Origin of the sequence: Metabacillus sp. 84, from assembly GCF_050107715.1 — a bacterium.
Taxonomy (GTDB): Bacteria; Bacillota; Bacilli; order Bacillales; family Bacillaceae; genus Metabacillus_B.
The window spans coordinates 1-93,638 of the sequence record NZ_JBNILN010000012.1 but is presented as its reverse complement, the minus strand read 5'-3'; the positions used below and the strand labels follow the sequence as shown (position 1 = coordinate 93,638).

At 45.6% G+C, this 93,638-nt stretch carries 95 protein-coding genes and 2 pseudogenes; 47 read left to right on the top strand and 50 right to left on the bottom strand.

Translation table 11 applies throughout. The annotated features are described in order from the left end of the window. Positions 1-246: 246 nt before the first annotated feature. A complete protein-coding gene (locus ACQCV8_RS16925; RefSeq protein WP_426846415.1) occupies positions 247-1,119 on the bottom strand; it encodes a nucleotidyltransferase-like protein in 873 nt (290 codons plus the stop codon). A gap of 199 nt (positions 1,120-1,318) precedes the next feature. Here ACQCV8_RS16925 and ACQCV8_RS16920 point away from each other — a divergent pair, with 199 nt between their 5' ends. Continuing rightward, a complete protein-coding gene (locus ACQCV8_RS16920) occupies positions 1,319-1,681 on the top strand; it encodes a YgzB family protein (protein WP_426846413.1) in 363 nt (120 codons plus the stop codon). 22 nt (positions 1,682-1,703) lie between these two features. On the opposite strand, the gene perR is transcribed toward ACQCV8_RS16920, so the two are convergent. Further along, positions 1,704-2,141, bottom strand: a complete 438-nt coding sequence (gene perR, locus ACQCV8_RS16915; RefSeq protein ID WP_426846411.1) for a peroxide-responsive transcriptional repressor PerR — start codon at positions 2,139-2,141, stop codon at positions 1,704-1,706. A gap of 331 nt (positions 2,142-2,472) precedes the next feature. Here perR and ACQCV8_RS16910 point away from each other — a divergent pair. Together ACQCV8_RS16910 and ACQCV8_RS16905 are read left to right on the top strand one after the other, a co-directional pair. Continuing rightward, a pseudogene (locus tag ACQCV8_RS16910) lies at positions 2,473-3,339 on the top strand (SPFH domain-containing protein). Between the two features lie 11 nt (positions 3,340-3,350). Beyond that, on the top strand, positions 3,351-3,509 hold the full coding sequence (locus tag ACQCV8_RS16905) for a ribbon-helix-helix domain-containing protein (protein WP_426846409.1): 159 nt from the start codon (positions 3,351-3,353) through the stop codon (positions 3,507-3,509). Between the two features lie 32 nt (positions 3,510-3,541). Here ACQCV8_RS16905 and ACQCV8_RS16900 read toward each other — a convergent pair whose 3' ends face one another. The 6 genes from ACQCV8_RS16900 to ACQCV8_RS16875 all read right to left on the bottom strand — a co-directional run bounded on the left by ACQCV8_RS16900 (position 3,542) and on the right by ACQCV8_RS16875 (position 8,076). Next, the gene (locus tag ACQCV8_RS16900; protein WP_426846407.1) at positions 3,542-4,063 is read right to left on the bottom strand and encodes a DinB family protein; all 522 of its coding nucleotides are present in this window, start codon (positions 4,061-4,063) and stop codon (positions 3,542-3,544) included. A gap of 131 nt (positions 4,064-4,194) precedes the next feature. Further along, complete coding sequence (bcp, locus tag ACQCV8_RS16895) at positions 4,195-4,665, bottom strand: thioredoxin-dependent thiol peroxidase (RefSeq protein WP_426846405.1); 471 nt, start codon at positions 4,663-4,665, stop codon at positions 4,195-4,197. A 60-nt stretch (positions 4,666-4,725) separates the two neighbouring features. After that, positions 4,726-5,133: an ion channel gene (locus tag ACQCV8_RS16890; protein ID WP_426846403.1), complete on the bottom strand. Its 408-nt coding sequence runs from the start codon at positions 5,131-5,133 to the stop codon at positions 4,726-4,728. A gap of 321 nt (positions 5,134-5,454) precedes the next feature. Further along, positions 5,455-6,240, bottom strand: a complete 786-nt coding sequence (locus ACQCV8_RS16885) for an ABC transporter permease (RefSeq protein ID WP_426846402.1) — start codon at positions 6,238-6,240, stop codon at positions 5,455-5,457. A 3-nt stretch (positions 6,241-6,243) separates the two neighbouring features. Further along, the gene (locus tag ACQCV8_RS16880; RefSeq protein ID WP_426846400.1) at positions 6,244-7,035 is read right to left on the bottom strand and encodes an ABC transporter permease; all 792 of its coding nucleotides are present in this window, start codon (positions 7,033-7,035) and stop codon (positions 6,244-6,246) included. 15 nt (positions 7,036-7,050) lie between these two features. Continuing rightward, positions 7,051-8,076, bottom strand: a complete 1,026-nt coding sequence (locus tag ACQCV8_RS16875) for an ABC transporter ATP-binding protein (protein ID WP_426846398.1) — start codon at positions 8,074-8,076, stop codon at positions 7,051-7,053. A gap of 165 nt (positions 8,077-8,241) precedes the next feature. Between ACQCV8_RS16875 and ACQCV8_RS16870 the strand changes: the two genes are divergently transcribed. From ACQCV8_RS16870 to ACQCV8_RS16840, 7 genes are all read left to right on the top strand, one after another. Beyond that, positions 8,242-8,844, top strand: a complete 603-nt coding sequence (locus ACQCV8_RS16870) for a sigma factor-like helix-turn-helix DNA-binding protein (RefSeq protein WP_426846396.1) — start codon at positions 8,242-8,244, stop codon at positions 8,842-8,844. Between the two features lie 2 nt (positions 8,845-8,846). Then, entirely contained in the window at positions 8,847-9,440 is a 594-nt protein-coding gene (gene clpP, locus ACQCV8_RS16865) for an ATP-dependent Clp endopeptidase proteolytic subunit ClpP (RefSeq protein WP_426846394.1), read from the top strand. Positions 9,441-9,505: 65 nt separating this feature from the next. Continuing rightward, complete coding sequence (locus ACQCV8_RS16860; protein WP_426846392.1) at positions 9,506-10,798, top strand: glutamate-1-semialdehyde 2,1-aminomutase; 1,293 nt, start codon at positions 9,506-9,508, stop codon at positions 10,796-10,798. 637 nt (positions 10,799-11,435) lie between these two features. Further along, the gene (locus ACQCV8_RS16855) at positions 11,436-15,917 is read left to right on the top strand and encodes a glutamate synthase-related protein (protein WP_426846390.1); all 4,482 of its coding nucleotides are present in this window, start codon (positions 11,436-11,438) and stop codon (positions 15,915-15,917) included. Between the two features lie 459 nt (positions 15,918-16,376). Further along, entirely contained in the window at positions 16,377-17,435 is a 1,059-nt protein-coding gene (locus ACQCV8_RS16850) for a DUF1835 domain-containing protein (RefSeq protein ID WP_426846388.1), read from the top strand. A 75-nt stretch (positions 17,436-17,510) separates the two neighbouring features. Then, positions 17,511-18,191, top strand: coding sequence for a protein phosphatase 2C domain-containing protein (locus ACQCV8_RS16845; RefSeq protein ID WP_426846386.1), 681 nt, complete (start codon positions 17,511-17,513; stop codon positions 18,189-18,191). Between the two features lie 355 nt (positions 18,192-18,546). Beyond that, positions 18,547-19,623 (top strand): FUSC family protein, encoded by a 1,077-nt coding sequence (locus ACQCV8_RS16840; protein ID WP_426846384.1) that lies wholly within the window; start codon positions 18,547-18,549, stop codon positions 19,621-19,623. A gap of 582 nt (positions 19,624-20,205) precedes the next feature. Here the strand turns inward: ACQCV8_RS16840 and ACQCV8_RS16835 are convergent. The 11 genes from ACQCV8_RS16835 to fabL form a co-directional block, all read right to left on the bottom strand. Next, the gene (locus tag ACQCV8_RS16835) at positions 20,206-20,538 is read right to left on the bottom strand and encodes a phosphoribosylanthranilate isomerase (RefSeq protein WP_426846382.1); all 333 of its coding nucleotides are present in this window, start codon (positions 20,536-20,538) and stop codon (positions 20,206-20,208) included. A 231-nt stretch (positions 20,539-20,769) separates the two neighbouring features. Next, the gene (gene nikC, locus ACQCV8_RS16830; protein ID WP_426846424.1) at positions 20,770-21,645 is read right to left on the bottom strand and encodes a nickel transporter permease; all 876 of its coding nucleotides are present in this window, start codon (positions 21,643-21,645) and stop codon (positions 20,770-20,772) included. 28 nt (positions 21,646-21,673) lie between these two features. Then, a complete protein-coding gene (locus tag ACQCV8_RS16825; RefSeq protein ID WP_426846423.1) occupies positions 21,674-22,675 on the bottom strand; it encodes an ABC transporter permease in 1,002 nt (333 codons plus the stop codon). A 138-nt stretch (positions 22,676-22,813) separates the two neighbouring features. Next, positions 22,814-24,418 carry an ABC transporter substrate-binding protein gene (locus tag ACQCV8_RS16820; protein WP_426846380.1) on the bottom strand — a complete coding sequence of 535 codons (1,605 nt, stop codon included), beginning with the start codon at positions 24,416-24,418 and terminating at the stop codon, positions 22,814-22,816. Positions 24,419-24,463: 45 nt separating this feature from the next. Continuing rightward, positions 24,464-25,432 (bottom strand): ABC transporter ATP-binding protein, encoded by a 969-nt coding sequence (locus ACQCV8_RS16815; protein ID WP_426846378.1) that lies wholly within the window; start codon positions 25,430-25,432, stop codon positions 24,464-24,466. After that, positions 25,407-26,408, bottom strand: coding sequence for an ABC transporter ATP-binding protein (locus ACQCV8_RS16810; protein WP_426846376.1), 1,002 nt, complete (start codon positions 26,406-26,408; stop codon positions 25,407-25,409). The genes ACQCV8_RS16815 and ACQCV8_RS16810 overlap by 26 nt, the downstream gene beginning before the upstream one ends. Positions 26,409-27,208: 800 nt before the next feature. After that, positions 27,209-28,954, bottom strand: coding sequence for an ABC transporter ATP-binding protein (locus ACQCV8_RS16805; RefSeq protein ID WP_426846374.1), 1,746 nt, complete (start codon positions 28,952-28,954; stop codon positions 27,209-27,211). An 86-nt stretch (positions 28,955-29,040) separates the two neighbouring features. Next, a complete protein-coding gene (ntdP, locus tag ACQCV8_RS16800; protein WP_426846372.1) occupies positions 29,041-29,571 on the bottom strand; it encodes a nucleoside tri-diphosphate phosphatase in 531 nt (176 codons plus the stop codon). Positions 29,572-29,735: 164 nt separating this feature from the next. Then, positions 29,736-29,990 carry a YgaB family protein gene (locus ACQCV8_RS16795; protein WP_426846370.1) on the bottom strand — a complete coding sequence of 85 codons (255 nt, stop codon included), beginning with the start codon at positions 29,988-29,990 and terminating at the stop codon, positions 29,736-29,738. Between the two features lie 290 nt (positions 29,991-30,280). After that, complete coding sequence (locus ACQCV8_RS16790) at positions 30,281-30,475, bottom strand: gamma-type small acid-soluble spore protein (RefSeq protein ID WP_426846368.1); 195 nt, start codon at positions 30,473-30,475, stop codon at positions 30,281-30,283. A gap of 102 nt (positions 30,476-30,577) precedes the next feature. Then, positions 30,578-31,327 carry an enoyl-[acyl-carrier-protein] reductase FabL gene (gene fabL / locus ACQCV8_RS16785; protein WP_426846367.1) on the bottom strand — a complete coding sequence of 250 codons (750 nt, stop codon included), beginning with the start codon at positions 31,325-31,327 and terminating at the stop codon, positions 30,578-30,580. A gap of 87 nt (positions 31,328-31,414) precedes the next feature. Here fabL and ACQCV8_RS16780 point away from each other — a divergent pair, with 87 nt between their 5' ends. After that, positions 31,415-31,639 (top strand): hypothetical protein, encoded by a 225-nt coding sequence (locus ACQCV8_RS16780; protein WP_426846365.1) that lies wholly within the window; start codon positions 31,415-31,417, stop codon positions 31,637-31,639. A 14-nt stretch (positions 31,640-31,653) separates the two neighbouring features. On the opposite strand, the gene ACQCV8_RS16775 is transcribed toward ACQCV8_RS16780, so the two are convergent. Further along, on the bottom strand, positions 31,654-31,845 hold the full coding sequence (locus ACQCV8_RS16775) for a hypothetical protein (RefSeq protein ID WP_426846363.1): 192 nt from the start codon (positions 31,843-31,845) through the stop codon (positions 31,654-31,656). 31 nt (positions 31,846-31,876) lie between these two features. After that, positions 31,877-32,965, bottom strand: a complete 1,089-nt coding sequence (gene mutY, locus ACQCV8_RS16770) for an A/G-specific adenine glycosylase (RefSeq protein WP_426846362.1) — start codon at positions 32,963-32,965, stop codon at positions 31,877-31,879. A 127-nt stretch (positions 32,966-33,092) separates the two neighbouring features. Between mutY and ACQCV8_RS16765 the strand changes: the two genes are divergently transcribed. Next, positions 33,093-34,073 carry a metal-dependent hydrolase gene (locus tag ACQCV8_RS16765; RefSeq protein WP_426846360.1) on the top strand — a complete coding sequence of 327 codons (981 nt, stop codon included), beginning with the start codon at positions 33,093-33,095 and terminating at the stop codon, positions 34,071-34,073. 31 nt (positions 34,074-34,104) lie between these two features. Here the strand turns inward: ACQCV8_RS16765 and ACQCV8_RS16760 are convergent, their stop codons facing one another. Beyond that, a complete protein-coding gene (locus ACQCV8_RS16760) occupies positions 34,105-34,374 on the bottom strand; it encodes a YfhJ family protein (RefSeq protein WP_426846358.1) in 270 nt (89 codons plus the stop codon). Positions 34,375-34,456: 82 nt separating this feature from the next. Here ACQCV8_RS16760 and sspK point away from each other — a divergent pair, with 82 nt between their 5' ends. Both sspK and ACQCV8_RS16750 read left to right on the top strand, forming a co-directional pair. Continuing rightward, a complete protein-coding gene (gene sspK / locus ACQCV8_RS16755; protein WP_426846421.1) occupies positions 34,457-34,654 on the top strand; it encodes a small, acid-soluble spore protein K in 198 nt (65 codons plus the stop codon). Between the two features lie 24 nt (positions 34,655-34,678). Continuing rightward, positions 34,679-34,843: a YpzG family protein gene (locus ACQCV8_RS16750; RefSeq protein ID WP_426846356.1), complete on the top strand. Its 165-nt coding sequence runs from the start codon at positions 34,679-34,681 to the stop codon at positions 34,841-34,843. A gap of 34 nt (positions 34,844-34,877) precedes the next feature. On the opposite strand, the gene ACQCV8_RS16745 is transcribed toward ACQCV8_RS16750, so the two are convergent. Together ACQCV8_RS16745 and recX are read right to left on the bottom strand one after the other, a co-directional pair. Continuing rightward, on the bottom strand, positions 34,878-35,195 hold the full coding sequence (locus ACQCV8_RS16745) for a YfhH family protein (protein ID WP_426846354.1): 318 nt from the start codon (positions 35,193-35,195) through the stop codon (positions 34,878-34,880). Positions 35,196-35,251: 56 nt separating this feature from the next. Then, positions 35,252-36,070 carry a recombination regulator RecX gene (gene recX / locus ACQCV8_RS16740; RefSeq protein WP_426846352.1) on the bottom strand — a complete coding sequence of 273 codons (819 nt, stop codon included), beginning with the start codon at positions 36,068-36,070 and terminating at the stop codon, positions 35,252-35,254. 99 nt (positions 36,071-36,169) lie between these two features. Here recX and ACQCV8_RS16735 point away from each other — a divergent pair, with 99 nt between their 5' ends. The 5 genes from ACQCV8_RS16735 to ACQCV8_RS16715 all read left to right on the top strand — a co-directional run bounded on the left by ACQCV8_RS16735 (position 36,170) and on the right by ACQCV8_RS16715 (position 39,935). Continuing rightward, the gene (locus tag ACQCV8_RS16735) at positions 36,170-37,063 is read left to right on the top strand and encodes a TIGR01777 family oxidoreductase (RefSeq protein ID WP_426846350.1); all 894 of its coding nucleotides are present in this window, start codon (positions 36,170-36,172) and stop codon (positions 37,061-37,063) included. A 67-nt stretch (positions 37,064-37,130) separates the two neighbouring features. After that, complete coding sequence (locus ACQCV8_RS16730) at positions 37,131-38,303, top strand: amidohydrolase (protein ID WP_426846348.1); 1,173 nt, start codon at positions 37,131-37,133, stop codon at positions 38,301-38,303. Between the two features lie 251 nt (positions 38,304-38,554). Beyond that, positions 38,555-39,112 (top strand): GNAT family N-acetyltransferase, encoded by a 558-nt coding sequence (locus tag ACQCV8_RS16725; RefSeq protein WP_426846346.1) that lies wholly within the window; start codon positions 38,555-38,557, stop codon positions 39,110-39,112. Between the two features lie 436 nt (positions 39,113-39,548). Next, on the top strand, positions 39,549-39,668 hold the full coding sequence (locus ACQCV8_RS16720; RefSeq protein ID WP_426846344.1) for a YfhE family protein: 120 nt from the start codon (positions 39,549-39,551) through the stop codon (positions 39,666-39,668). Positions 39,669-39,743: 75 nt separating this feature from the next. Continuing rightward, entirely contained in the window at positions 39,744-39,935 is a 192-nt protein-coding gene (locus ACQCV8_RS16715; RefSeq protein ID WP_426846343.1) for a YfhD family protein, read from the top strand. A gap of 42 nt (positions 39,936-39,977) precedes the next feature. Here ACQCV8_RS16715 and ACQCV8_RS16710 read toward each other — a convergent pair whose 3' ends face one another. The 3 genes from ACQCV8_RS16710 to ACQCV8_RS16700 form a co-directional block, all read right to left on the bottom strand. Then, positions 39,978-41,186 (bottom strand): C40 family peptidase, encoded by a 1,209-nt coding sequence (locus ACQCV8_RS16710; RefSeq protein ID WP_426846341.1) that lies wholly within the window; start codon positions 41,184-41,186, stop codon positions 39,978-39,980. A 180-nt stretch (positions 41,187-41,366) separates the two neighbouring features. After that, complete coding sequence (locus ACQCV8_RS16705; protein WP_426846339.1) at positions 41,367-42,248, bottom strand: DUF4037 domain-containing protein; 882 nt, start codon at positions 42,246-42,248, stop codon at positions 41,367-41,369. Continuing rightward, positions 42,223-42,975, bottom strand: coding sequence for a GntR family transcriptional regulator (locus tag ACQCV8_RS16700; protein WP_426846337.1), 753 nt, complete (start codon positions 42,973-42,975; stop codon positions 42,223-42,225). Before ACQCV8_RS16700 ends, ACQCV8_RS16705 begins: the two co-directional genes overlap by 26 nt. 422 nt (positions 42,976-43,397) lie before the next feature. On the opposite strand from ACQCV8_RS16700, the pseudogene ACQCV8_RS16695 reads away from it, so the two are divergent. Continuing rightward, positions 43,398-43,931: pseudogene (locus ACQCV8_RS16695) on the top strand (peptidoglycan recognition protein family protein); the annotation flags it as partial. Further along, on the top strand, positions 43,923-44,408 hold the full coding sequence (locus ACQCV8_RS16690) for a peptidoglycan-binding domain-containing protein (RefSeq protein WP_426846419.1): 486 nt from the start codon (positions 43,923-43,925) through the stop codon (positions 44,406-44,408). The pseudogene ACQCV8_RS16695 and the gene ACQCV8_RS16690, both read left to right, overlap by 9 nt. A gap of 126 nt (positions 44,409-44,534) precedes the next feature. On the opposite strand, the gene ACQCV8_RS16685 is transcribed toward ACQCV8_RS16690, so the two are convergent. Both ACQCV8_RS16685 and putP read right to left on the bottom strand, forming a co-directional pair. Further along, the gene (locus tag ACQCV8_RS16685) at positions 44,535-45,167 is read right to left on the bottom strand and encodes an MSMEG_1061 family FMN-dependent PPOX-type flavoprotein (protein WP_426846335.1); all 633 of its coding nucleotides are present in this window, start codon (positions 45,165-45,167) and stop codon (positions 44,535-44,537) included. A 577-nt stretch (positions 45,168-45,744) separates the two neighbouring features. Next, a complete protein-coding gene (gene putP / locus ACQCV8_RS16680; RefSeq protein WP_426846333.1) occupies positions 45,745-47,235 on the bottom strand; it encodes a sodium/proline symporter PutP in 1,491 nt (496 codons plus the stop codon). Positions 47,236-47,423: 188 nt separating this feature from the next. Between putP and ACQCV8_RS16675 the strand changes: the two genes are divergently transcribed. Genes ACQCV8_RS16675 through ACQCV8_RS16655 form a run of 5 tightly spaced genes read left to right on the top strand, consistent with a single transcriptional unit; the run spans position 47,424 to position 51,096 of the window. After that, positions 47,424-49,073 carry an AAA family ATPase gene (locus ACQCV8_RS16675; RefSeq protein WP_426846331.1) on the top strand — a complete coding sequence of 550 codons (1,650 nt, stop codon included), beginning with the start codon at positions 47,424-47,426 and terminating at the stop codon, positions 49,071-49,073. A gap of 16 nt (positions 49,074-49,089) precedes the next feature. Next, the gene (locus ACQCV8_RS16670; protein ID WP_426846329.1) at positions 49,090-49,530 is read left to right on the top strand and encodes a hypothetical protein; all 441 of its coding nucleotides are present in this window, start codon (positions 49,090-49,092) and stop codon (positions 49,528-49,530) included. Positions 49,531-49,549: 19 nt separating this feature from the next. Then, entirely contained in the window at positions 49,550-49,759 is a 210-nt protein-coding gene (locus tag ACQCV8_RS16665) for a DUF2997 domain-containing protein (RefSeq protein ID WP_426846327.1), read from the top strand. 6 nt (positions 49,760-49,765) lie between these two features. After that, the gene (locus tag ACQCV8_RS16660; protein WP_426846325.1) at positions 49,766-50,446 is read left to right on the top strand and encodes a ComEA family DNA-binding protein; all 681 of its coding nucleotides are present in this window, start codon (positions 49,766-49,768) and stop codon (positions 50,444-50,446) included. Next, positions 50,446-51,096 (top strand): 4Fe-4S single cluster domain-containing protein, encoded by a 651-nt coding sequence (locus tag ACQCV8_RS16655; protein ID WP_426846323.1) that lies wholly within the window; start codon positions 50,446-50,448, stop codon positions 51,094-51,096. Before ACQCV8_RS16660 ends, ACQCV8_RS16655 begins: the two co-directional genes overlap by 1 nt. Positions 51,097-51,143: 47 nt before the next feature. Here the strand turns inward: ACQCV8_RS16655 and ACQCV8_RS16650 are convergent, their stop codons facing one another. Then, complete coding sequence (locus ACQCV8_RS16650) at positions 51,144-52,175, bottom strand: serine hydrolase domain-containing protein (protein WP_426846321.1); 1,032 nt, start codon at positions 52,173-52,175, stop codon at positions 51,144-51,146. Between the two features lie 13 nt (positions 52,176-52,188). Next, positions 52,189-53,415, bottom strand: coding sequence for an MFS transporter (locus tag ACQCV8_RS16645; RefSeq protein WP_426846320.1), 1,227 nt, complete (start codon positions 53,413-53,415; stop codon positions 52,189-52,191). Between the two features lie 138 nt (positions 53,416-53,553). On the opposite strand from ACQCV8_RS16645, the gene ACQCV8_RS16640 reads away from it, so the two are divergent. Further along, positions 53,554-54,207 carry an O-methyltransferase gene (locus ACQCV8_RS16640; RefSeq protein WP_426846318.1) on the top strand — a complete coding sequence of 218 codons (654 nt, stop codon included), beginning with the start codon at positions 53,554-53,556 and terminating at the stop codon, positions 54,205-54,207. Positions 54,208-54,250: 43 nt separating this feature from the next. Here the strand turns inward: ACQCV8_RS16640 and ACQCV8_RS16635 are convergent, their stop codons facing one another. The 4 genes from ACQCV8_RS16635 to ACQCV8_RS16620 form a co-directional block, all read right to left on the bottom strand. Further along, on the bottom strand, positions 54,251-54,778 hold the full coding sequence (locus ACQCV8_RS16635; protein WP_426846417.1) for a YwqH-like family protein: 528 nt from the start codon (positions 54,776-54,778) through the stop codon (positions 54,251-54,253). A gap of 117 nt (positions 54,779-54,895) precedes the next feature. After that, the gene (locus tag ACQCV8_RS16630) at positions 54,896-55,300 is read right to left on the bottom strand and encodes a VOC family protein (RefSeq protein WP_426846316.1); all 405 of its coding nucleotides are present in this window, start codon (positions 55,298-55,300) and stop codon (positions 54,896-54,898) included. Positions 55,301-55,313: 13 nt separating this feature from the next. Beyond that, positions 55,314-55,889 (bottom strand): hypothetical protein, encoded by a 576-nt coding sequence (locus tag ACQCV8_RS16625; RefSeq protein WP_426846314.1) that lies wholly within the window; start codon positions 55,887-55,889, stop codon positions 55,314-55,316. A 91-nt stretch (positions 55,890-55,980) separates the two neighbouring features. Continuing rightward, positions 55,981-56,331, bottom strand: coding sequence for a DoxX family protein (locus tag ACQCV8_RS16620; RefSeq protein ID WP_426846312.1), 351 nt, complete (start codon positions 56,329-56,331; stop codon positions 55,981-55,983). Between the two features lie 214 nt (positions 56,332-56,545). Here ACQCV8_RS16620 and ACQCV8_RS16615 point away from each other — a divergent pair, with 214 nt between their 5' ends. The 3 genes from ACQCV8_RS16615 to rbsK all read left to right on the top strand — a co-directional run bounded on the left by ACQCV8_RS16615 (position 56,546) and on the right by rbsK (position 58,203). After that, entirely contained in the window at positions 56,546-56,668 is a 123-nt protein-coding gene (locus ACQCV8_RS16615) for a hypothetical protein (protein WP_426846310.1), read from the top strand. A 174-nt stretch (positions 56,669-56,842) separates the two neighbouring features. After that, positions 56,843-57,235 carry an ion channel gene (locus ACQCV8_RS16610; RefSeq protein WP_426846308.1) on the top strand — a complete coding sequence of 131 codons (393 nt, stop codon included), beginning with the start codon at positions 56,843-56,845 and terminating at the stop codon, positions 57,233-57,235. A 74-nt stretch (positions 57,236-57,309) separates the two neighbouring features. After that, positions 57,310-58,203, top strand: coding sequence for a ribokinase (gene rbsK, locus ACQCV8_RS16605; RefSeq protein WP_426846306.1), 894 nt, complete (start codon positions 57,310-57,312; stop codon positions 58,201-58,203). A 237-nt stretch (positions 58,204-58,440) separates the two neighbouring features. Here rbsK and ACQCV8_RS16600 read toward each other — a convergent pair whose 3' ends face one another. From ACQCV8_RS16600 to ACQCV8_RS16590, 3 genes are all read right to left on the bottom strand, one after another. After that, on the bottom strand, positions 58,441-59,214 hold the full coding sequence (locus ACQCV8_RS16600; protein ID WP_426846304.1) for a TerC family protein: 774 nt from the start codon (positions 59,212-59,214) through the stop codon (positions 58,441-58,443). 790 nt (positions 59,215-60,004) lie between these two features. Beyond that, the gene (locus tag ACQCV8_RS16595) at positions 60,005-61,060 is read right to left on the bottom strand and encodes a hypothetical protein (RefSeq protein WP_426846302.1); all 1,056 of its coding nucleotides are present in this window, start codon (positions 61,058-61,060) and stop codon (positions 60,005-60,007) included. A gap of 112 nt (positions 61,061-61,172) precedes the next feature. Beyond that, entirely contained in the window at positions 61,173-62,393 is a 1,221-nt protein-coding gene (locus tag ACQCV8_RS16590) for a hypothetical protein (RefSeq protein ID WP_426846300.1), read from the bottom strand. A gap of 191 nt (positions 62,394-62,584) precedes the next feature. On the opposite strand from ACQCV8_RS16590, the gene ACQCV8_RS16585 reads away from it, so the two are divergent. The 12 genes from ACQCV8_RS16585 to ACQCV8_RS16530 all read left to right on the top strand — a co-directional run bounded on the left by ACQCV8_RS16585 (position 62,585) and on the right by ACQCV8_RS16530 (position 75,074). Then, a complete protein-coding gene (locus ACQCV8_RS16585) occupies positions 62,585-63,760 on the top strand; it encodes a hypothetical protein (RefSeq protein ID WP_426846299.1) in 1,176 nt (391 codons plus the stop codon). A 119-nt stretch (positions 63,761-63,879) separates the two neighbouring features. Then, a complete protein-coding gene (locus ACQCV8_RS16580; protein ID WP_426846297.1) occupies positions 63,880-64,620 on the top strand; it encodes a sugar phosphate nucleotidyltransferase in 741 nt (246 codons plus the stop codon). After that, a complete protein-coding gene (gene rfbB, locus ACQCV8_RS16575) occupies positions 64,617-65,576 on the top strand; it encodes a dTDP-glucose 4,6-dehydratase (protein WP_426846295.1) in 960 nt (319 codons plus the stop codon). Before ACQCV8_RS16580 ends, rfbB begins: the two co-directional genes overlap by 4 nt. Then, positions 65,548-66,423, top strand: coding sequence for a dTDP-4-dehydrorhamnose reductase (gene rfbD, locus ACQCV8_RS16570; protein WP_426846293.1), 876 nt, complete (start codon positions 65,548-65,550; stop codon positions 66,421-66,423). Before rfbB ends, rfbD begins: the two co-directional genes overlap by 29 nt. Further along, positions 66,420-66,878, top strand: coding sequence for a dTDP-4-dehydrorhamnose 3,5-epimerase family protein (locus ACQCV8_RS16565; protein ID WP_426846291.1), 459 nt, complete (start codon positions 66,420-66,422; stop codon positions 66,876-66,878). Before rfbD ends, ACQCV8_RS16565 begins: the two co-directional genes overlap by 4 nt. Before the next feature lie 239 nt (positions 66,879-67,117). Beyond that, positions 67,118-68,008, top strand: coding sequence for a glycosyltransferase family 4 protein (locus ACQCV8_RS16560; RefSeq protein ID WP_426846289.1), 891 nt, complete (start codon positions 67,118-67,120; stop codon positions 68,006-68,008). Positions 68,009-68,136: 128 nt separating this feature from the next. After that, positions 68,137-69,159: a mannose-1-phosphate guanylyltransferase gene (locus ACQCV8_RS16555; protein ID WP_426846287.1), complete on the top strand. Its 1,023-nt coding sequence runs from the start codon at positions 68,137-68,139 to the stop codon at positions 69,157-69,159. A gap of 31 nt (positions 69,160-69,190) precedes the next feature. Continuing rightward, the gene (gmd, locus tag ACQCV8_RS16550) at positions 69,191-70,156 is read left to right on the top strand and encodes a GDP-mannose 4,6-dehydratase (RefSeq protein ID WP_426846285.1); all 966 of its coding nucleotides are present in this window, start codon (positions 69,191-69,193) and stop codon (positions 70,154-70,156) included. Beyond that, positions 70,153-71,079, top strand: coding sequence for a GDP-mannose 4,6-dehydratase (locus tag ACQCV8_RS16545; RefSeq protein WP_426846283.1), 927 nt, complete (start codon positions 70,153-70,155; stop codon positions 71,077-71,079). The genes gmd and ACQCV8_RS16545 overlap by 4 nt, the downstream gene beginning before the upstream one ends. A gap of 42 nt (positions 71,080-71,121) precedes the next feature. After that, positions 71,122-73,530 (top strand): DUF4214 domain-containing protein, encoded by a 2,409-nt coding sequence (locus tag ACQCV8_RS16540; protein WP_426846281.1) that lies wholly within the window; start codon positions 71,122-71,124, stop codon positions 73,528-73,530. A gap of 59 nt (positions 73,531-73,589) precedes the next feature. Further along, complete coding sequence (locus tag ACQCV8_RS16535) at positions 73,590-74,351, top strand: sulfotransferase domain-containing protein (RefSeq protein ID WP_426846279.1); 762 nt, start codon at positions 73,590-73,592, stop codon at positions 74,349-74,351. Between the two features lie 351 nt (positions 74,352-74,702). Continuing rightward, positions 74,703-75,074 carry a hypothetical protein gene (locus tag ACQCV8_RS16530; protein ID WP_426846277.1) on the top strand — a complete coding sequence of 124 codons (372 nt, stop codon included), beginning with the start codon at positions 74,703-74,705 and terminating at the stop codon, positions 75,072-75,074. Positions 75,075-75,161: 87 nt separating this feature from the next. Here ACQCV8_RS16530 and ACQCV8_RS16525 read toward each other — a convergent pair whose 3' ends face one another. From ACQCV8_RS16525 to ACQCV8_RS16510, 4 genes are all read right to left on the bottom strand, one after another. Beyond that, positions 75,162-75,938: an FkbM family methyltransferase gene (locus tag ACQCV8_RS16525; protein ID WP_426846275.1), complete on the bottom strand. Its 777-nt coding sequence runs from the start codon at positions 75,936-75,938 to the stop codon at positions 75,162-75,164. A gap of 128 nt (positions 75,939-76,066) precedes the next feature. Further along, positions 76,067-76,870: a glycosyltransferase family 2 protein gene (locus ACQCV8_RS16520; RefSeq protein ID WP_426846273.1), complete on the bottom strand. Its 804-nt coding sequence runs from the start codon at positions 76,868-76,870 to the stop codon at positions 76,067-76,069. Positions 76,871-76,884: 14 nt separating this feature from the next. Continuing rightward, a complete protein-coding gene (locus ACQCV8_RS16515; protein WP_426846271.1) occupies positions 76,885-77,781 on the bottom strand; it encodes a glycosyltransferase family 2 protein in 897 nt (298 codons plus the stop codon). Positions 77,782-77,799: 18 nt separating this feature from the next. Beyond that, a complete protein-coding gene (locus tag ACQCV8_RS16510) occupies positions 77,800-78,432 on the bottom strand; it encodes a hypothetical protein (RefSeq protein ID WP_426846269.1) in 633 nt (210 codons plus the stop codon). Between the two features lie 466 nt (positions 78,433-78,898). Between ACQCV8_RS16510 and ACQCV8_RS16505 the strand changes: the two genes are divergently transcribed. Together ACQCV8_RS16505 and ACQCV8_RS16500 are read left to right on the top strand one after the other, a co-directional pair. Further along, the gene (locus tag ACQCV8_RS16505; protein ID WP_426846267.1) at positions 78,899-79,666 is read left to right on the top strand and encodes a hypothetical protein; all 768 of its coding nucleotides are present in this window, start codon (positions 78,899-78,901) and stop codon (positions 79,664-79,666) included. Between the two features lie 149 nt (positions 79,667-79,815). Then, a complete protein-coding gene (locus ACQCV8_RS16500; RefSeq protein WP_426846263.1) occupies positions 79,816-80,295 on the top strand; it encodes a M67 family metallopeptidase in 480 nt (159 codons plus the stop codon). Positions 80,296-80,439: 144 nt separating this feature from the next. Here the strand turns inward: ACQCV8_RS16500 and ACQCV8_RS16495 are convergent, their stop codons facing one another. Continuing rightward, a complete protein-coding gene (locus ACQCV8_RS16495) occupies positions 80,440-82,089 on the bottom strand; it encodes a hypothetical protein (protein ID WP_426846261.1) in 1,650 nt (549 codons plus the stop codon). Positions 82,090-82,407: 318 nt separating this feature from the next. Here ACQCV8_RS16495 and ACQCV8_RS16490 point away from each other — a divergent pair, with 318 nt between their 5' ends. Together ACQCV8_RS16490 and ACQCV8_RS16485 are read left to right on the top strand one after the other, a co-directional pair. Then, on the top strand, positions 82,408-83,361 hold the full coding sequence (locus ACQCV8_RS16490) for a D-2-hydroxyacid dehydrogenase (protein ID WP_426846259.1): 954 nt from the start codon (positions 82,408-82,410) through the stop codon (positions 83,359-83,361). 65 nt (positions 83,362-83,426) lie between these two features. Continuing rightward, positions 83,427-84,398, top strand: a complete 972-nt coding sequence (locus ACQCV8_RS16485; RefSeq protein WP_426846258.1) for a CotO family spore coat protein — start codon at positions 83,427-83,429, stop codon at positions 84,396-84,398. On the opposite strand, the gene ACQCV8_RS16480 is transcribed toward ACQCV8_RS16485, so the two are convergent. The 7 genes from ACQCV8_RS16480 to ACQCV8_RS16450 form a co-directional block, all read right to left on the bottom strand. Then, entirely contained in the window at positions 84,388-84,798 is a 411-nt protein-coding gene (locus ACQCV8_RS16480) for a hypothetical protein (protein ID WP_426846256.1), read from the bottom strand. The two genes, ACQCV8_RS16485 and ACQCV8_RS16480, sit on opposite strands and share 11 nt — an antisense overlap. 199 nt (positions 84,799-84,997) lie before the next feature. Beyond that, positions 84,998-85,561: a CotY/CotZ family spore coat protein gene (locus ACQCV8_RS16475; RefSeq protein WP_426846254.1), complete on the bottom strand. Its 564-nt coding sequence runs from the start codon at positions 85,559-85,561 to the stop codon at positions 84,998-85,000. Between the two features lie 638 nt (positions 85,562-86,199). Beyond that, complete coding sequence (locus ACQCV8_RS16470; RefSeq protein WP_426846252.1) at positions 86,200-87,738, bottom strand: SagB family peptide dehydrogenase; 1,539 nt, start codon at positions 87,736-87,738, stop codon at positions 86,200-86,202. A gap of 13 nt (positions 87,739-87,751) precedes the next feature. After that, on the bottom strand, positions 87,752-89,665 hold the full coding sequence (locus ACQCV8_RS16465) for a TOMM precursor leader peptide-binding protein (protein ID WP_426846250.1): 1,914 nt from the start codon (positions 89,663-89,665) through the stop codon (positions 87,752-87,754). Further along, positions 89,662-91,482: a bacteriocin maturation protein gene (locus ACQCV8_RS16460; protein ID WP_426846248.1), complete on the bottom strand. Its 1,821-nt coding sequence runs from the start codon at positions 91,480-91,482 to the stop codon at positions 89,662-89,664. Before ACQCV8_RS16460 ends, ACQCV8_RS16465 begins: the two co-directional genes overlap by 4 nt. 114 nt (positions 91,483-91,596) lie before the next feature. Continuing rightward, positions 91,597-91,869, bottom strand: coding sequence for a heterocycloanthracin/sonorensin family bacteriocin (locus ACQCV8_RS16455; RefSeq protein WP_426846247.1), 273 nt, complete (start codon positions 91,867-91,869; stop codon positions 91,597-91,599). A gap of 419 nt (positions 91,870-92,288) precedes the next feature. Beyond that, positions 92,289-93,014, bottom strand: a complete 726-nt coding sequence (locus tag ACQCV8_RS16450; RefSeq protein ID WP_426846245.1) for a hypothetical protein — start codon at positions 93,012-93,014, stop codon at positions 92,289-92,291. Between the two features lie 265 nt (positions 93,015-93,279). Here ACQCV8_RS16450 and ACQCV8_RS16445 point away from each other — a divergent pair, with 265 nt between their 5' ends. After that, positions 93,280-93,561, top strand: a complete 282-nt coding sequence (locus ACQCV8_RS16445) for an MBL fold metallo-hydrolase (RefSeq protein ID WP_426846243.1) — start codon at positions 93,280-93,282, stop codon at positions 93,559-93,561. The last annotated feature ends 77 nt before the right edge of the window (positions 93,562-93,638 follow it).

The following is a 93,638-nucleotide window of genomic DNA, read 5'->3' as shown; positions in this document are numbered from 1 at the left end:
AACTCTCCAAAAAGTAGTTTGACTAGCTCTTGTTTAAAACTTTAGAATTAACGTTGGCACTTCGATTTGTTTAGTTTTCAAAGATCATTTTGTTTCGTTCGCCTCGTTCAGAAGCGACTTTATTAATATAACATTTCCAGATGTTTAAGTCAACATCTTTTTTGAAAATTTATCGCTGCCGTTTCCAGCGTTATCGGCGTTGTTCAGCAGCGACGTTTATTAATATACCACCTGTTACCGACCAGGTCAATAACTTTTTATGAAAGTATACGTTCTGTGGAAAATCCCTTTTCCTTTTGTCTCTATTAAGTGAATGCCAACAAACTGTTTCTCAACCAGAAACTCAAGCAAAATGTTGAGGTCTACACTGTAGTACGCAATCTCCTCGTGCGACAGAAGCTCCGAAAAATGCCAATACTCCCTCTCTTCCAATATAGAGAGTAAGTGTGCCGCTCCTACGTCAGCTTTAGAATGAATCAGGAAATCACTTGCGAGAAAAAGGAGTTCAAGTCTTTTATTTAGAGGCTCTCCGCTGTCAATCAGCTCCTGGTAGAGCTTATAAACCTGCGGTTCAATTTGCTTCACTTGATTCCATACAGTAATTTCGGGGTAAAACCCCTGATCGATTACTTCAAGTCTTGCCAGATGGTGCAGTGCATGAACGATATGATTATATGCGTCCAGATACTGTTTTGCTTCAAAAAATGTTTTCCCTTCAAAATAACGCCGGATCAGTTTGCCGTACTCCATGACAATTTTAAGCTTTCGCTCTGAAAACGGGAATGTGCTCAGTCTCTCAACCAGCTGGTATAAATATTCATTCCGGTCAAATAAAACCTTTCCGTTTAATATCCAGTCAATGATCCTCCTGTTCGTTCCAAGCATAAGCCATTCGCTGATCTGCTTTTCCGTTACAATATGAAGCGAGGCTTTTTGTCCGCTGAATTCATAATGTTTCATATGTACAGGAACTTCTGCAGATCGGACGATTATCAGTAACGCTGCATCGAACATGTCCGTTGCCGGAGACCTCTGGTTCTTTCTTTCAATTATGATGACTGCAAGCGTGTCGGGATGACTTGCCCGTTCCTGATATATGGGACGGAGAGTGTTTTCCATCTTAAAAATTCCTCCAAGTACAAAATTGATTCGTGTCTTACTTCTACATTTTTTTCTAATACCCTTTTTCGACATATATTTATCCCTCTAAAGGATTAAATTCATTTCATTCACAAGGAAGAACTTCCGGGATTATTGGAGATTTTTTCAATATTTAATCCTTTGACCTGTGCTATATTTAGTATAAGGGGATGATGGGATGGCTCGAGCTTACTCTAGTAAAATTAACAAAATCAGAACGTTCGCTTTAAGCTTGATTTTTATAGGATTCTTTATTATGTATTTGGGGATCTTCTTCAGGCAGTCCATAATTGCGATGACTGTTTTTATGGTTCTCGGTCTGCTTTCCGTTCTTGCAAGCACCGTCGTTTACTTCTGGATTGGCATGCTTTCAACAAAGGCCGTCAAAGTTGTCTGCCCATCCTGCGGCAAGCCGACTAAAATTTTAGGAAGGGTCGATATGTGCATGCATTGCAGGGAGCCGCTTACGCTTGATAAGCAGCTGGAGGGAAAAGAATTTGATGAAGGATACAATACCCGCAGAAAAGCAAAAAAAAGCTGACAAGCATCGCCTGTCAGCTTTCTTAATGGATTTTCTTCTGTACGCATCCGCTGCATTCTCCGTAAATCTCCATCCGGTGATGACTCACTTTGAACCCTGTAACATGCGCTGCCAGGTGCTCAACCTCATCAAGGCCCGGGTAGTGAAAGTCCACGATTTTTCCGCAGGATTCACAGATCACATGATAATGCTCGGTCGTCACAAAGTCAAAACGGCTGGAGGAATCTCCATAGGTTAACTCTTTTACGAGTCCCACTTCCTTAAAGACGCGAAGATTGTTGTAAACCGTTGCCACACTCATATTTGGAAACTTACCTTCCAATGATTTATAGATATCGTCTGCTGTAGGATGGTTCATGGATTGAATAAGATATTCCAAAATGGCATGACGCTGCGGGGTAATCCGGACTCCGGTTTGCTTAAGTGTGTCGATCGCTTCCTTGAGCTGATGTTCAGACATCCGCCATGCACCTCTCTTCCGAAAAACATTATCACATTGTAATATTTATAATTAGTGTACTCTCCAAATTGAAGTTTTGTCAATGCTTGTGCTGCTAGGAATTCTTCACTCAGCTTTTTCAAAAAAAAAATGTGCAGAATCAGATTCTGCACCAATACCGCACTAACTTTTTGAGGAGGTTATGCCTTCCTTCATACTATATACACCTTGCGATCTTTTGGAATGGACGGAAGCCCCCTTTCCAAATTATTTTCTAAATTTGGAAATTTATTATGCTTTTATGATACTAAAGTGATATCATAATGATATAAAGATATAGGGGGTCATCTTAATGGCTGAGAAAAAGATCTGGAAGGTTAATGGCTTTATTGGGATTTTCTTGTTTTTGGTTTTCAGCGGAATTGCATTGTTTTTCTTCAACATTCAGGAGGAGACTGGCGAACTGGTCGGAATCGGCCTGGCCATTGCATTTCTGCTTATCGGGATGTTAATGCTGAGCGGATTGACGATTGTCCAGCCTAATAAAGCTCACGTATGTACGTTCTTCTGAACTTATTGCGGTGTGATTAGAGAGCAGGGCTTCTGGATGACCATTCCACTAACAATCCGAAGCGGCATTTCGCTGAGAGCCGTAAACTTTAACAGCGAAAAATTAAAGGTTAATGACTTCGAAGGAAATCCCATCCAGATTGCAGCTGTCATCGTATACCGTGTTCTTGACCCTGCTAAGGCGATGTTTGATGTAAATGATTATGAAGAATTCGTAAAAATTCAAAGTGAAACAGGCATCCGACATATCGCTACACAGTATCCGTATGATAATTTCTATGGCGATGACGGGATTTCACTCAGGAAGAACAGCGATGAGGTGGCAGACCAGCTCGCAGATGACCTTCAGAGAAGACTTCATGTCGCTGGAGTTGAAGTCATTGAAGCAAGAATTATGCATTTGGCCTACTCTTCTGAAATTGCTTCAGCTATGCTTCAGCGCCAGCAGGCATCCGCTGTCCTTGCAGCAAGAAAAGTCATTGTGGACGGAGCTGTCGGTCTGGTTAAATCAGCCATTGACCAGCTTGCTGAGGAGGGCGTGGTAGAATTAGACGAAGAGAAAAAAGCTCAAATGGTGAATAACTTGATGGTCTCCCTTGTTTCCGAAAAAGGAATGCAGCCGATCGTCAACTCAGGAAGCATTTATTAGGTTGTGATGAAATGAAGCGAAAAAACTTCCCTTTAAGAATCGATCCAGAGCTCTACAAGGCTTTGGAAAAATGGGCAGACGATGAAATTCGAAGTGTAAATGCCCAGATCGAAATTATTCTGAAGGAAGCGGTTAAGCGCGCTGGTCGCGGCAAAAAAGAAGAAGAATGATAAGAACCGGACGCCAATGCATCCGGTTCTCTTTAATTATTAGGAAGAAGCTGATCACTATACCAATAATATACGTAATCAGTCATTAGGGAGGATTTATCCAGCTGATGCAGCATTGCTGAAATGTTGCCTCTGTGATACGTGCTGTGATTTACGATATGAAAGACGATTTCTGCCAGACTGGTTTCTCTTTTACCGGCGTATGGATTGTTAATAATAATTTTCTTTTCCAAGTCAGAATTGCAGTCAAAGAACCTTTGAAAACGAGCGTTTAATCCCTGGAATTCCTTTTCAATCTCACTCAACGATTGTTCTCCAAGTTTTTCGCGAAGGTTAATGGCCTCATTCATCGCAGCCTCCATTTCCCTTCCTTCCAGCACTAGAAGCCATAAATATTCAGTTGCATAGATATGAACCATCGTCGCAGAAACAGAGGGAAAGGTACTTTTTATTTCCTTATTGAAGATTTCATGAGGCAAGGTCTTTAAATGGTCCAAAATCCGCTGATGTGCCCAAAAATTGTATTCATAAAGCTTTTTCGGATGGTTCTCCATCAAAATCGCCTCCTGACTGTTCACGTTATACCAATTCGTTTTATGCGCAAGGAATTCCTTCCATTTTTCCATTTTAGTTGTGGAATTTAATAATAAAAAGCCTGAGAACCAGTCTCCCAGGCTTAGCCATATTAATTAGACTCGCTCTTTATAAATTCCAGAGCTTCCTCCACATGGTCCTTCACTTTGACTTTTTTCCATTCTTTAATGATCTTGCCTTCAGGGTTGATAATAAAAGTAGAGCGTTCAATACCCATGTATTCTTTTCCGAAGTTCTTTTTCAGCTTCCAGACACCATATGCTTCCGATACTTTATGATCCTCATCGGCAAGCAGATGAAAAGGAAGATCATATTTGTCTCTGAATTTATCATGCTTATCTGCAGGATCCGGGCTCACACCGAGAATCACCGCATTAACATCAGAAAATTCATTGTGGCGGTCGCGGAAATCACAGGCCTGCGTGGTGCATCCTGGTGTCATGTCCTTTGGATAAAAATAAAGAACTACATATTTCCCTCTGTAATCGGACAGCCTAACCTTTTCGCTGCCGGCTGCATTCAGTTCAAATTCAGGAGCTTGAACTCCAACTTCAATACTCATGTTTTCCCCTCCAAATATAATAACTATTTAGAGCGTACCCAAAAGAAGGAGTTCGTACAACTATTTCGCGTTTTTATCAATTTCAAGCACTGTCCTCGCCACTAAAATAACAGGGAGCATATAGCCGACCAGCGCTTCGATTACAGCCAGCAGCCTCCCTGCTCCTACCGGAATTATTTCCCCGTAGCCAACAGAAAAAAGGGTGACCGCGCTGAAATAAAGGCTTGTATTCAGATGCTCAAGGTAATCACCTACAATTGGTTCATTGCCCTGGGTCAGCACACCCTGACCCGTTTGAATAAAAAGAAGGTACAGCATTGCAAACCCTATTAAAATCGATAAATATAAAAACGCGATCACGACAATCGTCTCGCGGGAAAGGAATTGCTGTTCAGCAAACGTTTTTGCCGTGATTCTCACAGACATCAGCAAACAGACAATGGTAGCTATGGCCATCAGAATTTCCATCGGACCCTCCATGATTGTCCTTTTTAAATGTATATGCAGGAGGGACGGCTTTTTATGTATAAATCAAAGACCGGCCATTCCAGCAGCCGGTCTTGCCAATCCTTGCTATCTCTTTTTAACCTTTTTGCCGATCAGCTTGTACAGCTTTTCCCATTCAGGAGCTTTTTTAGGATCTTCCTTTGACTGTTCTTTTTTCCTGGCCATGGCGGGCGCTCCTTTCCATGTTTGCTCAGTACCATTCTGCTTGAAAGCTCTTTTCAATTGTTCTCCGGATTCAGACGGTCCCTGAATTTCTCGATTCGCATCCGTGTCTGCACGAGCCTAGTTCCCGGCTCCCCGGTACTGCTTAACGCCCTGGTTCCATACAAACACTGCTATTGCGAAGAACACAGCGCCAACGACCGGAGTTAAAAACGCGTAGCCATACCATTCCTCTTTTCTCAAGAAGTAGGCAGCCGGATACATTCCGACAAAGGCAAAAGGCAGTACCCAGGTCAGAACAAACCGGATCGCTTTATTGTAGATATCAACAGGATACCGCCCGTAGTTGCCGATATTGTACATCATCGGCATGATGGATGTCCTGGAGTCTGAGTAAAAGCTGATGCTTGCAATCATAATAAAAATACCTGCGTAAACAAATACCCCTCCTATGATAAAAAGAAGGAATACAAAGGGGTCATGCCAGTAAAATGGCAGGTCAAGCCGGAAGCCTGCATACATCATAACGGCAAACCCCGTGACCGCTCCGAAAAGGGATTCAAGCTCCATCCTTTCAAGCGTCACCTGAAACAGGCTGTGGATTGGCCTTGTTAAGATCCGGTCCATTTCCCCCTTTACAATATATCGTTCATTAAAATCCCATATGTTGAAAAATGCCCCGAATACGGCAAACGGAATGAGAAAAAATCCATAAATAAAGATGATCTCATCCTGGCTCCACCCAACCAGCGACTGCGTATGGCCGAATACGACAAGGATGAAGATCAGGTTGACTGCCTGGAAAAGGAAATCTGACAGGATTTCAACCAATACATCGGCTCGGTACTGCAATCTTGTTTTCAAATATTGTCCTGCATATTGAATAAACATGGATACGTAATACATGGCTTACCCTCCCTGGATGACCATTTGCTTTTTTGCCAGTATCCACAGCAGCTGGATCGGAATGAGGAGGAGCAGGGCCCAGATTCCCTGATAAAGAATAGCCTGGAACAGCTCATTTCCTTTATACGCTTCCGTAAAAATCATATTCGGAACATAGCTGATCGCCTGGAACGGAAAATACTGCATCACATTCTGTGCCCAGCCCGGGTAAAAGCTGATTGGAAGCAGCAGGCCTGAAAACAAATCCACCGCTACTCTTTTTGCCCGGATCAGCCCGTCATTATTAAATAGAAAGAACGTCATGATTCCGGTAAGCAAATTGATTTGGGTATTGATGATGAAACTGAACACAAGTGACAAGGCGAAGAAGGCCCACGTGGACGCTCCCCCCGGAAACTCAAGCGGAAATACGAATGCAATGAAAATCATACCCGGCATCGAGAAGAACAGCAGCCGGAAGACACCTTCACCAAACGCCTGCATCGTTTTCATTCCAAGGTAGTGATAAGGACGGAGCAGCTCCACAGCTACCTTGCCTTCCTTGATTTCCAGAGCAATTTCTCTGTCAATGTTATTAAAATAAAAAGCTCTTGCCATCCAGGCGACTGCTACATAGGTTGACATCTGCAGGACGCTGAGGCCCTGAATATCTGCTTTATCCCCGTAAATGGCCGACCAGAGGAAAAAGTAGGCGCCAATATTGATGCTGTAGATGAGGATCCCGCTGTAGTAGTTGGTTCTGTAGGCAAGCATCATCAAAAAGCGGATGCGGACCATTTCCATGTACTTATCCATAATTTCGCACCCGCCTCATGTCAAAACTCTCTTCTCAGGCTGATAGCCTCTTTCATAAATTTGACGGATGATTTCTTCTGTAGAAACTTCGTGGATGCTCATATCCAGTACTTTCTTCGCTCCGACTACGCGGCCGATCAGCTCGGACATACCCGCTTCCTGAGCTGTAAGCAGAGCAGTCCAGCTATTTTCACTGTTTTGCTGCCAAAAAACGTCCAGCTCCTCTGACAGCTCCTTAAGAGATGCGGAATCCACAGGCTCACTGAATTGAAACTCGATTTTTTTTCCCTCACCGAAGTCCTGGCGAAGATGGGCGAGCGCCCCGTCGTATATGATCTTTCCATTATCGAGCATAATCACCCGCTCACACAGAGCTTCAATGTCTGATAAATCATGGGTAGTGAGGAGGATGGTCGTTTTATATTTTTCGTTCATTTCCTTTAAAAACTGGCGGATTTTCAGTTTTACGAGAACATCCAATCCGATGGTCGGCTCGTCTAAAAAAAGGAGCGGCGGGTTATGAATGAGTGCCGCAGCAAGCTCGCACCTCATCCTTTGCCCAAGAGACAGCTTTCTTACCGGCTTATCAAGGAGCGGCCCGATATCAAGGGACTCGATGACATGCCCCATATGATTTTTGTAATCCTCATCGGACACTTTGTACACTTTTTTCAGCAATCGGAATGATTCCTGCACGGCGATATCCCACCATAGCTGGGATCGCTGTCCAAATACAACCCCGATGGAGCTCACAAATTTTTCACGCTGTCTATGGGGATCCATCCCATTAACTCTCACCGTTCCGGCCGTGGGGTTCAGAATGCCGGTCAGCATTTTAATCGAAGTGGATTTTCCTGCTCCGTTTTCACCAATATAACCGACCATCTCCCCCTGCTTAATCGTAAATGAAAGATCGTCGACAGCCCGGATCACCTTATAATTCCTGGTGAATAAATCTCTAAAAGCGCCCCCTAAGCCTTCCCTGCTGGAGTACGCTTTAAATTCTTTTCGAAGGCCTTCAGTTTCAATGACATTTTTCATTTTGCACGTTCCCTTCATAATGACTGCCAAAGATAGTGTAGCTTATATCCCCCAAACTTTGAAGGAATTCATCTTCTAAGGAAAGAATAAATTGCTGATACCCGTATCCTTTTGATCCTCCCAGCCGTTTATTATACAAAGGTGCACCTTTAAGGAGTGAAAACGATGGCCAAAAGCAGCGCTGCCCGTTTTGGAAAGAAAGACTTTAATGAAATATATCTTTCCCTATACAAATACTGTTTGATGCTGACCCGTAATAAATGGGATGCCGAGGACTTAGCCCAGGCAACAATCTGCAGGATTCTGGAAAAAAATAATGACCTTTCGAACGATCTGCCTCAAGCATTTTACAATAAAGCCGCACAGCATTTGCACATCGACTGTTTCCGTAAGCAAAAACGGGTGATAACTGGATTTACACCAGATGATCGTGTCGAAGAAATAATGGAGAGCAAAGCCGCAGAGCTCAGTGAGTGGGTAGCCTCTGTGATGTCAGTGAAGCAGGCAGCGGTCTTCGTACTAAAGGAAGCTTTGCTTTTTAAAAATGAAGAAATCGCAGAACTGACTGGATTGACCCTGCCTGCTGTAAAAGCCCTTTTATTCAGAGCGAGACAGCACACGATGAGGGAGGACCCTGCGGATTTGGATGAAGAATTGGCTGCTGCCATCAGCCGGACTCTGACCGAAGAAAATCCGCAGCCTCTATTAAAGCTGCTGACCCTTGTTCCGAAACAATCAAGCGGCCCGATGGCAAAAATAGCCGCATAAAAATGGAGGAACACATAATGAATATTATCCCTTATGTGGTGGAGCAATCAAAGCTTGGCGAACGATCCTATGACATTTATTCAAGACTGCTGAAGGACCGGATTATTATGATCGGTGATGAGATAAATGATCACACGGCCAACAGCATTGTAGCCCAGCTGCTGTTTTTAGCCTCTGAGGACCCGGAAAAAGATATTTCTCTCTATATAAACAGTCCTGGCGGCTCCATCACCGCGGGATTTGCGATCATTGACACAATGGACTATATTCAGCCGGATGTGAAGACGATTTGCATAGGAATGGCAGCTTCCATGGGAGCGATGCTGCTGCTTTCAGGAAAAAAAGGAAAAAGGTACGCGCTTCCGAACAGCGAGGTCATGATCCATCAGCCGCTTGGCGGTGCACGCGGCCAGGCATCCGATATTGAAATTACCGCGAAGCGGCTGCTGCACACAAAGCAGATCATCAATGAAAAAATTGCAGAAAAGACTGGTCAGCCAATGGAAAAAGTGGCAAGAGACTCAGACCGCGATTACTTCATGACTGCTGCAGAAGCGCTTAAATACGGCATTGTCGATGAAATCATTACCAAGTAGGTGAACAGTAATCCTCCTAAAAAAGTGCTAGAATGAGAGAGCAAACTTTTTTAGGAGGATGATGTATGCAATTCACCAAATCTGAAGAACTTCAAAAAGAAGCACTTGAACATATAGTCGGAGGCGTAAACAGCCCTTCCCGATCCTATAAAGCTGTCGGCGGCGGAGCCCCTGTTGTTATGGAGAGAGGAAAAGGGGCACACTTCTGGGACGTCGACGGAAACAAATACATAGATTACCTGGCAGCCTATGGGCCGATCATTACCGGCCACGCCCATCCGCATATTACAAAAGCCATTTCAAAAGCAGCTGAAAACGGGGTTCTGTTCGGAACCCCTACTCCATACGAAATCGACTTTGCCAAGAAGCTGAAGAAAGCCATGCCGAACATGGAGAAGGTGCGTTTCGTCAATTCCGGAACAGAGGCGGTCATGACCACCATCCGTGTAGCCCGTGCCTACACAGGCAGGGATAAGGTGATTAAATTTGCCGGCTGCTACCACGGCCACTCCGACCTTGTGCTTGTAGCCGCAGGCTCAGGGCCGGCAACCCTAGGAACACCTGATTCGGCAGGCGTGCCAAAAAGCATTGCACAGGAAGTCATCACCGTTCCGTTTAACGACATTGAGCCGTTCCGGGAGGCGATGAAAAAATGGGGAAGCGAAATCGCAGCGGTCCTCGTAGAACCGATTGTCGGCAACTTCGGAATTGTTGAGCCGCATCCCGGATTCCTGGAACAAGTAAATGAAATCACACATGATGCAGGCGCACTTGTCATTTACGATGAAGTCATTACAGCATTCCGGTTCATGTATGGCGGAGCACAGGATATGCTCGGTGTTGCCCCGGATTTAACCGCACTCGGAAAAATCATCGGGGGCGGGCTTCCAATCGGTGCTTATGGAGGCAAAAAAGAAATTATGGAAACAGTCGCTCCGCTCGGCCCTGCCTATCAGGCCGGAACAATGGCCGGCAACCCTGCTTCCATCCTTTCAGGAATTGCCTGTCTGGAAGTATTGGAACAGGAAGGCGTCTATGAAGAGCTGGACCGGCTTGGTGCGATCCTTGAGGAAGGCATCTTAAAAGCTGCTGCTGAACATAAAGTCACAATTACAGTAAATCGTCTGAAAGGGGCCCTCACCATCTACTTTACAGATGAAAAAGTAGAAAACTACGAGCAGGCCGAAAACACAGATGGCGAGATGTTCGCCCGCTTCTTTAAAGAAATGCTCCATCAGGGAATCAATTTAGCCCCTTCTAAATACGAAGCGTGGTTCCTGACGACTGAACATACGGAACAAGATATCCGCCAGACACTGGAAGCTGTAGAAAAAGCATTCAAAGCACTTAGTAAATAATCAGAACCGGCCGGCTTCTAATTGAGCCGGACTTTTTAATAGATTCGGGCCAGCTTTGACTGGTTACGGGCCAACTTCTGCCGGTTGCGGGCCAACTTTGAGCAAATACGGGCCAACTTCAGCCGGTTGCGGGCCAACTTTGAGCAAATACGGGCCAACTTCACCCGGTTGCGGGCCAACTTTGAGCAAATACGGGCCATTCGACAATATTCTTCTTACTGTAATCCGTTCCCTTCACAGATTCCCTATGAATAAAAATACATGATTATTCAATCCTCCAGCTTAAAATGATTATGAATCTTTTTATCTGCAGCAATGAAAACGCTTACTACTCCATACAAATTGGGATTTGGAGAATATATGCCAATGTCGTTGACGTGCATGCTCTCCTCAGCTTTTTGCATAAATAATTGAAAATGTCTTTCCAAGATGATATGATAAAAGCTACAATTCTGAAAATTATATATATTCAATATAGGCAAATCCTTTCTTGTGCAATAATCTTTTCTTATCTCCGTCTCACTATTTACACTCTAAAATTCTCTTCAACTTTAGTTAAAATCTTCAACATTTATCAGCAGGAGGTGAAGGCGCGGCGAGCGGAATGAAAGAATTCCCTCGGAGGCAGCCGACAAGTATGAACCAAAAATGGTGTCCAAGTCTATTTCAAAACTATGAAAATGCTGAGCATGATGCATGCGGAATCGTATCCATTGTAGAGAAACACAAAATCCCTACAAAAGAAAACATCGATGCCTGTATACAGGCTCTCGTAACGATGAATCACCGTGCAGGTTTTATTAATGAAGAAGGCGATGGCGTTGGGATTCATATCGATATCCCTCGTAAACTATGGAAAAAGAAGCTTGAAAAAGCCGGTTTAGATCCGGCGTTGACAGACAGAGATGATTTTATCGTTGGTCATTTCTTCTTGTCCCGGCACGGCAGCCAGGAGGAAACGAAGAGCGCAGCGAAAAAGCATATCGCTTCCTATGGTTTTGAAGTTGTCTATGAATCAGACAAAGTGACATCCACTGACGCGTTAGGTCCAATTGCAGTTCAGGAGGAGCCTCTTTTCTGGCAGGCTGCCTTGATCCCTTCAAAAGAATCAAATGAAACATTGACAAAGCGTTTATTTGATTTGGCAATCGAGCTTGAGAAGGATGAGCATATCCATGCCTCTTCATTAAGCCAGCACGCAGCCGTATACAAGGTTATGGGCGCAGGTGATATTTTGCCTCTGTACTATCACGATCTGGCGGATCCCCTCGTAGCGTCCTCTATGACTTTGGGGCATAACCGGTACTCAACAAATACGCTGTCAAACTTTTTCAGGGTTCAGCCGTTCAGCATGCTCGGACACAATGGAGAAATCAATACGATCGCCAAGCTTCGAGATGAAGCACGCATGATTGATGCGCCCCTTACAATCGGAGGAAGTGATTCCCAGGATTTGAACCGTACTCTTGAAACCTTTGTTTGCAGGGACGCCTACAGCCTTTTTGAAGCACTGGATGTCCTGTTCCCGCCAATTATCAATGAAATGAAAGCATATCCTGACCATCTGAAAAATCTATATGCGTATATCCGTGAAGCCTGGGGACATTTTGCCCAAGGGCCGGCCGGCATTATTTCCCGCTTTGGAGATGAAGCCGTCTTCAGTGTTGATGCACTCGGACTGCGCCCACTTTGGAAGGTTGAAACGAAAACCTCTTATATTTTCGCGTCTGAGCCGGGAATTATCCCGGCGAGCCAATATATGGCGAATCCAAAGCCTTTGGCACCTGGTGAAAAGGTCGGGCTGAAATGGGACGAAGATTCAATAAAGGTATACGATTACCCTGCCTATCAGGAGGAAGTACACAGCCGCTTTACGAAACGCATACAAGTAAGCGGGTTCGGCGGACACCTTGCCTATCCATCTTCCAATGAGAAGTGCTCCACTGCTCCGGTCATGAAGCTTCATAATGGCCATTATGCTGCATTCGGATGGGACAGAGAGCATATTCAGCTTCTTGAGCAAATGGCGGAAAAAGGGGTTGAACCGATTCGTTCTTTGGGACATGATGGACCGCTTGCCGCCATTCATCCTGGGAGAAAAAACCTGGCGGACTTCTTTAAAGAAAGTGTAGCCGTCGTTACAAATCCGGCTATCGACCGCGATCGGGAATCCGAGCATTTTTCAACGAGAACGATTGTCGGCAAACGTCCGTCTCTTTTTGAAGCAGAAGCTGGCCATCATATATTGGAGCTCCCCTCCCCAATCATCCTGGAGGGCCTTCTTGCCGATGAGGCAGCCGATGCAACAGAACAGCTTCCTTATGAAGAACTTACGGACCATTTTTCCAAAAATAAGCAGCTCTATGTTCTGAACATCGTCTATAGTGAACAAGAAACACTGAAAGAAGCGCTTGACCGTTTAACAGCTGAAGCCATTCAAGCTGTACAGGATGGGGCTGCCCTTCTCGTATTGGACGACCGCCTTTCACATCAAGATGGAAATCTCTGGATCGATCCGCATTTGATTACATCTGTCATTGATCAATCTCTTGTTTCGATGCAGCTGCGCAGGAACTGCTCCGTTCTTTTGCGTTCCGGCTCGATTCGGTCGCTGCATGATATTATTACTGCTTACGGACTTGGCGCAAATATCCTGAATCCATATATGGTTTTTGCGACTGTGGCGGAAGATGGACAGACTAAACCTTCTATTAATCTGTTTGAGGCCTTGAACAAAGGGTTGGAAAAGGTCATTTCCACTATTGGTATTCATGAGCTGCGCGGGTATGGCAGGCTATTTTCAGCAATCGGCTTAAATCATGAAATTGGCGATTTGCTCGATATTCCGAACTTTCTCGGCTCAAGCGAACTGCGCTACAGCTTTGACCAAATGAAAACGGACGCAAAAGAGCGTGCAGAGGACTTTACAAATGAGAAAGCCCGTCCGACTAAAACGTTCCATCTGTTCCCGAGGATATGGAAAGCGATAGGTGATGTAGCGTCAACCGGAGACTATGATGCCTACCGGGAAAAAATCACAGAGCAGGAGGAAGCGAATCCGATTGCCATCCGCCATTTAACGAGCCTTAAAAAAGTTCAATCCAATGTCCGTCCTGAAAAGGTTGATTTAAAGGTTGGAGAGCATGATCTGCCATTCGTCATTTCATCTATGTCGTTTGGCTCCCAAAACGAAATCGCCTTCCGTGCTTATGCGGAAGCGGCCGATCAGCTCAACATGATCAGTTTGAACGGAGAAGGCGGAGAAATTAAAGATATGCTTGGGAAATATCCGAAAACACGCGGACAGCAGGTTGCTTCCGGCCGATTCGGAGTGAATGCTGAGCTCTTGAACTCATCCAATCTTCTGGAAATCAAAATTGGGCAGGGCGCTAAACCCGGGGAAGGCGGACACCTGCCAGGATCAAAAGTTACGGCTAAAATCGCCGAAGCCCGGAACGCAACCATTGGATCGGACTTAATTTCTCCGTCCAACAACCATGATATTTATTCGATTGAAGATTTGGCGCAAATGATTACAGAGCTGAAAACGGCTAATGACCAGGCACTTGTTGCTGTAAAAGTTCCTGTTGTGCCGAACATCGGAACAATTGCGGTCGGCATTGCTAAAGCAGGCGCAGACATCATTACACTCAGCGGATTTGACGGCGGAACGGGCGCTGCAAGAATTCATGCTCTTCAATACGTAGGGCTTCCGGTAGAGATTGGTGTCAAGGCAGCGCATAACGCGCTTCTTGAAGCAGGGCTTCGCCAAAAGGTAGAGCTCTGGGCAGACGGCGGTGTTAAAAGCGCAATGGATGTTGTGAAGCTGATGCTTCTCGGTGCAAACCGAATCGGCTTTGGCACCCTGTCGATGATTGCCATCGGATGTACAACGTGCCGCGGTTGTCATTTGGATACTTGCCACGTCGGTATTGCGACCCAAATTGAATCGGAAGCACAAGCGAAGGAACACGGATTAAGAAGATTCGTTCCAAGACAGTATGACAATGCGGTTCAAGGACTGAAAAACCTGTTCACAGCGTTCGGCGGTGAGCTGAAGGCACTTGGGGCTTCACTCGGAGCCTCGAACCTGCAAAGCCTTGTAGGACGCTCCGATTTGCTTGAACAAACGAAAGAAAACGATGCGATGGATCTGTCCCTCCTGTTAAAGCCGCTCGAAATCCAGAACCTGGCGAACGCCCACAAGGAAGTGGCAGCAAGCAGTCATGAACGCGGGCTTGCTGTAGCAGCAGGTGCAGAGTACTTGGATTACCGCGATGAGGATCTGCACCAATCAAGAGAGTTTGGAAGCATCACCTCCGAGCAGCGTGTTCTGGGAAGCCGGGTTTCAGGCCACAGAGTCCGTGAACGGCTTGATGGCTCCTATAAAGAGCTTGAGGACATCCGTTTGACATACAAAAATGGCTCCGTTCCCGGTAACGGGCTTGGCGCCTATAATTCAAGCGGGATCACGATTTCTGTCGAAGGCGGTGCCCAGGACGGCACAGGCAAAACAGCCTTCGGCGGTGCCATTCGCGTACTGAAAGGAAGAGGCGGCGACGGCAGATTTTACAGCGGCTCTGTCGGCAAAGGCTTCGGGTATGGTGCTCAAAGCGGGACCCTCCTTGTTCAGGGAGATGCCGATGCAAGGGCCGGCATCCGGCTATCCGGTGCAGATATGATTATCGGCGGCCGGATCGAAAAAGCGATTCCCGCCGAGGAATACGGAAACATCGGAGTGAACGCCAACATTAAGGGCTTTGCTTTTGAGTATATGACAAACGGCCGCGGACTCGTTCTCGGCGATCCGGGACCATGGATTTGTGCAGGCATGACAGGCGGAGTCGTCTATGTCCGCCAGCAGGAAGAAACGGGCCTTACCCGTGCAGCACTTGAGCGGCGGGTAGCCAAAGGAGCAAAGATAGAAATCACTCCCCTTGATAAAAAAGGGCTGACTGATATTCATGAGCTTCTGGGTGTTTATATTGCTGCACTTGAAGAGCACGGCCAGCAGGCAGAGGCGGAAGAATTGAAGCCTCTGCTCGATAATCCGGCCCAGCACTTCCTGCAGCTTATACCCGCGAAGGAACAGGCGGATCCATCTGTATCAACGGAATAATGAACGTACGAAAACCGGCCTAGTGAAGGCCGGTTTTTTGGAGTTTTTCCTATTTAGCGTTATACGCAAATGGAGGCCTCTGACCTCCGGTAAAGAGTAAAGCTCCGGCACCCCCTCTCCCTTACAGTGTGCCGTAAGGATTTAAACGTAAAAGTTTCCGACCCGTTGTTCAGAAAAGCAGTGCGGGGCTGGCATCGGACCTGTCCCCGCTTTCACTGCTGTACGAAAGCTCCGGCACCCTATCAGCAAGTCCTTGCGCATTTGGTCTGAATCCATTGTATTCTGAAATTGCATACAATAATCTATAAGTTAAGTTCTAGCGTACGATAGGATGAATAGCTAGTATTCAATTAAACAATTAGTCGTGTCCGGTTTCCAGTTTTTTTCTTCTGGGTTAAACTTAAGCTATTACACAGCAGTAAAAGCGTTTGAAACGAAACAGAAAGAGGGTCAGCAGCAATGGAAAAATACATTAAACTAAAAAAACTGGTAAGGGAGCTTCCTGAGGACGAAGTCAGGTCTTTCCTTTATCACGTCTTTATGAGATTGGAAATGGCTGAAGAACATTCGATGAATAAGGAGCAATCATTTGAATATCTCCTTCGTTTTTATCAAGATTTCCTGCGTTTCAAAGAAGGGCAAACCCTTCCCGTCCTCCCCTTTCATGCGGTTCATATCTGTTTCGGCGATTCTATTGGGGGCAGCCTGTATGCGGCTTTTAACGAGACTGGGAGCATCCGTCAACAGAAAATCATTACGGTACCTGCCCTCCTTTCCGTTGGACCGGTATGGAACCTCCATGAGGAGTCCGGAATTGGAAACCGGCAGGAATGGATCGAGGAGCGCTTCCTATTTGAAAATGACGAAGATCGGGAGATGGAGAAACATCGCCTTATCGAAGCACTGGCAGAGATTAATTCCATCCCTGAGAAAACGCCTGTCTGGATTTGGGCTGGGGATAATGCCCATGAGCAAGCCGGGCTGCGATTGTCCCTGTATCTATTAAAAGACAAGAATCACTATATCCGGCATTTGAATCCAAACAAGCTGTTCCAGCCAATAAAAGAGGGAAACTTTGAACTGCTTCATTCGGGAGAACTGATTCCCGAAAAATTAATCAGGATGTATGAGAACAATCAAACGCTGGCTCCTCTGACAGATGAAGAACGATGGAACTATGCTACGGAGTGGGCAGAACTGGCAAAAAGTACAGGCAGCTTAAGATTGTGGAGCAATGGGGAATTTCAATTTGCAGAAGAAGATTGCTATGATGCTCTTCTGTTAGAAGCAGTGGAGAAACTCCATGCTGAAGATCCTCAAACCTTATTTCATAAATCAGCCCGTGTCATCGGTGAGGTTTTTGGAAGTCTGGACCAATACATCGGCGACTCATTTCTGGAGTACAGACTCAGACAGCTCATCTATACCGGCCACCTTGATATCAAAGGTGTCCCGCAAGCAATGAGATTATACAGCGTCCGGCGCCGGGAAAGGAGAGCCAGCAGAATCGGCCAATAAGGTCCGCTCGGTTTTATCGTTTTTGAAACATAAGAGATAAAGTTTGAGAGGACATTCATAAGGGGGGAAATCACTATGAACTTTTCTTGGACAGGAAGGGATCACCTATATATAGACGAACCTGCCGTATTTTCCATCGGACCTGAAGCAGCCGGCATTTTTGGAGGCAGCTCAAAAGCCGGTCAGTATAAGAACGAAGACGGGTGTCTCATTTATATAGGAGAAGACTGGGAGCTTGGGATGATCCTGGATGCACATAAATCAGCAGAAAGTGCGGAGCTGGCTGTTCGGGAGTTCAGTAAGGCTGAACAGGATGTAAGGGCGATTTTAACCATGCCCACAGGTACCGCTTTAAAGGAGCTGCCTTTGTTTCTGGCAGATTTTTTTACTCACCCTGATTTTCTTGCAGCCTGCCGGGAGGTGGAGGGTGAGACGGCCTGTCTGATTGCTGTTCGAAAGGATAAGTATTTGTTTTGGTTTTCGATTGGTGACTGCGTCCTCCACCTTTACCATCCGGAGCTAGCCGCCCTCGGGGAGTACCAGCAAAATCACCGCAGTTTTTATGAGTGGGTCGGTCAGGTTAATACCTTTGAACTTCCCGTACCTTGCATCAGCACAGGTGTGAAGGAGTTAAGAAAAGGAAGCAACCATATTTTTCTCGCCACGGATGGCCTTCTTGAATGCCCGGAGCTTCCCTATAATAAACCTGAAGCATTTTCAGAGAGTTTCAAAACCGGACAATTGAAGACGGAATGAGAATTCTTCTGCAGCAGGCACACGATTTTCACATCCGCGACAGCTGTACCCATCTTTCATGGATCGCAGACATTTCTGAAGAAGGCAGTATGCCGAGTGATTTAATAAAATGAAGCTGAACTGAGCTCTTATGTGAAAATCCGGATTTATTTTACGAAAATACATTTCTTCATCGAAAAGGCTCCCATCCCTGCCCGTTTAGGGATCCCGAGGTTCTAGAATAGGCCGGTGAATGGGTGCAGTGTTATGAAATTCAGAAAAATGGGAAATAGTATCTTGAATAATCGTAATAAACCTTGTATATTACGTAGTTGTTTACTTAAACACTTTTGAAAGGAATGTAACCCTAACTTTTATGAAACTCGGTGCCCGAATTTTAAAGACAGGGATCGCCATTACCATTGCTTTATGGGTAGCGTCTCTGCTGCAGCTGCAGTCCCCCGTATTTGCCGGAATTGCAGCGATTTTTGCCATTCAGCCAACGATTTACCGATCTTATTTATCCGTTATTGAACAAATTCAGGCGAACTTTATTGGAGCAGCTTTTGCGGCTATTTTCGGATTGATTTTCGGACCCCACCCATTCATTATCGGACTGACGGCAGTCATCGTCATTTCCATCAACCTGAAGCTCAAAATTCAGAATACCATTCCAGTGGCGCTCGTGACGGTTATCGCCATTATGGAAACACCGGGAGAAAACTTTCTTGAATTTGCCCTTCTTCGTTTCTGCACAGTTATGCTTGGGGTATTCTCAGCATTTGTTGTCAATCTCGTTTTCCTGCCGCCTAAATACGAGACAAAATTGTATTACCGGATTTCTGACAGCACAGAGGAAATTCTGAAATGGATCCGGATCAATATCCGTCAGGCTTCTGAGCACAGTGTCCTCAAAGAGGATATTGAACGGCTGAAGGAAAACATGATGCAGCTCGATCAGCTCTATCTTCTTTATAAAGAAGAGCGGAATTACTTTCGAAGAAATACGCTTGTAAAATCCCGTAAACTTGTTCTTTTCAGACAAATGCTGCTGACCACCAATAAATCTCTGGACACGCTTAAAAAGCTTCACCGTCTGGAAAATGAACTGCATATGACCTCTCCGGAGCTTCAGCAAATCATTATAACGGAGCTTGATTATCTGCTCAGCTATCACGAACGCATTTTACTGAAATTTATCGGCAAAATCAAAACGGAAACACCGAATGAATTGATACAGGAAGGTTTATTTCATAAACGGGATCTCGTGGATGAATTCATGAAATATCAGAATCAATGCCATGATCCCGCCTGCTTTTACCACATGCTACCGCTCGTAGCAAACATTCTTGACTACAGCGAGCAGCTCGAACACCTTGATACTTTGATCAACAGCTTTCAGAGCTACCATAAGGATGAAAATGAAATTGAGATCAGCGAGACGAAAGAATAATACAATCGAGTACGAAATCACATAGATTTTGTACTCGATTTTTTTATGCATCCATTTTTACCGGGGATCTGTATTTTTTTCCTGCAAATATGACAAATTGATTCTGCATTTCTTGGTTTTAAGCTGCATTTTCGATTCAATTGTTACAGTTGTGAACTTGTCTGTAGCCGCTTTGCCTAGGAGGGCGTTAAGCGGGGGCTATGTTCAGCCAGTTTTGATTATTTTTACGCTGCTGAAAGACACTTACCAAGAGGAGATCAGCTGAATTTTAATTTAATGGATCGAAATGATCGTATAATGAACTAATTTACCCTCAATATTTAGAGGAATTAGACGGGCTCTCGGCCGGAATTTTATTTATTGTCCGTATTCTGTCATTTATTGTCCGTATCCGGTCATTTATTGTCCGAAATAAAATTATATTGTCCGTATCCGGTCATTTATTGTCCGTACTTTTGATATAAAGACTTTTCGACAGAATACGTCAAAAATCTCACAGCGATGCCTGTACGTAATCCGGCTACCGAACCCTGTGATCAGGAAAACGAGCAGACTGATCACACCCCATCCTTCACATAGGCTTTACGAAAGTATCAAACGCTCTAGAAACGCTATCTTCTCAGCATCCTTATTATTGTTTCGATCAGCCCGATAGCGATCCTTGGATGAAGCAGCATAAACACGTAAGTATTGCTCAGGGTTAAGCAAATAATACGCTGCGTCTCCGTCCTGATGCAGCTCTAAATCCTCTAGCTTCACTCCCGCGAACTCCGGCAAAGTATTAATGACTCCAAATTCAGCTGATAATCCTTCTTTAGAAAACTCATGCTCATGTAAATCAATTAAAGCGTAGTCCATTGAAATCATTAAGCTAACAATTGCCTTCCAGTTATATATAGACAGTTCCGGCGGCACTGCCCACCCTCTCTTATCACCGGGTACATGAATATCCAAATCCCGAGCATTCCAGTCTTGTTCCGTTATAATTCCTAATTCATTTAAATTTTCTAGCTATCTTAATAAACTCCTCATACTTGGAATGTTTCAATTTTCCTTAACCTCCGCACAGTTCGGTATCTATCCATTTCACCAGAAAATCCGGCAAAGCCTGTCAGCTCCGCCGGATTCCATCTCAATTAAACTCAATCAGTTCTTTGATTTTGGGTCCAGAGCATCTCTCAGTCCGTCCCCCATTAGATTAAACCCGAGGACCGTCAGCATAATGGCCAGGCCGGGAAAGACCATTGTCCAGGGAGCCTGAATCAAATACTGCTTGGAATCTGAAAGCATTTTTCCCCATTCCGGGCTCGGAGCCTGAGCGCCCAGGCCAAGAAAACCAAGGGCAGCCGCTTCAATGATGGCTGTAGCAACCGCCAAGCTTGCCTGTACGATGATTGGAGAAAAGCTGTTTGGCAGGACATGCCTCAGCAGGATGCGCGAATCCTTCATCCCAATTGATTTGGCGGCCATTATATAGTCCTCCTCTTTCACGCTCAGTACTTTAGCACGAAGAAGGCGCCCGAAGTTCGGGATGTTTATAATGGCGATGGCGATTAATGCATTTTGCAGCGATGGACCGAGAACAGAAATAATGGCAATGGCAAGCAGAATACTAGGGAAGGCGAGCATAATATCAAACAGCCTTGAAATAATAGTGTCTGCCCATTTGCCATAATAGCCGGCAATGATCCCGAGAAGGCAGCCAATGATTACGGAGCCGAGGACAGCGAAAAAACCGACAAATAATGATATTTTCGCTCCATGGACGACTCTTGAGAAAATATCCCTACCAAAGTCATCTGTGCCAAGCCAATGCTCTGATGAAGGCGGCAAAAGGCGTTTGGTTAAGTCCTGCTCGTTAATCCCGTAAGGTGCAATCAGCGGCGACAAAATCGCAACGAGGATAAAAAACAGGACAATCCCTGTACCTGCCACCGCGATTTTGTTTTTTACAAACGAGCGGAGTCCTTCCTGAAACGGGCTTAGCGGTTTTTCTTCGTGAGGCTGAACAGGTGCCGTCAGCTGCGGTTCTCCCAAGATGATCCCCTCCTTAGTATTTAATACGAGGATCTATGGCTGCATACAGCAGATCCACGACCAGATTGACTAGTACAAAGATGAGTGCAATGACCAGGATTCCAGACTGGATGACCGGATAATCGCGGTAGCCGATGGCTTCCACAACATATCGTCCGAGGCCCGGCCAGCCGAAAATGGTCTCAGTGAGGATGGCTCCGCCGAGCAGCAGGCCGGTCTGCAGGCCAATGACTGTCAAAATCGGAATAACGGCATTCTTCAATGCATGGCGGTATACGACCCAGCTCATTCTTAAGCCCTTTGCACGGGCAGTCCTTATGTAATCAGCATTCAGCACTTCAATCATGCTTGAACGGGTAATTCTTGCGATAATCGCCATCGGAATTGTCGCCAGTGCGGTGCCCGGAAGGATTAAATGCTTAAATACTTCCCCAAACTGATCGAATCTCCCTTGAATAAGGGTGTCGATTAAATATAAATTTGTGATGGAATCAACAGGATTCCGTATATTTTCCCGGCCTGTTGTGGGCAGCCAGTCAAGCTGAATGGAGAAGAACCATTGTTCCATCAATCCAAGCCAGAAAATCGGCATGGAAATTCCGATCAGTGCGATCATCATAGCAAGGTAGTCGAACCAGGACCGCTGAAACCAGGCGCTGATGATTCCCGCATTGACCCCGACTGCGATGGCAACCACCATTGCAAATACAGTCAGCTCAGCAGTGGCTGCCAGATAGGGCATTATTTCTTTTGTAATGGCTTCTCCGGTACGGATGGATTCTCCTAAATTTCCTGAGAGCAAATCAAGCAGATAAGAACCGTACTGCATATAAACGGGCTGATCAAGTCCAAGTTTTACCGTCAGCTGCTGGACGGCTTCCTCTGTCGCCCTTTGCCCTAAAATAACCTGGGCCGGGTCCCCGGGAATGGCCCGTATGATGGCAAAAACGATGATGGTCATACCAAGCAGAACCGGCACCAGCATTCCGATGCGCTTAAGGGAATAAGACAGCATACCCGCATCTCCTTCCATTATGTTTTCAAACACGATGATTCCTTTTGATGAGAGTCGGTGAATCTTCGCAGCCGTCAAGCGATCTGATGGTCAGCGTTTTAAAAAAGGGAGGAGCTTGCACTCCTCCCTTTTCATACGTTACTTAAATTCGACTTTTGTAAAGAGATCCGTGCCTGTTGGATGCGGAACAAAGTTAGCGATATCCGACATCCCCGCCATCATCGGTGTTGAGTGGACAAGCGGTATCCAAGGGGATTCATCGTGCACAATCGCTTGAGCTTTTTTATAAAGCTCGTTGCGTTTTTCCTGGTCCGTCTCTGTCTGTGCTTCGATCAGAATGTCATGCAGCTCCGGATTACCGTAGTAAGTGTAATTGTTGCTTCCAATACTGTCTTTATCCAGAAGGGTATAAATGAAGTTGTCCGGATCTCCATTATCTCCCGTCCAGCCCAGCAGGAACGAGTCGGCCTCCCCCTTGCTGGCTTTATCCAGATAAGTCGGCCAGTCATACGTTACGATCTTAGATTTAACACCGATTTTTTCAAAGCTTGACTGCAGCACCTCGGCAATTTTCATTCCTTCCGGCATATAGGGACGCGCTACCGGCATGGCCCACAGCTCCATTTCAAATCCATCCGCAAAGCCTGCTTCCTTGAGCAAAGCCTTTGCTTTTTCAGGATCATATGGATATTCTTCAATCGAATCATCATATCCTTCGAGTGATGGAGGCATCGGGTTTTTCGCGGGCTCAGCAAAACCTCCGTAGAAAGAGTCAATAATGGCTTTTTTGTCGACTGCATGGTTTAGCGCCTGTCTGACCAGCTTATTATCAAGCGGCTTCCTTGTCACATTTAACCCTACATACCCTACGTTCATGGAAGGCCGTTCAAACAGCTGAAGATTTTGATCGCCTTTTACTTTAGAAAGATCAGATGGATTTAAGCCATCCATTAAATCAATTTCTCCTGTTTGCAGGGCATTCAGCCTTGCTGAATTTTCCGGAATGGTTTTAAATACGACCTGTTTCAGCTTTGGAAAGCCTTCCATCCAGTAATCCTCGTATTTCTCAAGCACAATCCGGTCATTAGCTTTCCATTCGACAAACTTAAAGGGGCCTGTACCGACAGGGTTTGCTCTTAAATCATCACCATATTTTTCAACCGCAGCGGGACTGGCGATTCCGAACGGAGACATTGCTACATTTTTAAGGAATGGTGCCTGCGGACGCTTCAGTTTAAATTCTACAGTATGTTCATCCACCGCCTTCACTTCCTGAATGACATGTCCTTCATCCTTTTTAAACCCTCCGAACATTGTATAATACGGGAATTTTTCTGCATCTCCGTTCATCCAGCGGTCAAAATTGAATACAACGGCTTCGGCATTAAAATCCGTGCCATCGTGAAATTTAACCCCTTTCCGCAATTGGAAGGTATAAGTCAGACCATCTTCGGAGGTTTCCCATTTCTCCGCAAGACCAGCTTCAATCGTTGTATCTTTTTCGCTGTAGCTTAATAGACTTTCATAAATATTCTCTGTTACCTTAAATGCTTCCCCTTCAGTTGTCGTAATCGGATCGAGTGAAGTGGAATCCCCGCCCCTTCCATAAATGAGCGTATCTTTCCCGTTTGCTTTTTCTCCGCCTTCGCCATCCCCGCCGGCTGAATTGCTGCATGCGGATAGCACGAGTGAAAGAATAAGAATGAAAATGACCGCAACCCTGGAACTTTTCCTTCTCACCATTTGTTTCCCCCCTATTGTGTTGGCCTTATCTATCATTCACGCTGCTCATGCGTACAAATGGCAGGCAGCGAAACGACCTTCCCCTGCCGGAAAAAGATCCGGCTTCACTTTTTTGCAAATGTCCATCACTTTCGGGCATCTGGTATGGAACGCACACCCTGCAGGAGGATTGGCGGGATTCGGCATGTCTCCTTTTATGACAATCGGTTCCTGCCTTCCTGCAGGTTCAGCAACCGGTACACTCGAAAGCAGAGCTTCCGTATATGGATGCAGCGGGTTCCGGTACATTGATTCACTGTCTGAAAGCTCCGCCAGCCTGCCAAGATACATCACCGCAACCCGGTCGCTGATATGTCTGACAACCCCCAGATCATGGGAGATAAATAGATAGGTCAGTGAAAAGGTTCCCTGCAGCTCCGTTAGCAGATTCAGAATCTGAGCCTGAATGGACACATCAAGTGCTGATACCGGCTCATCCGCAATGATCAGCTTTGGGTTTGTCATAAGCGCTCTGGCAATTCCAATCCGCTGCCTTTGCCCACCGCTGAATTGGTGTGGGTATCTATTTCCGAGGTCCGGGTCAAACCCTGCAATTTTCATGATCTCGGCGACCTTGTCTTTTCTTTCACTCTTGGATCCTATTTTATGGACGATCAGCGGTTCTTCCAAAATGGACTGAACCTGCTGCCTCGGATTCAGGGACGCATAGGGATCCTGAAACACCATTTGCATGTCCCGCCTGACTGCCTTCATTTCCCTTTGATTTAGTTCAAAGAGAGATTGTCCATCGAACCGGACCGCTCCGGAAGTCGGCTCAGTCAGTCTTGTGATCAGACGGCCGAGTGTCGATTTCCCGCAGCCTGATTCTCCCACCACTCCCAGTGTTTCACCGGTTTTTATGCTGAGTCCGATGCCATCGACCGCGGTTACATCAGTCCTAGTGCGTTTTAAAACCCCTTTGTGGCTCGTATACACTTTTTTTAAGTCTTCAATCTCTAGCAATGGCTGACTCAAGCAACGCAACCTCCTCTTTGTAGAGCCAGCACCGAACCTTCTGCTGGCCGTGTTCAATCAAGACCGGATCTTCCTCAAGACATACCGGCTGAACAAATTCACACCGGTTGGCAAACGGACAGCCTTTCTTAATGCTTCCGGGCTTTGGAACCTGGCCTTCGATGGAAAAAAGCTTTTCCTTTTTTGTCCGGATATCTGGAACAGATTGGAGAAGCCCCCTTGTATAAGGGTGCTTTGGAGATGAAAAAATCGCATTAACATCTCCTTCTTCTGCAATCTGTCCTGCATACATAATCGCAACACGGTCACATACTTGAGCCACCACCCCTAAATCGTGAGTGATCAGGAGGATAGAGGTGTTCATTTTTTTATTCAGATCCTTCATCAAAGCTAAAATCTGAGATTGAATTGTAACGTCCAATGCCGTTGTCGGCTCATCAGCGATGAGTACTCCAGGCCTGCATATCATCGCCATTGCAATCATCACACGCTGGCGCATGCCTCCTGAAAGCTGGTGCGGATAGTCGCTGAGCAGTGCTTCAGGCCTCGGCATCCCAACAAGTCTCAGCATTTCCACCGCCTGATTTCTTGCCTCCTTCTTTGAGCATCGCTTATGAATCCTGTATGCTTCCATAAGCTGCTCGCCAATTTTCAGGAGCGGATTCAATGACGTCATCGGCTCCTGGAAAATCATCGCCATCTCATTTCCCCTTATTTTCCTGAGTGAGGCCTCCTTTTCATTGAGGAGATTTTTGTCCTTGTAAAAAATTTCACCTCTAACCGCAGAAGTTTTTGGCAGCAGTCCCATCATGGCCATTGAAGCCACACTTTTACCGCACCCGGACTCACCAACAATCCCCAGTACTTCCCCTTCGTTGAGCGTAAGATCAATGGACTTTACCACATCCACAACAGATGCATCTCTTTTGAAGCCTACTGAAAGACCGCGGACGGACAAAACTGTATTTTTTTTCAAAAAACATCGCCCCCTTCGGACTATGTATTCGGTTTTGAACAGAACCGGATTAACCTGCTTTTGCAGGCAGGGCAAAACGTGAAACCGGCTTTCTCAGCCGGCCATCCCGGGTTTTGGCCTTTCCCTGATAAGAAACTATTTTCAAAAGGCTTTGCTAATGCATGGAGTTGATGTGCGCTAGGCGTGAGACTCTGGGTTAAGAGGAGCGGGACAGGTGCGTCCCCCAAAGCGGCAAAGCTAAGAGAAGGCCCACTGCCCCGCTCTTGGATAAGTAAACGGATGTTAGCTGCAATAAGCAGCCAGGTTTACGAACACTTTAAAAAAATGCTCGGGGATCGGAACCGTACTTAAATTATGTAGAAGATGCAGCAGACTTTTAGATAGTGGAAAATGCAAGCTAGCTTTATATTTCAATAATATATCAAACTTTTTGATTAGTGTAAATATTCAGAATAAATAGGGTGTATTAGCCTATATTCCGATAAGGGATTATATTGAATCTTGTTAGAATCATCCTATATTTATAAGTAATTTTTTCCATATAAGGTACTTTATGCTTATGCGTTCAAGCGATCAATCATGACATCTGGAAAAATTCGAATGCAGTCTTTCAGAACGTAAAAAAGGAAATTTGAATTATCTTTTTACGGTGATTTTTCAATCACATATTATATGATCTGTGGAAAGCAAATTCCAGCCAGCTCTTCCTTTATCAAAATGAAAGACCACCCTCAGCATAATTGCCTTCTGGGGTGGTCCTGCTCGAGCGCGCAGTTATGAAGTTTTATCGTATTAGCTCTTCACAAATCAAGCTGCTGAATCTGGAAGAGGTTATAATACAATCCTTTTTTCGCCATCAATTCCTGGTGGGTTCCTTTTTCAGCTATTTTCCCGTGCTCCATCAGCACAATCTGTCCTGCATGGGTAATGGTGGAAAGACGGTGAGCAACTATGAAGGTGGTGCGGTCTTTAGAAAGCTTTTCCAGCGCTTCTTGAATAAGATGCTCGCTTTCCAGATCGAGGGCGCTTGTTGCTTCGTCCATGACAAGGATCGGCGGATTTTTCAGGAAAACTCGCGCAATGGAAACCCTCTGCTTTTGCCCTCCGGATAGCTTCACTCCGCGTTCTCCCACCCTGGTCTCGTATCCTTTAGGAAGCTTCATGATGAAATCATGGGCATTGGCTGCTTTTGCCGCCTCAACCATTTCCTCATCCGTTGCGTTCGGTTTCCCGATTAGGATATTTTCTTTAACGGTGTGGGAAAAGAGGAATGTATCCTGCAGCACCATGCCGATTTGACCTCTAAGGCTTGTTGCTTCATAGTCCCGGATATCCTTTCCGTCAAGCGTAATTCTGCCACCCGTCACATCATAGAATCTTGGAATCAGGCTGACGAGGGTGGATTTCCCCCCGCCGCTCATCCCAACAAGGGCAACTGTTTCCCCCTTTTTCGCTTCCAGGCTTACATCGTCAAGGACCTTTGCCTCTTCCTGATCGTATTGAAAGGTTACATGATCAAATTGAAGCTGCCCTTTTACATTCTCCGCTTTAACTGCATCGGGCTTATCCTGGATATCATACGGTTCATCCATGAACTCAAAAACGCGGTCCATCGAAGCGAAAGCCTGGGTTAGCAGGGTGGAGGAATTGATCAGCCTTCTTAGCGGTCCGTATAGCCGTTCGGTGTAAGCGATAAAGGCAACCAACGTTCCAACTGAAAGGTGTCCGTGAATTACCTGATACCCTGCATACGCAATGACAATGAGCGGAGCTGCATCCGTAATGGTATTCACGACAGCAAACGTTTTGGCGTTCCAGCTTGTATGATCGATTGCTTTTTGCAGAAAGTTGCCGTTTTCGTCTGCAAACTGACGCTGCTCATGGTCCTCAATCGCAAAGCTGCGAATAACCGCCATCCCCTGTACCCGTTCATGCAAATGCCCTTGAACTTCAGCCAGTGCCTGTGAACGCACCTTCGTCAGATGACGAAGCTTTCCATAGAAGAATTTGACGGAAAACCCGTACAGCGGGAAAAGCATGATGGAAACAAGTGTGAGCGGAATATCCATCGTCAGCATGATGGCAATGGCAATGATGATGGTTACAATATCAAGCCAAACATTCATCAGGCCGGTCATGACAAAGTTTTTGGTCTGTTCCACATCGTTTATAACCCGGGAAATGATTTCTCCGCCCCGGGTGTTGGCGTAATATTTCAAACTGAGTTTCTGCAGGTGGGTAAAAAGCTGATCCCTTATATCAAACAAGATTTTGTTTGAAGCCAGCTGGGCGAGATACTGCCGGTAATACTCCACAGGCGGCCGCATCACAACGAATACCCCGAACATCACACCTAAAATGGTAAATAAATGCTCTGTTTTTTCCTCGGCTGTACCAGAGCCTCCGACAATGTCATCCACTACATATTTAATTAAAAGCGGAATCAGGAGAGGGATTGCAAATTTTACGATTCCAATTGCAACCGTCCCCGTGATGTGCCATTTATAAGGCTTAACAAATTCCATATAACGCTTTATTGAACCCATTATTCAACCCCCATGATGACGATAACCCAGAAGCACGTGTTCCTTATGCAAGCAAAAAGCCTGCTGAACCATTCCAACAGGCATTTTTATCTCGAATATCTTAAATACTGCTCGTACCACGTATCGATAAATTCAGCAGAAAATGGACCTTCTCCATTTTGTATCCAGTCAAGCAGCCTATCTACATTTTTCCTGAGAATGAGGTCAATGACACCAGGATATTTCATTTCTCTTTTATGCGTTTCATACTCATCCTCATCCAGGAGGATATAAGATTTATCCGGAAAAACTTTTACATCCAGATCATAATCGATGTATTTCACCGCTTCCTCATCCCATACAAAAGGGGAACTGATGTTGCAATAATAATAGACCCCGTCCTCACGAAGCATACCGATTATATTAAACCAATGCTTAGCATGAAAATAACAAATGGCGGGCTCTCTCGTAACCCATGTCCGTCCATCTGATTCCACAACAGTCGTTCTGTCATTGCCGCCGATAATCAGGTTATCCGTACCCTTCAGAATCATCGTTTCTTCCCAGATTCGATGCAGCTTGCCGTTGTGCTTATAGCTATGTATTTGTATTTTTTCTCCTTCCGCCGGTAAGCCCATCTTTATTCGCCATCCTTTGAAGCAGCTCCTGAAAGATTTCCGTCCATTTCAAGAAGCCTGAATTCATATTTCTTTTCATTATACAGTTAGTCGATTGAAAAAGAAAACAAAAGGCCATACCGGCAGAAACTCGAGTTTCTGCAAGACCATGACCTTCATCGTGCCTATTGTTCCCATACCGGGTGATTTTTGTAGGATCTGATAACGTCCTCCGTCTGTCTTTCAAACGTTTGCTGAATAAAGTGAAGCTCTGCTTTCATCAGCTGAATTTCTTCCTGGACAACCATGAGCTTGTCCTTCTTCTGAAGCCTTTCAAGCTCTCTTTCAATTTTTTGGCAGCGCTCGACTTCGTTTTGAAGCTCAAGCAGCCTGTCCATTGTCTTAAGCTGCTCGCCGACAAGAACGTCAAATTTGCTCATAAGTGAGCCCCTCTCCCAATCCGGCTTCTATTCCCCTATATATTCGTTTTGCGTTATCCGGGCTCCTTTAGAAGAAAAGGCAGAAAGGTGAAAGATTTTGTCGGATCAGCCTGAATAAATCTGTTTTTGACTTCTGAAAAATGAAAAGAGGCCGCCCATATGCAAGCCGTCCTTTCTCTCCCTTTGCAGCCGGACCCGCTCACGATTAAGCGGCCCTTGTACAAAGCAGCGGAAATAAGCACAATTCTTGCAGGCGGCCCCTCATGCATTTCTGCATTCAGTGGTGTGAATTAGCTGTTTTTAGATTTGTTTGCTTCTGCTTGCTGGTTATACTTTTTCACGTGCTGAGCATCTGTTTCAGAAGCGTACTCAGTTCCGTATTGTCCCTGAGAAGCTTGCTGATTTTGCTGCTTAACATGTTGTACGTTTGTACCTGAAGCAGTTTTACCAGCTTGTTGTTGTTGTTGGTTTTGGTTGTTTGCCATTGTAATCACCTCCACGAAAATTATGTTGTCCCGCGGAGGTAAGTTATATGCGATATATTATAAAACTTTTTTCGCCTGGCTCTGGAAGGTGTTTTCTTTCAGTCAGACGAGCAGGGATCTGCCGCCGTCCACTATAAGCGTCTGTCCCCTGATCATCCAGGATTGATCGGAAACAAGAAAATCAACGGCATTCACAATATCTTCGATTTCCACCATACGGCCCGCAGGTGTTTTAGAAATTGCATCCTGCAGCAGCTCTTCCCGATTCGGAAAATGCTTTAGCGCTTCCGTATCCACGGCTCCGCCTGAAACAGCGTTTACGACGATGTTTCGGGATGCCAGTTCAACCGCCAGATAACGGGTAAGGGCTTCTAGAGCCGCCTTCGACACTCCGACTGTCGTATAGTTTTCAAGTACCCGGATCGAACCGAGCGAGCTGATGCTCACGATTTTGCCTCCTGTTTCATCCATCCGCTTTGCCGCTTCCTGTGCGCAAAACAGGAGCGCCTTGCTATTAATGTCCATCGTCCAGTCCCAGTGATTTTCCTCTAAGTCCATCAATGGCCTTAATACACCTGAAGCAGCGTTATTGATAAATACATCCAGGCGTCCAAACGTTAAATCAATCTGCTCAAACAAGTCTTTGATTTTATCTACTTTTCCTACATTTGCCTTCACAACCAGAGTTTTCACACCCAGTTTTTCAATTTCTTCAGCGGTTTCAAGAGCAGCCTGTTTGCTTCTTGCATAGTTAATGACAATATGGTATCCCTGCTTTGCCAAGTTTAATGCAATTGCCTTTCCTATTCCTCTGCTGCTTCCTGTTACTAATGCGACTCGATTTTGTGCCATTAATAATCCTCTTTTCTTTCGAATAGATATGTTTATTGTATCAAACAATATGTTTATTACGCCATAATATGCAAGGAGACACAGCAAATGTATGTAGGACGCGATATGACAGAGCTTTCCATGATCCGCAAGCGGGACTGGAAAGACGAAGAACTCGCCTATTTTCACCATTCGCTTCAGCAGATCCTTCCCTACATGAATTCAGAAGGCCTGACCATACACAGAGAAATCATGCAGGAGATCGAAGAACGGGGCGGAATGAAAAGAAACGAAGCCGATTATACGCACGGTACACGAATCAGTTATGATTGAGAGCTCCCAGTTTATTAAATTTGGCTGTTCTCGCTGATTCCTTCTCCTGACTGCTCAGAGTCGAGCGGGCTGGCCTGCCGCTTCTCCAAAGCGGGGTCTTTCCCGTTCCTCTGCTCTATCCCGGATTGGCACCTTCCGCTTCCATCACGGGCCATTTTTACAAAAATCCCCCGGAATGCTTTGCAGCTGACCCGGGGATTTTTCATCGCAAAAGGACTTTTCAGACAAGCCCTACCCTTATTTGTTTTCCTTTTCTAAATAAAGCTTGAAAATTTTTTGGTGGGGTATTGGAAATGCGTACTGTTTCATTTCTTCTTCTGTAACCTTTACGAGCCCGCTTCCTTCTTTTACGTTTTCAACGATTCCTGCAAACAGGGCGATATTCCATATCAGATGGCTGAAAACGTGCTGTATGACACCTTCCACAGGATTCAGTTCAGGTATGGCTTCAAGTTCTCTGATTAAATATGTTTCGAGCTCTTCCTTTTGAGTCAGCGTATCAGATACGGTTTCACAGTTTGGAAACTCCCAAAGATTGGCCAGAAGGCCCTCGGAAGGCCGTTTGCGGATCCAATAGCTGCCTGAGCTGTCCCGTAAAACTGCAGCAGCCATGAGCATGGATTTCTGCTTTTTCTTTTTGCTTTTGACAGGAAGCTCGTGCTGCCTCCCTTCTGCAAATGCCTGACAGTGCTCTCTTACGGGGCACAGCAGACACGATGGCGAGGACGGCGTGCATATGAGGGCGCCTAGTTCCATTAGTGCCTGGTTGAAATCGGACGGATTGTCCTTTGAAATGACCTCTCTAATAGCCGTATCAAACAGCTTTCTCGTTTTTGGCTTGGCGATATCTTCATCAATAAGAAGAATTCTGGACATTACCCTCATCACATTCCCATCCACTGCAGGTTCTGGAATATTGTAGGCAATGCTCATGACAGCCCCTTTCGTATAGGGGCCGACCCCTTTTAGTTCCCCAAATTTTCCGGGATCAGCAGGAACGATGCCGTCATATGCTTCGCTGACTTCTCTGACAGCAAACTGCAGGTTGCGGACTCTCGAGTAATAGCCCAGCCCTTCCCATGCCTTCATGACCTGCTCTTCATCCGCTTTCGCAAGAGACTCGATATCAGGGAATTTTTCCATAAAATTAAGAAAATAAGGAATGACCGTATCAACCCGTGTCTGCTGAAGCATGATTTCAGACACCCAGACCCGGTATGGATCCGAGTTTTCACGCCACGGCAGAATCCTCTGTTCTTTTTGGAACCAGCCAATCAAATCTTTTTGAAAGGAATCTATAGGAAAGTCAGATAAAATGGTTTTCATGGTGGAGCCTCCAGATGTTAAGATTTATTCTAAAATGGGAAACATAGCTGTAGAATGAATAAAACTCTTCAGCATTGCCGGGACCAGCGTCCCAATAATTCGAAAAAAATGAGCTGGGAGGGATGATATGGATACTGCCACCCACGTAGTCATGGGGATTGCCCTTGGAGGGGCGGCAACTCTTGATCCCTTAATAGGAAGTGACCCTGCGGCTTCCCACGCCGTCATGGCAGCGGCTATTATCGGCTCGCAGGCACCGGACCTGGATACTATTTTAAAACTTCGCAATAATGCTGTCTATATCAGGAACCACCGCGGAATCACCCATTCCATGCCAGCTGTCTTAATTTGGTCGGTTCTGATTACAGCGCTGATCTATTTACTTTATCCGGGGATTGATTTGCTTCATCTGGCTCTTTGGACATTCATAGCTGTGGCCCTGCACGTTTTTGTAGATATTTTCAACGCTTATGGCACACAGGCATTAAGGCCGTTTTCGCATAAATGGATTGCGCTCGGGCTGATTAACACCTTTGACCCGATTATCTTTTCCATACACGGAATAGCCATCACCGCCTGGATCCTCGGTGCGCCGCAGGGGTATACGTTTGCTGTAATGTTTGCTGTGCTGGCAGGATATTATGTTCTGCGGTATGTTATGAATAAGAAAATCGTTCACGAAATACGCGAACGATTCAATGAAATAACGGACATCACGATTTCTCCTACATTGAGATTCCGGGACTGGCATTTAGCCATTACAACCAGGACCCATTTTTATGTGGCGCGTCATGCAAAAGGAAAGCTTACCGTCCTGGATGAGTTTGACCGCGTTCCAGTTCCGCAGACCGATATGATCAGGGCAGCTGAAGAAGACCACAACATTTCAGCCTTTCTCTCCTTCTCTCCTGTTTACCGGTGGGAAGTGGAAGAATACTCCGATCATTACGAAGTACGGTTTATCGATTTGCGCTACCGAAGCAAAGGCTACTATCCGTTCGTTGCCATCGTACAGCTTGACAGCAGCCTGGAAATTGTCAGCTCGTACACTGGATGGATTTTCAGCGAAGAAAAATTGAGGAAAAAGCTCCATATTGTCCCTGATTAAAAGGCAGACCCGTTTCCGGGCTCTGCCTTTCTTAATGTTTCAAGTAATCATCCTGGTTAAGCAAATGTCTGTATTTCGGATTTGTTGCCACAAATTCATGCAGGCGAGGGCCGTATTGTTCAATCCATTTTTGGACAATTGCCTCAGTCATTTCTTTTCCCCTGTACTTTTCACCGGCTTTGGCATAGGTGGCTTCAAAATCCTCCCAAAGCAGTTCTACCCATGCTCTGGCCTGTGCATACGCAAGGGATTCATTTTTTAAAAGCAGCAAGTCCGTCAGACGCTCATGGTAAGGTCCCATGCAAAGAGCACCTCCTTTTTTGCAGGCAATCCTGCCTGTATGTACTAATCATAAAACAAATCAGCTGGTTCATAATAATGGTATGCTTCTGAAGCAAAAGAAGCAATCATTGGAGGCGGTTCGATTGAGGAACAAAGCAAAGGATTTCCCTATTGCAGCACGTTCTGAAGGAGAAGCGCGTGCTAAAGGCGCATATGCCTCTAAACGCGCGGACGGCTCGATTAACGACCATCCCCAGGAGCGCATGAGGGCCTCCGGCCAACGAGAAGATTCCAACTAGTCTAAGACGCGGAGGCTGATTCGATTGGGCAATCACAAACCATCCTATGACCATTTTTATTCATCTAAAACAAAAGCGTATCCGCAGCCATGGGCGAACCCGAAGCATGCCCATTCACAGGTAAACGGAGAAACCCAAATGACGCAGGATTTGGTTATTTTAAAAAACCAGACCCGCAAACAGTCTTAAAACCGTGGCCGGCCGCCTGATTTGCGGCCGGCTATTACTGACGGATAAGGACAGAAATGGGCAGGGCTTCTTCATGATCCGGCGCTGCGAGACGGTGGCCCCACGCAAAAATCCCATTCATATAAACAATCTTAAATATTTCTCCCGGTGCCCCTTCTATTTCAAGTTCATCTCCCGCTTTATAGTCAGCAGGGTTAAGCATATAGGAACGGGCCATGGAAATTTTCCGGTCCAGCACGGCAAATTCGTTCACCATCCCCATTTGCTCCGCTTTCCTTGCTTTTTCTTTTAAAGAGGCAATTTCTGTTTTTAATTCGTACTCTGTCATGTCACTGTATCTTTTGGTTTCCATCCTTGCTCCTCCTAATGTGTTTCATAAACAGGAATCAGCGTAAATAAAGCGAATACTTACTCATGTATAAAGTCCTCCGGGCTGTTCAAATACTCTTCAATCAGTGCAATGCTAAAACCCTTTCGGTATAAATACTGCTTCATTTTTTGCCTGTATTCAAAGTCGTTCCCTTTATTGTATTTTGAAATGACTTTATTCGCCTGCCGTACAAGGGCTTCTTTTTCCTGCTCCTGATCATTGCCGTACTCAAGAGACTGCAGTATTTCAGAAGTCAGATTAAAGCTAAACCCTTTCCTGACAAGAAGCTGTTCAAGTTTTTTCCGGACCTGAAAGCTTGAAACCCCGTGGTTCTTTTTCAAGAACTTTTCAGCGTGGACCATAGCGGCGTCACGCTGCTCTTCATGGGCATACAAAGAGAGAGCCTGTTCGATATCAAGCGGAGCAATTCCTTTTTTGATCAGCTCCTGCCTGATGACATCGGGACCTTTTCCGGAGGTCTGCCACTGCGTCCTTGTATACGCGTCTGCAAACTGATGATCATTCACAAGGTCCGAGTGTTCAAGCTGATGCAGCACTTCCTGAATGACCTCAGCCGCAAATTCCTTTTTCTCAAGGTGCTCCCTGATTTCAGCGCCGGAGCGCATTCTATAGCTAAGGAAATTCAAGGCAGAGTTGTATGCTTTACGGACTTGATCGCCTGAGCAGATTTCAGCCACGTCCAAATCGGAGAGTTCTTTTCCTTTTGCAAGCCCATATTTAATGAGCGTGTGCTCGTCCACGCCAAAACCGAACTCTTCGCCTTTTCCAGCATCTAAATAAACGTTGTACCGTTCAGCATTTTTTTGCTGGGACGTTATTTTTGTAATAAAAGCCATCCTCAACACCTCTCCCTTATTTTATCATACGTTTATCATAATAGAGGCAGGGTAGAGCTTATAAAGTGCAGCTTAAAATACTAACGCGAGGTGATTATTATGAAAATTGCAATCGCAGGAGGATCCGGTTTTGTAGGCAGGCATATCGCCCAGTACTTTGCACGCGAAGGACATCAGGTGATCATACTGTCCAGGAGCGAAAAGGAAGGCTATGGGAACATCGAATATGTTCAGTGGATGAAGGACGGCGCAAATCCCGCTCCGCATTTAGAAGGCACGGATGTCATGATTAACCTTGCCGGAAAATCAATCAGCACAAAATGGACTGAAGAAAACAAACAGGAAATAGTTGAAAGCCGTGTGCAATCAACACGGGAAACGTATAAATTACTAAATCAGCTAAGCAAGAAGCCGGAGGTTTTTATTAACGCGAGTGCAATAGGAATCTACGGTACATCTGAGCAGGAGACTTTTACTGAAGAATCCAAAACAACCGATGAGGATTTTCTTTCAAGCACGGTTCAAAGATGGGAACAGGAAGCATCCATGATCAGAGACCTCGGAATAAGAACCGTTTATGCCCGCTTCGGAATCGTGCTCGGTGAAGGCGGCGTGCTTCAGAAAATGATCCTGCCGTACAAGTTCTACGGCGGGGGTCCGCTTGGGTCCGGGAAGCAATGGATGTCCTGGATTCATGTAACCGATATCGCAGGAATGATCGGCCATATTATCCAACACAAGGAGATCAGCGGACCCGTCAATATGACCGCTCCAAATCCGGCACAAATGGAAACCTTCGGACAAAAGCTGGGAGAAGCATTAAACCGGCCTCACTGGCTTCCTGCTCCAAGCAGCGCCATTAAGCTTGCGCTGGGCGAAATGAGCATCCTTCTTCTGGAGGGGCAGCGGGTATTGCCGAAAAAAGCGATTCAAAGCGGCTATTCTTTTATTTTCCCTGAACTTGAACGCGCGCTCTCAGACATAATAAAATAAAAGAAAGTGAAGCTTCCTCAGCGGGGGTCATTCATGGATAAAATTTATATTCACTAGGAGCTAGAAGATGACCTGCACATTATTTAAGAACGCTACTATTTTCCCTGTTACCACGGATATTCTGTACGCTTCCGACCTTCTGGTCAAAAATGGAAAAATCGCTAAAATAGGAAAAAACCTTTCTGCACTCGAAAATTGCACCATCATTGACTGCCAGGACCAATATTTGTTCCCCGGTTTAATTGACGTTCACACCCACTTAGGACTGTATGATGAGGGAACAGGGTGGGCCGGTAACGATGCGAACGAAACGGTTGAACCCCTGACACCGCATATCAGGGCGCTTGACGGTGTGCATCCCCTTGACTCCGGATTCCGGGATGCGATTACCTACGGCATTACTACCGTTCATATTATGCCGGGGAGCGCCAATGTAATCGGCGGAACGACATCTGTCATTAAAACCTCTGGAGTGAACATCAGCGATATGCTTATCAAGGAAACGGCCGGTCTTAAAATCGCCCTTGGCGAGAATCCGAAACGCATTCACAGCCAGGGTAACAAAGACTCCATAACCAGGATGGGAATCATGGGCATGCTGCGCGAAGCCTTTTATCATGCAAAGTTTTGCGATGAGAAGGAAGACTTCCGTTCGCTGCCCCTTCGCCGTGCACTGCGAAGGGAAATTCCGGTCCGCATACATGCCCATCGAGCAGATGACATCCTCTCTGCGATCCGCTTTGCGGAAGAATTCAGCCTCGACTTCCGCATTGAACATTGTACAGAAGGCCATCTCATTGCCGATGAGTTTTCCGGAAAACACGCAAAGGTCAGCGTTGGTCCGACATTTACAAGACGGTCCAAAGTCGAATTAAAAAATAAAAGCTGGCAAACGTACCAGGCCCTCGCCGACAAAGGCGTGGAGGTATCCATAACGACCGATCACCCGTATACCCCGATCCAATACTTAAACGTTGTAGCATCACTTGCGGTCCGTGAAGGCTTTGACGAACAAAAAGCAATCGAAGGCATTACCATTACAGCAGCCCGCAATCTGCAAGTCGATGACAGGGTCGGAAGCCTGGAGCCTGGAAAAGACGCGGATCTCGTTCTATGGAGCCACCATCCTTTTCACTATCTGGCCAAACCAAAATGCACAATGATAAACGGAAATCTCGTTTTCCAAGACCCTGTATGGGCCTCGAAAAAAGGGATAAAAATTGGCCAAAAAAACCAATAAAAATCCGCAAAAAAGTTGTATCTTTTTTAAAGAAATTCGAGTATGATATCAGTGCATGGCTTGCTGACAAAGCCTTGCTATACATGACAATTTCATGACCTGGGATCAATGGGAAGGCAAATGGTGCGCCACCGGTTTAACCGGTCCTAGTGGGTTCGATTCCCACCCCGAAATTTTTTGGCTAATTTAAAAAATTTCGAGGGTGGGGCTAAGGCTACGCGTCTGCCCTCATGTTGGAGGGAGCGAGAAAGATGCTTAAAAAACGTGACATTCACGATAGTCATGCGCTGTATGAACTCATGGTACACCCTGAAGTCTTCCCTTATGTTCGTCATAAAGCTGAATCCATCGAAGAATACCTGTTTTTAACGAAGCAAACAATCGAAGCCGAAGAGCGCAGTGAATTGATTTCACGGACCATTCTCGACGAATGGGGCTCTCCAATCGGGACCATCAGCCTCTTTGACCTTCAGGAAAACGCCGGGTTCCTTGGAACCTGGCTTGGCAGGCCTTTCCACGGCAAAGGCTACAATCAGGCCGCCAAAGATGCTTTCTTTAACGAACTTTTTTACGAGCTTGGCATTGAACGGATTTTTCTCCGCATTCGTAAAATCAACGTCCGTTCCATGAAAGCCGCAGAAAAACTTCCATATGTAATGAACGCCAACGACACGAGAAAAGCGCTGCTCGATCAAATCAATAACGGGCAAGACATTTACAGCCTTTATGAAATCTCGAAAGATTTATATACACTCTATACAATGAGAACTCCTTCCCTTGCGGAAGAGCATCATTTAAAGGAAGCTTGACTAACACAGCCCGCCAAGGATTTGGCGGGCTTTTGCTATTGGAGTTTGGAACGGCATGGGGGGAGGGGCAAGCGGCGGATCGGGTTTTGCAGGGGCTCGAGCAGCTTGATGACCAGAGTGTATCGGCTGCAAGCGGTTCGCTGTTTCATGAGCCGGGCTGCCGCTTTGGGGTTTACGTGCGGTTGGAAATGCTTTGCAGGCGGGATGGGGACAGTTGCGTGTGGAGCGTGCATTTTTTACTAGCCGGGTCGCCTCTTTTCCGTCTTGTTATTCACCCAACCTTTTTTTCCAGCCAAAAAGAGGTTCTTCCACAAAACAAGCATCACCAAAATCCTATCCATTTATCACCAAACTGCTAATTTCACCTGCAGGTCCGTATGATATGCTCTCCCATTGACCATGCTAATTTTAGTCAAGAGAATGGAGCTGATTCCCTATGGAAAAGAAACGCCATGAAAATTCCAAGAGAACACTGACAACTACTCAGGAAGTCCTTTACGGAAGAGAGTTCAAAGCTGCTGATCGTGCTGGCGGTTTTACGAAGAAGAAGAACTAGTTACCAGCATGGCTTTTTCATGAATGGCCATCCTATTATTGAACGACAAGTTCAACCAAACAGGAGGCGTTCACAATGGGAAGAGGACACAAGCAGCATACTCGTGATAAAAACAAGAATGGTCTTGCTCAAGTTCCAAAACAGCTGAAAAAAGAAGCCGATGGAACGTATGAGGAGTTCTCCCGTGAATTAGCCGACCAAGCGGATATGGAGGCTCAAGCAAGAGCCAATGCAGCAAACCAGCGCCAATCCAAACGCAGTAAATAATTGCCAAAAGCCCCTGCAAGGAGTCTGCAGGGGCTTCTTCATTCAGATTCGCTTTGCTTTTATGAACTTGCCTGACCAGTAGCTGCTTTCTTTGTAATGGACCGCTTTTACCCCTTCGCTCGAAGCAACGATCACTTGACCGTTTCCTGCATAGATGGCGGGGATAATGGAGTCTGCCTGAAAAAACACAAGGTCACCGGGCCTCAATTCTCTTTCCTCAACTTCCTCACCTGACTGAATCTGCTGACGGCCATACCGCGGCAATTCTTTCCCCGCTGCTTTGAATACATATTGTGTGAATCCACCCGTGTCAAAGCCCGTTTCCGGATCTGTGCCCCCTTTTTTATAGGGCGAGCCAATCAGTGATTCAGCGGCTTTCACGAGAGGATGGCTTCGGTCAATTTGGAGCCCGTCTACCCGTTTCACTCCTGCTGATTTTTCCTGCAGGTAGCTGCTGGACAAATAGCTGATGGTTACTTTATTGGCACCGCCAATTTGGGTTGCGTTTAAAATTTGGTTATTGCCGGCATAGATTCCCACATGAGAAATCCCGGGCCTGTGTGTATTTTTGAAAAAAACAAGATCACCCGGCAGGATGTTTTCTATTTCAACGGTTTCACCGACTGCCCATTGCTGCTCTGGTGTCTCCGGCAAGTAAATGCCAGCAGCTTTTTCAAATACATATTTCGTATAGCCGGAGCAGTCAAACCCAGCTGGAGTCTGTCCTCCATGTATATATGGAATATCCAGATGGTTCAATCCTTCATTGATTACCGGATGGTCTGCAGTTTTGAGCGGTTCTGTTATGCGTCTTGCTCCAGCGTACCGGCTGTTCCAGTAATCTGACCTGCTGAAGCTGATGGAAACTACCCCTTTAGATACGGAGCTGTATACCATTTTTCCTTTTCCTTCATAAAGAGCAGTGGTGATCAGCTTGTCCCCTGCTGAATCCTTGAAAAACAGGACATCACCCGGCTGAAGGCTTTTCCGGTCGACCTCCGTTCCGAAGCTCCATTGCTCACTGGAAAGTCTGGGCAATTCTATTCCTTTCGATTGTTTAAAAACATACTGAACGAACCCTGCTGAGTTAAACCCGGCTGAAGGAGTGTTTCCTTTTTCCGAGTAGCTTGTTCCTTGAAGCTGAAGAGCAGTTTCGATAAGACTGCTCTCTGCTTTGCTGCTGTTTAATACAGGCAGAGTGACAGCAAGGGATGCTCCAATCAGTATTGCGGCAATGGATTTCTTATTCATAAGGGAAGAACTCCTTTCTTATAGTCCCTTCCATTATGTCAGTCTCACCTGCCCGAACCAATAGCGCCTTATCCCCAACTATATGTACTCACTTTGATCGATGATTTTCTTGAATTTGGACGTTTTTTCTACTTTATGTGGGGATTTTTCGTTATAAGAATCAGGACATTTCCTCCAGCCTTAACTTCTAGAACGAAATCTATTTGGAGTCTCTTCTCCTTTCGCCCTATACCTCTCAAGGCTGTTGCTCTTCTTGATCTTTTGAAGGTTCAGGTGAGGGCATTCCTTTTGAACAAGTTTATATACATCCTCCAGCAATCCTTCCAATAGGATTAGCCCTTTTGCCGGATGCTCGAGAAACACGCTCTCCATCCGCCCGGCAGCATCACATGGCTTAATGTTCATTTCATTAAGGGAGTTTCTCTGCCATTTATAAGCTGGATGATGAATGTACATTTCATTTAAAGCAAACAACACACTCATGAGCTTATTTTCAGTTGCCGCCATCAGCTGGCAGAGCATGAGCCAATCTTCTCTTGCAGCCAGCGGACCGCGGTTTTTCCATCGATTCCCCAGTTCAAGATTCTTTAAAATCATGGCATCTTTTAATGCAGCCGGATAATGGGTTACCTGGTTTCGCAAATAGTGAAAGGTACGATGCCCTTCTAAAGGCTTTCCATAAAAAAGAGCTGAGGCCAGACATTGTTGATCGGGACTGGTTGAGAAGCTTGCGGTTAGATCATTAAGTGCAGAGCTTACAGCAGAGGTTAAAAAGTGGCTGATTTCCATTTTGGTTTCATCAGCGAAATAGGTTTCAGACCATTCTCCATCTTCATAATCATGGAACTCAATTATTTCTCCCTGTACCATTAAAACAGGCTGCAGGCGGTCCTCTTCATTCGGTTCTCCCTTCCAGCAAACGTATAGCTCGATGTCGGAATACTGGGCCTGCCAGCCGCGAGAGACAGAACCGCCAAGCCAAACCGAGTCTGTCTTGGGATTCTTTTTATAAATTGCAGCCAGCCTCTTGGAAAGCTCATGTAAACGGCTGGAATGATCCACTTGTTTTCCGCTCCAGTTCCATCACATATTTGTACCGGTCTCCCCGGTATACGGTCTTCGTATATTCAACGGCCAGATCCCCCTCGGTGTAGCTTGTCCGCTGAATTTTCAAAACCGGTGCTCCCTCGTGAATTTTTAATGCCTCCGCTGCCTTTTTCCCGGCTTCGGACGCTTCAATTTCCTGTCTTCCATATAAGATCGGCATTCCGGACTGCCTTTCAATATAGTCGTAAATCGATCCTGCCGCATGTATTTTGGCCAAATCCGGAAATAGCCTGCATGGGAGGTAGGTCGTTTCGTAAGCGACAGGGTCCCCATCTGCAAGCCGGGTGCGTTTTATTTTATACATGGCTTCCCCCTGTATGAGACCAAGTTCCTTAGCCGCCTGTTTTGACGCCGTGATTTCTTCAAAGCTTTGAACTTTGGTTTCAGGGCTTTTTCCCAGTTCCTTCATTTGCTCGGTAAAGCTCGTAATCCCTGTGAGATCCTGCAGGACTTTGCCTGCTGAAACAAACGTCCCCTTGCCTCTTTTCCTCTCAAGTATGCCTTCATTAACGAGATTGGTGATGGCCTGCCGCACGGTCATCCGGCTGATGGAGTATTGTTCGCAAAATTGCCGCTCAGAGGGAATGGCCTCTCCCTTTTTCCACTTTCCTGAATCGATGCTCTCTTTAATGATCTCTTCGACCTGAAAATAAATAGGGACCGGAGAATCTTTTTTTACCATGGTACCAACTCCTATTTCCTATGGATTCTTTACCCAGATTTTATCATTAAAAGATCTAGTCGTCTGTACCGGCAAAGGATCCTTAATCAATTTTCTAGATTTTTGCTACTCGTTGGATTTTCCTCTGTATATATCATTTGAAAGCTTTCCTTGTGTAGCATTATCGCCGGCGTCATTCTACAAATTCTGCAAAACTGTGTATAAGTTATGCACAGCCCTGTTGATATTGTGGAAAAGCATGTTGGTAAGCGGAACGTCCCTTCTCTTCTATCCACAATAATTGACAGGCTCATGCTTTTAGATGTGGATAACGTGAATAACTCTTGAATTATTCTATACTGTGCAAATTCTGTGTGGATAACCATTTTCACCAGTAATCGACACGTTGTTTTTCTGAAAACATAAACTGGCTATATACAGAGATGGAGAGTGAGAGAGTGAAATACCCTATTAATCGTTCCTATATTCGGGCGGGCAACTCAAGGTCCGGCCGAAAATTGGGAGAAGTCCGTTTCATTGTCAGCCACGACACTGGAAACCCAGGGTCCACTGCGGCCCAGAACCGAAACTATTTTCATCAGCAGCAGCCCTCTGCTTCTGCTCATACCTTTATCGATGACAAAACGATTCTGGAAATCATCCCTTTGGAAGAAGTCGCATTTCATGTCCGCTATAACATTACGGAAGACAATCGCATTTTCGGTGCTGACGCTAATGATGCTTCGATTGGAGTAGAATTGTGTTTTGGGGGAGCTATTAACTTTCAGCAAGCATATGACCGCTATGTATGGTATCATGCGTACCTCTGTACCCGGTTTGGTTTGAATCCGGATAAACAGATCATCGGCCACTATGCACTCGATCCTTCAAGAAGATCCGATCCACTAAACGCCCTGCAGCAATATGGCCTGTCATGGCCGAAATTTATTAACAGTGTAAAAAAAGCAATGGCAAGCGAATTTGGTCCTGCTCCTTCTTCTACGCCTGCGTCTGCAGATCTCCCTGTTAAAAAAGGGGACAGCGGAAGCCTTGTGAAAGAAATACAGAAAAAATTAATTGCTGCCGGCTATCGCTTAACATATGGAGCAGACGGCATTTTCGGAAACGAAACAGAGAGTGCCGTGCTTGCCTTTCAAAAAAGCAATAAATTGGCTGTAGATGGAATCGTGGGGGCTCAGACTTATGCTGCGTTAAACAAAATAAGCACCCTGCCACTTCCTGCAGGAGTGTTTAGTGAAGGCTCCAAGGGAGAATCTGTAAAGCAAATTCAGCGCGCCCTCCAAAAGCTTGGAATCAATCCGGGGGGCATAGACGGTATATACGGACCTAATACAACAGCAGCAGTCCGACGTTTTCAAAGCCGCTATCGGGCTCTCGCTAATGACGGTGTATATGGACCCAATACAAGAGCTTACATGCTAAGCGCTTTATAAAACAGAAAACAGGAGTGGACCTGAAAGGAGGGGCCGCTCCTGTTTTTTAAAATACGCATTTATTCAATAAGGTTGTGGGGGTGTCAGGCTGCGATGGTTTGACCGGGCTCGCCATAGCGGCATAGCCTAATACATCCGCAGCCGATAGCTTTCATCGAGCGCTTTTTCTACCCGGTCAGCATCGAGGCCTTCACAATTTGCATGAGCAGCGAGGATTTCATGTGCTTTCGGCAGCCTGACCGAAGCAGGCCATGAGTCTGTCTGCCATAGCTTAGATCGTTTTATCGCCTTTCCGCAATGAATAAAGCATTCTTCTACCTCCAGCACAATTCCGGCAAACGGCAGCTTTCCGTTCACCCGCATTCTTTCCAAAATATCTTGATCTTTCATTACAGAGGCTTTTCCCGTCATTCTCAACGATTCATCCATCCCCGGAATCATGCAGATCAAACCAGCCTTCGGGTTATCCAAAATATTGCGGATCGAATCAAGCCTTTTATTGCCCGGCCGCTCTGGAATCACCAGCTGCTTCTCGTTCAAAACAAGGATAAAGCCTGGATGGTCCCCCCTTGGAGAAACATCGCATTCCCCCTCTGCATTCGACGTACCCAGTAAAATAAAAGGAGTCATCGCCAGAAAATTTATACAGTGAGGATCCAGATGATCAATTGCTTTATTTGAAACAAGCCGGCTTGGTTCCCCCCAGATTTCATTCAGCTCTTCCTGCGTTTCAATGACATCTGCAAACGATCTCAGCACACAATCCCCGTCCTTTATATGATTTATCTTCTGCCAAAGGGTATGTTCGTAAATTAGCCGGCAGTACCAATTTCTCTATTTCCATTTCTTTACTACCTTACCACAATAGCCCTTGTAAAAAAGAAGGCGTCCAGAAAAGGGGCGGGGTGCAAACCTGCCATTTCAGCAGCGGGTAACGGAGCTTTAGCGGAGACCGGACTGGTTTACATTTTGGTGACGGGATCCCGGCTGCTCAGAGTAAATCCTGGTGTTTAGCCCGAAGCCCGAGGCTGATGCTTACTATTTCTCCTCAGACGGCCGATCCGGTTCAATAAGCGTGACATTAGGAATTAACGATGCAATTTGGGTACTGTTTTGAGACCTATTACGCTGCTTCAACGCATTCAGAATCAGGATATTGTCCGTACCCGGTCATTTATTGTCCGTACTCATCAACATAAAGACTTTCCGACAAAATTTGCTAAAATTCGCAGCTGGCACAACGGCACAGCTGCAAAAAAAAGTGCTCAGAGGCTCTGAGCACTTTTTTGCTGTGATTTAAGCAACAGTCTATTTCAACAGCTGCCAAAATAGCGTTTCAGACAGGCCCCCGGTCATCCCCGGTCAGCATTCTGACTGCTTGATCAAATTCCTGTTCCATCTCGCGCGTCGGCTTGGCTGTCAGCAGGCTCGTCAAAATAATGGCGATCGCACAGACGATAAAGCCGGGGATGATTTCATACACTTCTGTAAAGAACGGAAGCTGAATCATTTCCCAGACAATAACGGTGATGGTTCCGCTCAGCATGCCTGCCAGCGCTCCCCACTTCGTCATCCGTTTCCAGTACAGGCTGAGCAGAACGACCGGTCCGAACGCCGCTCCGAATCCCGCCCAGGCATAACCGACGAGATTTAAAATTGTCTCACTGGGATTCAGCGCCAAAATCAGCGCGATCAACGCAATGCCAAGCACGGCAAGACGTCCTACCAAAACCAGCTCCTTGTCCGATGCCCCTTTACGGATGAATGCTTTGTAAAAATCCTCTGTAATGGCACTTGACGTAACAAGCAGCTGTGAAGCAATGGTACTCATAACGGCAGCCAGAATCGCGGCCAGTAAAAATCCGGTAATCAGAGATGGAAACAAGACGTCGGAAAGAACGATAAACACCGTTTCCTCATTTTCAAGCTTCATGCCATTCAGGCTGAAATAAGCGATGCCGACGAGTCCTGTAAACATCGCTCCGACAATCGAGAAAAGCATCCAGCTCATCCCGATCCTTCTGGCACTCTTCATTTCTTTTACAGAAGAAATGGCCATAAACCGGACGATGATGTGAGGCTGTCCAAAGTAGCCAAGTCCCCATGCGAGCAGCGAAACGATGCCGATCAGTGTCGTTCCTTTAAAGGCTTCAAGAAGTGCGGGATCGACAGACTGTATTTCATTGAATGTTTCCGTGAATCCTCCCACATTTGCAATTGTCACAGCCGGGACTAATATTAGAGCGATAAACATAATGGTTCCTTGAACGAAATCCGTCCAGCTAACTGCCAGAAATCCTCCAAAAAGGGTATACAATATGACAACTCCGGCGGTCAGCCAGATCCCCCATCTGTAATCAAGGTTAAACGCAGTTTTAAACAGTTCTCCGCCTGCTACCATCCCGGAGGACGTATAAAAGGTAAAAAAGATCAATATAACAGCTGCGGACGTTACACGCAGTATACGGGATGTATCTTTAAACCGGTTATCAAAGTAATCGGGAATGGTAATTGAATTATTGGCCACTTCCGTATAAGTGCGGAGGCGAGGCGCTACAAACAGCCAGTTAAGCCAGGCTCCGGCCGTTAACCCTAGTACAATCCATCCGGCGCTGATGCCGGAGAGGAACATCGCTCCGGGCAGACCCATCAGGAGCCATCCGCTCATATCCGATGCCCCGGCACTCAGTGCTGTAACAGCAGGTCCGAGATTCCGGCCGCCGAGCATGTAATCATTTAAATTTGCTGTTCTTCGGTAGGCAATATACCCGATCAGCAGCATCCCTGCCATATATATTCCAATAGACAGCAGTACTCCAAAATCCATGTGCTTCCCCCTCGTTTCACAAAAAACGCTTTCATCTTATTTTTATATAGAAATAGAATACCAGTATCTTTAAAGGTTGTTAAGAACTATTTGCACTGGATGGACATGGTATTAATTGGTCTCGTTTTCCTTTAATCGTGGTATACTATTTTCATTGAACAGCATCGGCAGAAAAGGAGCATACCAGGATGAACTTTAATCAAGAAATGGCCAACTATTTCAGAGCCCGCTTCCCCTTTTTGCACATTACGACCTGGGAAGAGGAAAGAGTGATCAGTGAGCTTAGAACGCTTGCCCAATCCGAAGAAATGATTAAGACCCCCCGCACCTTTTTCACATGGAGCGTAACAGAGGGGTTTAAGCGGAATGAGGAAAGCGGACCTGATGCAATGAAAACACCGGTAAAGGCACTCGATTTCATAGAAAAGTATAAAGAGCCCGCCATCTTTGTCCTGAAAGACTTTCATGTTTTCCTAGGGGGAGAAAATCGGACAGCGGATCCGTCCATCATCCGGAAAATAAGAGATTTATCCGTGGTGCTTGAGAAAAGTCCGGCACCCAAAAATGTGGTGTTCCTGTCTCCTTCAGAGCATATCCCCTTTGACCTGCAAAAGGATTTAACCGTCGTGGAATATGGTCTTCCAACCTTTGAAGACATCAAGGAAGTCCTTCGGAAGATGATCGATGTGAACCGGTCAAACTCAAGGATCACGATCACTTTGACCTCCGAGGATGAAGAACGTCTTGCAAAGGCCGCGATGGGGCTTACACTTCAGGAAGCTGAAAATGCTTTTGCACTCGCACTCGTCACCAGAGGCGGACTTGATTTAAACAGTCTGGAGAGCGTTCTGCATGAGAAGCAGCAAATCATCAAAAAAACCGGCGTTCTGGAATACATAAAAAGCGAGCCAAGGATCAGCGATGTCGGCGGGCTTGAAAACATTAAACGCTGGCTGAAAAAAAGGAACCGCTCCTGGCTGGATTCGGCAGCTGAGTATGGGCTGCCTTCCCCTAAGGGGCTGCTTCTGACAGGAGTGCCCGGCTGCGGAAAAAGCCTGATCGCCAAATCCATCAGTTCCATGTGGCACCTTCCGCTTCTGAAGCTCGACATGGGGAAAATCTTCAGCGGCATCGTCGGCAGCAGTGAAGGGAATCTCCGCAAAGCCATCGCAACAGCGGAAGCCATCTCCCCATGCATTCTCTGGATCGACGAAATCGAAAAGGGACTGAGCGGAATCGATTCAAGCGGCGACAGCGGAACAAGCTCCCGGGTATTCGGTACCCTTCTTACATGGATGCAGGAGAAATCGAAGCCGGTGTTTGTGATCGCAACGGCCAATAACATTCAGAGTCTTCCTCCTGAGCTTTTGAGGAAAGGGCGTTTTGATGAAATTTTCTTTGTGGACCTCCCGACTAAGAAGGAACGGATGGATATATTCAGCATTCATTTAAGCAGAAGGCTGACAAGTCCAAAAGCACGCGGAGATTTCCAAATCGATGAAGAAACACTCAGCCTCCTTGCGGACAGGACCGAAACCTTCATCGGAGCAGAGATTGAGCAAATTTGTATTTCAGCGCTTTTTGAGGCCTTTTCGGAGGAAAGAAGCCTGACTGTAAATGATCTGAAGAAAGTCATTGCCAACACGGTTCCGCTTTCCAAAACCCAATCCGAGCAAATCAGAAAGATAAGGGAATGGGCGAACCTTAGGGCTGTGGCAGCCACACCTCAAGAAGACAGAGCCGGATACGATAAGCTTCCTAAAATAAATGGAGCCGATTCCGCAGAACCGGATCAGGATATCAGCAGCACCAGGGGCGGACGGTCCCTCGATTTTTAAGAAAAGAGGTGTCTACATGAGTATTGAATTAGCTCTCATCCCCATTGCGATCGCAGCCGTTCAGGGAATTGGCACAGCAATGGAAAAGAAGATGGACTCAAAGTCTTACTCCTTGACCACGATTATGAAGGACGAGGCCATTCTGGCAAAAGCCCTCGACCATTACGGGTGCAGTCCTAAATTTATGGATCACAAAGGCATGGAGTCGGAAATCGGGGACATCAAAATTCTCTTTCAGCAAAATCCCGATGGAATATTTGAAGCGCTGTTTGAACAGGACATCCCACAGGAAACGGCGCTGGAATTCATAAAAAATCTGCAGGAGGAATACACCTCCATCGTACAGCAGGAAACCTATCTTAAGCTCCTTGAACGGGCGCGGGAGCAGGGACTGCTTCTTGAAACCGAACAGGTAACCGAAGACAACTCCATCGTTTTGACGTTTAAAGTCAATTGATAAAGGAGGAGAGAGGATCTTGGATAAAAAGATTATGATTGAAATAGGAGCAGACGGAAAAATCAAAGCTGATACGCTTGGCATTAAAGGAAAAGACTGCCTCCCTTATATCTCAATGCTTGAAAAGCTGCTTGATGCCAAGACTGTTGATTCGGAATATACAAACGAGTATTTTGAAAGCGAAATAAAAGATTCACTCACTCAAAAACAAAGACTTAGAGAGGAGTAAGTTATTTTGTCCAGAACCATTACCTCAAAAGGGAGAGGCTGGGAACTGCTGCATTCCATCTGGATGCTATGGACCTTTTTCCCAATGGGATTTACCAGCTTTATTTCCTTCTTATATATTGCTTTTCGGGTAAAGCAAAAGAAATGGACCATAATGGGTTTCTTATATGCAGTCCCGGTCACCATCACCATCATTGCTATAGATGTTGCGAAAGACCAGCCGATTTCAACGTTTATGATCATTATCTTATTTCCTATATGGATTATGTCCATATTTCACGCTTTTAAAGTCCGGACGGAGTACCTTCTCCGCCTTGAAGCTCGGAAGGCATTGGCTCCTCAGGAGAGAGAAAGACTGCGGAACTCCATTAATAAGGAATATCAGCCTGTTTCTCCAGCATCCCCATCTATTGAAGAAAGGCCGGCTGCAGCAGAACCCGCCGCTTCTATAGATGTAAATACCGCTTCTGAACAAGAGCTGGCCTCCATTCCCGGTATTGGCGTCATTTTGGCTAAAAAAGCGGTTACCGTAAGAAATCAGTCCGGGGCCTTTGATTCGGCTGACCATTTCGGAGAACAGCTCGGATTGAAGCCTCACGTTCTTGAAAGAATCCGGCCGTATATTAAAGTATCATCAGCAAGTACGGACTCTGCCCCATCTCAGGATGGAAGGGTCATCGACTATTAATGCTTTTGAATCTGCACCGCTTCCTGCCTCTTACCGAAGCAGAAGGACCCGGAAAACGGGCCTGTCTGTGGGTGCAGGGCTGTCCAATCCGCTGTGAGGGCTGCGGTGTGCCCTGGACCTGGTCAAAGGACGGCGGGAAGGAAACATCCGTTGATGAGATGTACGAGGAGATTATGAAAAGTTATCAGGTGAACGGTATTGAAGGAGTCACCTTTCTTGGAGGTGAACCTTTTGAACAGGCAGCTCCGCTCGCTGAACTGGCTAAAAAGCTAAAACGTGCAGGTCTATCCATTATGTGCTTCAGCGGGTATCCGTTCGAAACGCTGGAAGCTGCCAACAGAAAGGACTGGGATGATCTAATCAGCGAAACCGACCTGCTGATTGACGGCCCTTTCGTGAAAAGCAAGCTTGATTTGAGCCGGCCGTGGGTCGGTTCCTCCAACCAGCACTACCGCTTTCTCACAAACCGTTACTCCCATCTGGAATATGAACTTCACACCCTTCCAAACCGGCTTGAAATCCGGCTCGGGCAGGACGGCCGGATCATGGTCAACGGAATGGCCGCGCCTGATACGATTAAGGATTTGTTCCTCGATATAGGAAAGAAGCAGAGCGGAACACCGATTACGTCAAAGAAGCTTAGAGACTGATTCTCTAAGCTCTTTTTGCGCAATTGCTGCAGCAGCCTGGGACCCGATTATGCATGCTGCACTAATCGGGGTCTCAATTCCTTATAGATTTCCCCAATTAACCCTTTCATCTGATGAACACCCAAATCAGCATTCATCATAATCACTGCACCGGTCCCTCTCTGCGGATAAGCGAAGAGCATGGATTGAAACCCGGCTCCCCAGCCTAAAGAGGAGATTTCAAGTTCCCCGTCTGCTGAGTCAAGGAAACATCCCAAGCCTGTAAAGGGTGAACAACCTTGTGAGGCTGTCATTTCCTCAGCCAATGCTTGGGTAATTCCGACCGCACTTTTGCCTTTCCAAGCATTCATGACTTCTCCAATCAGTTTACACATGTCCAGAGGTGCAGACCATAATCCGGCTGAGGCAGGATACGGGTAGACAGGATATTTGCAGGGCTTCAGCACTTCACCCTTATGATTGTGCCCTGCCGCAAGCTCTCCTTTGCCATCCTCAAACAGGTAGAAGCTATTTCTGAGGCCGAGAGGAGCAAAAATCAGCTTGCTCACCGCCTCGGTAAAAGGGGAATCCAAGACATCGCTGATCACCTGTTCCACTACACAGAACCCGGCATCTGAATAACGGAACACACTGCCCGGTTTATTGACTGGAACAGCCGGAGCAGGTAAAAAAACCGTATTTCCCTCTAATATGTCTTTCATTAAAGGATAAGGCCCGGGGAACGTGAATTCCATAAAGCTGTTCTCAGGATCCAATATACCGGATTGATGGCTCAGCAAATGTCTAAGCGTCACGCCAGCGCCGGGAAACATCCACGATTTGAGCTTCCTGTTCACATCCTCATCCAAATCAAGCTGCCCCTCACTGACCAGTTTTAAAGCAAGCAGAGCGGCAGCGAATTTACTGATGGAACAGGCGCTGAAAACCGTAGAAGATGTAATTTTTCCACCAGTGCCATTTTCACGAAGGCCGAATCCGTGCCAAACCGCCCGTCCCTCTTCTATTACGGCAATGCTGACTCCCGCCGCCGTATATTCATTCAAGCGCTGATCCATGTCCATACCGGATAAGTAATGCATCCTTCAATCTCCTTTACTTGGCATCCATCTCGATTTGCCAATCCTTGAGTTTCTGATCCGTAGGCAAAAAAACCGTCAAGATCCCGATAACCGGAAGCAGACTGCAAAGTATCATTACAGCATATAATCCCCAAGCATCTGCGAGCATTCCAAGAAACGCAGAACCAATGGCACCCATCCCAAATGCAAGACCGATAATCAGGCCGGAGACTGTGCCAATTTTTCCGGGGAACAATTCCTGAGCATACACGACCGTTACAGAAAAACTGGACAAAACAATAAGCCCAATAATAAAAAAGAGCGGATAAATCCATATGAGACGGACATGCGGCAGTATCAGCGCAAACGGGGCTGAACCAACCATGGAAAAGAGAATAACATTTCTTTTGCCGAACCGGTCAGCGAGCGGACCCCCGAGGAAGGTCCCGATTACACCGGAAGCTAAAAAAAGAAAAATAAAATACTGGGCTTCTTTTATCGAAATTCCGTAATCCTCAATCAGATAAAACTGAAAATAATTTGAAATCCCGGCAGAATACCACGATCTGGCAAAAACGAGAAAAACGAGCAGTGTAATCGCGAAACCGCTCTGCATTTTCCGCTTCCCTGTTACAGGCTTAGGATGAAATTTTGCTGCTTTGGGAAACCGGACGAGCTGATGGGAATACCATCTGGATACAAACAGCAGCACGAGCACAGCGAGAGCCGCTACAAGCGTAAACCAGATCGACCCGAATTGGCCAAGGGGAATAAAAATCAGAATGGTCATGAGCGGTGCCAGGGACTGGCCAAGGTTCCCCCCAACCTGGTAAATGGATTGAGCCAGTCCCCTTTTTTCTCCTGCCGCCATATAAGCGACCCTTGATCCCTCCGGATGAAAGGCTGCGGAACCAAGTCCGATAAAGATAACGGAAAGCAGGACATATTCAAAGCCCGGCGCAAAAGCAAGTCCCAGCATTCCCGCCATAGACAGCCCCATGCCAAACGGGAGCACATATGGCGCGCTTTTCCTATCAGTCAGCCACCCTACAACCGGCTGCATGATAGATGATGTCATACTTAGTGCAAAACCGATCCAGCCAAGCTGGCTGTATGATAGATTCATACTCTGTTCCAATATGGGAAAGACGGCAGGGACCACTGACTGCATCGAATCATTAAGCAAATGGACGAAACCGATGGCAAACAATATTGGATAGACGGTTGGATTCGGGGTGCTCATTCGTTGAGCTGCTTGCATAGATGAGTCTCTCCTTTATGCATGAAAGCGTATTGCTTTATTCTACCACTGATCCACAGGGATATCTTAAATTAGATAATAGTGGAAATGTGGTACAATCTATTTGTCTGAAAATTTACTATTTTAGGAGAGAAGGCTATGGACCAAGTATGGACAGATGTAGATGAATATTTCAGCACAAAGCTTCATCCAGATGATCCAGTCATGGAAGACGTTTTGAAAGCAAACGCTGAAGCGGATCTTCCAGCGATTGATGTTGCACCTAACCAGGGGAAGCTTCTGTTCCTGCTAGCCAAGATGAAAGGGGCAAAAAGCATTTTGGAAATTGGAACACTCGGCGGCTACAGCAGTATCTGGCTGGCAAGGGCTTTACCAGAGGACGGGCATTTGACGACATTGGAATATGAACCGAAGCATGCTGAAGTGGCAGAAAAAAACATCCAAAAAGCTGGGCTGGCGGATAAAATCAGCGTGCTTGTCGGCCCTGCGCTTGATACGCTGCCGACCCTCAGCAAAAAATTCGATTTCATCTTCATCGATGCAGATAAACCGAATAACCCAAACTACTTAAAACGGGCATTGGACCTCGCAGAGCCGGGAGCTGTTATTATTGGGGATAACGTTGTGCGTGAAGGGGAAGTCATGGAGGAAAGCAGTGGCGATCCAAGCATTATTGGCGTGCGCGAATTTATACAGCTGCTGGCGGATGACCCCCGCATCGACTCAACCGGTATTCAGACTGTCGGATCGAAAGGGTACGACGGCTTTGCTATCGGAGTTGTGAAGGGCTGATGAAATGAAACTCCGCAGGTTTCAGCTGCGGAGTTTCATTCGTTCAACCAAAGAGCTTCCCGCGAAGATTCTCCACCTGACTGCCAAGGTCAGCCATTTGTTTCTCTATTTCTTCAGCTGCACCTTGAACTGCTGCAATTGCGTTTGAGAGTTCCGCTGCCGCATGACCCCAGTCTTGGAATGCTTTAAGACTGTCCTGCAAATTTTCAATTTTGCTTTGAATTTGCGTTTGATAATCATCATACGTTTCACCGAAGATTTTGCTCATTTCTTCATAGGCGGCCTCGCGTGATTCATCAAATTCATCAGCGAGGGCCCCCTTCCAGTCATTCTCAAGCGCAGGCTTTTCGATGTTTTTGATTTCCTGTTTGCCCACTCCCTGTTCTGTTTCTACGCTTTTTTTTGCTCCTTTGAGTCTTTCAATCTTCTCCTCCAGCTCCGTAATCGAACTGCTGATAAATCCTTGAGCATTTCCTAAGAGGCCTGCAATATCCATCTCGATCACCTCAAAATCATCATTTTTCTCCATAATCCGATCAATGTCTATCAAAATTTTATCATTTTTTACCATATACCCCAATTGGCAAAAAGTCCTCATCTTGCTTATGAAAAATGAAAAATTGATCAATTTTACCTACAAAAAGAGATTTTGTCTGCTTGTATTTATGTACATCAGATTAAAAAGAGCCTAGCCTTTATAGTCACACAGCTCAATAATCTGACCGTGCGTATGGGCGGGATTCATATAGATCAATCTCCTGCCGAACGGATTTGTGCGGTAGGTTTCCGATAGAAATGTTATGCCGCGGGCTTCAAAATCTGCTATTGCATCGTCCAGGTCCTCCACCTTATAGGCAAGGTGATGAACCCCCTTCCCTTTCTGCCGGATAAACCGTTCGATCGGAGAGGTTTTGCTTGTCGGTTCGAGAAGCTCAATTACCTGGCCATCAAGATGAATGACAGCAATATGTGTTTCAACTCCCGGTTTTTCACTTGTATATCTCTCTATGAGCGTCCCTCCGAGAATATCGGTATAAAAAAGGATTGCCTCATCGATTCTTCTCACGGCGATGCCGGTGTGGTCGAGTTTCATTATTTTTTTCCTCCTAGTAAAAAGCTTGTCCGCTCAATGACGAGACTGCCATGCAAAACCTCTCCCACCCTGGAGGCGTATGAATGTGTCCGCTCTTGATTTCGCAATAGGTGTCATATTCAATCCGGATAGTCCAATGCGTTCCGTCCAGTGCGAAGGGAAGCATATACTCTTCCGCCCAATTCATGAAATCGCTCGCATAAAGCTCTTCCCTGAACCAGGCAGCTTCTTCTTGCTTTAACCTTCTAAACTCGGCAGCAGGAGAGGAATTCGGATTTTCTCTTGATGAGCTTTCTGCCATCAGGCCTTTCAAGTCGATGAAGGCAGAATGGAATGGGCCAGGATAACCGCCTGCATCCGCGTATATTCTCTGAATGGTATCATAGGGTTTTTGTCCGGTGTATTTTTTCCATCTGTGCCCGCAATCCCTGCATTGGTAATCAGCATTCCCAAGTGAAGTTTCACTCATTTGAATCAAGCTTTCTTCTGATCTGGCCAGCTGATCATCCTCCCGAATGCCCGGGATGATATCATACGTTTTCAGGCTGGAACAACGCGGACAAGTTGGTGAGATTGTTTTAAAATTCATGATTGCCGATCTCCTCTCTTTACTAACAGTTTACTATGAAGGAGGTCAAAACGGCATAAAAACGCCCCTCCAAAAGGAAGGGCGCCGTCCATTAAAAGTTCCCGCTATTTACATACAGCAGGAATGCAGAGAGAATGAGCAGTACAGCAGGTGTCGTAAATTTTGCAGCAGCATCCTTTACCTTTAAGTGCGTAACCACCGCGCCAATCATGCAGAGGGTGGCAAGAAGCGAACCCCACGCTGTCAGCTGATCGTGCCAGAAACCGGCAAGCAGCAGCACCCCTGCTGCCAATTCCACGATTCCGGTCACCACTCTGAACCATTGCGGATACCCGTAGCGTGCAAACTCCTCGGTCATCTGCTTAGAGCCGAACTTCATCAGTCCAAAAAATAGAAACGCCAACCCCAGTAAAATTTGAATAATAAAGACAACTGTACCCATCTTGACTTCCTCCTCTTCATGTAGTCGTGCTCTCATTTGCCAGGAAGATTGAGTTACAGTATTATATATTCTTTTTTTCTCTATTTAGTCTAAGTAACCATTCAAAAAATTAAATTTAGATTTCAAATCAAATTTTATGTAAATTTTTGGAATTTACCATGGAAAAGTTCATATATTTCGGTATTATTATCCTATATTTTATCAGGAGGAAAGCATGATGACCGTATATGGAATCATTGTTCTGCTTCATGTTATTGCCGCAGTCTGCCGATTGGGAGCGACTTTTGCACTGCCGATCCTCATGAGCCGTCCTAAAACAGCTGGCCAAACTCGGTAGCATTACCAGCGCTCTTATCTTTCCTGGTCCAAATGGGTATTTATCAGGACCGGGCAGGACGGAGATAAAAAATATATGGTCATATAGGGACTCTTTAGCGGGTCTCTATTTTATTTTCCAGCCCGGTTGGGTAAAGGTATAGAAAACAGGCGGTTCAGAAAGGAAGGAATGGCAGTGTTCCCTAGTATTCACCGGCACAAAACCTGGACGAGCTTTCTTTTTTTCGGTGTTATTTATCTCGTTTCAATCATTGTTTTTGCGGCCATTTATGCTCTGCTTGATTTAAATGGGATGGGTTACCTTAAAGAGCACTATGTGGATGACAGCAAGATTACTTATTACGGGTTCATTCTGAAATGCCTGTATTTCAGTACAATCACAAATTTTGCAATCGGTTTTGGGGATATTACTCCATTTGGAACAGCCCGCCTGTTTGCAAGTATTCAGGCCTTCATCGGATACCTCCTTCCGGTGGCTATCGTGATTAACCTTTTTCCGAAAGAAGCGAAGGAGGAACTGGAGAAAAAAGAGCAGGAAAAAGAAAAAGAGAAAGATCTTGAGCACTGATTCTTACTTTCCTGGCATGATTAATTGGAACTGGTGATACATAAAAGTATAGAAAGAAGACAGGAGTGAAAAGGTTGGAAAAAATCCTGGTTATCGGAAGTGCATCTATTGATCTTGTCGTTACCTCACCGAGAAGGCCGCAAAACGGAGAAACCGTGCTTGGAGAATCGTTCATTATGGTACCCGGAGGCAAGGGAGCGAACCAGGCGGTTGCAGCTGCAAGGCTTGGGGCTGATGTCTTTATGGCCGGCTGCGTGGGAGATGATTCTTATGGGGAAGCCATTTTGAACAACTTGAAGGAAAATGGCGTAAAGACGGATTACGTGAAAACACTCCCTGAAACAGCGAGCGGAACCGCCCATATTATTTTAGCTGAAGGAGATAACAGCATTGTGGTCGTGCAGGGAGCGAATAAGCTCGTTACTCCCTCTATTGCAGATGAAGCACTGCCTGTTTTAAAAGAAGCCAAAATGGTCCTTATTCAGCAGGAAATTCCGGAAGAAACCGTTGAACATGTAAGCAGGCTCTGCCAGAAGCACGGGGTGCCGCTGCTTTTAAATCCTGCACCGGCACGGACGGCAGCGGGCAAGGTCCTGGACCGTGCAGCGTATATTACGCCGAATGAAACGGAAGCGACGCTCTTGTTTAAAGGTATGCCGCTGGAGCGGGCTCTTGAAGCGAACCCGAATAAGCTTATCATTACCGAAGGGAAAAACGGAGTCCGGTATCATGATGGCAAGGAAATTCGATCAATCCCGCCCTTTCCTGTGGAAGCCCTGGATACGACAGGAGCTGGAGATACCTTTAACGCAGCCTTTGCTGTTGCTTGCTCAGAGGGAAAAAACTTGGCCGAAAGCATTCGGTTCGCCAACCGAGCAGCCTCTATTTCCGTAACAAAAATTGGTGCCCAGGGCGGGATGCCTTACCGGAAAGAGGTTGATCAAACGCTTTTGGAAGCACCCGAGTAAGGAACTGGGCAGGAACTGGGCCGATCTCCTGCCGGCGAGGTTCCGCCTGTATTGAAATGATAAAGAAAAACTCCTGTCTCTTAAAACCGTTTATATTTTTGCCCAATTCTAGTTCTTGTCCTTGTTTATTTGCCTCACAGCAGGACCCCCCCATTCAAACTGTGAGAATCCTTTACAAATTTAGGTCAGCAGGAGCGGGAAAAAAATAACGTGCGGGAAACCGCACGTTATTTATCGTTATTTCCCATTAGCAGCTTCGCTTTTAGGCTGCTCTTTTGACAAAAACCAGCCCGCTACGGCAATGACCAGGAGGACAGACCAGAAAATGACTTTCCAGGTCAGGCTTTTCCCGAATCCTTCAGAAATAATGGCAAGTTCCGGGTGAGAAAGGGCATAAACGGCAAGCTTTACCCCAACCCAGGCTACAATGGCGAAGGCTGCCGTTTCAAGGCCCGGTCTCCGTTCGAGCAATACAACGAAGTAGCTGGCGGCAAATCGCATAATGACAAGCCCGATGATTCCCCCTGTAAGAATCACAGCAAAGTGTCCGCCGTCCAATCCTCCGATTTCCGGAAGATTTGTTTCAGGTAAAGTAACAGCGAGGGCAACCGCTGCAAGGATGGCATCAACAGCAAACGCAATATCGGCTACCTCTACCTTAAGGACGGTCATCCAGAACCCGGAGCCTTCGTTCTTCGGCTTTTCGGCTTTCACCTTTGGCTTCAATACGTGCTTCTTCAAAATATGGTAAATGGCGATCCCGAACAGATAAAGGGCTCCAATTGCCTGAACCTGCCAGATATCCACCAGATATGAGATGATAAACAGTGAGCCGAATCGGAATACAAATGCTCCTGCAAGCCCGTAAAATAAAGCTTTTTTCCTTTTCTCTTCAGGCAGGTGCTTAACCATGGTGGCAATAACCAGGGCATTATCCGCAGCAAGAATTCCTTCCAGCCCAATTAATATTAACAGGACCCACCCATATTCCAGCAATATTCCAGCGTCCATTGTGCTTCCTCCTTTACGAATCCTATTGTTTAGTTTCTTTCTTTTTTAGCAATCCATTCTACAAATGTCATCTATGTGGAAGCGGAGCACGCAGCTGTTCTGCCGGGCTCTGCTGTAATTGCAGGAAAAGGCTTCTCGGCGGATGATAAACTTCAAGCGTTAAAATCGTGACGGCATATAGTTTTATGGTCACAAGTAAAAGGATTTTCTTTTGCAGGTTACCTTCCAATTATATTTCGGCTTCTCCTTTAGTTTATTAAATTGGGTTGTGCAGCGCAGTCTGCATAATATCAGATTGCAGGAAGCCTCCTTTTTTATACAATGGCTTTGTTAAAGCATGGTATTGATTTTTCACACCTGTTGATTGGACGGAAGGCGTGAGACTCCGAGCTAAGAGCAGCAGTACAGGTGAGACCCTGCGGAAAGGGAACGCCTGCAGCGGAAATCAACAGCCAAGTTTAACAGAGCTTATACAAAAAAACCTTCACCTGATCCGGTGAAGGGTTGAATTCCATACTTTTTCCTTCACCAAAAATGGCAAAGGTCCCGCAAACAACATACAGTTGCCAACTGAGCCGGTGATGAATCATCACGTATTGTCGACGCAGCTGTAAGCTACTCCCCTTTGGAGTATATAAGCTCTTAATGAGCACAGCCTTAACTCTTCGGCTATAAGAAAATAATACCGGATAGCCAGGCATGCCGTCAATAAATAATACTTTTGAAAATGCTTGTCCAAAATGGAGGCTGTCAAAATAGAGAGGGGGCTGTCGTTTTTTTTTTATATGCATTATCGGAACTTTTTGTTCGGTGAAGTGTCCGGATTTTCCCCGTCCGGCAGCTGCATGTCTGCAGTTAGCTGGCTGATTTGCCTTTCTAATTGATGAATCATATCTATGCCTGCTGTAATTTGCTTTCCATATTCCGATACCCGGGATTGCAAGTGCTGGATTTTCTTTTTTTGGGCCATTGATGTTTGGATGAGCTTCCGATTTGGCATGTGAGAAGCAATGCGCTCCTTCGAGTAGAAAGAACGAATGTCTATCATCAGCTGGTATATTTTTTTCTGCAGCTCTGATTGAACAGCCTGCATGGATGATTTCTCCTTTAATAGCCGTCTTTTTTCAGCCTCCAGCAGCTTATTTTTTTGCTGCAAGTCACTAATGGAGTCCTGCATTTCTCTATGCTGACGATCCATCTCGCCCAATTCCTGATGAAGCGAGCTGACGATCGTTTCCAGCTGCGGGACAGAATCAGCTGTTTTTCGAACCATCTCATATTTTTCCTTCAGCTCTTCATTCCCTGATTGAAGATTTTCTAAAACGGAGTTGAGTTCTATAATTTGATGGTTGAGAGAGTGAATGGTTTGAGTGCTTTTCTCTTCGCCTTCCATCTTCTCGCTCAGCTGCTGCTTCAATTCAATGCATTCTTTATTTTTAACATCATAATCGTTTTGAAGAGTCATGATGTGGTCCCTTAAGCTGTCAATCTCTGTTTGCTTTGATTCGATATCATGTTTCACGTTCTTCATTTCCTGATTTTTTTCACTTAATAGCTGGATGGTTTCTAAGTAATATTGTTCCTGGACTGAAAAGGCCTCTGCTTTTCCAGCGTATTCATTAAGCTCAGCCTTCATTTCATTCAGCTCATTTTCCTTCTGCTGAAGGTTTTTCATCAGATCTGCATTTTCCAGCTTCAGCGTCTTTACCTTGTGATTATGACCATTCTTCTGATATTCGTCCACTACTGCCATGTACTTATTTAATTCAGCCTTAAGACGAATGTTTTTCTGCTGTAGAGTCAGCAATTCCTGGAGCTCCTCCTTCACCGCATGCCTTCTGTCCATAGAGCGCCTCCTCCTTTTCACATAGGCTCATACACAATCTATATATATGTGCAGGAAAAGAGTGGTGTTCCGCTGCAGAAGAAAATAAAAATACCCGTGATGAACACAGGTATTAAAATGAAAACGAAATGCTGTTATTAGAACTGAATACATGTTTTCCTTCATTAAAATAAACAAATCCCCCGATTGCTATCGCGTTTCTTTCCTCTGCATAGTCAATGGTGATTTTATAGGCAGGAAAAACAGCCGTCTCACCAGGGTTGATTTGCAGCGCCTGGATGGATGTAATCCAGTATTCACCCTTTGATTTAACCCTCTCTCTCCAATCCTCATACACATATCGCCACCCTTTTTCCCCGCTGCTGCCGATTGTAGCCATACCTGAAACCATTCTTGGAGGAATAATCTGCCCTTGGAGCGAAACGCCTTGTCCAGCAGGGACTTTAATGCAAATGACAGGGCTATGGAGGATTTCATTACCGGTATTCTTCATATATAAATTTCCATTGATTAAAAACCCTTCTCCTTCTGAATCCTTTTGAGGTGGAAGCACCGTATAATCAAAAAAGATTTCAGCCTTCGCTTCTCTCTTTACAGCCTGAATGGTCTTTTGGCTGTCAGCTTCTTTTATTTCAGCGGATGAAGCTTCCCCTGCTTCCTCCGTTTCCCGGGATGGAACCGATTCGGAGCTGCTCCATAACCGTTTCAGCATAGCCTTTTGTTTGTCAGCCGGAAGATACGCGAACGGCTTCTCTTGATGGTACCGGTGTAGATAACGCATGATGGCCCTTGCCAGAATCAGTTTGACCTGTTCATAAACGGAGGAAGTTTCCGTTAGCTGAGGGAGACGGCATTTGATTCGGATCAGGCGTCCTGAGGCAGTTGGAACGGCTGGTACTTCTTTAAGCTGAAAGGCCATTTTGTTTTCATTCAGTTCACTCATCAGCATGTTCCGCAGCCGCTCATCGACCAATGGCTGATGCTCAATCAGAATGGAAGGAGAATGCCCATGCATGCCTTCCGTTACATCCAGCAGGATGGAAAGACCCGGCACAGAATTTGCAGCTTTTCCTTGATCTGTTAAGGAAGACAAACCGCCTGCAGCTAACAAGCGGAGAATTTCCTGAACAAAGTCTTGGCTTGCCTTCCCTTTATTCTCAGAAAAGATGCAGACACGTTCCTGATGCAGGCTTGAGTACAAATCCATTCGTTGCTCTGACATATTATAGCTTGAATAGAGACCTTGCTTTTCGCAGAACAGCCGAAAGCCCACCAATGAATCATATGGAATTTTCATATGAAATTCGCGGTCAAAAAAAACGGAAATATTCATAGAACAGTCCCCTCTTTGCTTACTTATAGGCTACTTCCTATCTATATGGTCTTATCACCAATTTATGCAAGGTTATCCAAAACAGGCATTTGCTTCAGAACCATTTTAAAAATCTATCCATAGTATGGAGAGAAAACACAACTTATTTAGAAAGGAAGATCCTTTTGTTAAAACCTATTAGGGGGTCTCAATTGACTCCTAACAACGTGCAAGAAGAATGTATCCGCGTACCAAAGGTTTATGACTGGGTATTTGACGCAATCTCCACTGATACAGGCATTGCCTTGTCAGAGGATTGTGAAGCAGCTGTTGCTGCAGCAGTAGCAGCTGGCAGAACTCCGCTTGATGTAACATGTGAGGTTCCGGATGTAGGCGGTTTCTTCCCGCTTGATCAGCCACAGGATCCTAACGCATTGTGTACGGTTTCTTCAAGAATCGAAAGAAGAGTCATCAATGGGCAGGAGCTTGCCATTGTAAAAGTTATTTTTACAATCAGACCATTGATCAACATTTTTGACAGCGAAGGAACACTTCTTTGCTCATTCCGCCCAACAATCAGCGAATCTCGCCGCCTTGTTGTTTGTGCTCCAGAGCCGTTCACAAGCGACAACGTATTTTGCCGCATCATTGCTCTAAGCTGCGACACGAATTTCATCGAAACGGGTGTGCCTGATCTTGGCCTTCAAGTTATGCTTGATATTTGCTTCGAAATTCAAGTTGAAGCAGATGTAAAACTGGAAGTATTGGCTAAGTTCTGCTTCCCGCGTCCAAATGATATCGTAATCCCGCCAAGTGCCGTCTGCCCTGAGTTTGAATTCCCTGCTCAATGCGACTTCTTCCCGCGCGACAACTGTGACTGCCAGGCGTTTGTTGACACAGATCCGCTTTCACCTCCGGGAGTTGCCATTACGTTCTCTGCTATCCTTTTCCCGACTGATTTGGATGCAGGAAGCTTTACAACTGAATTGAACGCAGAAATTTGTGACAACTGTAACTTGACTGGAAGCACAATTGAATGGATCGTAGAAGACCTTCTAGTTCCTACAGGAACTGCGGATCAAAGCTTCACATTTACGGCTACTGAAATCGGTATGCCTACTTGCACAACCATTCCAGGAGTAGCAACAACGATGGTGGTTACCGGTTCAGGTACTGTAGCATTTGCAGACCCTGGTGTAGCGGACCGTCCAGTGTTGTTTACAATGACATTGGTTGAAAATGCTGCGCTTCTTGATTCTTATGCTTTCGTACTGACTGACTTGGCTGCAGCACCTTTAATCACATTCGCTGGTGCCGGTGTAGCATTTGTTCCAGACGAAGACTTGGTTGTTCAGGACTGCTTGACATTCCCTAATATCATCGGTTAATACCGGATCATGAAGAGAATATCTTGAAAAAGAAGGGGAAACCCTTCTTTTTTCTGACTATAACCCAATTTTTCCTTCATTTATCGGATTAAAAATAAACGTACAGGGAGATTGATAGTGTGAAAGGAGTTATTCTTGCCGGCGGTACAGGATCCAGGCTACGTCCATTAACCAAGATTATCAATAAACACCTATTGCCCGTAGGCAGCGATCCTATGATCTATTGGCCGATTTCTAAACTAAGGGATGCAGGAATCTGCGATATTATGATTGTCACGAATCAGCATCATCTAAGTTCCTTTATCGAGCTTTTAGGATTGGGTGAAGCAATGTCTGTGAACCTTGTATATCAAATTCAAAAGACAGAAGGCGGAGGAATTGCTGACGCTCTTTTAGGTGCAAAGGAATTTATTGGTGAAGATAAATTTGTGGTGCTGCTTGGTGATAATATTTTCGAAGATTCATTGGCCTCTTATGTTCATGCCTTCCATTCACAAAAGACCGGTGCCAGAGTCCTTTTAAAACAAGTGGAGGATCCGGGCCGCTATGGTGTTCCAGAGCTGGATCATGCAGCAAACAGAATTCGTAAAATTCGGGAAAAACCCGTTCACCCTGCATCTTCTTTTTGTGTTACCGGCATATATATGTACGATCAGGAAGTTTTCCGCTTTATCAAAAAAATACAGCCTTCTGAACGAAATGAATTAGAAATTACGGATGTGAACAACCTCTACATTCAAAGCAATGAGCTTCAATTTGACATCCTTAGCGGGTGGTGGATTGACGCAGGAACCCATGAATCACTGTTTAAAGCAACTCAGTATGTATACGAAGGTTTTTCAAAGGAGAGTTCCTTTTGACTAAACATCTATTAGTAACTGGAGGAGCAGGCTTTATCGGGTCCAACTTCATCTCCTATCTTTTAAAAAACACGAATTACCGCATTACAAATATTGATTCATTAACCTATGCAGGGATGAATGGAAAAACCGAACTTTTTTCAAAAACGAACCGCTATCGTTTTATCAAATGCGATATTGGGGACAGCCGGGAACTAATCCCTGTTTTGGACCATGAATATGATGCCATTATCAACTTTGCAGCTGAATCCCATGTAGACAGAAGCATTGTCGATGCGGCACCATTTATCCGCACAAATATTAATGGCACATTTAATCTACTGCAAGCTGTTTTAAAAGGAAAAGCCAGGAAAATGATTCAAGTCTCAACCGATGAAGTATACGGGTCGCTTGAACCATCCGATCCTCCCTTCACGGAAAAGACCCCTCTCGCTCCTAACAATCCTTACTCTGCAAGTAAAGCGAGTGCTGATTTATTGGTAAGATCCTTTTTCCAAACGCATCAGCTTCCGCTAATTATCACGCGCTGCAGCAATAATTATGGACCCAGGCAGCATACGGAAAAATTAATTCCTAAAGTCATTTTTAATGCATTGCGCAATAAAGAAATTCCTTTATATGGCGACGGATTGAATGTACGGGATTGGATTTATGTGGAAGATCATTGCCGCGCGGTGCTTGCAGCACTTGAAAAAGGAGCTCCAGGTGAAATCTATAATTTTGGAGGATCTGAAGAAAAGACAAATATGGATGTGATCCTGAACATCCTTCACCACTTAGGGAAAGACACAGCATTGATCCGCAAAGTGACAGACCGTAAAGGGCATGATCGAAGGTATGCGATGAACTCGTCTAAAGCCATGAAGGAGCTGGGCTGGAAACAAAATCTCTCTTTTGATGATGGGTTAAAAAGAACGATTGACTGGTATGTTCAAAACGATTTTGAAGGACGGTGAAACCTTGAAGATAGTGATTACCGGTGCCGGCGGACAATTAGGAAAAGAATTGGCAAGAAAACTAAATCCCAATCATACGGTATACAGCCTTGCAAAAAACGAGCTGGACATTACGAATCAGACAGAAGTGAATCGCACGATTTCTAGAATCCAACCGGAAATCATCATTCATGCTGCAGCCTATACAGCGGTCGACCTATGTGAAACAGAGGTAAAAAAAGCATTGGAAGTAAACGGCATCGGAGCAGGGAATGTTGCCTTGGCTGCTGAAAATGCAAATTCAAAAATGTTCTATATCAGCTCTGATTATGTCTTTAATGGAACGAAGCATACGCCCTATGAGGAGACGGATACACCCGACCCAGTTTCAGTTTACGGAATAAGCAAACGGCTGGGTGAGCAGCTCGTTCTCCGATATGCGGGAGGAACGATTGTCCGCACCTCCTGGCTGTATGGACATGATGGGAAAAACTTTGTCAAAACGATGCTCTTCCTTGCAGGGAAGAATAAAGAAATCAAAGTGATTGATGACCAAATTGGATCACCAACCTACACAGGTGACCTGTCTGACACGATCATCCAACTTTTCTCAAAAAAACAAGGCATTTACCATGTGAGCAATTCCGGGTCATGCACCTGGTATGAATTTGCCCGAACAATTTTCGAAGAAGCGGGTTTCAACCCTAATCTCGTATTGCCAACGACTACAGAAGAGTATGGTTCCAAAGCTCCCAGACCACATTATTCCGTTCTGGCTCATACAGCGATGAATCGGGCGGGAGCGGGACCGATCCGCCCATGGAGAAAGGCATTAAAGGAATTTATCAGAAAGGAGCTTACCCAATGATTGAAGGTGTAAAAGTGAAAAAGTTAAAAAAGCACTGTGACGATCGGGGTTTCTTTGCAGAACTCATCCGTGATGATGAACCGGATTTAATGTCAAAGTTTGGGCAGGCATCCTGGTCCATGAGCTATCCAGGTGTCATTAAAGCCTTTCACTATCATGAAAAACAGGATGACCTTTGGTTCTTTCCTTCGGGAAACGCCCAGGTTGTTTTATACGATATGAGAGAACATGCTTCTACAAAAGGAGAAACAGATGTGTATTACATGGGAGAAGAAAATCCCATGATGCTTTTGATTCCTAAAGGGGTAGCACACGGTTACCGGGTGCTTGGGGAGAAGCCTGTTTCCATCATCTATTTCACAACCGAATCATACAAGGCTGAATCTCCGGATGAAAAGAGAATTCCCTGGAACGACCCCGGCATAGCGTTTAACTGGGAAACAGAAAACCGATAAGGAATGTTCAGAGGTGGCGTATGAAAAATGGAGTAAATCTAATCGGGTATACCAGAGCAGAATCCGGTTTAGGGGAAGCCTGCCGTTCAGCAGCTAAAGCTTTGCAGGCGGCAGGAGTCCCTTTTCAGCTGATCAACTTTCCCTTCCATTCCTCTAGGGAAGGGGACCTTAGCTGGCAGCATAAAGAAGGACAAAATCCAATTTACAGAACGAATATTTTTTTTCTTAATGCCGATCAAATGTATATTCAAATCCGGAAAAAGAAAATTAAAACCGGCTGGCTCAGTAACCGGTATAACATTGGATACTGGCATTGGGAATTGCCTGAATTCCCGGATCACTGGGTAAAATGCTTTGAATTAGTTGATGAGATATGGGTCCCCTCAAGCTTCACCCACCACTCAGTGTCAAGCAAAACCGGTAAACCTGTACGGATTATTCCCCATGCCGTTTCTTTTGATATCCCCGCAGACCGTGACCGCAGCATTTTTCAATTGCCCGAAAGCCGTTTTCTTTTTTTAACCATGTTCGATCTTTTCAGTACTGCAGCAAGAAAAAATCCATACTCCGTGATTAAAGCATTTAAACAAGCCTTTACAAAGGAAAATCAAGATGCGGGTTTAGTCATCAAAGTTAACAACGCATCTTTTCACCCCGTAGAAATGGAAAAAGTAAAACAAACAATCGCAGGGTGGCCCAACATTTTCCTTATAGAAAAAGATCTCTGCCGCCAGGAAGTATATGGGCTTATGAATGCAGCTGATTGTTACATCTCGCTTCATCGTTCCGAAGGTTTTGGATTACCCCTGGCTGAGTCGATGTTCCTCGGGAAACCAGTCATCGCTACGAATTGGTCCGGGAATCTGGAGTTTATGGATCCTGGCAACTCGTTATTAGTTGGCTACACCTTAAAGAAAGTAGAAGAAAACTTCGGTCCCTATACCACTGACCAAATGTGGGCTGAACCTGATACGGAGCAAGCCGCTGAACGGATGAGAAAAGTAGTGGAGAATAACAATTTTGCGATACAGATTGGTAGACTTGGAAAAAAAACTGCAGAAAGCAAATTATCTCCCCAAACCATAGGAAATATCTATAAGAACCGACTTAAGGAACTTAAATTATACTAGGAATACACCTTCAAAATAAACGAAAACCATGAAAAATAGATTATTGCAACAAGCGAACCAGTATATAAGCACATATCATAAAACAGCTACTTGTTTGACTACTAAAAGAATTCTGAGGTGCTGTATACATGAAGGTCGTAATAATGGCAGGAGGAAAAGGGACACGATTTTGGCCATGGAGCACAAAGAAAAGACCTAAACAATTCTTACCTTTAGTAACGGAAGAAACGATGCTGCAGCAAACTTACAGCAGATTTCAAAAATGGCTTGCGCCTGAAAAGATTTTTATTGTTACATCAGAAGAGTTTGTTCCGCTCGTAAAAGAACAAATCCGTTTCATGCATGACGAACAAATAATCATAGAACCTGAACAAAGGGACACCGGACCATGCATGGCTTTAACCGCACTAAAATTTTTAGAAGAAGAAGATGATGAAGTGTTTGCAGCAGTGCCTTCAGACCACTTCATTCCTGAAGATGCCCAGCTTTTTGAAATATTTGAATTAGGCGAAGAAATAGCTGAAGCAGATCACTCGATTGTAACAATAGGGATTACACCGACACGGCCGGAAACAGGCTATGGCTACATTCAAGCAAAAAGTGAAGGCCCTAAAAACAATGTTCTACCTGTGGAAGCTTTTATCGAAAAACCAGATAAAAAAAAGGCGCAATCACTAATTTCCAAGGAGAACGTATATTGGAATGGCGGAGTGTTTATATGGAAACCTTCAACGATTGCTTTTTATATGGAAAAGCTTCAGCCGGAGCTTTGGAAAATGGCAACAGAATCCCAAAAAATCACAAGGGACCAGTATTCCCTTTTCCCAAAAATTTCAGTGGACTATGCCATTTTGGAAAAAGCAGAAACGATCTACACGATTCCGGTCAATATGCTTTGGGATGATATTGGCAGCTGGGGCGCATGGGATCGGCTCCACAAAAAAAGCGGCGATGATAATCTGCTAATTGGCAATATTTCTATATCAGAATCAAAAAATTGCATTATTAAATCTGAAGATCGTAAAACAGTCGTTATAGGAGTAGAGGATTTGATCATAGCCTCTACTCCTCACGGGCTATTAATCTGCCACAAATCTTACGAAAAAGACCTTAAAGGGATCCTTCAGGAAATTTCAAATCGGGAAGCGTAAGGAGCCTAAAGAAATAATTGGAGATGGTCATGTGAAAAGAGCATTGATTACCGGGATCACCGGTCAAGATGGATCTTACCTCGCTGAATTACTGTTAAAAAAAGGGTATAAAGTCTTCGGACTAAAAAGAAGAACGGCTACCCCTAACTTTCAGAACATTAGCCATTTGATTGACGATATAGAATTAATTCCAGGTGATTTACTGGATTTGGCCTCACTGATCCATGCGGTAGACATCTCAAACCCTGATGAAGTATATCACCTGGCTGCCCAATCCTTTGTAGGGGACTCATGGACACACCCCCTTTATACCGGCCAGGTCACAGCATTAGGGGTAACCAATATGCTTGAGGCTGTAAGGACAGTAAAACCGGACGCCCGTTTTTATCAAGCTTCAAGCAGTGAAATGTTTGGGAGGGTTTTAGAAACTCCCCAAACAGAAAAAACTCCATTTTACCCGCGAAGTCCCTATGGTGTCTCCAAACTATACGGGCACTGGATTACTGTCAACTATCGGGAAAGCTATGGGATGTATACATGCTCAGGAATTTTGTTTAACCATGAGTCTCCAAGAAGAGGACTGGAATTTGTCACGAGGAAAATTACAGACGCCGCAGCTAATATTAAACTCGGCAGGCAAAAGGAGCTGCGCCTGGGAAACCTGGAGGCAAAGCGCGACTGGGGTTATGCAGGGGATTATGTAAAGGCGATGTGGCTCATGCTTCAGCAGGAAAAACCGGAGGATTTTGTCATTGCTACAGGAGAAACCCATACTGTAAAAGAATTCGTAGAGATCGCGTTTGAACATGCAGGTCTAAACTGGAAAGATTACGTGATTCAGGACGAAAAATTCATGCGCCCTGCTGAGGTCGATCTATTACTAGGCAGCCCTGAAAAAGCTAAAAAACAATTGCAGTGGAGCCCTGAAGTTTCTTTTAACGAATTGGTGAAAATGATGGTGGATCATGATATTGAAAAGGTTCAATCAAAAATATGAGAGCGTTAATTACAGGAATTAACGGCTTTGTCGGCCCTTATTTACAGCATCAGCTGAAAGCTGAAGGTGCTGAAGTTTATGGAACCACTAGAAGGCAAAGTTCCTGTAAGGAGATCTATCAATTAAATTTGAAGAATCAAGATCACATCCTTCGTTTATTAAATAAGATAAAGCCAACTCATATTTTTCATTTAGCAGGTCTGAGCAATGTGAAAGAGTCATGGTCAAACATCTCAGAAACATTGGAGACCAATACGATTGGCACGATTAACGTACTTGAAGCCGTAAAGAAGTATAAAAATCATGTAAGAGTCCTCACCATCGGTTCTTCTGAAGAATACGGGAAGATTTCTGATGGAATCTATAAAACCGGTGAAAAAACTCCTTTAAATCCTCTAAGTCCTTACGGGACCAGTAAAGCAGCGGTAAGTATGATCACACAGAACTACCATAAAGGGTACGGCGTAGACGTTATCCATATCAGGCCGTTTAATCATATCGGAGCAGGGCAAAAAAAAGGATTTGTAACTGCGGATTTTGCTTATCAAGTTGCTATGATCGCCAAAGAACAAACGGATTCAAATAAGATCACGGTTGGAAACCTGGCATCCTTCCGGGATTTTACGGATGTCAGGGATATAGTCAGAGCATACCACCTGCTTGCTTTAAAGGGATTTTCAGGAGAAATTTATAATGTTTGTTCTGGAATGGCTGTAAAGATTGAAGAACTTCTTAATACGTTCATCTCATTTTCTTCTAAGGAAATAACCATTAACGTAGATCCTGAAAAACTAAGACCTTCCGAAGTACCTCATCTTGTGGGAGACTGTACAAAGCTTACTGAATTAACTGGCTGGGAACCGGCTATCCCTATAGTCAACTCCCTTCAAGATATCTACCAAGACTGGATCGATCAATTGTAATGGCTGCAGTGGCTGTGTTCGCAATAAAAAGGAGGATTTGTTTTGGAAATTATTAAGATTTTAAGAGAAGTCTTCCTTCAGGAAGATCAGCAGTTTATTTCAGCTCTTTATATGGAAATGCTAAACCGGCCGCCTTCAAAAGAGGAAGCCAATGATTATTTGAACCAATTTTCATCCGGCGCTTCAAAATTGGACGTATTAGCTGCCATAATAAGCAGTAAAGAAGCGCGTATATTATATGATAAACCCCTCACATCCTCGGGCAAAGATCAGCGAAAAACGGCTGCAAATAAAATGCGCAAGATATTCAAATACGAGCAAACCAGGTTAATTAAAGAATTATACAGGGAACTGCTCTGTAGAGAAGCTGATCAAAACGGCCTGCAAAATCACCTGTATTTTTTGAATAAAATGAAGAGAAATGGCACGGTGTTTAAACTCTTTATGAACATTCTCATGTCAGAAGAAGCTTTAAACAATCTGCTTCTATCTTCCCCTGATAAGGATGAAGCACCAAAAGCAGTATTTGGAGATTTTAAATCCTCTCCTATTAAGAAGCACGATCAGAAAAACCCCCTTAGTCATTATGTCTTGAACAAAAAAACTTCCATCATCATCCTTACGTGGAACGGAATTGAGCATACAAAAAAGTGCTTGGAATCCCTCCGGAAAACAATCAGGCATCAGTTAGTCGAGGTAGTTGTATTTGACAATGGAAGCACGGACGGCACAGTGGAATATTTGCAGTCACTTAATTGGATTAAAGCTGTCTACAATAACAAAAATATAGGTTTTACCGCCGGCAACAATGAAGCGCTGAAATATTGTGATCCTAACAATGATATCGTGCTTTTAAACAACGATATGATTTTAGAACAGGAAGACTGGATGGATTTGCTGCAGGAAACTGCCTACAGTGATGCAAGGATTGGGGTAGCAGGAGCGAGGCTATGCGGAGCTGATGGAGATTTAGAAGGGAAATTGCTTCATGCAGGATCCTATATTTATCCGGATGACCTCGCCGGGCAGCAAATTGGCGGAGTGGAAACGGATGTTAACCAATATTCCGCCATAAGAGATGTTCAGGGAATCGTATTTGCGTGCGCCTATATAAAACGGGATACTATTGACCAAATAGGCTTTTTGGATACTGACTATTTTGCCTACTTCGAGGATACTGACTATTGTTTAAGAGCAATTTCAAACGGCTTGAGAGTCGTGCTTGATGGAAGGGTAACGTTAAAACACATTCATAATGGAGCAACAAAGACAAATAAGGTGAGTTTCTGGAATATTTATAAGCCTTCCCAGAAAATATTCGAACGCAAATGGAAAAATTACCTTCAATCTCAATATCAGCAGTCCGTAAATTGGCATTCCACCGTCAATCTTCCTTTTTTTGGATATGCTAACTCCTCCAGAAATATCATGCTTGCTCTTGACGAACAAAATGTAGAAGTCCGCTACCGTTTCGTGTACGGTAAAGGGACGCCCATCCTTCTTGAAGAATCCTCTAAAATTGACGATCATCGGCTAAATCTATTCAGCCGGAGAGCACGCGATCCACATGCTCCGGATGTTATTTACGGCCAGGGAGATGTTTTCTTCAAAAATAAAGGACGCTATAATGTCGGATACACCATGCTTGAGGTTGATGGCCTTCCTGCAGAATGGGTCAGACAGTCCAACATGATGAATGAAATATGGGTCCCTTCGCAATTCAACGCAGAAACGTTCCGTGAAAGCGGTGTTAACGTCCCTATCCATGTTGTTCCGTTGGGAATCGATCCTAATTATTTTAATCCTGGCATACAGGGCACTCGTTTCTCAGATAAATTCACCTTTCTATCCGTTTTTGAATGGGGAGAACGGAAAGCCCCGGAAGACCTATTCCGTACATTTTTAACAGAATTTGCTGCTAATGATGATGTACTGCTGGTATGTAAGATTACCAATAATGATCCGTCTGTAAACGTTGAACATGAAATTCAAAAACTCGGGTTTAAAGACTTTGGATCCAAGGTTTTGATTTTGCTCAATCAGAAATTACCTACCCACTTAATGGGCAGCTTGTATCGTTCTGCTGATTGTTTTGTGCTATCGACTAAGGGAGAAGGCTGGGGAATGCCGATATTAGAAGCCATGGCATGCGGGATCCCCTCGGTTGCAACCGATTGGAGCGCACAGCAGGAATTTTTAAACATTCATACCGGTTATCCTGTAAACGTCAAAAAGCTGGTTCCCGCAATCGCCAGGTGTCCCTATTATAAAGGGTTCAAATGGGCCGAACCAGACCTTGAGCATCTTGCCTTTCAATTGCGTCATGTTTATGAGAACCGGGAAACAGCGAAAGAGAAAAGCCATCATGCTGCCAATAAGATAATAGAAAGCTGGACTTGGAAAAACACCGCTTTAAAAATTAAACAACGATTAGATGAAATTGGTTCGTGAAAGGAATCCGGCTATTCCAGAACGGGGCATAATTGATATTTTTAAAAGAGGCGATATTCATGAACTTACCAAGAATATTTGTAAACTCAGTCCCGAAAAGCGGGACCCACCTTTTGCTGCAGATTATGCTTGGGATCCCCGGGACTCGGAAGGTTAAGGGGATTTTAGGTGAGAATGCAAATTATGTAAAGGAAATGGTGCCGGGAGAAGTCACCTATGGCCACCTCTATTATGTAAAAAGCACAATTGATCTTCTGAATAATGAGAACATTCGAAGGTTTTTCATCTACAGAGATCCAAGAGATGTAACGGTCTCCATGGTGTATTACGCATTATATATGAGTGAAACGACGTTTTTGCATAATTATTTAAAAAACACTCCCGGCACTGTCAGTGACCATATAATGACTGTTATTAACGGCATTAAAAATCTTGATGTCCAAACGGCCGAAACCCTTTTGCATGGCCATACCGAGTATCCGAATATTAATGAATTTTACAATCAGTTTATGGATTGGTCTCAGGATCCTAACACATTTTCTGTCCGATATGAAGAGCTTATTGATCAACGGAACCGGCACCATATCCTTCATAATATGGCTGGTTTTCTTGAGGAAGATTTGAAAGGTTTAGACCTGGAAAAAGAAAAAATTGCAGAAATGATGAATCACAACATTAATCCGAAAATGTCTCCCACCTTTAGAGAAGGGAAGACTGGAGGATGGAAAAACCATTTTACAGAAGAGCATAAACGGCGTTTCAAAGAAGTGGCAGGGGATTTGTTAATCAGGCTGGGGTACGAAACGGATGATCATTGGTAGTCCTCCTGCTCATGCCGAACCTCAATAATAACTGGATGGAAGATGACTGTCAGCCATCCAGTCTATTTATGTTCTATGACTTGTGGTTTTAAGACTCTTGCTTTCCTATTATTAACCAAAGTCTATTTTTTAAGAGGCTGTCTTTACCATCTTCGAAGTAATAGTTATCAACCCTTCCCTTCTTCCCTCCGCACACATATAGTATACAAATCACAAATTTTCTTAATGGCTGGCCTGAATCCATACTCTCTCATCCTGATTGGAAAGAGAACTAGATTCAAGCTGCACCCTTATAAAAAAAGCTTTGAATTAAGATATTGTGGTTTAAACAAATTTGCTTCAAAGGAAGGAATGACTGCCCTTATGTTTATTTACTCCACCGGTCAAGTCAACACATCCATTCTAAACCTTGCCCTTATCCGGTTTGATCTTATGAACCGGGCAACAACCCCCCAGACTGTCAGAGTTCTTGTTTGGAACACTGCAGCTTCACCTAAAGTCAATGTGTACGATGAAACCCTCACCGTTCCGGCATTGAATGGATCTGAGCGTCTGTTTACCAGTGTAATCTTCCCTGCGGAATTTGAAGCAATCGTGCAAACGAATGACCCTAACGTTGTTCCCAGGATTACCGGACTAAATGCTTTGAGCACGAGTCTGTTAATCGAATACAAGTATGGGGACTTGTTTAGAACAATTGGTAACGGTGACGTTATAGCTTAGGCCCTATTCTGTCACATTCCAATCAGATAGCTCGGGGTAAACCCCGAGCTGTTTCTATGAATGAAAAATTTTGTCATTTTCAATTGCTTATTTGAATGAACAATATAAATCCTCATGAGTTCCGCCAGACATCAGCTGCATCAGGGTTGAGTAGTCAGCTGCTTTTACAAGGGTATTGTCGCGCTTTAACACGTAAATGCTGGGATATCCGGCTGTCTTAATCATATTGTATAATTCCTCCGGTTCAGCACCTCCAAGATCGGAAATAGCGATTGGATTAAATTCGACAATTAAATCAGGCTTCCATTTTTTTATAGTGTTTGATGCGCCCTGGATCGCTTTTATTTCAGATCCTTCGATATCGATTTTAATAAAATCAACCTTTTGCACATTGGTGTTTTGCACCCAATCATCCAGTTTGATGCAAGGGATTATTTCGTTAGGTGTTGCATCTATTTTCGTTTCATCAAAAACAAAGGACCATCCACCGCCGCCTGCGCCAATTTCACAGAAATTTATGTTTGTATTCCTGTCATACACCCCTACATTTATAGGGGAAATGTTCTTAATATGATTATCCTCTATCGTTTGCACCAGGAAAGGAAAATTCGTCTTGGAAGGTTCAAAGGAATAAACTTGCCCCTCTTTAGCCAAATAGCTCAGTGCGAGGGAAATCAGACCGATGTTGGCGCCAATATCCAGGCAGACACTTTCATGACGTATGATTTTTTTTAAAAGCCTCATTACATGAGGTTCATACGTTCCTTTCGTTTTTACAGGCTTAAATACACTGCTATCGAGTTCATTTCCGTTTATTATAAACGTTTTGTTATCATAAGGAAGATGTAACGCTGCCTTTGCCAACTTATTCAACTCCTATTTATTCATGCTCTCATTATATGAATCATACGGTGAAACGGCACAGTATATAACTGTTTAGTTACATAATAGACGCTTGGCTGAGCACCGGGATGCCCGCTGCATAAAGGGATCTAATCATAGGGGACATAGTGCTTTTCCTTTAAGAATGGCTTTTCCAGTTCTGCCGCTTCCTTAATCAAGCTTAAATCATTTATTTTCCACTTTTGAAAAAATTTCGCTTCACTTTGTTTGATGATTTTTTTATGCCGTTCACGGTGATCTTTGAAACTGCTGCTCCCATAGTGGTGGATGAATACATCGTTTGCCACCATTAGCCTTTTATCCAGGATGAGGGCTCTTAAACATAAATCGGTGTCCTCATAATACCCAGGATAAAATCTCTCATCAAAGCCTCCGATTTCATTTAATAATGTTTGATCAAAGGCCATACAAAGACCGCTTAGATAGTCCGCTTCATAGCTGTCTTCATGATGGCGTTCTGACCACTCGGCAGCAAACACATGCATTTCTTCCATTGTTTTGTAAGGTACGGGAGCTACTATTTGATGAGGTACCGTATAATTTGACCTCGGTCCGGCGATGCCGGTCGAAGCTTTCTGATATAAGCATGCTAAAAGTCTCTTAAGCCAGTCTTTCGTTACAACCGTATCATTATTTAACAGAACGATGGATTCCCCTGATGCCATGGAAAGGCCCTGATTACACCCCACTGGAAATCCTCTGTTTCTTTTATTTGCGATCACTTTGGTTTTTGGAAGAGAACGTAGGTACTCCACCGTTCCATCTGTAGAGCCATTATCAACAGCGATTAATTCAATCTGTTCTTTTGTATGGGCGAATATACTGGCTATGCATTCCTTTGTGTAAGGCAAGCCGTCTTTGGTCAGGAGAATAATAGATGTCAGAGAACCCAATTTACACCCCTTTCTTAATAATCAATAGTAAACTTCCTAAAATACCAGTCATCATCAAATTTTCTCTTCCTCAAATATCTTTCTCTCGTCATGCTAACACCGTCCCTCAGCACCTGCTGTTCAATATCCTCCGCGTTTCCTTTTACGATCATTTTTTTGCATTTTTGAATCCGATCCGGGCTGAAATGCAAATACGCCATCCTCAATAAATTGTAATAGTACTCATCCATGCTTACGTGGTAAGGCTGCTGCTTCCGGAATAGATGCAATACCTTCACATCAGGTAGAACACTGCCACGGTAACCAAAAAGCCAGAGCTTTATGGAGAATTCAACGTCCTCATGGCCCCACGTTTTAAATCCGGTTTCAAAGCCTCCGAGCTTTTCAAACACCTCACGCTCGATGGCAAAGCATCCGCCAGGCAGAACAGCAGTATCAAACATTTCATGGTGATATTGATTCCAATGCGTCCTCAGATTTGAATTATTTTTTGGGTTAGACCATAATGTCTGGCCATACCCTATAAATTCCGGATTCCCGATCGCTCCGATTGCAGGAGTCACTGCGTTCGTTTCCCCTTCAATTAATGGCCGGATTATGCGGTCCAGCCACCAATCCTCGAATTCCAAGTGGGCATCGCAGAATACGAGGTAGTCCCCCCGAGCATGTTCTGCACCTAAATTCCGTGCATTCGCTGCCCCGATGCCGTCAGTGAGAAGAAGCTTAATCCGGTTTTTATGACGAAACGTTTGCAGAAAATCACAGCAATCATCCACTGAAGCGTCATCCACAACAATGGCTTCAAATAATTGATCGGTTTTGGCGGAAAACAAAGAGTCTAACGTCGTTTTCACATGAATTCCTTCATTCTTTACCGGAAAAATAATTGAAATAAATGGATGGTTCTCCAAAAATCCACCTCCGCTCCATTAATACACCGGGAATATTCTTGTTTCAAGCTCATCCATAGGAAGCTTGCCTGCGATATAGCTGCATAGCAGTGAGTGATTATAATGAATCGCAAAAAGTGTTCGGTGAATAGGGGCTGCTGTTCCCTGCAGGTGAATGTAAGGCTCGAGCACATAAGCATCCATGCTCTCAGCCCCGCTGTCAGACAGGCGAATCGCTTTATCCACTCCTTTTAGAATGACGTATTTGCTGCTGATTGGAGGATAGAATGCAATCAGCACGGATTCATCAACCGAAGACTGCCGGTTTTTCAGTTTGCCTCCCTTTGCCTGCTGGATGGACGATTTTAAGCGATCGATGGAGATGACCGTTTTGGAGAGCTTCTCTTTGCTTACCAAATATTCCAGTTTGGGCACCACCCACTCCATTGTGTAGAACTCCTCTTCACTGACAGGCACCTTAAGCTGGATCCGCTCCTCCTCGGATAGGATATAGGGAGCTTGCGAAGCAGCTTTTAGCCGATCCTTGTAATACGCAAATGTCTCGTTCAATTCCGCAGGAGGTTCATTCACAACACTGAACCCGTTCTTTTTAACAAGCTGCTTCATCGCATCCGCCGTTAAAAATTTCTCAAGCTTAAATATACTTTCCAATGCTTTCACCCCGTTGTTATTCACATTCTGTTCTTGTTAAGCTTTTGCCTTTGTTTCACCATGCACAGAAACAAACATATACTGCTATAAGCGGTTTTCCTTTTAAGGAGAATCGACCATGACGAGGGAAAACAATTTTTAAAGCCATAGAGGAAAATCTCCCCGCTTTACTCCTTAATCCAGTTAACGCAAAACATAAACGAAACTCCTTCCATCATCATATACAGGATTAGAAAAAAAGTTGACACACCTGCAGCCGGGAAAATCACGATTCTATAACTGAGGCTCATGGGTATAGTCGAGCGGTAAGATTTTAAAAAAGCCCTGACCGGGCGCAGCACAATTGGAGAATAGCTAAACAGGAAAAAGCAATTCATTTTTCTATAGGAAGAACAACAGGCTTATTGTGCATTCAAAATCAGGCACTATCTTTCAAAGTTTAAGGAAAAATTGGGCAGAGACAGCGGTGAAAGAACCTATGCATGACCGGCAGGAGTTGAATACCATAAAGAGAGGGAGCTGGATTCAAATGGTTTGGAATTTCTGGAACAATGAAGAATCGCACTATCTTGCAAAAACAGAAGAATTAACGAGCACCATTCAGGACTTAAAGGAAAATTTAAGTCACTATGAACAGCTGTTAGAAAAAATGAACGGCCATTTTGAGCGCTATGAACAAAATGAATTGAAGTTCTCCGAGGAAATCAAGGAGCTCAAATTCCAGCTTCAAAGCTCAATGGCTAACGAGAGTGTATACAGCAGCAGGCTAGAGGAACTTAAGAATGAACTCAGTATTTCGGAAGAGCAAAAAACAGCATACAAGGAAAAATTCGAAGCAATGGAACGATCCATCCAGAATATGAAGCAAACTACAGCAGAATACGAAGATCAATTGGAGAAATTGAGAGCGAAAGAAGCGGAACAGTCCAGCCAGCTAAAAGAAACGATCCGCTCCTACCAGGACAAGGAAAAGCAATATGCTGAAAAATTTCAGAAAGCACTGGGACAGTCTCAAGGAAGAAGCGAAGCGCAAAGAAAAGCTGCTGCACAATCTCAGTCACGATACCAGCAACAGGCAGGCAGTCCTATCAATCCGAGAAATCAGAACCAGATTGTTCCAAGAGAAAGAATGCCCGAAAGAAGAGCAGCCAGCCATAGTGAATTGCTGAAGAAATTTTACCCTCAAGCACAGTCTCAAACCAGTATTTTTAATCCATTTAAATATTCAAAATAACCGTTTATTGGAGTGGTAGGAAATGATGTCACCTGAACAGTTTTATCATTCATTTACTCAAGCAAAAAGATTTCCGGCAGGAACGAAAGCAAAATCAGAGTCCAAACTCTTGAAAGATAAAAATCAGGAGCTTTCCCCTAAAGTCGCAAGTGAAAAAAGAGTATACCAATCCGGGGGTCAGCCAAGACGCCGCAGAAGCTGCTGCGGACGCTAAGCGGAAGCCGTTGCGTGAATCCGTCTATATAAAAAAATCAGTTTTAGCTAATATGATCAACCATTGCCAGCAGGAGCTGCCCTATGAAGCATGCGGATTGCTTTCAGGCAGGCTTGGCAAAAATGAAACACAGTGGATCATGAATAACACGGAAAGAAGCCGCACCTCATTTGCAATGGACCTTGGTGAGATGACCCGGACCTTAAATTTAATAAAACAAAAATCGGAAGGGATGACCGGCATTTACCATTCACATCCGACCGCCCCCCCGGTCCCTTCACGGAATGACATAATCCATGCCTATTATCCGGATGCAGCCTATTTTATTATCTCACTCGCTTCCGGGAAGCCAAGGGTTAAGTGTTACCGGATCCGCAATGAGAAAGTCAGGGCTTTAACCATTATTGAAATGTAAGTATTCTGCCATTTTCTAAAAAAGTTGTGTTCATTTGAACGTTGTGTGTTTTCACCCAAAGATTGCTGACAATCTTTGGGTTTTGTTCTGTTTTCAAGGAAAAAAAGGAAGGAGAACCGTCTCCCTCCTCCCTTTTTCCAGCCGTTATTTTTTCTGTTTCCTTTTTAAAAATCTGTTTTTCAGCTGATGAATGGTTTTCAAATCTGCGTGCAGCTGCTCCAAGGTCTTCCATGTTTGAAGAAGGGGCAGTTTAGGATCCTTTCCTGAATCCTTTTCCCAAACCTCACATCCATGGAATGGATTGGCTGTTCCTAAATACAGCTTTCCATTCTTGGAAGAGAACAGGTTTCGCACTCCATAATTTTCGGGATTGCCGAATCCATTCAATGAAACAGGAAGCCAAATGCAGCCATTTCCGGACTTCCATAGGTCAAATCCGGATAGTAAACCCGGGATTTGCAGTTTATAATCCTTTTCCATCCCTTTATTATGCTTTTGACCGTTCCACGTTTCTTTAAGAAGCCTCAATAGGGCTTTACTATAAGGTAGCCGATCTGCAGCAAGTCCAACCCCTTCGTTCAGTTTTTCAACTAAACCGTGCTGAGTGTTCAAAAGGCTGAGTAACAAGGGGTGAAGAGCTGAAAGCTTTAAATGCGGAAGGGACTCGAGAGCTGTTTTCACTTCTTCATCAAAGGTAAGCAAAGCATCCGCCTCACCGTCCCAGATTGCCTCGCATAAAGATTGCAGGGCAGGAGGAATGACCGAGGTCCAATCAAAAGAGCCGGCATAAATGGATCCCTTATAGCTTCTGATCTGCCAGCAGTATACGTTAAACGGGTTACCGAAGCCGGACGGAATCATTGCCAGATTCCTTTGGCCTGTAGACGGCTTTGTCCTCTTCATCGGCAGCCCCCCAACCACGACTTTCCACGTATCATTCCTGCTGATTTTAATCATATCAAAGCCCTTCGTAATAACTGGAACGCCCGAAAGCAGAGGCAAGAAAGGAATCATGCCCGTCCCTAGATAAATGGCCCCCTCGAACTGATCCATGACGAACGGAATGCTGTTAATCGCATCGCCCGCTCCTTTATCTACAACAAGCTTCCAGCCCGAGCATGGCTCTGCCCCATCTGTTCTCCATACATCCAACCCGTCCTCTTTAGCCAGTCCAATGTAAAGGCGGTTATTAAAGCTGATCATGCTAGTAATTTCACCTGTTATGGCTGGCGGCAGGGAGACGGCCTCAAAGGAGGTTTGAGACTCATTCAAGATGAAAAGCTTCGGGACATTGCCGGCCGATGTGAGCGGTACGGTCGCCACGTATAGCCTGCCGAGATGCTCAACCATCGAGCGGGATGAACCTCCCTCAAGTTCGGCGAACACACTCCATCCGCTGCTTACTGTTCTTCTGTATATGACAGCCTTGCTCCCGTCACTGGAGGTAGCGGCTGCGTAAAGAGCTCTTTTTGATCGGCTGTTCTCGGGAAATTGAATCATATACCGGAAACCGTAGGATTTTGACGGGGTTTTGAAATCCAGCTCCCAGTCTGTACCCCCATCCTTTTTAAGTCTCCAAATCTCAGCACGGTAGTCGTCGTTCGGCAAGAAGGCTTTTGGAACCGGCAGCCCCAGTCCATCAAATGCCAGGTTCGGAATATTCCTGCCCGTACCCGTATACAAGTAGTCCCCAAGCTCCTCCATTGCCCACGCATAGTCATTCTGTCTCGCATTCCCCTTGTCGGATGAAAATCCATTTAAGGGAGTGATTTTTTTAAAGCCATGAGTAATCACCAGAACTCTCCCTTCTCTTTGCATAGTCTATTATTTTCCACTGCATAAACCTTATGGCAGAAGACAATAGCTTTTCCTGATAGTTTATGGAACGGGGCTGCTGTTCGGCAGGGCAGACTGAGGAGAAAATTGGCGGAATTTGAGCGGACTATTAATCTATTAGACTAGCCGGGCAAAACCTGAAGCCTTCCAGTAAACGCCTGTTAAACCCGGCTCAAGCCAGCAGGAAAAACCTCTCTTGTGACCGGGTTTGCTGTTTCTGCCCCGTCCCCCCTTTCTGTTACAATGAGGAAAACAGGACGAGTGGAGGATGCTGCTATGCAAAAGCTTATTATCGGGCAAAATTTGAATGATTCTTATGTGAAGCAAATTCAGGAGGTGATCCCGGATTGGAAAATCATAGCCGGAAGAGACGCCTCTGTGTGGGAACGGGATATACAGGGCGCTGAAGTCATCGCAGGCTGGCGGAAGGAAATGGCTAATTATCTTAAGGATGCCAGCAGACTCCGGTGGATTCAATCGTGGAGCGCAGGTGTAAACAGCATGCCGCTTGAAGAGCTGAAGAGGAAATCGATTGCTTTGACAAGCGCTAATGGCGTGCATGCCTATCCGATTTCAGAAACGATCTTCGCCTTAATGCTTGGTCTATCCAGGAACATTCATGCCTACGTCCGCAACCAGCAGGAAAAAAGGTGGCACCATGCCGGCCTTAAATTGGAAATCCACAACAAAACGATTGGCATACTTGGAATCGGAGCCATCGGCAAAGAAACAGCAAAGATCGCCAAAGCCTTTAACATGAAGGTTCTCGGCATGCGGTACTCCGGCAGGCCAGAGGAGTTTGTGGACGAAATGTACACACCGGATAAGCTGCACAGCTTGCTGCCGGAGTGCGATTATGTTGTCGTCACACTGCCCCTAACGAAGGATACAAAACAGCTTTTTGGAAAAAAACAGTTCCGCATGATGAAAAATTCAGCCTTTTTCATCAATATTGGCCGGGGGGACATTGTGGAGGAAAAAGAGTTAATTTCCGCACTACATGAAAAGGAAATCGCGGGGGCCGGTTTGGATGTATTCGAACAGGAACCTCTTGAGGAAAACAGCCCTCTTTGGGAGATGGAAAATGTCATCATCACCCCTCACACTGCAGGCTCCACAGAATATTACGATGAACGGGTCATCGGAGACATATTTCTGCCGAACCTGAAAAAGTACATAGCAGGAAAGGAGCCAGATCTAAACCGGGTGGATTTTGAAAAGGGATACTAGGCCCTGAATCTGCATTCGGCAAGGGAGGAGGGCATATACATTGGGTGTAAAGGAGGCGAAGGCTTTTGGCTGACAAAGAGAAGCAGCGTCCGTTAATGTACATCATCGATCCGCTGATTAATGAGCGGGATCTGCCCCAATCACTGCCGGCTCACCCGAGAAAGAAAAAGCTGGAGAAGAAACAGTTCGCACAAAAACTTGCAGAAGAAATGAAAAAGCTTCAAAGCGGAATGGTCATCCTTTTAGGCGCGCCAGACCCAGAACCCGGTCCCCTTCAATCTGACGCCTCAGCTGAACCAGGCCCTGCAGAAGCGTCAGGTTTAGGAGCCGGCGTTCATAAGCAGCCAGAACAGCGTCTTCCTAACCGGGAGACATCCGGCGATCTGGAGACAGACCCGTTTAACCCGCTGGCGGAGATCCATGGGCTGGATTGTTATTTTCAGCTGACAGAAGCAGAATCCCTCCCAGATCATGAGGAGTTTCTATTAAACTATGATCCTGAAGCAGCAGCCGGAGTCTCATGGCTGTCTGAACCTGCTTCTCCCACAGAGACCGCAGTCTCCAGCGCTGCCGGCCAGGACGCTGAACCCGTGGCCGAAGGAGCACCATTACAAAGCCTGCCTGAAAAGCTGTCTGCTGAAACGATAAACCCAGTTCATCAGACAAATTTACGACCTGCAACAGATACTGAAATAAGGGAATCAGCTGCAGATGACGACGAGCCGGAAAGTCTTGGGGATTACCCGAATAACATGTACCGGGGACCGGTAAAAATCCATTTTCGTACGAAACGAAAAACCCCTTCAAAACCGTTTAAACATTTAAGCATTCCCGAAAAAGCAGCATTCCTTTTAAGCCTCCCCAAACCATTCAACGGCATCATCACTGAAATCAAAACGAGCAAACGATCCTGTGTCGGAATCGTCTGCTCGTTTTCAGAAATAAACGAATCCCTTACCATTTTAAATACAAACGACCTCCATTTCTACACGATGGCGATACAGGAAATACAAAGCTTTAAAATCATCAGTCTTTGACTTCTACAAGCTTTGAATCCAAATACTGCACGCCTCCGAACACGGTGCTGTTCATTTCAACGCAGAACCCGGTTTTTATCAGGTTATACACATCGAAAAGATCTTCCGGAACCGCCTGGCCATAATGAGGCTTTAATAGTGTAAGGGTGACCATGAATGAATCGCTGATGGTTTCAATGCGGAAAAAAGGAGTGGTAAAATGGCCCTTTTCATCACGCCGGCCAATACCTCCTGATGATTGAAAAACACTTCCGTTATTTAGAAAAAAAACAACCGGAATGGTATCTCGAATAGGTGCCGGGAAAAAGAGACTCTCAATCTTTCCTGCCTCTTCGACCGCATCCTGTAGGGTCTTGATCTGTTCCAGCCTTCTAATAAGGGGGTTTACATGCACACGCAATGTCCTTCCCTCCCTGCATGTTCTGTTCCTAATTTATGTTCCATTCATGGAATTATGAAGTGTCCCTGGAATGCTGGTCAAGAAAACCTCCGCTATCCTGTTTTAAGCTCCCAATCCAGGATGGTTCTCTACTATTAAATAAAAGAAAGAAAGACAGCCGTCAGAGCTGTCTTTCCTATAGCCTAATATCGATTTATTCTTAACCTAGTGCTGGAGCCTGAGGGCAGGTGCTTGCATTAACAGCAGGCAAGCAGGAAACTCCGCAGAAGCATCTCAGGTCAACAGTTATGCAGATTCCTGTTCTTTGATAAAGCGGTGTAACAGTTTCCAGGCAGTCATTCAAGTCGCTTACTCTCGGACCATATCTCGGTGTATCTCCCAATCCGGTAACACATAGCAATTCAAGCTCTGCACAGCATGTTTCTGTATCTACAGCAGATACTCTAAAGAAGCTGGAAGTAGCCGCTTCCAGTTGTCCATTGTTTCCGTTTGCAGCTCTTTTAAAGCCTTGCGCGATGAAAACCGTTCCGCAGAATCCTCCGAAATAAATATCTTCGTCTCCAACTGTTCTCGGGTTAGCTGAATTGCAAATCAACTGAACGGGTACTGTATTGTAATTAGGAGCAGAACCTCCCATTAATTCGCGAACAGATTCAGAGCAGCTTCCGAGACAATCCTGGGTGTTATCTTGTTGAGCATCTGCAATTTCTGCTAAAATATCGCACACACAACTGCCTGTATTTAAGTGACTTCCACAACCCATTTATCATTTCCTCCTATTATCTTTCAATTGACTCTCGTCCGTACATCTTATGTTGATAGAATGGAAGGGTGTGGGAGGGTACCCCTGCTTACAAAAAATGGACAGGGGCATTAAAATCATATTTTGCAGCGGAAATTTTCATAGAGGATGCTAGAATCGTGCCTCATCCCTGAATATAAGGATCGTTGACTTTGATCGGGAGGCTGATGAATAACGGGGGGTTCTGGTCTATATAACAAGTGATACGGCGGGGTCTGTCCCTCACTCTGATAAAGAGCTAAATCTCCGGCACCACCTCTCAAAACCGCTGTGCCGCAGCGGTTTATGAACAATGGCCTCTGTCCCCTGCTGCATTAAAGCAGAAGGGGCCTGGCACCGTGCCTGGCCCCACTTTCGCTGCCGTACTAAAGCTCCGGCACCTGATCCTTCAACCCATGGCACACACCGCCTGACAGAGTGCTGTCTCTGTCCCCCGCCGCTTTACAGGAGGAAAGCTCCGGCACCCGCTTATCAACGTGATCATCCGGGATACCTGGTTAACATGAACCGGATCGCAGCTCCTTCTTTCTGCACCGGACGGGAAGCCACCTGCACTTCACACCTTTTAGTAGAGGACTTAACCCGCCAGCCCCAGAACCTCACCCATGCAGCCCACCCTTCAGCCACGCCCTCTCCCTGTAACCGCCAATCGGGATCTGAATCAGACAGGTTTCCCCGGTTTCCTCCAGCTTGTAAAGCCTGTCACAGCGGGATACATCATATCCAAGCAGCGGATGTCCGCCAAGTCCGAGGGCTGACGCTGCCAGGAGCAGACGCTGGACAAGCATGCCCGCTTCCATCTGCTGGACCCGGTATCCCCTCCAGCTGAGCTGATCCATCAGATGTCCCCGGTCCCCCGCCACATGCAATACGATTGGAGTTGTGTACAAATTGACATTATGAAGCGTCAGTCCATCCTGAAGATACAAGCGGTGATCTCCAGGCCGGATACATTTCAGCGTGCCTTCTTCATACAGGTAGGCTCCGTCTTCAATACCTTCTACATGATAAAAGCATGCATACACAGACAGCCGGCTCCGATTGATTTCCGCCCCATCCAGATCATTCCGGCAGACAGATGCGGACACGGCTTCCCGAAGAAGATCTCCTGCCGTTTCTGCATGGATATCACCTATCATAAAATCCATATCCGGTGAAAACCGGCTCCGGCAGGACGAAGCGAGGTCATATAAGAACCTGCTCCCGCCAAGGTTTGTCTCCTGTCCGTCACGGACCGGCTTTTTCCATGAACCAATTTTCCGGAATTCCTTCGCTGACTCCATAAACGATGCCTCATTGATTTCACATAGCAGCGAATAATCCAATATTCTTTTGGAGCGTTCATAGGACTCGGTTATAATCGGGGGAATGGACCGGCACAGCTCCTCAGCTGACACTAATCCGCGGTCCGTTCCGGCAAACCACCGCATTGGCTCTACTGACAGCGGGATGACGGCATAGACGCTTTCTTCCTTATCATTCAAGCCTAGAATATGATTGAGCGCCCTGTCGAGAAACTGTACATAAACACCGCATGAGAAGCCAAATCTCTTTGCAGCTTCCTGCAGCTGTCCGGCCAGCACTCCTGCATCAAGTCCCTGAAGCCGGTAGGAGAACTGATTGTATTTAAAAAAATTTTTCCAGAACTTTGCCGAAATCAGTACAGCGCCGAAACAGGAGGAAATGTCACAGCGTTCTCCGAGTGCTTCAGAAAGATACGTCTCCCAGTTCCCTTCCCTCAAAAGGACGAGCTGGTGACGGGCAGCGTCGTAATGGTAAATTCCAGAAGGTGCCTCATCCACATTCAGATACAGATACAACTCATTCGGGTAAAGACCTCCCCCTGAAGGAACGAATCTTCTGAGCGACTGAACCGTTTCCTCAGCCGAACCGCTTTGGGTAATCTGTGTCAACCCATACGTATACCACAAAAAATGCCCAATCCTTGTCAGAGAAGGCACGGCGGGTTCTTTCCATTTCGCAAGTGTAAGCGGGACCTCGTTGCTTAGAGGTATAGCAGGCAGCCCCCGATACAGTTTGTATGGCAGGGGCGCATCCTCCCAATCCGGCTCCCAGCCATCAGGAGCGGTCTTTTCGGTATGAAAGTGCAGGTTATAAAGAAATTCACCAAGATCCAACAAAGTCCCCTCCTTACGGAAACGGATGCGGGTACGGATTAAGCTCCCCGATTTTCAAAGGTTTGGAGCAGTATCCTAATTCATACGGGACCTCCAGCAAACGCTTTAATCCCGTCACACGTCTTAAATGATGGCCGAACGTCATCGGGAGCATCCCCGGGATGAGAACCTTGACACAGTGCAGTCCATTACGGCTTAGCTCCGGCGCTGTCTGGTCAACAACGATGACATCCATATCCCTTTTCGCGAACCGCTGCAGCACATCTTCGAGATCCTCCTTAAGGTCAGAGCGGAAAGGAGTACGGTCGAACGCTTCACCAAACGTGAGCGGCGGCCGCTTATCCTTCAGCAAAAAGTCCAGCCGCTCCTCTGCCTCCGGAAGGCCGTACAGCATCCCGTGATCATCCATCTGCTTTACAAGCGCTGAATCCTCCAGCAGCTTCCGGTGCACGTCCCGTTCCTTATCCAGCCTCTGTCCGAGCGATTCCATTAAACCTGCCAGCTCAAATACAGCACTTTTCACCGCTTTGACGGGATCGAGATGGGCCCCGGCCGCACATTGCAGGTTAATGCCCTTTCCTGTACCGTTTTTCATGACGGCCCAGATGCTTGGGATCCCATGCTCCATCGTCGCCTGGAAAAGGTGAAGCTTATAGCCGTACAGGATTTCGAGACGGTCAAGCATGACGTTCAGTTCAGCGTCGTCTGAAGATCGCGGATCAACCCTTCTCAATGGGAGCTCCGCGTACCAGGTTAGAAGAAACGCATCCCGCTCTGCCACTTCCATGATGCCGTGGAAGATCGCTTCCTCCAGGCTCCCCCCAACCGCGCACCCGTTTGAGGATTCATACACAAAACCGCCTCCGTACCCGCAGCTCATGCTGTAGTAGGCGAGAAGCTCTGGAACAAGGACCGGGCGGTTTTGTAAAAATGAATAGCCCCATACCCAGCTGAGCTCTCTTTCCGGATCGAACGGCTTAAAAGGAAAATCAGGCTGTTCGTATTGCGCCTCTGCATGCACCCCGACAGACATAGGATCGATGGCATAATCCTTCAAGCGGCTGTACCGGTCCCGTACAACCGGATATTTACCCCTCGGGCTCATTCCGCAATAGCGTTCAAGCCCCTCCAAAATGGCGGTCATCTCGCTCAGTTCATAAGAAAGCGTTCGGCCGGCCGTCCCTTCGTCCCCGCCAAATAAGGGCAGATTTACGCTCATATCAGCGAATGGCGTGGACAAATCCAGCAGCTTATCATTAAACAGACCTGTCCGTTCATCAAGATAATCCCTGATTAGGAAGCCGGACAGCTCTTCGATCGAGCGGCACCGGTAGCTGCCCGCGCCCGACTTTGGACTGGATTTGAGCATAATTCGTGCAAGCTCCGGGGAATCATCCGGCACCGTGCCGCAAACTCCGCAAAATGGGTCCGGAAGAAACGAGTGCCAAGCTCCTTCCAGACGTTTTAAATGAAGGAGATAGATCCGGCCATCCGACCGAATCTCTTCTCCTCTGAAAAAGGATTCAGTCTCGTTTTCAAGCACATGAAGGAGCTGCACCATTCCTGTCCGGGATGCCCAAGCATCGGGAGCCTCTTTCGTTTCGGCCAGCCTTTCTGTCAAATCCCACATGTGCTTCCGGTCCCTGCCCGCCATCAGCTTTCGGACAGAGGAACAATGGACACAGCCGGGCACTGCCTTTTTCTCAAGCGGTCCAATGACCCCCTCCCCGAACGCCATGTATGCAAACAATGTTGGAACACTTGTGGTCACAGAACGGAAAAATGCCGGATTCCAGCTGTCCTGAAGGACCACGGCCAGTTCAGCTGAGTCTCCTTCAGCTCCAGATAAAACGCGATAATGCTTTGAAAGCTTTTGACGGGCGAGTGCTGCCAGCTCTCCATCTCCGAAAATAACAATCTGCCTCATTGCACCTCCCCCTTTCGGAGTGTCACCCTGAATATCTCCGCAGCTCCTTCTTTTAGAAAAGGGACACCTGTCAGTTCATCCACATCCAATACAATCTCTTCACGCTCCAGAATGGTTGCTGCATATCGGTAAAGCGCAGTCCAGCTTACATCATACTCAGGAATCATCAGTCGGAAGGAATGTTCAAGCAGGACAGGGGGAGCAGAAGGCTTTCGTTTTTGCGGGACTTGAATCAGCTCCAGTGATCGTTGAAGGGCTCTCCGGGCTGCAAGAGTTACATTTAATCCTGTGCTTTTTACCCATCCGTGTCTCGTACCCGCCCATATAACAGGGAATCCACCCGCTTCCCTTCCTACACCGATGACCGGAGTCAAATTCAGCGAATTCAGCACCTGCCAGTAGTACCGGCAGCGACAATCCTCCGCAGCGAGCTGAACAGGGTAAACCGGTATCACTTCTTCCTTCTGGCGCTTCAGCTCCTCCTCTAGCGCCTGCTCAATTCCCCGGCAGACAGCCTCTGCTGCCGTTTCCCCGGCTCCGATACCGTGAACCTCCTCATCGCATTGAAAAAGCTCCGCTCCATAGGCTTCAAGACCGGCCAGTCCCGCTTCCTTCCGTGCCTCTTCATGGGTAGCCCCGCTGCTAATAATTTCAGGCAGCAAGTCGCCCGTTTCCGGATGAACGGCCTGCACCCGGCACAAAGCCAAAGGAAGCTGACTCAGATTTCCTTCCTCCCACTTGCGGAAGATTCCCGTTCTCGCTGAGGCCAGTTTGCTGAAAAACAAAAACCATTCCTGCGGATTTCGTTCTGTTGCCTCCCCGATTCTCATCTTTATGTCGACCGGCTTGAACTCTATACTCTTCTGTCCGCGTGGCACCAGGGTTTCCCAGCTTCCCTCAAGCGTCTCTGCATTCAGCAGATAGCATTTCTGTTCGCCGTTTTGAACCCCTGCCGCTTCCTTCATCCATTCAAAAGCAATCAGGTTGGCTAGCATCGCATAGGCTGTCCTGGAGGGAACATATCCCCTTGACGGAGGAAGACTTCGAATGAGCTGCCATACTTCTCCGTACTGTTCAGGCTGCAGGACCGATCCTGCAGCCCCCGCTTCTCCTTTGAAAATAGCAGGAATAAGAAGTTTCCCGCCCCTCCTGCAAACCTCAATAATCCCTTCAAGCTCTTTCTCGCCGTTATGATCTGATACAAATAAGACAGCATCGAACTGCTTAATGGCGTCCTCCCATTCATCTGGCTCCGCTGTCTCCACCCTCACTTCCGGATCCTGAAGCTGCGCACCTTCTGCAAGCTCCTTGATGCGGTCCCAATCGGTCTCCCCTGCAGCCAGCAAATGCAGTTTTGCCGTGCCAGATTCAAGAATTGCGGATACAAGAGAAACAAAAAAAGGCCCCGAGCCTGCCGCCAGAACAGGCGTCTGGCGAAACTTTTCAAACCTGGCCGCTCCTGACCCTCCAAGCTCATCGAGAAATTCAATCTGAGAGCCAAATCGCTTAAGCACCTCTTCAGGCAGCTGATGCGGGAGCTCTTTTTGCACATCCCGTACATATCCATTTCCAAGCAGAGTCCCGACAATATCAAAAACCCGGTCACGGTATTCCGGCGACAGCCCGGCGGTCAATTCAGCCAGGCTCCGCTCCCCTGTAAAAAGAGGCAGCAACTTTTCTATCCACTGAGCAACCGACTTGCCTTTCATTTCAAACGAACTTGTATTATTCCGGAAATACACACTGCCTGAAGGATCAGGGACAAACACCGTATCCCGGTTCGTTTTCAACCGTGAAGAAGGATCCAAGTTCTGCATTCCGCTCCTCCTTTTCCTGAAAAAATCATGATCATTTCAGGATATGCGGCAGAAATTGTCCGTTATGTAAAAAAAAGTCTCTGTGCCCTTTAGACACAAAGACTTCCCCTGATACTATTCGATGCGTCCGCAGCGTCCGCAGCCGCCACATCTTGCACAGCCGCCGCATCTTGCACAGCCTCCACATCTTGCACAGCCGCCGCAGCCTCCGCAGCCTCCACAGCCTGCACAGCCTACACAACCCACACAGCCCACACAGCCGAAGCAGCGGAAGAAGATTAAACGGGAATCATCGCCATACCCATTTCTGGCATCCCAAGGAATAACCTGCCCTGCCTGATAGTCTCCCAGCTGCAGCGCCTGTAAATCATTTTGAATTGGATACATATTCATAACCTCCGCATATTTTTATTCATTTTTTCTGTAAGCCTATTGCTAGATAGGTCAATTCACCAAATTCCTGGTCACTCCCCCACAATTTATGAAGAATGGCCGATTTGGGTTCGTAGTGGGTAAGCCCAACTTTTATTGAACGAAAACTAAAGGTATGCGGAGGTGATATGATTGATCTTATAAAAGAGAATGGAGGCAGGAGGGAAGCAGGCTGTCCCGGCAGGCCTGTACTTGTTCTCCTGCACGGATTTCCAAGTTCACGCCTATATTCCGGGATCTGATCCCGCTTCTTAAAGCGTTATACTTTAAACGAGCGGGGTTCCCTCTGCTGCGAACCGCCTCCTCTAATTTTTAAGGCGCACCGGGGCATGTTAACCGGCGGGGTAAAACCGGACACATGGTTCACAAAGAATTTAATCCCCGCCGGTTATGAGCACATACTGCCGGTTTTTGAAAGTAAACCTCTCCCAGATCCTGATAAAGCCGTTTTTATTTAAGCGGAAGGTTCCGAGATAATTTGTATAGCTTCTCTCCTTAAAATCGATTACTACATCCAGACTATCAATTTTGGGGAGCATCTCATGATGATCATAGCAGGTATACAGCTCAATTGGACCTGTTTGGAGTGAGTGTTCATGGATGTATTGAAACAGATATTCCAGGGTCTCCCGCGTTCTGCTTGATCCAAGCTCATAGATAGATGGATGCCTGAGCTTTGATTTAATCCCATCAAATCCTTCCATCTTGCTTATGCTGATTCCGGCAGCTGCATCCTCTTCTGTTTCGTAGACAATGAGGGACTGCTGTGGAGTTTCCTTATATTTGTTCCGCTTTTCCTTTTTGGTTTGCATGCCTCTGATTTTCAGCTGTGACAAGTCCTTAATCGGGACGACTGAAGCTTTGCTGTGAAAAGGCACAGGAGGCAGTTCATTCTTTGAACCAATAAAATGATAGAGCATCGTCATGCTTTCATTCAGCATCCTTCCTCCATTAAGCAGAAGCAGCAGCCCGCCGTTAGGTATCGGACTGCTGCTGCCGTTTACTTCACCGTTATTTTTCTGGTGATGCTGGTCTTGTTTCCGGCTTGATCTTTTGCATGATAGGTGATTCTCTGCAATCCCCTTTACCTTCGTATTCACCGAGCCTGATACGGTTATCTTTTATGTAACATCTCCGTCTGCATTGTCCTTTGCCGTAACTCCCGCCATCGGATTAAAAGCAGATATGTATTTTACGGTCTTGGATCCTGTTCCATAAATAACAGGCTTGACTGTGTCCACATACTTCGTGATGTATGCAGAGGATGAAAATAGGAGAATAGAGTTTGCTTTAGAAGATGTTCATAAAGGAAATCAGGTTCCCGTCCCGAATAGTATCTATCCCCTAAAATCAGGAGGCAAAAAAATGGACCACCATTACTTTACCTGCACGGAAGTCCGACCCGGCGTTTTTGCAGCGATTGCAAAGGAAGGGACGGGGGCAGCTGGCAATGCTGGATTTGTAAATTGGGGAAAAGGGACGATCGTATTCGATACCTTTTTGCTGCCGCAGGCTGCAGCTGAGCTTTGCGCAGCAGCAGAGGAACGGACAGGAAACCGTGTGAACTATGTAGTGAACAGCCACTATCACGGAGACCATTTGAGACTCCCACGGCTAAAGCCGCAAGCCCTACACCTTACGGTGTGACGGGTGGGATTCTTGAATGACTAAACGTTCGCAGTCCATTTCTGTTTTGAACAGCCTTCAAGACAGGGGCATCTCAT

What these genes read in the sequence shown, in the direction of transcription:
- ACQCV8_RS16925 (WP_426846415.1), bottom strand. Translation starts at nt 1,119, where the DNA reads ATGGAAAACACTCTCCGTCCCATATATCAGGAACGGGCAAGTCATCCC.
- ACQCV8_RS16920 (WP_426846413.1), top strand. Translation starts at nt 1,319, where the DNA reads ATGGCTCGAGCTTACTCTAGTAAAATTAACAAAATCAGAACGTTCGCT.
- perR (WP_426846411.1), bottom strand. Translation starts at nt 2,141, where the DNA reads ATGTCTGAACATCAGCTCAAGGAAGCGATCGACACACTTAAGCAAACC.
- ACQCV8_RS16905 (WP_426846409.1), top strand. Translation starts at nt 3,351, where the DNA reads ATGAAGCGAAAAAACTTCCCTTTAAGAATCGATCCAGAGCTCTACAAG.
- ACQCV8_RS16900 (WP_426846407.1), bottom strand. Translation starts at nt 4,063, where the DNA reads ATGGAGAACCATCCGAAAAAGCTTTATGAATACAATTTTTGGGCACAT.
- bcp (WP_426846405.1), bottom strand. Translation starts at nt 4,665, where the DNA reads ATGAGTATTGAAGTTGGAGTTCAAGCTCCTGAATTTGAACTGAATGCA.
- ACQCV8_RS16890 (WP_426846403.1), bottom strand. Translation starts at nt 5,133, where the DNA reads ATGGAAATTCTGATGGCCATAGCTACCATTGTCTGTTTGCTGATGTCT.
- ACQCV8_RS16885 (WP_426846402.1), bottom strand. Translation starts at nt 6,240, where the DNA reads ATGTATTACGTATCCATGTTTATTCAATATGCAGGACAATATTTGAAA.
- ACQCV8_RS16880 (WP_426846400.1), bottom strand. Translation starts at nt 7,035, where the DNA reads ATGGATAAGTACATGGAAATGGTCCGCATCCGCTTTTTGATGATGCTT.
- ACQCV8_RS16875 (WP_426846398.1), bottom strand. Translation starts at nt 8,076, where the DNA reads ATGAAAAATGTCATTGAAACTGAAGGCCTTCGAAAAGAATTTAAAGCG.
- ACQCV8_RS16870 (WP_426846396.1), top strand. Translation starts at nt 8,242, where the DNA reads ATGGCCAAAAGCAGCGCTGCCCGTTTTGGAAAGAAAGACTTTAATGAA.
- clpP (WP_426846394.1), top strand. Translation starts at nt 8,847, where the DNA reads ATGGAGGAACACATAATGAATATTATCCCTTATGTGGTGGAGCAATCA.
- ACQCV8_RS16860 (WP_426846392.1), top strand. Translation starts at nt 9,506, where the DNA reads ATGCAATTCACCAAATCTGAAGAACTTCAAAAAGAAGCACTTGAACAT.
- ACQCV8_RS16855 (WP_426846390.1), top strand. Translation starts at nt 11,436, where the DNA reads ATGAACCAAAAATGGTGTCCAAGTCTATTTCAAAACTATGAAAATGCT.
- ACQCV8_RS16850 (WP_426846388.1), top strand. Translation starts at nt 16,377, where the DNA reads ATGGAAAAATACATTAAACTAAAAAAACTGGTAAGGGAGCTTCCTGAG.
- ACQCV8_RS16845 (WP_426846386.1), top strand. Translation starts at nt 17,511, where the DNA reads ATGAACTTTTCTTGGACAGGAAGGGATCACCTATATATAGACGAACCT.
- ACQCV8_RS16840 (WP_426846384.1), top strand. Translation starts at nt 18,547, where the DNA reads ATGAAACTCGGTGCCCGAATTTTAAAGACAGGGATCGCCATTACCATT.
- ACQCV8_RS16825 (WP_426846423.1), bottom strand. Translation starts at nt 22,675, where the DNA reads ATGCTGTCTTATTCCCTTAAGCGCATCGGAATGCTGGTGCCGGTTCTG.
- ACQCV8_RS16820 (WP_426846380.1), bottom strand. Translation starts at nt 24,418, where the DNA reads ATGGTGAGAAGGAAAAGTTCCAGGGTTGCGGTCATTTTCATTCTTATT.
- ACQCV8_RS16805 (WP_426846374.1), bottom strand. Translation starts at nt 28,954, where the DNA reads ATGGGTTCAATAAAGCGTTATATGGAATTTGTTAAGCCTTATAAATGG.
- ntdP (WP_426846372.1), bottom strand. Translation starts at nt 29,571, where the DNA reads ATGGGCTTACCGGCGGAAGGAGAAAAAATACAAATACATAGCTATAAG.
- ACQCV8_RS16795 (WP_426846370.1), bottom strand. Translation starts at nt 29,990, where the DNA reads ATGAGCAAATTTGACGTTCTTGTCGGCGAGCAGCTTAAGACAATGGAC.
- ACQCV8_RS16790 (WP_426846368.1), bottom strand. Translation starts at nt 30,475, where the DNA reads ATGGCAAACAACCAAAACCAACAACAACAACAAGCTGGTAAAACTGCT.
- fabL (WP_426846367.1), bottom strand. Translation starts at nt 31,327, where the DNA reads ATGGCACAAAATCGAGTCGCATTAGTAACAGGAAGCAGCAGAGGAATA.
- ACQCV8_RS16780 (WP_426846365.1), top strand. Translation starts at nt 31,415, where the DNA reads ATGTATGTAGGACGCGATATGACAGAGCTTTCCATGATCCGCAAGCGG.
- ACQCV8_RS16775 (WP_426846363.1), bottom strand. Translation starts at nt 31,845, where the DNA reads ATGAAAAATCCCCGGGTCAGCTGCAAAGCATTCCGGGGGATTTTTGTA.
- mutY (WP_426846362.1), bottom strand. Translation starts at nt 32,965, where the DNA reads ATGAAAACCATTTTATCTGACTTTCCTATAGATTCCTTTCAAAAAGAT.
- ACQCV8_RS16765 (WP_426846360.1), top strand. Translation starts at nt 33,093, where the DNA reads ATGGATACTGCCACCCACGTAGTCATGGGGATTGCCCTTGGAGGGGCG.
- ACQCV8_RS16760 (WP_426846358.1), bottom strand. Translation starts at nt 34,374, where the DNA reads ATGGGACCTTACCATGAGCGTCTGACGGACTTGCTGCTTTTAAAAAAT.
- sspK (WP_426846421.1), top strand. Translation starts at nt 34,457, where the DNA reads ATGCTTCTGAAGCAAAAGAAGCAATCATTGGAGGCGGTTCGATTGAGG.
- ACQCV8_RS16745 (WP_426846354.1), bottom strand. Translation starts at nt 35,195, where the DNA reads ATGGAAACCAAAAGATACAGTGACATGACAGAGTACGAATTAAAAACA.
- recX (WP_426846352.1), bottom strand. Translation starts at nt 36,070, where the DNA reads ATGGCTTTTATTACAAAAATAACGTCCCAGCAAAAAAATGCTGAACGG.
- ACQCV8_RS16735 (WP_426846350.1), top strand. Translation starts at nt 36,170, where the DNA reads ATGAAAATTGCAATCGCAGGAGGATCCGGTTTTGTAGGCAGGCATATC.
- ACQCV8_RS16730 (WP_426846348.1), top strand. Translation starts at nt 37,131, where the DNA reads ATGACCTGCACATTATTTAAGAACGCTACTATTTTCCCTGTTACCACG.
- ACQCV8_RS16725 (WP_426846346.1), top strand. Translation starts at nt 38,555, where the DNA reads ATGCTTAAAAAACGTGACATTCACGATAGTCATGCGCTGTATGAACTC.
- ACQCV8_RS16720 (WP_426846344.1), top strand. Translation starts at nt 39,549, where the DNA reads ATGGAAAAGAAACGCCATGAAAATTCCAAGAGAACACTGACAACTACT.
- ACQCV8_RS16715 (WP_426846343.1), top strand. Translation starts at nt 39,744, where the DNA reads ATGGGAAGAGGACACAAGCAGCATACTCGTGATAAAAACAAGAATGGT.
- ACQCV8_RS16710 (WP_426846341.1), bottom strand. Translation starts at nt 41,186, where the DNA reads ATGAATAAGAAATCCATTGCCGCAATACTGATTGGAGCATCCCTTGCT.
- ACQCV8_RS16700 (WP_426846337.1), bottom strand. Translation starts at nt 42,975, where the DNA reads ATGGTAAAAAAAGATTCTCCGGTCCCTATTTATTTTCAGGTCGAAGAG.
- ACQCV8_RS16690 (WP_426846419.1), top strand. Translation starts at nt 43,923, where the DNA reads ATGGCAAGCGAATTTGGTCCTGCTCCTTCTTCTACGCCTGCGTCTGCA.
- putP (WP_426846333.1), bottom strand. Translation starts at nt 47,235, where the DNA reads ATGGATTTTGGAGTACTGCTGTCTATTGGAATATATATGGCAGGGATG.
- ACQCV8_RS16675 (WP_426846331.1), top strand. Translation starts at nt 47,424, where the DNA reads ATGAACTTTAATCAAGAAATGGCCAACTATTTCAGAGCCCGCTTCCCC.
- ACQCV8_RS16670 (WP_426846329.1), top strand. Translation starts at nt 49,090, where the DNA reads ATGAGTATTGAATTAGCTCTCATCCCCATTGCGATCGCAGCCGTTCAG.
- ACQCV8_RS16655 (WP_426846323.1), top strand. Translation starts at nt 50,446, where the DNA reads ATGCTTTTGAATCTGCACCGCTTCCTGCCTCTTACCGAAGCAGAAGGA.
- ACQCV8_RS16650 (WP_426846321.1), bottom strand. Translation starts at nt 52,175, where the DNA reads ATGCATTACTTATCCGGTATGGACATGGATCAGCGCTTGAATGAATAT.
- ACQCV8_RS16645 (WP_426846320.1), bottom strand. Translation starts at nt 53,415, where the DNA reads ATGCAAGCAGCTCAACGAATGAGCACCCCGAATCCAACCGTCTATCCA.
- ACQCV8_RS16640 (WP_426846318.1), top strand. Translation starts at nt 53,554, where the DNA reads ATGGACCAAGTATGGACAGATGTAGATGAATATTTCAGCACAAAGCTT.
- ACQCV8_RS16635 (WP_426846417.1), bottom strand. Translation starts at nt 54,778, where the DNA reads ATGGTAAAAAATGATAAAATTTTGATAGACATTGATCGGATTATGGAG.
- ACQCV8_RS16630 (WP_426846316.1), bottom strand. Translation starts at nt 55,300, where the DNA reads ATGAAACTCGACCACACCGGCATCGCCGTGAGAAGAATCGATGAGGCA.
- ACQCV8_RS16625 (WP_426846314.1), bottom strand. Translation starts at nt 55,889, where the DNA reads ATGAATTTTAAAACAATCTCACCAACTTGTCCGCGTTGTTCCAGCCTG.
- ACQCV8_RS16620 (WP_426846312.1), bottom strand. Translation starts at nt 56,331, where the DNA reads ATGGGTACAGTTGTCTTTATTATTCAAATTTTACTGGGGTTGGCGTTT.
- ACQCV8_RS16615 (WP_426846310.1), top strand. Translation starts at nt 56,546, where the DNA reads ATGATGACCGTATATGGAATCATTGTTCTGCTTCATGTTATTGCCGCA.
- ACQCV8_RS16600 (WP_426846304.1), bottom strand. Translation starts at nt 59,214, where the DNA reads ATGGACGCTGGAATATTGCTGGAATATGGGTGGGTCCTGTTAATATTA.
- ACQCV8_RS16595 (WP_426846302.1), bottom strand. Translation starts at nt 61,060, where the DNA reads ATGGACAGAAGGCATGCGGTGAAGGAGGAGCTCCAGGAATTGCTGACT.
- ACQCV8_RS16590 (WP_426846300.1), bottom strand. Translation starts at nt 62,393, where the DNA reads ATGAATATTTCCGTTTTTTTTGACCGCGAATTTCATATGAAAATTCCA.
- rfbD (WP_426846293.1), top strand. Translation starts at nt 65,548, where the DNA reads ATGTTCAAAACGATTTTGAAGGACGGTGAAACCTTGAAGATAGTGATT.
- ACQCV8_RS16565 (WP_426846291.1), top strand. Translation starts at nt 66,420, where the DNA reads ATGATTGAAGGTGTAAAAGTGAAAAAGTTAAAAAAGCACTGTGACGAT.
- ACQCV8_RS16560 (WP_426846289.1), top strand. Translation starts at nt 67,118, where the DNA reads ATGTATATTCAAATCCGGAAAAAGAAAATTAAAACCGGCTGGCTCAGT.
- ACQCV8_RS16555 (WP_426846287.1), top strand. Translation starts at nt 68,137, where the DNA reads ATGAAGGTCGTAATAATGGCAGGAGGAAAAGGGACACGATTTTGGCCA.
- ACQCV8_RS16545 (WP_426846283.1), top strand. Translation starts at nt 70,153, where the DNA reads ATGAGAGCGTTAATTACAGGAATTAACGGCTTTGTCGGCCCTTATTTA.
- ACQCV8_RS16535 (WP_426846279.1), top strand. Translation starts at nt 73,590, where the DNA reads ATGAACTTACCAAGAATATTTGTAAACTCAGTCCCGAAAAGCGGGACC.
- ACQCV8_RS16530 (WP_426846277.1), top strand. Translation starts at nt 74,703, where the DNA reads ATGACTGCCCTTATGTTTATTTACTCCACCGGTCAAGTCAACACATCC.
- ACQCV8_RS16490 (WP_426846259.1), top strand. Translation starts at nt 82,408, where the DNA reads ATGCAAAAGCTTATTATCGGGCAAAATTTGAATGATTCTTATGTGAAG.
- ACQCV8_RS16475 (WP_426846254.1), bottom strand. Translation starts at nt 85,561, where the DNA reads ATGGGTTGTGGAAGTCACTTAAATACAGGCAGTTGTGTGTGCGATATT.
- ACQCV8_RS16465 (WP_426846250.1), bottom strand. Translation starts at nt 89,665, where the DNA reads ATGAGGCAGATTGTTATTTTCGGAGATGGAGAGCTGGCAGCACTCGCC.
- ACQCV8_RS16460 (WP_426846248.1), bottom strand. Translation starts at nt 91,482, where the DNA reads ATGCAGAACTTGGATCCTTCTTCACGGTTGAAAACGAACCGGGATACG.
- ACQCV8_RS16455 (WP_426846247.1), bottom strand. Translation starts at nt 91,869, where the DNA reads ATGTATCCAATTCAAAATGATTTACAGGCGCTGCAGCTGGGAGACTAT.
- ACQCV8_RS16445 (WP_426846243.1), top strand. Translation starts at nt 93,280, where the DNA reads ATGGACCACCATTACTTTACCTGCACGGAAGTCCGACCCGGCGTTTTT.